The following is a 115343-nucleotide window of genomic DNA, read 5'->3' as shown; positions in this document are numbered from 1 at the left end:
TAAAGAACAGATGTTACCAGGTTACGCTGTTGCGGATGTGCTGCAATTAGAGCAATTAAGTGATAGCCATAAATTGGGAATGCTATTTTACCGTCCTCAAGAAGAAGCGACGGATTCTTGTGTTATTAAACTTAAACTTTTCCATCGAATGCAACCAATCTATCTTTCTGATGTAATGCCGATGCTTGAAAACTTAGGATTACGAGTTGTTGGTGAGTCACCATATCAAGTGACGACGGCAAATAATACGGTTTACTGGGTACTTGATTTTTCGATGTTACATAGTCGAAGTGGTGGGATTGATTTAACAGAAGCGAGAGATCGATTTCAAAATGCTTTGGCGTTGATTTGGGAAGGAAAATTAGAGAGTGATGGCTTTAATCGATTAGTGCTTAATGGTGGATTAACTGGACGTGAGGTGACAATCTTACGTTGTTATGCGCGTTATATGCGCCAAGTAGGATTTCCTTTTAGTCAGCAATATATAGAGGAGACGTTAACCAACCATAATGATATTGCATGCGATTTAATAAGGTTGTTTGAGTTACGCTTTAATACAAAATGCAATCATTCTAAGGTGAGTGAGCAACTGGCAGTCGAAAAATTGGAGCAAAAGCTAGATTTAGTCGAAAGCCTTGATAATGATCGTATTCTGCGGCGTTACATTGATATGATTCTAGCAACAGTGCGAACGAATTATTATCAGCAAGATAATCAACATCAACCAAAACATTGTTTAGCGATAAAACTGCGACCGACACATATTCCTGATATACCAGCGCCGATTCCGATGTTTGAAATATTTGTATATGCCCCAGATATTGAGGGAGTGCATTTACGGGCAGGTAAGATAGCCCGTGGCGGGTTACGTTGGTCTGATAGACAAGAAGACTTTAGAACCGAAATATTAGGTTTAGTGAAAGCTCAGCAAGTTAAAAATACCGTCATCGTTCCAGTGGGTGCGAAAGGTGGTTTTGTGTGTAAACGGCAGCTGAAATTAAAAACACGTCAAGACGTTATTGATGAAGGAATGCGTTGTTATAAACATTTTATAGAAGCCTTACTTGATGTTACCGATAATATTATTGATGGCAATGTGATAGCGCCTGTTGATGTGCGTTGCCATGATGATCATGATCCCTATCTGGTGGTTGCTGCCGATAAAGGGACTGCAACGTTCTCTGATTTAGCCAATTCTATTGCAGGTGATTATCAATTTTGGTTAGGTGATGCGTTTGCGTCGGGGGGATCACATGGTTATGACCATAAACAGATGGGGATCACTGCCAAAGGTGGATGGGAATCTGTTAAACGTCATTTTCGTGAATTAGGGATTGATTGCCAAGCAACGTCATTCTCTTGTATCGGTATTGGTGATATGAGTGGTGATGTGTTTGGTAATGGTATGTTACTTTCACCATATACGCGTTTAGTTGCCGCTTTTAATCATCAACATATTTTTATTGATCCAACCCCTGATGAACAGGTTAGTTATCAAGAAAGGCGGCGGTTGTTTGGACTGCCACGTTCGAGTTGGCAAGATTATAATTCAACACTCATTTCTGCTGGTGGCGGCATTTTTTCTCGGCGTAGCAAATCGATAAAACTCACGCCAGAAATAAAAAAAGACTGCAAACGAAAAAGCATAACTGTACCCCTAATGAATTGATTCAATTGATATTACAACTGGATGTTGATTTATTGTGGAATGGCGGTATCGGGACTTATATCAAAGCAGCGTCGGAATCAAATGCAGATGTTGGCGATCGTGCTAATGATGGAGTGCGCATTAATGGCCATCAACTAAAAGCAAAGATTATTGGTGAAGGTGGCAATTTAGGCTTAACCCAATTGGGGCGAATTGAATATGCAACAAAAGGTGGACGGGTTAATTGTGATTTTATCGATAATGTCGGGGGGGTTGATTGTTCTGATAATGAAGTAAACATTAAGATTTTGCTCAATAACCTCGTTGAAGAAGGTGATTTGACTTATAAGCAACGTAATGTGTTACTAGATCAAATGGAAGCGGATGTCAGTCAGCAAGTATTAGATGATGCTTATTTTCAAAGTGAGTCCATTTCAGTGACTCAATATCAACAAACAGCATTATTCAAAGAGCAAATTCGGTTTATTCACCATTTAGAACGGATAGGGAAGTTAGATCGTTGTCTGGAGTATTTACCTGATGATGAAACTTTGGTTGAAAGAGAAAAAGCAGCAATAGGCCTTACTCGACCAGAGTTATCAGTGCTGGTGGCATATGGAAAGATGATCCTTAAACAACAATTAGAAAATGATGATATTGCTAATGATGCTTTTCATCGCAATCAGTTAATAGCCTATTTCCCATCTGCATTACAAAAATATCAGCAACAGATGATCCACCATCCGTTAACCAAAGAAATTATAGCGACAGCTTTAGCAAATCAGATGTCCAATGAAATGGGCTGTAATTTTGTTACACGATTACAAGAGGAAACCGGATCTTCAGTTGTTGATATTGCATCAGCCTACGTTGTTGGTCGTGAAATCTTTCATTTTCCTGATTTATATATAGCTATTAGGCAATTAGATAATCAACTAACGACGGAGACCCAATATGATATGTTGTTTCAGTGTCGGCGAATGTTACGTCGAATAACACGGTGGTTGTTACGTAATCAGGACCGAAAGTTAACGATAGAGCAGCAGATTGGCTTTTATAAACCTTATGTTATTGAGCTACGAAATGACTTAGAACGTTACCTTGTCACTGATGAGGTGAAAGAACATCAACACCAAGCTCAGCAATTAATTAATGTCGGTGTACCTCAAACATTGGCTGACAATATTGTGCGTTTACCCAGTCTATATTGTGCGCTTGATATTGGCCAAATAGCCGATCAGCAGCAACAGACGGTAAGTCATATTGCTCAAGTGTACTTTTTGGTTGGGGTCGATTTATCACTCCATTGGTTTTTGAAACAAATAAATAATCAGCCAGTAGAAAATCATTGGCAAGCATTGGCAAGAGCATCATTTAGAGAAGAGCTCGATTGGCAGCAGCGACAACTAACGGTATCTGTTATTCAATATGTGGCAGCTCAACCACAAGATTGTGTAAGTCAATGGGTCGATGATCATCCTGTTGCTATTAAACGTTGGGAGAGTGTATTAACAGAATTTAAAATAGGAAAGGTACATGAATTTGCTAAATTTGCAGTTGCACTAAGAGAGTTGACCTTATTAAACCTTCACTCTCAGTCTCGTAGCTGAGCATAAATACGTATGGGGTGGTTGCTAAATAGTTAACACCTGTAACTGAAGTGTGTGTAATGTGTTGTGTTGTATGGTTTTTGATACACACCAACGAAAACGTTTGCTTTTTATGGCATTTATTTTAAATAAGGGCGATTTATAACTCATTGTAAATATTAACATAAATTATAAGTATCTGTTTTATTGATAATAATCAAATTAATAGGGATTGTATTTAGCACTATAACTGTGAATAATACCACCCCGTTTATACGGGATTTTTAATGGAGTTATAATGTTATATCGCATCGCACGATCCGCTATTTTCCAGTTGGATGCAGAAAAAGCACACGACCTCGCTATTCAAAACTTTTCTCGCTTTACTGGCACTCCACTTGATCTCTTCTATCGTCAACATGTTCCAGAACGTCCTGTTGAAGTGATGGGTATTAAGTTTAAAAATCCTGTCGGTTTGGCTGCTGGCCTTGATAAAAATGGCGAATGTATTGATGCATTTGGCGCGATGGGATTTGGTTTTGTTGAAGTTGGTACCGTAACCCCACGTCCTCAGTCAGGAAATGATAAGCCACGTTTATTTCGTTTAATTCCAGCAGAGGGTATTATCAACCGTTTTGGTTTTAATAACCTTGGAGTTGATAACCTAGTTGAGAACGTGAAAAAGTCTACGTATGACGGTGTTATTGGTATTAACATCGGTAAAAATAAAGATACGCCAATTGAAAAGGGCGCTGAAGACTATTTAATCTGTATGGAAAAAGTCTATCAGTATGCTGGTTATATTGCGGTGAATATTTCATCACCAAATACTCCGGGATTACGTTCATTACAATATGGTGAAGCTTTAGATGACTTATTAGCACAATTAAAGCAAAAACAAGCAGAGCTTGCCGAAAAGCATGGTAAATATGTTCCACTTGCACTTAAGATCGCCCCAGATCTTGATGATCAAGAAATTGTTCAAGTATGTGAATCACTCATTCGAAATAAGATTGATGGTGTTATTGGTACCAATACTACGCTAGATCGTACGATGGTTGAGGGTATGGATCATTGTGATGAGATGGGAGGCTTAAGTGGCCGTCCATTACAAAACAAGAGTACTGATGTTATTCGTAAAATGGCGATTGCTTTGAATGGCGCACTACCGATTATTGGTGTGGGCGGTATCGATTCAGCAATGGCTGCACGTGAAAAGATTCAAGCCGGTGCCCAATTAGTTCAAGTTTATACCGGATTTATTTATCATGGTCCTCGCTTAGTTAAAGACATTGTTAATGGTCTTTAATATACCTGTATGATGTAAAGTTCATTTTATTGATTAAGCCGAATTGATGATTATTTTCAATTCGGCTTTTTTACACATAAAAATCAAAAATCTCACAAAAATACAGATTTAACGTTAATGTATTTTCAAAAAATTCCTCTTTTAATTTGCCATCGGTGAAGTAAAATTTTGTCTACAATATAGACACATAGTAAGTTAGAGAGGATGTTATGTTAACACCTGATAATTCTTGGTATTGGCAATTTGATACTAAGACAAATACATTAATGCTAGAACTTGGTAGTGAATTATTGTTTTGTGTGTCTATACCAGCAAAGCAATTAACCGTCGAAGCAAGATCTATTTCAAATCAAATCTTCACAGTAGCAGATGTCGCGGCTTACCAAACGTTTAAAGAAGGCATGGTTGATTTACCATTATCAGAAGCACGGAAATCTGAACTAGCTTTAAATGCAGTTGCTGTATATAGGTTTCAAAAACCATTGATGCTAAAAAGTTGGTTTTTTGTACCACAAGTTGGTGTAGATCTCGATTGGGGTGAGGTGGTTATTTTAAAAACGACTGAAGATTATGCGCGGTTTATTATTATAGAAACTGACGGAAATTCAAGTCTCTGCATGTTAGCTGATGTTACTCCAATAAAACTTGATCATGATAAGGAGCTTAATTTTTCAGATACTATTCGAGTTATGAATAATCGCATCTCACCTTATTCAGGATCATTGCCTATGGATCTTGCGTTAGTAGGGTAGGGAGTTACTCTTATGTAGCTCCCTTATTTTGGTTGTTTTCTTAAGTCCATTAGTCTCATCATTTCATTTGTTACTCCTTCTTATATTTTATTGTTGTTCCTTACATCAAAGTAAAAATCCCCACTTAGTTAAGTCATCACACTTTTATATTCGTTACCGTTACGCATCTATTGGTGCTATCTATTTATGTCGGTGGTAGACCCGCCTTACGTAGCAGTTTTATCGTATTAATGTGTTCATTAAATAACGATCTACTACTAGATCTTGCTGGTGGTATTAGATCAAAGCAATGTGATCATGTTCTAAAAAATAGTCATCTTAGTATAAAAAATAACCGTAAATCTTGTGTGAATATGGTGAAAAATGAAGTTTTTGTTGCTGTTAATGTCAAATATAATCAAATAACTTCCTTATTTAATAACAATCGATAATTGACGAATTAAATTTGTCTGAACATATTCCATTTATTCCTTTTGTGTATTTTTGTTTTTATTTTTCTAATTAATTATTGTTTTTTTATTCTTGTTTTTGATAATTTACTTAATCAATACATAAGCTTATTTACTGTTTCTTGTGGTGGTTAATTGGTTTTGTATTAAATTTAAAACTAGGAAATGATACTTTTTGCACTATTGTTCTCTTTTAGAAACTATCTTTATTGCGATGAATTTTTATCCAAATAGGTCAGTGAGAATGTTGATAAGGAATCAAAGGCTGCTTTTTTCACTTAATTCGTGAATTGATTGTGCTAAAAGCGAGGTATTTAATGTGATTTCAGTTATAATTCCACGCAATATTAGTGTGAAAAGAACGCCATGAATCAATATTTAGCGATTACTTCCCGCGGCCTAGAAAACTTGCTTGCGGATGAACTAGAACAATTAGGTGCACAAAACATTCAAGTTGTGCATGCCGGTGTCCGTTTTAAAGCCGATCAAGCTATGGCTTATCGTTGCTGCCTATGGACACGTATTTCCTCTCGAATCATCCAAGTGTTGAGTGAGTTTAATGTCCGTGATGATATGGACTTATACTTAGGCGCAACGGCGATTAATTGGATGAGCCACTTTGATAGCAATACTCGTATTGTGGTTGATTTCAATGGTACTAACCGCGAAATCCGTAATAGCCAATACGGTGCGATGAAAATCAAAGATGCGATTGTTGATCGTTTTACTAAAGCGGATCTGCGTCGTCCAAATATCGATCGTGAAAATCCAGATCTACGTATTCATATGCGACTTTCTGGTGAGAAAGGTATCCTTGGCCTAGATATGGCGGGTAGCGGTTTACACCAACGTGGTTACCGTAGCGAAGCCGGTCGTGCGCCTTTACGTGAAACCCATGCTGCTGCATTAGTGATGAAAAGTGGCTGGACACCAGAAACAGCATTGTTAGATCCAATGTGTGGTTCTGGTACGTTAGTGATTGAAGCCGCTATGATGGCAGCCGAAATTGCACCAGGCCTTAAACGTAAGCGTTGGGGCTTTGAGTCAATTAAAGACTTTGATAAAGAAGCATGGTTAGAAATTCATGCAGAAGCGACAGTGAAAGCGCGTCGTGGTCCATCAAAAGTAACGACCAAGTTCTTTGGTCGTGAAATGGATCAACGTGTATTAGCCATCGCTCGTGATAACGCTGGTCGTGCAGGTGTGAAGAGTCTGATTGACTTTGCATACGGTGATGCAACACAACTGATTCGTCCTGAAGGTTTTGATACAGGTATCATTCTTTGTAACCCTCCTTACGGTGAGCGTTTAGGTACAACATCTGAACTTATCTCGTTATACAAAGAGTTTGGTAACCGTTTAAAGCTGGCTTTTGAAGGTTCAGTTGCAGCTATCTACTCTGGTTCAAATGAATTGCTAAGTTGTATGCGTATGCGTGCAGACAAACAATTTAAATTAAGTAACGGTGCATTAGATTGTGTACTGAAAACATACTTAATTACAGCTGGTAGTGTTAAGAAAGAAGACGGCGAAAAAGAAGGCGTTATTGTTCAAGAAGACGTAGCACCAGATTTTGCTAACCGCTTGAAGAAGAATATTGCCAAGTTAGGTAAGTGGGCTAAGCGTGAGGGCGTAGAGTGTTACCGTATTTATGATGCGGATCTTCCTAACTACAATGCTGCTATCGATAAATACAATGATTACCTTATCATTCAAGAATACGCGGCACCAAAGACGGTTTCAGAAGAAACAGCCCGTCGTCGTATTATGGATGTATTACGTGCGACGATTGAAGTAACAGGTGTTGAGCCAAATAAAGTTATTTTAAAAGTACGTGAGCGTCAAAAAGGCCGTAATCAATATCAAAAGCTATCAAGTGCAGAACGTCACATGACAGTGGATGAATACGGTATTAAATTTAAAGTGAATCTTTATGATTACCTTGATACTGGTTTATTCTTAGATCACCGTATTACACGTCGTATGCTAGGTAAAATGGCAGCAGGGAAAGATTTCCTTAACTTATTTGCTTACACCGGCTCGGCAACGGTTCATGCAGCAGTCGGCGGTGCTAAGTCGACAACAACGGTTGATATGTCAAATACGTACTTGCGTTGGGCTCAAGAGAACATGGAGCTTAATAATCAAGTAGGTAATCAACATGAGTTTGTTCAAGCTGACTGTTTACAATGGTTACAAGAAGTTGATGATACGTTTGATCTGATTTTTATCGATCCACCAACGTTCTCAAACTCTAAGCGTATGAAGCAGACATTTGACATTGAACGTGATCACATCATGTTGATGGAAAATCTAAAGCGTATGCTACGTCCAGATGGACAAATTGTATTTTCGAACAATAAGCGTCATTTCAAGATGGATCTTGAGAAATTAACTGAACTTGGTCTACACGCTAAGAATATTTCAGATAAGACATTACCACTTGATTTCGCTAAGAATAAGCAAATCCATAACTGTTGGATTATTACCCACAAGGAAGACTAAGTGTTAATCACACTTTATAGCACACAAGGATGTCATCTCTGCGAGCAAGCTTATAGTTTGCTGGTGGAGATGGGGGTGCAGCATCAAGTAAGCATCGTTGATATTGCCTTTGACGATGCATTATTCTCTCGTTACGGTGTAACAATACCCGTACTCTCAATTTCAAATCATGATGATCACACTATTTCAAAGCCAGAACTACATTGGCCGTTTGATCGAAATAGGATAGCAGCATGGTTAATTACTAATGAGCTTGGTTAAAAAAGATGGCACTAATTAAAATCAGTAACGCCCAACTGGCCTATGGCGATCATGCTTTACTTGATAAAGCAGAATTTCTTCTTCATTCTCATGAACGTGTTTGTCTTGTTGGTCGTAATGGCGCAGGTAAATCGACATTAATGAAAGTGATTGCTGGTGAGGTATTACTTGATGACGGTAGTATTCAACGTCAAAACGAGCTAGTAGTTTCACGCTTAGAACAAGATCCACCACGTAATGCTGAAGGTTCTGTATTTGATTATGTTGCAGAAGGCCTTGCTGATGCTGGTCGTGTATTGCGTGAATATCATCACCAGTTAGATTTGGTAACAGAAGATCCTAGTGAAGCAAACATTAATAAGTTAGCACGTATTCAAGAACAAGTTGATCATCATAATGGTTGGCAGCTTGATACACGTATTGCCGCAGTACTAGAAAGTTTAAAACTAGAACCACATACTTTATTAACCGACCTGTCTGGTGGTTGGCAACGTAAAGCAGCACTTGCGCGTGCGCTTGTATGTGATCCTGATATTCTATTATTGGATGAGCCGACGAACCACCTTGACGTGACGACCATTGAATGGCTAGAAGGTTTCCTTAAAGATTTCCGTGGTTCAATTATCTTTATTTCTCACGACCGTGCATTCATTCGTTCAATGGCGACTCGTATTATCGACTTAGATCGTGGTCAATTAGTGTCTTTCCCTGGTGACTATGAAGGTTACTTAGAAGCGAAAGCTGAATTACTTCGCGTAGAAGAAGAACAAAACGCGTTATTTGATAAGAAACTGGCACAAGAAGAAGTCTGGATCCGTCAAGGTATCAAAGCTCGTCGTACCCGTAATGAAGGTCGCGTACGTGCACTTAAAGCATTACGTAATGAACGCAGTGAGCGTCGTGACGTTGTCGGTAAGGCTGATATGCAGCTACAAGATGCTAACCGTTCAGGTAAGATTGTCTTTGAGGCTAAAAATATCGGTTATAGTTACGGTGATAAGCAAATCGTTAAAGACTTTAGCTTTAATGTTATGCGTGGCGATCGTATTGCATTAATTGGTCCTAACGGTTGTGGTAAGAGTACGCTGATTAAAGTGATGCTTGATAAATTACAAGCAACAGAAGGTGACTTCCATTGTGGTACTAAATTAGAAGTAGCTTACTTTGACCAATACCGTGAAATTCTAGATCCAGAGAAAACGGTAATGGATAACCTTGCTGACGGTAAGCAAGAAGTAACTATTAACGGTAAAACACGTCATGCGTTAGGTTATTTACAGGATTTCTTATTCCACCCACGTCGTGCTCGTACTCCGGTTAAAGCGCTATCGGGCGGTGAGAAAAACCGTTTATTATTGGCGAAATTGTTCCTTAAACCTAATAATTTATTGGTACTCGATGAACCAACAAACGATTTAGATATCGAAACATTGGAACTTTTAGAAGATATTCTTGCCAATTATCAAGGGACATTACTTTTAGTAAGTCACGATCGTCAATTTGTTGATAATACTGTGACTACAAGCTGGATTTTTGAAGGTAATGGCGTTGTTAACGAATACATTGGCGGTTACCATGATGCTCAATCTCAGCGCGCTAATTCTTATGCCAATCAAGCAAAAGAGCAGGCTGCTCAAATTGAATTAGCAAAAAAGAAAAAAGCTGATCAAGAACAGAAACAGCAACAAGCGACACCTAAACGTGCAGGTAAGAAGTTATCTTTTACACTTCAACATGAGCTAGCTGCTTTACCGCAAAAAATTGAAGACTTAGAAAATGAAATCGCAAAATTGCAGGAACAAGTTAATGATCCTGCGTTCTTCTCGGATCCGAAGAATGATACTCAAGCGACACTAACAGCTTTAGCCAAGTTAGAACAAGAGTTTGAAGTAGCATTTGAACGATGGGAAGAGCTGGACGCGATGTAAAGGAACCCTAATGCCAAATAAGATTTTAAAGCTTTCTACACTTGCGATTTTAATTGCTGGTGCTTCACAAGCCAATGCTGCTGTGTATACGGTTGTACCTGTTGATCAGAATAGTACATTAAAGGATCTGCCTTATTTTGATAATGCGCAATCTGGTGCTCCACTTGTATATTCAAGTACAGGCATTCAAGACTCAGGTACTGATGCAAGTTGTTTTACAGCAGATTGTACAACTGAAGCGTATAACGTGACGAGTAAAGCAAGTCGTGGTTCAGAAGGTACACCGATTGCAGATACCACGCCGTATAATCAAAATAGCCAAGACATAACAACGCAATCTCAATTACGCTACTATTGTGAAAACAATCTTGGTTATGGGATTTGTGATTCATGGGCCGACAATCAGTTTTTTGGACGTGATTATTCTGAAGATGATGTATGGAATGGTCAAGGTTTAGGTGGCTTACAGAAAAAACAAGCAGCTTGGATTAATGGCTACCATTCTAATACTCAAGGTTTAGTTGATGGCATACCAACTACTTCATTTGCATCTACGATTGCTGGGTATGATGGCACGCAAAAAGAGAATCTAGGTTCAATTGTTGCAAATACCACAGATAGTATTGTTAAAGGTGCTGTAGGTACTGATTTTGTTTATGGTATTACATCATCGGCATTATTTGAAAATGCCACGGGTAAGCCAAGAGCATTTAGCAAACGTGGTTTTGTTAATGTAAATGATAAATCTGTTCAATTAGCGCCTGTAACGACATCGAATGAACTTGTTTCAAATATGGGACAAACTCAAGCGAATGCTGCTGTTGCTATGAAGGACGGTAATCTACTTGTTGTTGGTTCATCATCTTATGCGCCAAGCTTTTATGCTCAAGATCGCGATGGTAAATTCCGTGAAGATACGAATAAATTACCAAACGTTGATGATATATTAAAAGATAGCTCAAAAGGTTTAGATTTTAACAAACTTAAGCAGTGTGCGATTAGTCCATCTAATAATCTATACGTTAATTGGGAATGTCAATTTAGTACATTTGCTAACGAAGCTGCATTTTGGATCGTTGATGCTAATGGTAGCAAGACATCGATAGCTGCAAGTGCAATTACGGCAGGTAGTGGTGATAATCGTGCGGGTTTAGCTGTAATTGATAAAGACAATGAAGCGTTATCATTCCAAGCATCGGCACAAGCAGTTGCACTAAAGGGTGACGACACTCCAATTGCTGTAGGTTACTCTACTGCAGATGTCAGAGATGACTTCTATGCAATGCAAGCGACTTACTTCACTCCTAAGGATAGTAGTTTAGCGTCATGGACTGCGACACCTATTCCTGGTTTGAATATTAAACCAGGAGATGATCGTGATTTTACTTACACGATGGCAAATGGTGTTAATAGTAGTTCTGTGATTGTTGGTGATGCAAAAGGTAATGGTACAAAGCCACAACGTGCATTTATCTATCAAGTAGGTCAGGGCGATGCTAAGTTCTTTGATCAATTAGCACCTTCACTGTTCTTTAAAGACTCAAACAGTAACGCGGCTGCGATCAATAATAATGGTCAAGTTGTCGGTTGGGTTGATGCAGAAGCAAGTAACGGTGCTGAAGCGCGTCATCGTGCTTTTACTTATATCAATGGTACAGCTCAAGGTCCGTTAACGACTGGTGGAGCTTGGATGCTTGATGATTTAACCAATGATGGCGGTGCTGCTAACTCTGTTGCTAACTCATACCGTATTATGAATGCAACTGGTATTAATAATGCTGGCGTGATTTCAGCTACAGCGTTCTATTGTGCTGGTGGTTATGAGAATTTAAGTCAACTTGCATCTTGTAATGGTGATGAGCAACAGGTTGTTGTTAAGTTAGTACCTAAAAATACTGATGCAGTTATTCAACCCCGTGCAAAAGATGAAGATCAACCTTATAAGCGCTCAGGCGGTTCTCTAGGCATTTTAGCTTTGACAGCACTTGGCTTTATTGGTTTCAGAAGAAGAAAATAATTTATTAATTAAATTGTTTATTTGCAACGGGCTCACAAATTGTGAGCCCGTTTTGTTTTTAGGCTTGATCAATCTCGAAATTTGACCCATTTTTAATAAAGGAGTTATCACACTCCTGCATTACTTTATTGTAATGAAAGTACCAAACAGATAAGGAATGAGGATCGAACTATGAAGAGACAAAAGCGGGATCGTTTAGAACGCGCACAAGCTCGAGGTTATCAAGCCGGTTTGAATGGCCGTTCTACAGATGATTGTCCGTACAACGGTACAGACGCCCGTACGAATTGGTTAGGCGGTTGGCGAGACGCAAGAGAGGAAATGCAACAAGGTCTCTATAAATAAGATAACCTCCCTCATGGTTAACCTTTCTGATGCCCCTTAGGAGAAGGGGCTTTTTATTGTATAAAAAGTGATGATTGCCATCATATTTATAAGTTAAGGTTTGTTTACCCTTTGTGAAATGCAATCTTATACTTTTTTTCTTGGTTGAGATTGCTAGGTAAGATGGCAATTGTTAAAAAACAGCCATGTTTATATTTCGCGGCGTTTGCTGGTGGACATATAAATATGAGATAAAAAAAAGCTCTGAAGCAGGCTTCAGAGCTTGGGAATTTAAACTGGAAAAAACTTAAAAGTTGTCGGTATCTTTAAACAGACCTACTTTAAGATCTTTAGCGACGTAGATTTCTTTACCGTCAACAAGTACGCGGCCATCAGCAACGCCCATAATAAGCTTACGGTTGATAACACGTTTAAGTTGAATATCGTAAGTTACTTTTTTCGCTGTTGGTAATACTTGACCAGTGAATTTAACCTCACCTACACCGAGTGCACGACCTTTGCCTTCGCCACCTGACCAGCCTAGGAAGAAACCAACAAGTTGCCACATTGCATCAAGACCAAGGCAACCAGGCATAACTGGATCACCAATGAAATGGCAGTTGAAGAACCATAGATCAGGATTGATATCTAATTCCGCATGGATAAATCCTTTGCCGTGGTCTCCACCTTCAGCAGAGATATTAACAACACGGTCAATCATCAGCATATTATCTACTGGTAGTGATGGAAATTCAGGACCGTATAGCTCGCTTTTACCACATGCAACTAGTTCTTCGTGTGTATAAGAATTCTGGCGTGTCATTAGAATCGTTTACTCCTTCAAAAGTATGCTAGCAATTTAGCTTACACGTGTAAGCTAAACAACTCGGATCAGTTCTGGCCCAACCAGTTAGAAATGGCAAATTTAATTCGATTAACAATACCAACTTCGTTAGAAAGATCACCATGATGGAAAAAATCAATACGCTCTTCAATTAAAGAGAGGATAGTTTCATCTTCTTCATTTTCACTACGGAAAGGTTTGTTAGTAAGAAGAGGAATTGCTTCATCAACATTATTTACAGCCCATACGTGGAATTGTTTTGCTTTAATTGCTTCAATCACTTCATCATTTAAACACAAGCTTGATAGATTGGTGTGCGGTAAAATAACGCCTTGATTGCCAGTAAGGCCTCGATGAACACAAACCTTATAGAAACCTTCAATCTTCTGATTAATACCGCCAACCGCTTGTACACGACCGAATTGATCTACTGCACCTGTAACAGCAACCTCTTGATTGATAGGTTGTGATGATAATGCTGACATAAGGGCACAAAGTTCAGCAAGAGATGCACTGTCACCATCGACTTCAGAATATGATTGTTCAAAAACAATAGATGCCGAATAGGGAAGCGCTTGGTCTAAATCAAGCGCTGTAGCAACAAAGGCTTGCATAATCATCATGCCTTTTGCGTGAATGTTTCCGCCAAGTTCAACTTTGCGTTCAACATCAGCAATATCGCCATCACCAAAGTGAACCACACAAGAAATACGAGCAGGTTCGCCATAAGCACTAGGATGGCCAGGCATTTCAACGACGGTTAAGCCATTTACTTGTCCTACTTCTTCACCTTCAGTTGCGATTAAAACTTGGCCGTGATGGATATCTGCAATTGCACGCTCAGGTAAGTATGACTCTCGATATTCTTTTGCTCTTAGTGAGGCTTTAATGTGCAGTGCAGTGATTGGATCGCCTTCAGACTCTACAGCGGCTTCTGATAACAAATTCAAATGCCATAATGGGCATAATGGCAATCGTGTTTGATCTTCAGCATGTCGAGCACCTGCCTGCAATACAGCGTGAATTGCATCAGAATCAGCAAGTGGTGGTAAACCATATTGATGGGTAATGCCTTTAATATAGCTCAAGTAATCTGTTAGCGTTGCTTCGTTTAACAATAAATCTTGTTCAAACTCACCATACATTGCCAAGCCGTCACTTAAATCAGGTTCTGCAGTATCAAGTTCAGCCATCAGATAACGCTCACCAATGATCACAAGCTTCACATTAACGCTTTCTGGTGCTGGTAGGTTATAAAGGTGCTTATTTGATATTGGACGCCATTCAAGCTGGCCATTCGTTAGTACATTTTTTAATTGTGGCCATAAGCTTGGATCACTTAAAATAGCAGTAATCGATAAAACAAGATAACCGTTATGTGCTTGATGTAAGAGGCCATGTTTTAATTGAGATTGCGTTTCACCGCTTTTAGCTGGGTAGACTGCGCCAAAAAGCTTTTCATGAGTGACGTTGTCACCTGCAATGATAATCGGCTGTGTTACATTATTTTCATTATTATTACTTGATTTGTTAATGCTTTTTTTTAGCAATTCAATAATGTAATCACGATATAAGGTGTTATCAGAAGCCGTAATGCGTAGAATGCGTGGCTGTAAATTCATCGCGGTGAAGCGGCGTACTGCATCTGATAGGCGAGATTGGAGAATGCCAACCAGAGTAGGGTTTAAATCATCATATTGATCTAAAACGTGCTGATATGGGCTGTAATCAGGAAACATGTTACGCCAAGATTCTTCATGCATAAATTTATGATTTCTATTGTTACTGTGAAAAGATGTGCAGTATAAAGCAATCAAAGGGCTCATAATAGACACTTATCGTCTATATTTAAATTTCAATATTAAGGTGATTTAATATTTAGCGAAGAGATTGTTATTTTACCTCTATAGAGTTACACTGTAACATCCAGTCTAAATAGTTTGAGAACTATCAATCCTATGAAATATCAGCAACTTGAGAACCTTGAAGCAGGTTGGAAATGGACTTATTTGGTTAAAAAATGGAAAGAAGGAGAGGCAATAACAAGCTTTGTAGATCAAAGTGAAGCGGATGGTGCAATAAAAATATTACTTGATCTTGAGCATGAGCCAACCAAAGTTATCGAGTGGATTGATAATAATATGGCTAGTACTTTAGAGAATAAATTAAAACAAGCTATTCGTGCTAAACGAAAGCGACATTTTAACTCAGAACAGAAACATACAAGAAAGAAATCTATTGACTTAGATTACCGAGTTTGGGAAAAGCTAGCTGAAAAGTCACAAGAGTTAGGTTCAACATTGTCGGATACTATTGAGTATTTGATCAGCGAAAGCTCTCGCACAGAGCAAGCTAGTCAAAAAGAATCTGATTTAAAAAATGATTTTAACCAACAACTTAATTCAGATTCTTTTGAGTAAAATACTTTTTGATTTAGTCGTTGGTACTTCTCTTTCAGTTTAATTTGATTATTAGGGAGTGTGTAATGGAATATGTTCTTTTATTAGCTATTGTGGTTGTTTTTCTTGTGTTTAAGGATCGCCCTATAATGGTGCTCGAGTTTAAAGATGGCGAACTCATTAAGTCAAAAGGACAAGTACCAACGGGATTTCAAAAATCTTGTCAAGAAATCGCACATAAAGAACCATTTTCTGGGCGAATTAAAGTATATAAAACACGATTTGCGACTAAATTTGATTTTTCAAAAACAATTCCAAATAAAGTAAAACAACGTATAAAAAATGTTTTTCCGCACAATACACCAACATCAAAACGTGGAAAAAGGGCATAATTAATTTAATAATGAAACGTTACCTATAAAGGTAACGTTTTTATTTATATAAAAGGTCATCAATGATAACACCTTATGCAAAACGATTGGTCAAAGGGGATGATTTACGTAATTCGCTACTAGAGCTTGTTAAAGTAAATGGTATTCAAGCGGGATCATTATTAACAGGTGTCGGATGTTTATCGCATGCTAATATTCGATTAGCTAATGAGAAGAACACGCTTAATATAACTGGCCCCTTAGAGATTATAACATTATCCGGAACATTAACTCCCCAACATATTCATGTTCATATTTCAGTTGCGGATAGGAAAGGGAATGTTTATGGAGGACATCTGATGCCTGGTTGTATTGTTTCTTATACTACTGAACTATGTATGGTCGCGTTTAACAATATGACTTTCTCTCGAGACTATGACCCTCAAACTGGGTTTGAGGAGTTAGTTATAAGTGATAAAACTAATTAGCCCAAGAATAATCATCTTGGGCTATATTATTATCGAATAGATTTTATTAATTCTTCTTTGCTATTAATGAATATCGAAATTTTTTGTTTTAATTCAATAAGTTCATTTTCTGCTTGTTGGCGTCGAATAGTCTCTTTTTCTAATTTTTCACCTATTTCAACGGCTAAATAACCACCTTTAATTAATGCTTTTGTTGTTACGTTTGTTTCTGTCAGAGATTTTAATGCTTCAATCATGTAGTGATGCTGCTCGATATCTCTAATAGTAATAGCCATAAATACTCCTAATTGAATACTAATAATATCAATTAGATGGTAATGAGTGAACTATTAATTCTAATGCACTATAACTTTTTATTTCTACTTAAAATAAAAGCCACATTCATGGCTCTTATTATTTAATTAACTATTCTTTTGCCTAATAACACATTAGGTGCGTTATTATTACTACAAAAATAAGTAGAACCTGATATATAAATAGCGCTACCTGTACGCAGTGAATCAATAAAAAAACTATTAAACATTAGCTGAGAGTTATTTTTACCAATATGCTCAAAACCTAATAAATAATAATGGTTTTGAAAACGTAAAAATAAGCCATCAAAGCGGCTAGGGTAAGCATCTTTTCCATTAGGTAAAAATGAAATCGATGCATGCCCGTCATTCAATTTTATTTTCAATATTTCTTTTAATTCAATAGTATTCTTTACTGAGAATTCATATGAAGCTTTGGTATTAACAGAGCTTATTATTGCCTGTATCATTAAAAATACAAGAGCACTAACAATACCAATAAGCGCTTTATTTAACACTACAAATTTCCTGCTTAATAGTAGATGAGTAATTAATAAATTGACCATTACTTACACTAAATAATTGGTAGTAATTACATGATTTACTAATAGGGAACGCATACCATCTACTTATGCTACTATTGTCATTCTGTAAAATAGCATTTTGTACTGGTTTTGGTAAATCAACACCATTATAAATAACCGGTAACCCTTCAACAGAAGTCGTATCCATGAAAAACAGGAAACGATAACAAATTATTAACGTTGTAAAGAAAAATATTATTCCTACAATAATTTCAAACAAGTTAATATTACATTTGGGTGGCACCACATCTGTTTTTACTTTATTTGATAAGCTTAACGGCTCTTTATTTTCTACTTCTTCTTTAAAAATAATTGGTTGTACATCACTCTCATCACAAATAATATCATTATTTTTAGGAGGGTGAGAACCATCATCAATAAGCGCTGATTGTCTAATACAATAACCCAGCTTTGGCTCTGTAGTTATTATTTTATGCTCACCGATTTTTGCAAAAGCAGTTCGTAAGTTTTTGATTGCGACAGTTAAAGAATTGTTAGTCACAACTTTTCCTTGCCAGCAGTCAGTTAATAATACTTCTCTATATATTGTATTATTCGCTTTTTCAGCAAGAAGAGTAAAAATTAAGGTTTCTGATCGTGAGGCTTTAATAAAAGCACCATCACTAATTCGAGTTATGGTTCTACGTGCAAAATCAACATCGAAACGCCCAATACGTTTACAATCGTCGTTTACTTCATCGTTCATTATTATTCTTATCTATCAGTTTTAGCTATAAATCGATAGCCAAATTGTCATCAAATACACCATACCGAAATGGATAAAGCGTCTTAGTATTTTATACAAAACAGCTAAATATGCAATTGTGAAACAAGTATAACTAACATAAAATCGATATTAACACGATAGTTTGAATGATTTTCAGGAGTAATATTTAAGCCATCTATACCTTATTGTCTAGCTTTTAAGTATTAAGGTGTTATTTATTGATATTAGGAATACAAGATAGTTGATGGAGAAACAAACAAAACTAGAGATAGAAATGAAGAATAAGGTAGGTGGAAGTAGAAGTTTTTTTTACTGCGTGTGTGTAAATCCATATTTGCAATAACCATATTGGATTTTATCGATTCGCATAATGGTCGATGCATGTCTTTAGGATATTGAGCATCTTTAGCAAAACGTTGGTTAAAATCAGTGATAAAGTCGGGGAGTCACGCATTAGCTTGTTCAATATTATCAATGTGTTGTAAACGTATTTCTTTGACTAAGCGATCTTGTAAGGTTTTGGCATCTCGTTCTGTTTCGCTAAAGTGTAAGTTCATCAGTTTGCCGGTGGCATCATCAATGAAAACCAACAAACAACATTTGTTACTGCGGCCTTCAAACCAATCATGATGTGAGCCATCTATCTGAATTAACTCACCATAACAATCACGGCGATGACGCGGTTGATAAACACGAGGCTTACGTTTGAAATGTGGTACCCAAAGGCCATCTGCGATCATCCATTGACGTAAAGTTTCTAATCCAATTTTAATGCCGTGACGTTCAATCAGTTTTTCACGCGCTAACGTGGGTCCGAAGTCTGAGTAATATTCGTGGATGAGATTTAAACATTGATGTCGTATATCAGCATTAATTTTATTGCCTAGTGATTGTCCGCGACGCAGCACCAAGATCTCGATAGCGTGTTATTAATCGTTGAACCTGACGAACACTGACATTAAGAAGCTGAGCAGCATCTTTGCGTCTGATCCGTTTTTCGCAAACATCACGAATTGTACCTAAGCGAAATATCTCTTTGTCATTCATGGTCACCAACATATTTTGTTTAACTCACATTGATCAGTAGATACTGATCACTATAGAAAAACAGGACATTTTAGCTTTGCAAAAAAGAGACACTTTACCTTGGGAGCTACATCATTATTCCCCGATTAAAATGTCTCCTTTTAAGGTGGTTCATTGTGGTGAAATTGGGGTTATAGAGTAGGGAAGTCACGGCTTTTTTCTGGTGCTGGGTTTATGTTCAGGGTGAACTAACACAGGATTGATGGCTTCAAGTTGACGGATTACTCGCTGTTGGGCGGTTCGTTTGGGGGCTTTTTTACTGCGACTACGTGTTTGTTGTTGGTCATATTGTTGCTGTTTCGCCTGGGCAAATTTCAATACTGCGCCCAAACGTTTATTATCGATCACCTGACCTTGGTCAACATCTTCGAGCTTATCAAATACTTTAAATTCTAATTTACGATGTCCGTATTGAATGGCAATGGTGCCATCTGGGCGATCTAGAACTTTAACAATTTGATGCACAAGTCGTTGATTTTCTTCGGTTGGATCAATTAAATAAATAACTTTGTCATATTGAAATGTCAGTGACTTTGATAATTTTCTTGGCTCTTGCCACGCAAAAATATCGTGTAATTCATCTGTCGATTCACGTAATGGCCGATGCATATCTTTAGGATATTGAGCAGCTTTGGCAAAACGTTGGTTAAAATCAAGGATAAAGTCGGGGAGCCACGGATTAGCTTTTTCAATATTATCAATGTGTTGTAAACGCATTTCTTTGACTAAGCGATCTTGTAAGGTCTTGTTGGCACGTTCAACACGACCTTTGGCTTGAGAGCTGTTGGCGCAAATCAATTCAATGTTTAAGTCATGTAAAACACGACCAAACTGAGTCACACGGTTGGTTTTCGCATCCCGTTTACGACATGAAATACCGCATGCCGATCACTGTAAAAAGCAGTGGGTTTGCCATGATGTTCAACATATTCACGCGTGGCAACCATGTAATCAAACGCAGATTCTGTTTCGCTAAAACGTAAGTTCATCAGTTTGCCGGTGGCATCATCAATGAAAACCAACAAACAACATTTGTTACTGCGGCCTTCAAACCAATCATGATGTGAGCCATCTATCTGAATTAATTCACCATAACAATCGCGTCGATGTCGCGGTTGATAAACACGAGGCTTACGTTTGAAATGTGGTACCCAAAGGCCATCTGCGATCATCCATTGACGTAAGGTTTCTAATCCAATTTTAATGCCGTGACGTTCAATCAATTTTTCACGCGCCAATGTGGGTCCGAAGTCCGCGTAATATTCGTGGATCAGGTTTAAAATACGCAGCCTAAGATTATCATCATAACGATGATTACTTGGCACGCCGCGTTGTTGTGAAAGTAATCCGCCAGCACCGAACTGAGTAAAGCGTTTTACTAATCGTGATACTTGACGACAGCTCAAGTTCAGTCGGCGAGCAGCTTCAACACCAGTTATTTGTTTATCACAAACATCTTGAATAATTTTGATTCGGCTTAATTCATTTTCAGTCATAGTGAGCAACATTTATTGATTCCAGTTCATAGCAAAACCTATGATCTGAAGATAGTTCAACATGACATTTCTAACGGGTTAAAACCGGACATTTCTAAATGGGACTTACAACCAAAGTGCGCATTATGTATATTATGTTAAATAGAGTATTGGGTTACAAGATACATGACCTAGATTATCTAAACTGATGCCTTCGTTACCTCCCCTTTAACTATAGACCTATTAGTAACTATACCTATTTAACAGTATTAGCTATTTACCATAAAATATGGTAATTAACATCTAATTTAAATACTGCCGCACAATTCATTTTGCTTGGTACTTAAATTAGATGTTAATTACTAATAGATCAAAACTGCCTTTACGACAGTTTTGATTATCTTTCTACTTTGAATATTTGATTCTATGCATGAAACATTTAATGAGTCATTGATTGGTTTTGGTACTTAATAAGCATTTTATCTAATTCTTCAGGCCGTATTGGCTTAGCTAAAAATCCATTCATTCCTGCTTGCTGGTACATAATTTGATCATTTTGCATGGCATTTGCAGTTAATGCTACGATTGGTGTATCAATATTGAGCTTTCTGATGTATTTAGTTGCTTCCAAACCATCTAAAACTGGCATTGATATGTCCATTAATACTAAATCAAACAGTTTGTGACACTGTAACAGTTTTAAAACTGCCTCTTCGCCGTGATTAGTTATAGTAACTTTGTGTCCTCGCCGCTCTAACATTAGCTTAGCAACAAGCTGGTTTGTTGGACTATCTTCTGCAAGTAATATATTCAGCGAATGAGTTAATTTAGTCGGTTTTATTTCTATTAGCTGTTCTTTTTTAATTATTGCTGGTTGAATTGGAATTCTTATCGTAAAGCAACTACCGGCGCCAAGCTCACTCTTAATTGAAATGTTGCCTTTCATTTTTTTAATCAGTAGTTGGCTGATTGTTAGACCTAAACCGGTACCACCATACTTACGTGTAATGCTACCATCAGCTTGATGAAATGGATTAAAGAGACTGTTCAGAGCATCATTAGCAATACCAATTCCAGTATCAAACACCGATACTTCAATATCATTCTCAACTTTAGTTGCTACAATTTTAACTGAGCCTACATTTGTAAACTTAATCGCATTACCAATAAGGTTAAACATGATTTGGATGATACGGTTTTTATCAGCATAAATATACTCAGGAATTGACTCATCAATTTCACACTCTAAAAGTATATTTTTTTTATTAGCTTCTGGCTGAAGCTGATTTTTAACTAAAGTAATACTATCTGAGAAATTAATATTACTATTGAATAACTCAAAACTACCAGACTCAATACGAGACAAGTCAAGAATATCATTGATAATAGTTAGCAATAAATGAGCAGATTGCTCCATTTGCCCCAGCCATTGCTGCTGTTCATTTTCCAAACCTGATGATGACAATAGATCCATTAAACCTAGTACGGCATTTAATGGTGTCCGTATCTCATGGCTCATCATTGCGATAAATTGTGATTTTGCTTTATTTGCTGATTCTGCTTGTTGGCGGGCTTGTTGTAGATCAAATAATCTTTTTTTTCGAATACTTATATTTTTTGCAGTACCACGATAACCAAGTAGTAATCCTCGCTTATTGTAATAAGGCGTACCACTAAAGCTTAACCATTGTTCTTTACCATCAATGACTAATTGCCATTCAAGATCTTCAAACGACTGATCTTTTTGTAACTGTTCACAGAATTGTTGTTTAAAATCGTCATGGCCATCAAAGATATCCATGATATTATCTTTATCTATTAAGTGGTTAGCTACATGCGATGCGGATATATAGCTAAAATTATAATCAGTATCTATTTCCCAGAACCAATCGCCAACTGTACGTGCAAAATCTTTAAAGCGCTGTTGGCTATATGTAAGTTCTTGTGTGCGTACTGTAACTAATGATTGTAGTCGCTCTCGATAATCAATATCTATGATGGCTCGTTCAAGTAACGGCCTGAATCGATTTAAAACTCGTCGACAACTAGAAGTAAAATGACCTTTTTCTGAGCTCATCAGAATGATCATAGCATCCCCTGAGCTGATTTTTACACCTGTGATTAAACTTGAATTACAAATGGTTAATAGTTCATGGCTTTTATTTTTAAATTCTTCAACATCTTTAGGAGAATATAAAGCGATACATTCACCATTAATACAGCGATTAAAAGTGCTACCTACTTGCCAATAATTAAAATCCAGATTAGTAACAGTACTCATTAGCACATGTAAATCTGATGCTTCGTCATCACGAGTTAAAACAATCGCATTATCAAATGCAATGAACTTTCTTAGTACAGCTAATAAACTATTAAATACCTGTCGTTTATTATTTGCACCCGCCATTGCGGAAACGCCTTCAAGAATTGCGGCATTTTCTATCCGTAATTGATTTTCTCGTTCTTGACTACGCTGAAGGTCTAATAACGTTTCCTGCAGTTTTTCTGAATCAAAGCCAATCATAATTATTAGTCCCTATGAAAAACAACAGCTGAAATCATTAAATTACCATGTGCATTTTCACCAGTGACAAACTGCCCTTGCTCACCAAATGTGAATGGGCAAACAAAGGATTTATCATGCATTGCTATTTTCATAAATAATGCAACTTCTTCCATTCGTTGTTGAACTTTAAGCATACAGCCTGCGCAATAAATCGCGAGCCCACCGATTGGATTTAATTTGATTCCGTTTGTTGCAGTAACAACGCGTCCAGCTCGAGTTATTAAGCGTTCATTGGTACCTGTCATAAAGTATAAACGCTCACCTTCGATAATAGAGGCAAACATTTTTAAACCATTCGTTTTTGTCACCATCAACGGATGAGCTAATTTAAAATAAGGTAAATCATGAATTTCTCCGACCAAACGACCAAGAGGATTTAAACTACTTTCATTAATGATGCTGCTATTTGCTTCAAATTTTTGCTGAATCCATTGTTGATAAATATCAGCAGCAGGTTGATGATTTAATTCAATTAACTCACGACCTTGTACTTTTGTTGCGATTGCTGAGTATGAAGTTGCAGCATAACCTGAGTGAAAAGAAAAACTTACCTCACAATTAGGATAAAAAACAGCAATACCTATGCCCTGTTGAGTTTGTTGTTCATGATTGAAAATTCGCCATTTACCCTGAACATGATCATCAGCAGCACTACCACCTATGATAGCTATATTTTTTCCAACGACATCTTCGATCCCTCTAATGACTTCTTCTTCACATCCTGGCGTAGCGTGCAGCAATATTAATGTTGGTGCTTCACCAAGGCGACCACTATTGTTAATTGCTTTAAGTATTGCTTGGCGAGCAATATCAAATATAGAACCATTAGAAGAAACAATTGATGTACCATAAGCACCAACAATATCATTTATCGCCCAAAGAGCGACACCTCGTCCATTAATATAACCGTCTTCAGTCATAAATCCCTGACAAGATGAACATGCAAGAAAAGGAGTATTTGGGTAGTATTTATTTAATGTTAATTGTAATACGTCGTAATCGTAATCTTCTGAAAAATATAACAAAAGTAATGATGGTGGTGCTATCTTCTTGTCTAATTTGTTAATTGCGTCAACAATCGCATCATGAGAGTTATTTAACACTGAAAAGCTTGTTGCAATATCCATAGCCATATCTTTTTAATTTTTCCTTATAATAATCATTTTTCTTAATATGATCAGTAAGCAAATCATTTTTAATTATTCTTTTTTATCTTATTATTAAGAATTAACTTATTATCACCCATCATAGTACACATAATAGACTCAAGGAGTGTTATGTCACATTCAATTGTTCAAAATGTTATATTAGTTACGGGCGGTGCAAAAGGCATAGGCAAAGGTATTTGTCAGTATTTATCAAAAAAAATAACATTGTTATAGCCATAGATATTGATATTGATTCTGGATATCAACTGGTTGCTGATAATCCAAAAATACGATTCTGGCCAGCAGATGTAACTAATAGAAAAGATATAACAGCAATTGTTAATGAGATAACGTTACAATTTGGCCGACTCGATGGGCTTATCAATAATGCCGCAATAGCCAACCCTTATAATACACCATTAGATTCTTTATCATTGGATGAGTGGCAACGAATTATAGATATTAACTTAACGGCTCCTTTAATGATCACCCAGCAATGTTTACCATTGCTAAAAATATCAAAAGGTAATGTTGTTAATATATCTTCAACGCGTGCATTACAATCTGAGGCAAATACAGAAGCTTACAGTGCTACAAAAGGTGGGATTGTCTCTTTAACTCACGCTTTAGCTGTCAGCTTAGGACCTGAAATTAAAGTTAATTGTATTTCACCTGGATGGATAAACTCATCAAATGAGATACTGAATAGCATAGATCACCAGCAGCATCTTGTTGGTCGTGTCGGTCATACTGATGATATTGCAGAAATGGTTGAATTTTTAATTTGTAATCAATCTGGATTTATTACGGGACAAAATTTTGTTATTGATGGCGGGATGACAAAAAAAATGATTTATACAGAGTAAAGATTAACTTAGCAAGTTTACTCTGTATTTAATATTCGGCGCAACTAATTGCGCCATTTATCTTATTTAGTTACCGTAAATTCTGAAGTGTAAATATTATTATTTATCTTAATATCAATCGCCCAAGTCATTTTATCAGCAGTGCATTGAGGTACTGTAAATTCACCTAGCCACCCTTCTTTTTGTTGTTTAAATATAACCGGTAATATTCCCATATTCATACTAATGCCATTAACAGTTGCACTAGGGTTTACGGCAATATTACTTATATGCAATTGGAGCGGTATATTTGCTTTAGGATCAAGTGGTAATAACGAAACAGTTACTGGCTTAGTATCAATTGTAAACGTACAGTTTCCAGTATTTAAATTACATACCTTAGCTTGATTTGTTGTTACGGGCGGCTTTTGATACGTTACCGTTCTCCAGATAAATGCAGTAATTAAAACGATCATCAAAACAATAATTTGAATTAATCGTCCTCGCGTTAATTTTTGTGCTGCCATTTTGTCTTTATTCCTGTAATTAGTCTATTCGATAATTAAAAGCGTCATGGTTGATATTAAGTGCTAACCTTATAAGGAGCTAATACTTTTACTATATTAATACATCGGTATATAGCAAGGAATGACTTCAAATAGTATAACATCGCCAGTGCTTCAATGTTGTTATCATTGCGATGAGCCAATCACTTCAGGATCTCAGTTTCAGCTCGAAATCTTAGGCGAACCGAGAAACCTTTGTTGTGCTGGTTGTGAAGCGGTGGCAAAAATAATTGTTGAGAATGATTTAACTGATTATTATCGGCATCGAACTCAAACAGCAAAAAAATCTGATATTGTCCCTTTAAGCTTACAGGCATTAGAATTGTATGATCATCAAGATATTCAAGATGATTTTGTGAATGAAAATGAACAGCACTATAAAGAAATATCACTTTCCGTTGATGGCGTTTCTTGCGCTGCATGCGCGTGGTTAATAGAAAAACAGTTAAAAAAACATACTGGCGTTATCACTATTGAAGTTAATATTACTACCCAACGGGCGTTATTAGTGTGGGATGACTCATGTATAAAATTAAGTCATTTATTGATGGCTATTCATCAATTAGGTTATAAAGCAGCGCCCTTTGAGCTGGATAAGGAAGAGCAACATTATCAGCATACCTTGCGCCATTATCTTTATAAGTTAGGTGTTGCCGGTATTGCGACAATGCAAGTTATGATGTTTGCAGTTGCACTTTATTTTGATGTCTTTGATGAACCTGATAATAGCTTTGGTCATTATTTACGTTGGGTCAGTCTCTTAGTAGCAACTCCAGTTTTATTGTATTCAGCACTGCCTTTCTATCGTAATGCTTGGCGAAATATTAAAACCCTAACATTAGGCATGGATGTTCCGGTATCTATTGCTTTACTGTTTGCTTATGGTGCGAGTTTATACGCAACAATAACAAAACAAGGTGAAGTGTATTTTGAATCAATTTCAATGTTTACATTTTTCCTTTTACTTGGTCGATTTTTAGAAATGCGAGCAAGACGCCATGCTGCTGCCATGAGTGCGAATTTACTTAAATTGATTCCAGCAATGGCTACTTTAGTTTCAGGCAAACGAGTAGCAGCTAAAACACTAAAGATAAGTGACGTTGTCACTGTTCTGCCTGGTGAATATTTACCAGCAGATGGCATTATTGTTCAAGGCTCAACAACTATTGACGAGTCAATGCTAACCGGTGAATCTGTCGCAGTTAAACGTACCATAAATGATACTGTCTTTGCTGGCACAATTAACGGCGACAGCAATATTAACCTAAAGGTCATTCATAACCGTAAAGACGCTTTAATTTCGAAAATTGTTCGTCTTCAAGATCATGCATTATATTCAAAACCAAAAATAGCGTTAGTGGCTGATAATGTCGCGCGTTATTTTGTAGGTGCTATTTTAGTGATTGCTATATCGACATGGTTTTATTGGAATGTCAATCAACCTCAAGATGCATTATGGATAACACTGGCGGTATTAGTTGCCACTTGCCCTTGCGCATTATCATTAGCTACACCTACTGCAATTACCTGTTCAACATCAATGCTAGGAAAACGAGGATTATTGGTTCGCCGTGGCCATGTGTTAGAAACATTATGTAAAGTAAATCATGTTATTTTAGATAAGACAGGTACGCTTACCAAAGGTAATGTTGAGCTTGTCGCTACTCAAAATTTCAGCAAATATTCAATGGCGGATCTTTTATTGTATGCTGCCGAGTTAGAGCGCTATTCTAATCATCCAATCGCAACGATGTTTCGACCTTATCAATCACAAAAGGCATTGTTTGATAAGGTCGAAAATATTATTGGTCAGGGTTTAATTGGTACGATAGATCAACAACATTGGCGAATTGGTAAGTATGAATTTGTGACTCATGGTCAATCACCTCTTTCTCATTCTATGCACTCTATAAATATTGAAGATTATTCAATCTGGCTGTCTTGTAATAAGAATATTATTGCCGCTTTTAAAATTGAAGATCCTTTACGCGATGATAGCCAGCAGTTAGTGGATGCATTTAAGCGACAAGGTATGAAAGTGACAATGTTAACAGGTGATTGTTCTATTAATGCTAAACAAGTAGCAGAGCAATTAAATATTAAGCATTTTCACGTAAATATGACACCAGAAAATAAGTTAGATTACTTACAAAAAATACCATCAAATGATGTGTCATTAATGATTGGCGATGGTGTAAATGATGCGCCAATATTAGCCGGGGCCCACCTTTCTATTGCGCTAAGTAGTGGAACCGATATTGCTAAGTCATCAGCTGATATAGTGTTATTAGGTGACCAACTACAGCCAATTCTTACAGCTCGACAATTAGCATTGCGTACTAAAAACATTATTCATCAAAATTTAGTGTGGGCATTAAGCTATAATTTAATCATTCTACCATTAGCTGTTGCAGGTCTTGTTGCCCCCTATATAGCTGTCATAGGTATGTCAACAAGTTCAATTATTGTTGTATCGAATTCTTTAAGGTTGTTAAGATAAATGACAATTCTTTACATATTAATACCTATTGCACTGTTTTTTGTTAGTCTCGCGATCGCTGTGTTTTTATGGGCAGTAAAAACCAACCAATTTGATGATTTAGAACGACGAGGCCATGATATTTTGTTTGATGACGATATAAAAACTCCCAATAAAGTACATCAAAAACCACATACAGACCCAATCAAATCATCAAACGTTGATCATGATAGAACTTAACTTTATGACGGCATTTATCATTGGTTTAACCGGAGCTGGCCATTGTATTAGTATGTGTGGTGGAATAGCTGCAGCTGTGACGATGGGAATGCCAAATAAACCACAGCAACAATGGGTGTATTTATTAGGCTATAATTTAGGCCGAATAAGTGCCTATATCGTAGCTGGATTGATTCTTAGCCAGGCTGTTATTGAGGTCGCTGAACTAGCTGGTGCAAGCATCACATTGATTTCATTGCGAATTGTAGCTTCTATCATGATGATAATATTAGGGTTGTACATTGGTAATTGGTGGTCAGGTTTAATTTATATCGAGCGTGTTGGTCATTACCTGTGGCGTTATATATCCCCTATTACTCAGTTTTTTTTACCATTAACATCCCCATTAAAAGCAATTCCCTTTGGTTTTTTGTGGGGATGGTTACCCTGTGGTTTAGTTTATTCTACATTAACATGGGCAGCAGTTTCCGGTAGTGCAACAAATGGTATGGTAATTATGTTCGCTTTTGGCTTAGGTACATTACCCGCAATGTTAGCTGTAGGTGCTATAGCAGATAAACTAAAGACACTGCTAAAAATAGCTATTTTAAACGGGTAAATGCATTATTCATCATCATTTATGGTATGCATACTGGTTATATTGCAATCAATCAAATATAGTAAGGTTTTTAATACTCGTAATATTGATTCATAATATGTTAAAATATTGACCTACATCAAATTGGTTAGATAGGCATATGATTTCTGAAAAATTTACCACAAAACGCATTCAATCTGGTGGGTGTGCTATTCACTGTCAAGACTGTAGTATTAGCCAACTGTGTATTCCATTCACCCTCAATGAATCTGAGTTAGATCAGCTGGATCAAATCATCGAACGTAAAAAGCCGATTCAGAAAGGTCAAGAGTTGTTTAAAGCTGGTGATGAGCTTAAATCACTATATGCGATTCGTTCTGGTACGATTAAAAGCTATACCATCACTGAACAAGGTGATGAGCAAATCACAGCATTCCACTTAGCAGGTGATTTGGTTGGTTTTGATGCAATCAATGAAATGCAACATCCAAGTTTTGCGCAATCATTAGAAACATCGATGGTATGTGAAATACCGTTTGAAATTCTTGATGATTTAGCTGGTAAAATGCCTAAACTTCGCCAACAAATCATGCGTTTAATGAGCAGTGAAATCAAAGGCGATCAAGAAATGATTTTATTGTTGTCAAAGAAAAATGCAGAAGAGCGTTTAGCTGCATTCCTTTACAATTTGTCGTTACGTTTTTCTCAACGTGGCTTCTCTCCTCGTGAGTTTCGTTTAACAATGACACGTGGTGATATTGGTAACTATTTAGGTCTAACGGTAGAAACCATAAGTCGCCTACTAGGTCGCTTCCAAAAGTCTGAAATGTTAAGTGTTAAAGGTAAATACATTACTATTTTAGATCATGATGAGTTAGCAAAACTTGCTGGTGTCAGTAAGAGTAATAATTTGTAGTAGTTGAGTACCCTATCTAATCAATTTATAAACAGGCACTATTTAGTGTCTGTTTTTGTATCTGCCTTCCTTCGTTTTATTTTAACGCTATGTATATTATTAACCTATATGGTGTTAATTTATCTCATTTTTACATTTTATTGCTCAAACTACTCCCCATCTTGGTTCGTTTAGAGTACAGTAAATATTATGTTAATTTTTTAATTATTTGATTTAAATGTACATCAAATAAATGCAGCGGTAAATGTGTCCTCTTTGTTGTTGCTTATTCACCAAAGAGATCCTGCCGTAGGGAGACATTATTATGCAAAAATATAAAAACATACTTGTTGTCGCTGATCCTGAACGAGAACAACAGCCTGCAATATCTCGTGCGATTCATTTAGCTAAGACTTGTGATGATGTGAAGATTATTGTTTTCCTCGCTATTTATGATTTTTCGTATGAGATGACTTCAATGCTATCTTCAGACGAACGTGATGCTATGCGTCGTGGTGTCGTTATGCAGCGTGAAGAATGGCTCAAGGAAATCATACAGCCACATACAGAAAAAAATATTAATATCGAGATAAAAGTCGTATGGCATAATCGCCCTTACGAGTCTATTATCGCTGATGTATTTAGCCAAGATATTGACCTACTAATCAAAGCGACACACGAACATGCCAAATTAGGTTCGGTGATATTTACTCCTACAGATTGGCATTTATTACGTAAATGCCCTGTTCCAGTATTACTTGTCAAAGGGGAAAACTGGCCGACTAATGGTAATGTACTGGCTTGTGTGAATTTATCTGCTGAAGATGAAACTCATGAAGATCTTAATGATAAAATAATCAAAGAAGCGATCGCCTTTTCATCAATCACACAAGCAAATGTTAACTTAGTGAATGCCTACCCAGCAACACCAGTTAATATCACAATAGAACTACCTGAGTTTGATCCCGCGTCATATACTGATGCAGTTCGTGGTCATCACTTAATGACAATGAAAGCTTTACGTCAAAAGTATAGCATTGATGAAGATCAAACCTATGTTGTCGAAGGTTTAGCAGAAGATGTTATCCCACAAGTAGCTGATGAAATTAACGCAGAGCTTGTCATTCTTGGCACAACGGGTCGAACCGGATTATCCGCGGTCTTTATTGGTAATACTGCTGAGAATACTATTGATAGTTTAAATTGTGATTTATTAGCATTAAAACCTGATGGTTACATTAGCCCTTTGGCACCTAACTCAATTGATTAATAAATAGTGTTACTTTCTTTATAAGCGCCTCTGATGAGGCGTTTATTTTATTTAGGCTCTGCTGATTTTTCATTTACAAGCCACTTAGCAAATTTAGTTAAATACCATTCATTTTCTTGTTCTGAACAATAAGCTCGACTTAATTTTCTATGTCGCCATTCTGCAACTAATGATACGCGAGTTTGGTTTGTTGGCTGCTGTTTTAGGTAAGTCGCACAAAGTTGACTATTAGACATCTGCCTAGCATAGGCATTAACACTGCCACCTTGAATGCCCATCTGTTTGGCTTGATGCGAACTGCAGCCGAGCATAATGAAGCAAAGACTCGTTATTATCATTAGTTGTGGTTTCATCTTTATTAATCCTAATACATCTATTTTTTATAATAATATCAATAATTAAAAATGAGTGGTATTACAATCCTAATATTATTAAAACAAATAAAATAACATTAATTATATTGCTCTACACTATAACTATTAGTTAGTAATTAAGCCGTTTATTATGTGCCGTATCCATAAAATAGTTGCGTTATTTATATGTTTATTTTCTTTTAATAGTTATTCTATTGGTATAAACGATAGTAAATATATTGAATTAGGTAGTAATTTAGATCCCGCTTTAGTGAATAATGTTAGTGAAAAGCTACAGTTAGAAGCGAATACAGCAAAATATAATGCTGTAGGGTTATTAATTGGCCGCGGGTATTGTTCAGGAACTTGGCTTGGTAGTGATCAACAATATAGTTATATATTAACTGCAGCACATTGCTTATATGGGCATGATAAAAATCAACATCAAGGTCAATATGTTAGTTTTAAGCAGCATGATGGTACAGTGATCAGCGCAGGTCAATCAATTAACTATTTTAATCAATATACTGGCTGTAGTTCTGATATAGCTGTAGCCAAAATACCTAAAGTTAGTGATCCGTTAGATATCAACGGTGATGTTATTAAGCAGCCCTATATAGATAATCATTTTAATCCTAACCTATTGCTAAATAAAGTTAGTTTAACGGGCTTCGGTATTTTTGGTTCTCGTTCATTAGGTCAATTAGATAGTATTAATAAACGAAATGGTACTGGTCTATTACGTTTTTTATATCAAAATTGTTTAATTAATCAAGCGATTGAAAATACACCATCGTGGGCATTTGCCTCACCTGGCGATAGTGGCTCTGCCATTTGGCAACAACGAAAAGGTGCTGATGTTGCTGTAGGTATTTCATCATGGTGGTTTGGATGGCAATATGGCTACTCAGGTCATGCATCGATTGCTTTAAATAGTGATTGGTTACAACGCATTGTTCCGATGTTAAAAACAATTGATGATATTCCTACCGACATCGAAGAACCCACTTTTATATTAACCGAGAAAAATACCCTCGAAACTGAACTGCTAGAAGCGAATGTCAGAGGTTCTATTTACTATGTGAGAGGCAATAATGTCATTAATGGCCCTAATCGTTACATTTGGCGCTATCCTCGTGAAATAACCCTGTTTTCAACGCTACTTATCCATCAACAAACTAATGCTGCCTATACGGTTTGGTTACGTGGTCAACGTAAAACACATTGTGGCTGGGGTAGAATAAATAATAGTGCTTGGTGTTACCCCGCCCCCAACCTTGGTCAATTAAAATTACACTTTGATCAAAAAGATAATCCTAATTTACCTATTGGCGATTATAAGGGTGAGTTTAGTTTTACAGCTAAAAGCCTCTATGATCGAAATTATAATGACACTGTGACTATCAATGCCAATATTGCAATTACTGAAGAACTTGTCCCTGACGGTATAATAACTGCCGATTCGCCATTTATGAGTCAACGATATGAAAAAAATATTCGTGGTACAGTATATTATCAATCACCTAATAAGACGGGAAATAATCGACCACGCTGGAGCCGACATACAGGGACTTACAGTAAATTAACTGTCAATGTAAAAAACACTCAAACGGATATATCACAAACTGTCATTTTACGTGGAGAGCGTTATCTTGGTTGTGGTTGGGCTGTAATGAATAATGCTGCTTATTGTCGTAAAACCGGTCCAGTTTTTGGTGAGCTTAGAATAAGTTTTGTTGCTGACGATAACCCTGATTTAGATATTGGTGAATATAAAGGCAGTTTCCCTGTTACTGCTCGAGGGTTGCATAACCGTAGGTTTCAACAAGATCTCCGTCTTAATGTTCATTTAAATATTACGGAGTAGTCTATGTATCAGTTTTTGTATCAACATTATCGATATCTCATACTTATAGCGGTGGTTGGTGTTGGTATAAGCTGTTATTATGCCAATAGTAACCAACATCAGCCCTTATTATCAAAGGCTATGATCAATGAGCCAGTGTCTATTGCTTCAAGTAGCATTGAGCATGAAATCGCCCCTATTCCTGAAAATTTTGATGTGTTAAGCAAAATAGATAAAGAGATAACAAACGCTCCAATTCCTGATGAACAACATATCTTCGTTGCCCAACCTCATCATTATGATGAACCGTTAATACCCGTAATGAGTGACGGTAATTCACCAACCATCAATAGCAATATTAACTTATTAACCGGTAGTGATTTATGGGTGTATCGACCTCATTTAAAAAAAGAAGTTGAGTTAGAGCAGCAACTTTCTTTAGCAAATGATGCCACTGTAATGCAAATGGATGATGATTTATTAAATCAACTAGTTCTAGGGGATAGTCTAATACTGTCATTACCCAATAAAGGTACTCAACAAATTGTCATTGCATCGATTCAAAGACAGAAAAACGACGTTATTATATGGGGATTACAAAATTCTCAGCGGCAAGATATCGGTAAGATAACCCAAATAAGAGAGATAAAAGAAGGCAGTTTTATTACTGATGATAAGCAAGAATATCATCTAAGAACAATAAAAACAAAGGTTGGATAGCCAGTAAAGAACAATTAATTGATAATAATAATCAAGCAATTACGAATAACAAACAACCGTTTTCTGAACAGTTTCTAAGTGTGAAATAGTCTGATTTTCACTATGAAAAAACGGCACCTATTTGATAGTAAAGTGCCGTTTTTTAATGTTTTTTTGCTACAAATAATAATTAAACGTTAGTGACATCAATAAACATACTTTCATCAATATTTGTCGATGAAACTGTTGCTTCAGTGAAAGCGTACTCAGCTCTTTCACCTTCACGATCTAACGGCAGATTAACAAAATCGAATAGGTTCTTATCTGCTAATTGGCTTGGGCTAATATTCTGAATTGATTTAAAAATGGCATCAACACGACCAGGTGTCTTTTTGTCCCAGTCAATTAACATCGCTTTAATGCTTTGACGTTGCAGATTCTCTTGTGAACCACAAAGATTACAAGGAATTATTGGGAATTGTTTATATTCAGCATATTTAATCAGGTCTTTTTCACGGCAGTATGCCAATGGGCGAATAACCACGTTACGTCCATCATCAGAACGTAATTTAGGTGGCATCGCTTTTAGACGAGAGCCATGGAACATATTTAAGAATAATGTTTCAACGATATCATCTAAATGGTGACCTAATGCAATCTTAGTTGCACCAATTGTTTCAGCGAAAGAATACAAGGTGCCGCGGCGTAAACGAGAGCATAAACCACACGTTGTCTTGCCTTCTTCTACTTTTTCCTTAACCACCGAGTAAGTATCTTTATCGACAATGTAGTAAGGAATATTTAGGCTTTGAAAATACTCAGGCAAAATATGCTCAGGAAAGCCTGGTTGTTTTTGATCAAGGTTAACCGCGACAACGTCAAACTTAATTGGCGCTGCTTTCTGTAGATTAAGCAGAATATCCAGCATCGCAAATGAATCTTTGCCACCACTAATACATGCCATAACAACATCACCTTCTTCGATCATGTTGTAATCAATAATGGCGTTACCCATATTGCGGCGAAGACGTTTTTGCAGTTTGTTATATTCAAGTGTTTCTTTACGGTTATCTGTCTGATTCATTACTACTTCTCGAACTACCGACAACATCGATAGTAGAATTGCGGGATTAGAATTTATAGGGCGTGAATTATACGTATTTTATTGTTGGCTGGAAATAGCTACACACAATAAAAAAGCCCAGCACACAATGGCTGGACTTTTTTATATTAATATAGAGCGCTTAATTACTTAAAAAAGCTCATTACAAATTTCTTAACTTGGTCTATTAAGCGACTAAAGAAGCTACCTTCTTCAACGGGCTCTAGTGCAACTAGTGGTTGTTTACCGACTTCTTTATCATTCACGGAGTAAATGATTTCACCAACCTTTTGTCCTTTAGTGATCGGCGCTTCAAGTTCACTATTAAGTTCAACGCTTGCGGTTAATTTTTTAGTGTCATTTCGTGACAGTGTCACATAGCTTGTTTGATCAACACCTAACTTAACTTTCTCTTTATCACCAAACCAAACGCGTTCAGTAATGATCTCGTCGCCAGCTTTATGCGGTGTTACTGTTTCAAAAAAGCGAAAACCATAATTTAATAATTGCTTACTTTCAATTTCACGAGTTTTGGTGCTCTTAGTCCCCATAACAACCGCGATTAAACGCATGTCACCTTCCGTCGCTGAACTGGTTAAGCTATAACCTGCGCCACTGGTGTAACCTGTTTTCATACCATCAACATTCATGCTTGGATCATTTAATAAGCCATTGCGGTTACGTTGCGTAATATTGTTATAAGTAAACGATTTTTCGCTGTATAACGGGTAAATCATCGGCAAGTCACGAATCAGCGCTTGTCCAAGTAATGCAATATCATATGGTGTGGTATATAAGTCATTATTATCTAGCCCATGTGGATTAGCAAAGTTAGAGTTATTCATACCTAATTTTTTAGCCCATGAGTTCATTAAACTCACAAACGATTGTTCAGATCCTGCAACATGTTCAGCTATTGCAACACTTGCATCATTGCCTGATTGAATGATCAAACCACGAAATAGATCCATCAAAGGCACTTCACTGCCTACTTCGATGAACATTTTAGATGAATCAGGGAAGTTTTTAGCCCAAGCGTTACGACTAATAACAACCAGATCTTTATCACTGATGTTGCCTTGCTTCATTTCTTGGCCTGCAACATAACTTGTCATCAGCTTAGTTAAACTCGCTGGGTTTAATTTTTCGTTTGCATCCTTTTCAACCAGGATTTTACCTGTATTGTAATCCATCAACACATAGCCTTTAGCACTTAATGTTGGTGCATCAGGTACAACCGTCGGCATAGATGCTGACGCTGAAAAAGATAAAGAGTAAAGCGCTGTAGCACCAACAAGAGAGAAAAAGCGAGTCGTCTTTTCCATGTGAGGCAAAATTCCTTTAGAAAACGATAATATCAATCTACATAGCTATTGAGTACTAGCAGATAATAACCAAATAGGTATTTAGATTGGCTGTCAGTATAGCGAAAAAATATAATAAAACAGGTCTTGGTAACATTGTCTTACCAAATCCTATTTCTAATTACATTTATAACGCTAATAGAGGCAAATATAAATCATTAATAGCAATTAAGTACTACATATTTACGTTTTTGATTAATATTTTTTACTCTGTTCGCGTTTTATTATCTTGTTGATAGTGTATCGCTATTAAATAACCATCGCTTAGGTTAAATTTATTCTATTGCTGTTTATCTATTAGGAACAAGTATGAGCTATTACAATAAATTAGATCGTCATGCTAAAAAACTTTCTCGTCTTGGGCATCTCAATGCTATTTGTGGCTGGGATCAAGCTGCAATGATGCCAAATGGCGGCGCACAGGCACGTTCAGAAGCAATGGCTGAACTTGCTGTCATTTCTCATGAACTAGCAACAGCTGACTATTTAGAAGATTGGTTTAAACAAGCAGAAGCAGAAGATCTTACACCAGATCAGCGTGTGAGTCTTGATGCACTAAAACGGCAATGGATGATGCAAAATATTTTGCCGTCAGATCTTGTAGAGCAACAATCACTTGCTGGCTCTCAATGCGAACATGCTTGGCGTTCACAGCGTAAACAAAATGACTGGGAAGGCTTTAAAGCTAATTTGAAACCTGTTGTTGAATTAGCCCGTAAAGAAGCATCCATTCGTGCACAAGCCACTGGATTAAGCCGCTACGATGCGCTACTTGATATCTATGAACCAGGTATGACATCTGCTGTATTAGATCGTATTTTTGCAGAGGTAAAATCATGGCTACCTCAATTAATCCAACAAGTAGAAGCAAAACAAGCAACAGAGGTTGTATTACCTCTATCAACACCATTTGTGATTGAACAACAGCAAGCCTTGAGCCTTGAAGCGATGAAATTACTTGGTTTTGATTTTGAACATGGCCGCTTAGATATCAGTACTCATCCATTTTGTGGTGGCGTACCAACGGATGTACGTATTACTACCCGTTATGATGAAAGTGATTTCACGTCTGCACTCATGGGCGTTATTCATGAAACGGGTCATGCACGTTACGAACAAGGATTACCGCAACAATGGCGTGATTTACCCGTTGGTGAAGCACGTTCAATGGGAATTCATGAATCACAAAGTTTATTTTGTGAAATGCAATTAGCACGTAGTTCCTTATTTAGTCATTTATTATCACCAATGATTCAAAAAGCATTTAACTCAACAGATGCTTCACTATCAGCAGAGAACCTTCGTCTTATCAATACACGTGTTAAACCGGGTTTTATTCGTGTTGATGCGGATGAAGTCACCTACCCTGCGCATGTGATCTTACGCTATGAAATTGAGCGTGATTTAATTGAAGGTAAGATTGAAGTTGATGATATTCCAACAATTTGGGATCAAAAAATGACCCAATATCTAGGTATTTCAACGCAAGGAAACTTCACTGATGGTTGTATGCAAGATATTCACTGGACTGATGGCAGTTTTGGGTATTTTCCAAGCTATACTTTAGGTGCTATGTACGCTGCACAATTTATGGCGACAATTAACCAACAGATGGACGTTGAACTGTTAGTTGGTCAAGGTAATCTAACCCCAATTTTTGAGTGGCTACAGACACATATTTGGAATAAAGGATCAACATTATCAACAGATAAGCTGGTGGAGCAAGCAACAGGTGAAACGTTAAATCCAGAGTATTTTAAACAACATTTAATGAAGCGCTATTTAAATAATTAACAACAACATCGCTGAGATATACAAAAAATTGTTATTTATTTCACTTATTTGTAATATTTAGCAAAATAATATCGTATGGATCACAGTTTCTTCATCCTTGTTTTTTATACTCTTTGCTAATAAATATGACGATTATCATTAAAGGATTTAAGTATGACTTATAAAGCAGCAGATCTAAACTACCACGGCGAAAATTGTGGTGTTCATAATTGGATCACAGAAGGCGGTCAAACATTCTACTGGCATCCTGATTGGCTACATATTGCAGAAGATGCAACGGGCCTACATAGCAAGCATGAAATTGAAGTTGAAAATGGTGGTGAGATTACTAAAGGTCACGCCGTTCATGCCATTTTAAAACGTTTGAATGAAATGTTAGGCAACGACCACGCTTAAAATGCGTATTATTTCAATAAAAAGCCACTATCAGTATTCGATAGTGGCTTTTTTTAGCTTTGAGCGCGAATTAAGCGTAACGATTGGCCGTATTCTCTGCCACTTTTACAATCACTTTGACGGCAAGTTCCATTCCTTCAATGGTAATAAATTCATGAATACCGTGGAAGTTATAGCCCCCAGTGAAAATATTAGGACAAGGCAAACCCATAAATGATAATCGCGCCCCATCGGTACCACCCCGAATAGGCTTAATTTCAGGTTTTACATCACAATCCATCATTGATTGTTGAGCAATTTCAATAATGTGTGGGAATGGCTCAACCATTTCACGCATATTATAATAAGAATCCGTTAAAATAAGCTCAACACGACCTTGTGTTAGCTTACTGTTTAATTCGTTTACTTTTTGCTGTATGAAGGCTTTGCGCTTCTCTTGACCATCACGATCAAAATCACGAATGATATACCCTAATTCAGTACGAGCAACTGATGCTTCCATTGATTTTAGGTGGTAAAAGCCTTGATATCCGTCAGTGCATTCAGGGGTTTCATCTGCTGGCATCATCAATTGAAATTGTGCTGCAATATTCATGGAATTAACCATTTTATTTTTTGCAGTTCCTGGATGAACATTTACGCCATGACAAATAACGTCAGCAGAAGTTGCATTAAAGTTTTCATACTCTAGCTCACCAATTGGACCACCATCAATGGTATAAGCCCACTTTGCTCCAAATTTTTCGACGTCAAACAGATTCGCACCGCGACCGATTTCTTCATCAGGTGTAAAACCAATACAAATATCGCCATGCTTGATACTAGGGTTCGCAATAAGATAAGCGATAGCCGTCATTATTTCAGCAACCCCCGCTTTATTATCTGCACCGAGCAACGTTGTTCCGTCTGTCGTAATAATATTGTGACCATGTAACTTATTAAGGTCTGGATATTGGAATGGTGATAACACTTCATCCCCTATTCCTAAAGCAATATCACCACCACGGTAGTTTTCAACGAGTTGTGGGCGAACATTTTTTCCTGATGCATCAGGCGCGGTATCCATATGAGCAATGAAACCAATAGCAGGAATATCGGCATCCATGTTTGCGGGTAAGCGTGCTGTTAGATAACCATTATTATCTAAACAAATATCACTGAGCCCAAGTTCGACCATTTCTGATTGGAGAACTTCAGCTAATATACGTTGCCCTGATGTACTAGGACAAGAGCCAACTGCACCGTTAGATTGTGTATCAAAGCTTACGTATCGTAAAAAACGTTCTATTAACTTATCCATTAAGTAACCTTCATTACAGAAGCTGACAGCTACTACTGCCGCTATTTACTATTATTATTATCATCATCTAATGGATAATAAATGACATTGAGATACATCATCATTAGCGTTTTTTTTGTGTAATATTAGTTTTATTTTTAATGATAATGGTGAAGGTTATTTATTTTTTATAGACAAATAAAGTTATAGTGCATTAGAAGTGTAGATCAAAAAAAACTCCTTATATAAAGGAGCTCTTTGGGTACAAACTATGTAAGTTACGCATTAAACGTATCATTATTTACTGACTGATTGATCTTATCATCCGTTTTTGAGTTATGATCATCCTCATTTGGCGTTACTGATGTAACCTGTAACGTAATTCCAAACATATTACGATAAATAATTGCTTTTACATTGAAGAAAAATGGTAACGTCCAAAGTAAACCAATACCAGCTGTGGCAATAGAAACAAAAAATAGAATCATGACAACTAAATAGATTGCAGTCATTGGCATTACTTTACGCACTGTTGCCATAAATGAATATTGAATAGCTTTGATCGGTGTTACACGCTTTTCACACACCAATAATATTGCCATGCTCAATGCCATAGTTAAAAACAATCCAACTAAAGGGAAAATACTGCTGCCTATTCCCTGAATTGAAGATATTAATAACATCGTAATAATTGAAACTAATGTGAACGAAAAACCTTTAACAATTTGGTTTGCTTTCGTTGGCAACCCAACTGAGTGATTAAGCGCCATTAAACTCACACCGACATATAAAGGAGCAATCAATACATCAGACCAAAAGTTAGCCATAAAGCCCGCTTTCAAAATCTCTTCAGTAAACCCCTTTCCCGTAATAAAGGCATCAAAAAATACATTAGGGCTACCTAGCTGTACTTTTAAGCTCAAAAGCAACAATGCAATCTGTGCAATAAATAAACAAATTACAGCAGGTAAGAATTTAGTGAAATTTTTTGCTGTAATTTTAAATGCTTCTTGAAGAACAGCTATTGGTTGTAGCTCAACATCGCCAGTCATTGCTTTTTCAATTGAACCACCAACGTGAAAACTCTTTGTAATTGTCTCTTTCATACTCATATCATCATTATTCTGGTAAGCATATTGTACGTTACTCATGATGGGACAAAAACACTATTCACGTAAAAATTTATTTCAACACCTCGTTAGCGTATGAAAAACAGACAATAAATTACAACTAAGACAATAACAGCCCCTTTTTTGTGTTTTATTATAAAACCCATCAACTATGATTGGACATAAACAATAATTTTTTGGGCTTAAAAATAAACATTACTATTATTGTTTTTATCGTAATTTATTTTTTCAGTATTATTTGCAATAGCAACCATATTGCTAGGAATCAACGTGCTATCATTAATGAATGTAGCAATTAATCTATAAATTTAATGAGAAAACTCTTTAAATTGAAAGACTACAGGTCTATTATGCGCCCCTAATTTTAGCCAAAATATTGGGGCTTAACCAATCAGTCCCACGGTGGAGATAACGTAGAATTGAACGTTGCAAAAACATCTAAGAAACCTGTAATCCAGCTGAAGGGTCTTAGCAAAAGCTTTGACGGTAAGCAAATCATTACAGGTTTGGACCTAAACGTAAACGATGGTGAATTTTTAACCATTTTAGGTCCATCAGGCTGTGGCAAAACCACAGTACTTCGTCTAATTGCTGGTTTTGAGACTGCTGATGATGGGCAAGTCACAATTGATGGCAAAGATGTTACTGACATTCCCGCTGAACAACGTCTCGTTAATACGGTGTTTCAGAGTTATGCACTGTTTCCACATATGACAGTGTTTGAGAACGTCGCGTTTGGTTTACGCATGCAAAAAGTGCCGTCGAGTGATATTGAACCTCGAGTAATGGAAGCATTGCGTATGGTGCAACTTGATAAATTTGCCCCTCGTAAACCTCATCAATTGTCCGGTGGTCAGCAACAACGTGTTGCGATTGCGCGTGCCGTTGTTAATAAACCAAAAGTTCTTTTGCTTGATGAATCACTTTCTGCACTTGATTACAAATTACGTAAACAAATGCAGCTAGAGCTAAAACAACTGCAGCGGAAACTTGGTATTACCTTTATTTTTGTAACTCACGATCAAGAAGAGGCACTTTCAATGTCTGACCGTATCATCGTAATGCGCGATGGTTATGTTGAACAAGATGGTAGCCCTCGTGAGATTTACGAAGAGCCGACTAACTTATTTGTTGCTCACTTTATCGGCGAGATCAACGTATTTGATGCTACCGTTAAAGAACGCTTAGACAGCAAGCGCATTATGGCTGATGTAGAAGGTCGTCATTCTTTAATTCACTGTGAACTTGATGTTGCTATTGGCGATAAAGTGAAAGTGCTATTACGTCCAGAAGATATTCGTATTGAAGAAATTCATAATGGCGATCAGACGACAGGCATTTTAGGTAAAGTTAAAGAACGTACTTATAAAGGTATGACGCTTGATTCTGTGGTACAGCTAGATTCAGGAAAATCGGTAATGGTTAGTGAATTCTTCAACGAAGATGATCCTGACGTAGACCACTCTCTTGATCAAAAGGTTGCCATTACTTGGGTTGAAAGTTGGGAAGTGGTGCTAGCTGATGAGCAAGAAGTTTAATCTCCAAAACATCATCATAACGATTGTTGTAAGTTGGTTACTATTATTCGTATTTGTACCCAACCTAATGATTATCGGCACGAGTTTTTTAACCCGTGATGATGCAAACTTGATCAAAATGGTGTTCACGTTAGATAACTACGAGCGTCTTTTCGATCCAATGTATGCGAAAGTACTTTTGCATTCATTTAATATGGCAATTACAGCAACGTTATTATGCTTGTTAATTGGCTATCCTTTTGCGTATGCCATTGCAAAGATGCCTGAAAAATGGCGTCCATTTATGCTGTTTTTGGTTATTGTTCCTTTTTGGACTAACTCGCTAATCCGTACATATGGCTTAAAGCTAATGCTTGGTACGCGTGGTATTCTAAATAATGCATTAATGTACTTAGATATTATTGATAAGCCCTTGCGTATTATGTACACCGAATATGCAGTAATGATTGGCCTCGTTTATATTTTGCTGCCATTTATGGTGTTACCTTTGTACTCAGCAATAGAAAAACTTGACAATAACTATATTGAAGCCGCTCGAGATTTAGGTGCGAATAAGTTTCAAACGTTTATTAAAGTTATTTTCCCACTGACAATGCCTGGTGTTATTGCTGGTTGTTTATTAGTGCTACTGCCCGCTCTTGGTATGTTTTATGTAGCAGACCTACTTGGTGGTGCGAAAAACTTGCTGATTGGTAACGTGATTAAGAGTCAAGTACTCAACGCTCGTGACTGGCCATTTGGCTCAGCAACTAGTATTGCACTAACGTTAGCAATGGCAATTATGCTATATGCTTATTATCGTGCAGGAAAATTGTTGAACAAAAAAGTGGAGCTTGAATAATGGGACGTTTCTTTAAATTCAGCTTTATGTCAGTGGTCTATGCATTTTTGTATGCTCCAATCATCATTTTGATTGTTAACTCATTTAACGCCAGTAAGTTTGGTATGAAATGGGGCGGTTTTACAACAAAATGGTATACCGAGCTAGTCAATAACGATAGTTTAATGCAAGCTGCTGGACACTCAATTACGATTGCAGTGATCTCAGCAACAGCTGCATCATTAATCGGTAGTTTAACGGCTGTTGCCCTATTTCGTTATAATTTCAAAGGCAAAAAGTTCGTATCAGGCATGCTATTTTTAGTGATGATGTCACCTGATATTGTAATGGCAATTTCGTTATTAGCATTGTTCCTATTAATTGGTGCAAACCTTGGTTTCTTAACGTTATTACTATCGCATATTACTTTTTGTTTGCCATTTGTTGTAGTAACTGTATACAGTCGTTTAAAAGGCTTTGATGTTAAAATGCTTGAAGCTGCACGTGACTTAGGTGCGAGTGAGTGGGTAATTCTAAAACAAATTATCCTACCACTAGCTAAGCCTGCTGTTGCTGCTGGCTGGTTATTAAGCTTTACATTATCACTTGATGACGTAATTGTAAGTTCGTTCGTTACAGGACCTAGTTATGAAATACTACCTTTAAAGATCTACTCAATGGTTAAAGTCGGTATTTCACCAGAAGTTAATGCATTAGCAACTATCATGCTAATCATTTCACTATTCCTTGTAATTTGTTCGCAATTACTTGCAAGAGAAAAAAAGTAGTATCATCGTTTTAAACAGTGATTAAATGGCTAACTTACTTAAAGTTAGCCATTTTTTTATCTAAAGCATTCCCCTTCTCATCTCAATTTAAACATGCTTTGACTGCATCCAGTTCTGAATAGGTCTCAGTGTATTTATATTTCATCTTTATTTGTATAACAATATTATGCAAAGGTTAATTATCTGTTATATATCAATACACTGAAGATAAATATCTTCTCAAATCACTCATATTTGTGATGGCGGTATGATTTTATCTGCTATACTAGCCTCGTATACCAATTCATATTTGTTTAAAAAGCACGCTCTTTTAAAGTGCCTTATAAACGACACAAAATTAGGAGAAGCGGTTACAGCCGCTAGAGAACATTCTCGATATCCTGTTTAGTTAGGAGCTAACAACAATGAAAAAATGGTCTTTAATGATGGCCGGTGCGGTTTGTGCTGTGTCAATGTATTCAAACATTGCCACTGCTGCAGATTCAGATAGCAACAAGTTATACTTTTACAACTGGTCTGAATACATCCCTAATGATGTACTAGAACAGTTCACAAAAGAAACCGGTATTAAAGTAATTTATTCGACTTATGAGTCGAATGAGACCATGTACGCTAAGTTAAAAACTTATGATAAAGGCTACGATTTAATTGTTCCTTCAACTTACTACGTTTCTAAAATGAGTAAGGAAGGCATGCTGAAGAAGATCGATAAATCAAAGATCCCTAATTTTGCTGGTATTGGTAAAAACTATTTAGATAAACCTTTTGATCCAAACAATAACTATTCTATCCCTTACATTTGGGGCGCTACAGGTATCGGCGTTAATACAGATGTAGTTGATAAATCAAAAATCACTAGCTGGGCTGATTTATGGGATCCTAAGTGGCAAGGTCAGTTAATGATGATGGACGATGCACGTGAAGTGTTCCAAGTTGCATTACGTAAGCTAGGCTATTCTGGTAATACTCGTGATCCTAAGCAAATCAAAGCTGCTTATGAAGAACTTAAGAAATTAATGCCTAACGTATTGGTATTTAACTCTGACTTCCCTGCTAACCCATACATGGCTGGTGAAACGCCATTAGGTATGCTCTGGAATGGCTCAGCATACATGGCGCGTAAAGAAGGCGCTCCAATTGATATCGTATGGCCAAAAGAAGGTGCGATTTTCTGGATGGACAGCCTGGCAATTCCAATCAATGCTAAGCATGTTGATAACGCATACAAGATGATCAATTTCTTACTTCGTCCTGATATTGCAGCAAAAATTGCACTACAAATTGGTTACCCTACACCAGTTGAAGCAGCGAAGAAGCTGTTACCAGCAAGTTTTGTAAACGATCCAAGCATCTACCCACCACAAGCGGTAATGGATGCAGGTGAATGGCAGAACAGTGTTGGTCCGATGAGTGAAGTATACGAAGAATATTTCCAAAAACTAAAAGCTGGCGAATAATCGCGACGTTTAGTTAATCATAACAAAAAACCGAGCTTTTTAGCTCGGTTTTTTATTATATCAGTACCGTTATTTTTGCTGTTGGACTTTTAATAGCTCATCAACATAAGCAGGCACCAATATAGAAGCTTTACCATAACGCTTCTCTTCAAATTCATTTTCAACATTACTTGGCTCTAAATTAAGCTCGATAGTATGTACACCTTGCAATGATGCTTCATGTACAAATCCTGCGGCGGGATAAACATTACCTGATGTGCCAATTGCTATGAATAAATCCGCCTCCACAATCGCATCATGGATTTTATCCATATCAATAGGCATTTCTCCAAACCATACGATATCAGGTCGTAGTGGTGCTGCTAATTGACAACAGTGGCAATGATCCTCAGTGTGTAAATCACCATGCCATTCTATTGTTTGCCCAGATTCACAACAACGCACTTTTAAAAGTTCACCATGCATATGAATTACATTGTGGCTGCCTGCGCGCTCGTGCAGATTGTCAATGTTTTGAGTCACAATGGTTACAGTACCCTCTAATTCGGCTTCTAACTTTGCTAGCGCGTAATGAGCAGCATTAGGAGCAACCGATCCATCTTCTATCTGCGCTCGACGCGCATTATAAAAAGCTTGTACTAATTCAGGATCGCGTTGATAACCTTCAGGGGTTGCTACATCTTCCACGCGATGCTCTTCCCATAGTCCGTCAGCAGCACGAAAAGTACGAATTCCCGACTCGGCAGAAATACCCGCTCCCGTTAACACGACAATGTTTTTGTAAGGAAATAACATAACAGCATCCTTTAGTGGTAATAGTGATTAACCTATGACTCTATTTATACCACTGATTTTATATGGTTTAACGGAGTTTTTTATTAGACGTTAGTATGAGGAGTGATGGATTGTTATTAATATCAAATTATGCTCAAAAAAACCGACCACATTCTTTATTGAATGCCGATCGGCTTTTTATTTACTGTTTCTTTAACCGCTAACTATCCGTTGATGGTTTAGGTTTATCTGACAATGCTTTTTCAGACTCGTAACCTGGTTGGTTTTCAGGTAAATCTTTTACCTCATCAAACCATAGATTATGATGTTCACGTGCCCAAGTTTCATCAACATCACCCGTGACCATGCCATCAAGTCCTGCTTCCATACCAAATAAGCCAATATAGATATGGAATATAAAGCCACAGATTAAAATCAATGCCGATAACATATGGAGTAAGTTAGATAACTCCATATCACGACGAGTTTGATCAAAAATAGGGAAATCTAATATAAAGCCACTGACGGTAATCGAAAATCCAAAAATAATCAGTAACCAAAAGATAGCTTTCTCACCACCATTTGAGAAACCAGCTGCTGGATGCGAACCTTTATGTTTACCCACCATACCGCCCATCTTCTTAAACCATTCAATATCGACTTTGTTAAAGGTGCTTTTATGCCACCATTTAACTAATACAGCCAATAATAGAATCGCAAAAATAGGTCCCATATAATTATGGTATTGCTTGGCAGCAAGAATGATCCAACCCCAGATTTCAGTAGGAACAATAGGTTTAATAAAATGTTTACCATAAACGAGCGTTAAACCACTGAATCCTAACGTTAGAAACGTAAAAGCCATACTCCAGTGTAAGGCTCTATCAATACGGCTCCAGCGCTTTATCTTACGACCTGTTTTAGGTTTACTTAACTTAAGTGGGCCAATGACGACATAAGCTAATGTCACCATCACAAGGCTTCCAAAAATGGCTAATGCCCCAAGTGGCGACATCCATTTTTCTTTGAGGATATACCATGTTTGTCCAGGCACACTGATCAAGACATCATGTTCAGGCCAACCTGATGTGGTATAGCCTTTTTCACCGTCTTTTACCATCCGCCAATAATCAGCACCAGCAAAGCCAATCACTTCTTTTTTTACTACGGACTCACCTGGTGTTGTTGCATCACTACCACTTGCCATAGTGGGTACCGAAAACAGCATTATTAATGCGGTAACCATGATAGTTAACCAGCGTTGAATTCGCTTAGTCATTACAGCTCCTGTCCACTCAGAAAGCGGATTAATTGGCATACCAAAACCCTGGTATGCCTAACTATTACAACAAGTCTATAAATAGGCTCAAAATTTATTTTTAAAGCCTATTTCAGGTGATCAAGCTTTACGAACTTTGCTCGCGTCGTAAGCTAAATCATCAGAACTTGCCCAACCCGCATCTTTTGCACCACGAGCAACAACACGCTTACTGAAAATTTCAGAAATTTTTTCAGCATCACCTGCAAGTAATGACTTCGTCGAACACATTGAAGCACACATAGGTAACTTACCTTCTGCAATACGGTTTGCACCATAAAGTAGACGTTCTTTTTCAGAACCAGGTTCCGTATTTGGACCACCTGAACAGTAAGTACACTTATCCATTTTTCCACGTTCAGCAAACGCATCTTGCTTTGGAAATTGTGGCGCACCAAATGGACAAGCAAATAAGCAATAACCACAACCGATACATAAGTCTTTATCGTGCTGCACAATGCCATCTTCTGTTTGGCTAAAACAATCTGCCGGACACACAGCCATACACGGCGCATCACTACAATGCATGCAAGCTACAGAGATTGATGTTTCCCCTGGAAGACCGTCGTTTAAGGTCACAACGCGACGACGTTGAATACCCCACCCCACCGCTTCTGAGTTAGCATTTTTACAAGCTGTTACACAACCATTGCACTCAATACAACGCTTAGAGTCACAAAGAAATTTCATACGTGCCATCAGGTGACTCCTTACGCTTTAGTGATTTTACACAAAGTAACTTTGGTTTCTTGCATCTGAGTTACAGGATCGTAACCATATGTTGTCGCTGTGTTTGCAGCTTCGCCTGATACATAAGGTGCACAACCTTCAGGGTAACGATTACGTAAGCTCACACCTTCAAATTCACCACCAAAGTGGAATGGTAAGAATGCCAAGCCTTCACGTACACGCGGCGTTACCATTGCTTTTACTTTGATACGTCCCTTCTCTGCGCCTTCAACCCACACCATATCACCATCACGAATGCCAATATCGTTAGCATCCTTAAGATTAATTTCTACAAACATTTCTTTTTGAAGTTCAGCTAGCCATGGATTTGAACGTGTTTCTTCACCACCACCTTCATATTCAACCAAACGACCCGACGTTAGAATAATTGGATATTCTTTTGATACGTCTTTTTCTTGAATTGACTTATAAAGTGTTGGCAAACGGAACATCGCTTTGCTGTCGTCCCACGTTTGGTATTCTGGTAATAAGTCACGACGTGGTGTGTACAATGGCTCACGGTGGATTGGCACTGCATCTGGGAATGTCCAAACCACAGTACGTGCTTTTGCGTTACCGTAAGGAATACAACCGTGTTTAATTGCTACTCGCTGAATACCACCAGAAAGGTCTGTTTTCCAGTTTTTACCTTCAGCTGCCACTTTCTCATCTGCTGTCAATTCATCCCACCAACCAAGTTGCTTAAGCATCTTCGCGGTAAATTCTGGGTAGCCATCTTCTAGATCACAACCTAATGAGTAGCTATCATCCGCCAATAAACTTACCCCATTACGTTCAACACCAAAGCGAGCACGGAAATTACCGCCACCTTGTGCAACAGTTTTAGAGGTATCATAAAGAATATGCGTACCTGGGTGTTTCATCTCTGGTGTACCCCAACATGGCCACGGTAAACCGTAAGTCTCACCATTAGCAGGTCCACCGATCGCTTCAAGTGTGGTAAAATCAAACGTACCCCAATTTTGTTGGTGTTCTTTTAGTCGCTCAGGGCTTTGACCTGTGTAACCAATTGTCCACATACCTTTGTTGTATTCGCGAGTAATGTCTTCAATATTTGGTTTATTATTCTCAACTTTAATGTGTTTGAATAATTGTTCAGAGAATCCAAGGCGCTTCGTTAATAAGTACATGATTTCATGATCGGGTTTTGCATCAAACAACGGTTCAATAACCTGATCTCGCCACTGAATCGAACGGTTAGTTGCCGTTACTGAGCCATAAGTTTCAAATTGTGTGGTTGCAGGGAAAAGATAGACGTTATCAGTACGGCCATTCATTACTGCAGCAACACCTGGGTATGGGTCAACGATAACCATCATATCCAGTTTTTCCATCGCAGTTTTCATTTCAGGACCACGCGTCTGTGAGTTAACAGCATGACCCCAATAGAACATTGCACGAATATTATCGCGTTGTTCAATCTTATCTTTATTCTCTAAAACGCCATCAATCCAACGAGATACTGGAATACCTGCGCTGTTCATTGGTTTTTTACCGTTATAGGTATTTTGATCAAAACGGCCCTGTAGCCATGAGTAATCAATATCCCAAACTTGTGCCCAGTGCTTCCAAGCACCTTCAGACAAGCCGTAATAACCCGGTAAGTTGTCAGAAAGCACACCAAAGTCAGTAGCACCTTGTACATTATCATGACCACGGAAGATATTTGCACCACCACCTGACTTACCCATGTTGCCAAGTGCAAGTTCTAAAATACAGTAAGCACGGGTGTTGTTGTTACCTGTCGTATGCTGAGTACCCCCCATACACCAAACAACACAACCTGGACGGTTTTCAGAAAGCATTTTCGCTGTCTGGTAAACTTGATCTTCTGGTGCGCCAGTTACACGCTCAACTTCTTTCGGGTTCCATTTCGCAACTTGTTCACGCACTTCATCCATCCCGTAAACACGTTGACGAATAAACTCTTTGTCTTCCCAACCATTATTGAAAATGTGGTAAAGCACGCCCCAAACAAACGCAACATCAGTACCAGGACGCAGTGAAACATAATGATCAGCTTTTGCCGCAGTACGGGTACGACGCGGATCAACTACAACAATCTTACAGCTGTTAGTTTCTTTAGCGATCAGAATGTGCTGCATTGCTACTGGGTGAGCTTCTGCTGGATTTGAACCAATAAACAGAATCGACTTACAGTTATGCATGTCGTTCAGCGAGTTGGTCATCGCTCCGTAGCCCCATGTATTTGCAACACCTGCAACCGTGGTTGAGTGACAAATACGTGCTTGGTGATCGACATTATTCGATCCCCATAACGACACCATTTTACGGAATAAGTACGCTTGCTCGTTGTTATGCTTCGCTGAACCTAAAAAGTAAACGGAATCTGGGCCTGATTCTTCACGAATTTTTAGCACTTGCTGGCTAACTTCGTCTAATGCTTGCTCCCAGCTCAGTTTTTTCCACTTACCGTTAACCAATTTCATTGGGTATTTTACGCGTTTGGCACCATGGCCATGTTCACGTAGCGCAGCCCCTTTTGCACAATGCCCACCAGCATTAAAAGGATGATCAAAAGCAGGTTCCTGATGGGTCCATACACCATCTTGGGTTTCAGCATAAATGCCACAACCAACAGAACAGTGAGAACAAATAGTACGCTTAACAACTTTAGGTGCATTGTAATCAGCTTCAGGGAAAGCTTCTGCTTTACGCATAAAACCAGGTGCAAAAAGACTCGCACCTGCAACACCACCAGCAGCGGCAAGAGAAGAATTACGAATAAAAGAACGACGAGAAATACCTAGTTGGTTTTCATCTTTGCTCACTTTATCGGAACGTTTAGTTAGTTTCATTTAAGGCTCCGCTTATAGGGTATTGTAGTAATCACGAATATGTTGGGTTTCGTGATACCCTTTTTTTGTTTTAGGATCTTTCTTATCCGTCTCAGTTGTTGATGCTTGAACAGTCGTTACCGTTCCAGCAACAACAGCGCCTGCAGCTACAGACAAACCAATATTTTTCAATAATTGACGACGACTATTATTTGTTTTTTGCTCACTCATTGTATTTGCTCCTCTCGCCACGCTAATTAACAGGTGTCGATTTTTTATTATAGCGAGTATCTTTTTATTGGGATTCCAAGAAACGGGTTTTTTCTATTGTTAGAAATTGCCACGCTAATTCACCAACTGCGGTATAAAACACTGCACTTTTTGCTGCCTTTAAATCCGTACAAAATTTCTCACACCAAGGTGCAAGATGACGGTTAAAAAATGTTTGTTGGAGATGCTCATCACCGCCTTCCACCAGCATAGCCATAACTTCTAATAACGCTGAAATATGATCTTCTGGTTCGATAACAGATTGCGCACGTTCAAAGCCAAGTAGTCTTAAATCTTGACGTAAATAAGCCAGAGGCATTTCCATTAATGATCCAGTTAAATACCATGAACCAAATGGAATAACTTCTCCACGACCAATGCCAATAAAGACATCTTGATATTCTTCTTCGACACTCAATAATGTCGTTTTCTGAGCTGCTAGTTTTAGTAAAGGCCAAGCTGAAGCCATGGTTTGGCGTTGAAAGGTTTGCGCTGTATCAACACCAATATTTGCAAGAAATTCAAGCACAGATTGAGCAGGCGCTTGACGACATAAATGTGCCAACATGTTATAAATTTCAATACGTAATAAATCGTCTTGATCAACATAATTTGTGTGAGATTTCATAGCTGCATTTTCCATATACTGACCTTATACCCTTGCCTGACTTTGTGGATCTTGTTCCATCTTTTCGAAAATATCGCGAACACGACAATCTTCACACATAGATAAACGACGAATAGCTTCTCCTTGAAAATGTGAATGACTTTGAAGTTTTTCTGTCAACATTTTCACCATAGATGCTGGGGCAAAAGGTTTTCCACAACTGATACAACATGCAGCAGGTTCTTCATGAACAAGTTTAGCGGCTTTACGTGCTTGCCAATCCCAATTAAAACCTGCTTCAAGAGTAATTACTTTCTCAGGACATGCGGTTTCACACATACCACATTGAATACAATCTTGTTCTACAAATAATAATCCAGGACGATCACCAATAGCATGTAAGGCTCGAGTTGGACAAACAGCAACACAACTCATACATAACGTACAATCATCAGTTTTACAGGTTACCGAACCATAAGGTGCATTAGCTGCAACTGTTGAATGCGTAGGTTGTAACGGACTTGATTGATTAAGCGTTTCTAGAACAGTAAATAGTTTTTCACGTTTAGTGCCAGTAAGTGCCGCTTCAATCGGAGTAATAAGTGCCGACTCATAAGCTTTAAAGTTAGCGCTATCAGCAAAATCAAATAAACAAATACGTTCAGACTCATAACCTAGTTCTGTTAAGAAGTTTTGAGCAATGGCTAATTCATTCGTTAGAACAGCATCAATCGTCGCTGGAATGTATGTCGTATTAGTCGCTAATAGAACTTGATGTGCACCATAAGCTAAAGCACTAAACCAAGTATCAATACCAACAGTTGCTAGCTCTTCTAATGCAATCGTAATAACAGAACTAGGAAGTACAGCAAGTGCCTTTATAACAGCAGCTGTATCACGCTCACCATAAAGTAATAGTGTTGGCGCTTTACCCCCTTCTTGCTTATAACGTGCTAAGACACTATGAACAAAATTTTGAGTAATTTGGGGATCAGGTAAAGCATAACTAATTGCTTCAGTTGGACATGCTGTCGCACATGTACCTACGCCCTGACAAAGATAAGGATCAATCGCAATAGCAATCCTATCTGAACTTAAAGCACCAGCAGGACAGGCATCAATACAACGATCACAACCTTTTACACCACGTGATGAGTGCGCACAAATATCAGGATTTAAGCGAAAATATTTAGGTTTATCAAATGTGCCTTTCATGGCTGGAAGCTCTTCCACCAGCGCAGCGAGTTTTGCAGAAATTTGAGCTTCAGAACGTTGACCTAATGCATAATAACCAGCCGCAGGAATTTCAACATTGATAACCCCTGTTGCTGTCATATCAAGAACAATATCAAAGCATTGACGTCCGATAGCTATTTTCGCTAAATTCGTTTCAAGTCCATTAGCCTCATGTTCGATGCGACAATGGACATCAAATGCTCCCAGATAACCTTTTACGGTAACTGTTTGACTGTAATACAGCGTATGGGCTGTTTTGAGTTCAGAAGTGTTTGAATCCGTCGCGAGTAACGTCACACTATTCAATGCCGAAAACTGATCAGCAACATTAAGGAGTTGTTGTGCTTCACCAATTATCAATAAATTACCACGACTCTCATATGTCACTGTAGGCGGAATAAGATTGGCAAGTTCTACTGTTCCAGTAATGGCTGCAGCACGAGCTACACCATTGATATCAGTAAATGCATTTAATGTACTTTTTAACATTGTTATTCCTGTATGCTCACTACCGCTAATCAGTGTCGTGGGAAGATAATAATTTTTCTTCTACTCTCTATAGAGCAATAACCGATCCAACTTTTCACGGAATAAAATGACCTAAAAGGAACTAAAATCATAACGCTCAGATGTTACCATCAAGCTATGAGACATTTTGTCTTACTTGTAGCGAACTAACGCGCCAAATTGTCTCTATGTATGATTTTGGTCATATTCCCTTTTTGTCCCAGTGTCTTTTTATTTCTGTTTTTATTTATAGTTACTTAATAACGCGATTATATTGGATTAGCGCTTATTCTTAGGAACTGCATCTTCATCAACACTTATACTGTCATAACGATTCACCAATAAATCATTATCAGTATGCTTGTCTTCTATAGCGGTAATAGCAGTATCTGTTTCTATCGAGTCATTAGTTTCAGTATGAGTAATAACATCGGCATCGTTATCTATTAGAGATTCCAGAACATCAACTGTCGTAGGGGGTGATGTTAATGCTGATAGACCATCCTCTTTTAATTTCTCTGTTGCTGTTTCAGTAACTGTATTTATCCAACCGCGCATTTGTGAAGCAATCTCTGGGGCTAACCCCTCCATATTGCTAAAGTCTTCAGTACTATCATCCATATCACTGATATAATTAAACTCTTGTGAATGAAATAATTTACGCAGAGCGGCTTTCTTTACCGATTTAGTCACTTGTTGTTGCATAAATGACGCGACTCCAGATTCATAAGTCACTTTATCAGCATCATCAATAGTCAATTCAACAACAGGCTCTGGCGTTATAGCATTCTCTGGAATTGTTGCTGAATCTGCCGTTGCTAACGATTGATGACTAACATCAGTATTCGTTATCTTATCGACTACTGTATTCTCACAATCAATACGCTCTGATTTATGAGTATCGCCATCATCAGTAACATCATTATCGGTCGATTGTCGTGATTCAGTCTTTTCAACCGCTGTTAACTTACGGCTTGACCAACGTTCAAAAAAATTAGTTGCCACTTGAACGTCCTTTTTTCTTATCGCCACCACGTTTGCGTTTAAATTCAAACAATTCACCATGACGACCTAAAAACGCTTCCATCCAAGCTTGAATAGCTAATGGGATCTCTATATGTAAAACAACATAATCACCATCCATATAACGTGCAGCAACGCCTTGTGCTGCCGTTACTAAAACCGGTTTTAATTGCTCATTTTCTTCAGCACAAATAAAAAATAAGTGCGGACTTTGTGAATTTAGATTAAAACGATATTCCATACGCTCATCACGGAAAAGTTCTAAAGGCATCATATAGTTACCAGAACCTATATTGGAAATTTCCATGTCTGAAGTAAGATCTTCTTCATATAAACAAATATCTTCAATCGTCCACGCATATGTTGTCCAACGACCTACTTGGCGCTCCTCTGCTTGTAGGCGAAAGTTAATAGGCCAAACATGTTCATTTTTCTTTAATTCAAGTTCTGCTTGTTTTGGCACATCCACTCCTACTGGCAGATTTATACTGCCTTCATGTGATTATTTAATAACGTTTAATAGTAAGCATTAATTTGCCCGTTATTAGATATAAGCAAATTTTAGACCAACAACAAAAAACCACATGGAAAGTATGCGTTTTTAGCTGTTTTTATTTATTAGCTAAGCCTTAGTAAATTTGGATTTTCGTTAATAGTGGAACAATCTTTGCTTAGTTTTTGTTTTCAATATGTGTTGTTAGATAAACATCAACCTTAATATGCAGGAATTTAAAATGGCGATATTGCCTAAAATTATAAAAACGCAAGCGACTGTGCAGCAAACCATGTCAGTAGAGATTATTGATGAATATGGTGACCGACAAACAAAAGAGATTGCCTGTGAGCATCCATTAACGGTTTACCTTAATTGGGTTGAAGTTGTTACGTTAATGACATTAGGTGAGCGCCCTTCAGCATTAGTCTTAGGCTACCTAAAAAACCAAGGCTTTATTAATGACCTTAGCGCTATCGAATCAGTAATGATTGATTGGCAAACGAATGCTGCCGTTATAATTACTCATGAAAATACTGAAAATCTTGCTCAACAGTTAGAAAAGAAAACTGTCACTTCCGGCTGTGGTCAAGGCACGATGTACGGCAATGTAATGAAAAAGCTCGAAGGTATTACACTACCACAGCCGCAAATTAAACAATCGATGCTATATGGCCTATTAGAAGCATTAACCCATCATAATGAAACCTATAAGGCAGCAGGTGCTGTACATGGCTGTGCGGTGTGTAAAGGTACTGAGATTCTATCGTTTGTGGAAGATGTCGGTCGTCATAACGCCGTTGATACCTTAGCCGGTGAAATGTGGCTACAACAGCAAACAGGCGAAGATAAGATTTTCTATACCACAGGTCGTTTAACGTCTGAAATGGTCATCAAAGTCGCGCAAATGGGGATCCCTGTGTTGCTATCTCGCTCAGGTGCTACACAAATGGGCTATGATCTTGCTAAGAAACTAGGCATTACCATGATTGCACGCGCAAAGGGATTACGCTTTCAAATCTATAATGGTAGCGACAACATTGAACTTGATGTTAAAGGCAATAACAATCAAGGAAATCAAGACTAATGGCTGATTTTCCTGAATTTATGAATGCCAAATTAGTTGCTGAATATCTCGATCTTAATGAAAAGAAAGTTTATGCGTTAGCTAATGATGGTTTACTGCCAGCGACCAAAGTAACGGGAAAATGGTTATTTCCCAAAGCAATGCTTGATAAGTGGTTACTAGAATCTTGTCATAATGGCGTTTTAACTGATCGGTTACTGATTGCAGGGTCTGATGATCCTCTTTTACAGTGCGTTGTTGGTAAAATGGCAAATCAACTTGGTAGTACTGCCCTTGTCGGTTATACCTCTACAGGTACTCGACAAGGGCTGGCAATGTTAAGCAAAGGTCATGTTGATATCTGTGCTATCCATTGGGGTAATGTTGAAGAAGCCAGCTTACGTCATCCAGCATTATTACAACAATATCCCGGCCATAAGAATTGGGTCTTAGTTCATGCTTTTGAGCGTAAACAAGGCTTAGTTGTTAGCCCAGCTCTTGCTGAAGCGGTGAATAGCCGTTCAATTCAACTTCATGAGTTATTATCACCGCGTTGGCGTTGGGCATTACGCCAACAAGGGGCTGGTAGTATGCGAGCATTAGAAGAATGGATCCATGGACACGGCTATGATATGACCATGCTTAATCAAGTTGATTGTTGTAACAGTGAGCGAGAATTAGCATCAGCGATTGCTCGAGAACAAGCAGATATTGGTTGTGCAAGCCAAAGTACCGCTGGTGAATTTGGATTAGGATTTATTCCGCTGTGTACAGAAGCATTTGAGCTAGTTATCCCTAAAAATATTTACTTTCGCACCTTACAGCAACAGCTATTACAATCATTAACGCATAGCGATATTCAGGCCCATGGTGATCAACTAGGGGGCTATAATTTCCTTCGAACAGGACAACAAGTGTGGAGTGCAAATTAATTTTAGCCCCCATCATCAAGGTCATCACTCGATGGCCTTAATTACACCTTAATGATTGCATTACCAATAAAACACCAAAACACAGCCCTCACAAAAAGCAATCTAAGATAAAACCACCAGTTAACAGTAAACACAAAACGCAATCACTAATAGTATTTATATTAATACTGCCTTTTTTAACAAAAAATAACGCTAATTAGAACTCTCATTAAAAATGATTTTTTAGACGACAGTCAGTTTTAGAACACAGATTTTGATCTCGTATTTTATTGAATCGCGTTTCATTAGCCACTTCGGTTTGACTGCTTGTTTTACGTACAAATATAGAGGGATTCACACAAACATGACTTGCTTAAACACAATTGAAAAGATGACAATATAAAAATAATTATTCCCCTTTCCAAATGGGATCCCAAGGAGCCATTGTGCGCAACGCTTTAATTTTATTTTTTACACTTGCAAGTATCAGCTTTTCTTCTTTCGCAAGTATCAACACCAACAAACTCAATCCAAGTAATCTTCAGACTGCTTCTGTGAGTAGTTATGTTATTGACCTAAGTTCTGGAAAAACACTGTATCGTAAAAATTCCAATGTCGTGATGCCAATTGCTTCACTGACCAAGCTAATGACCGCCATGGTAACATTAGATGCCAAACTTCCTCTTAACCAGAAAATCACTTTCACTAAAACCGACAGAGAGCATATGTACAATACATATTCTCGTGTTCGTGTTGGTTCTCAGTTAAGCCGCGGCGAAACAATGCACATTGCATTAATGTCATCAGAAAATTTAGCAGCTGCAGCCCTTGCAGCTAACTACCCTGGTGGCTACAAAGCATTTATTCGTGCTATGAACGCTAAAGCAAAAGCGCTAGGCATGACACACACACACTTCGTTGACAGTTCAGGTCTAAACCCTAAAAACCAATCAACAGCCTCTGATGTTGCTAAAATGGTACGTGCTGCTTACAAATATCCTGAGATTCGTAAGTACAGCACTAATGGTGCCGTTCATACTGCTTACTTCACACACCCTCGTTATAAATTAGGCTACACCAATACTAACGCTCTTGTGCGTGGTAAAAAGTGGGACGTAAATTTAAGTAAAACAGGTTTCCTTGATGAAGCGGGTCGTTGTTTAGCGATGGTTACCACGATTGATGGCAAAAAGATCTTAATGGTCATGCTTGATTCACAAGGTAAGCTAACGCCAATCGGTGATGCAGGTCGTATTAAGCAATGGCTACAAACAGGTAAAAGTAAAGCTATTACCGCTGATGCTAAATACTACCAACAGCAAAAGTTGAAACAATTAACCCAATAATAATTGGTATTTACTCATAACCTAACAAGCCAGCATTAAATATGCTGGTTTTTTTATTACAGCTTAATATTTAGCAACTTAACATCTCAATTTCATCACTATTATCTTCTAAATCAATGGACTACCATTAAAAATTTATCTGCTATTTTATATTTCTAACTGATGAGAATTATATAAAAAATGGCATGATATCTTTACATTCTATAAAATAACCGCGAGTGCACTGCATCTTGTTGATTCAATAAAAAGGAGGATGATAAGCGCCACTCATTTACTCCAACCACACATATATTATGAATAAGCTTTCTAAACATCATCTAGGCAAAAAAACACTACTTGCATGTATTATTTCTCTTGCTTCTGTTAGTTATGCCAACGCTTCAACACCTTCACAAAATCTAACTCAATATCCACCTAAAGCGTTATTGGCTCAAATTACCGCACCGGTTACTGGTGATTTATACAAAACCAAACTAACCGCTGAACAACAAAAAATTGTTGATCAAGCCAAATTAGAAAAGAAAAATGGCTGGTGGCATGTTGGGATTAAAGGTAATGCTTTTGATCGTGGCTTCCAATATGGTTATCTTATCGCGCCTGATTTTAAATTGGCGTGGAAAGACAGCTGGAGTATGACCTACCTAACCACTGGTGTGCCTTACAGCTCATGGCAGAAAGCCGCATTAGAACAAACTAAAGGTAAAATCCCAGCAGAGCTTCGCCAAGAAATGGAAGGGGTTGCAAAAGGCCTCAATGCAGCAGGTCTACATGTTACCCTTGCTGACATCATTACTTGGAACGACATGATTGAGCTTACTGGTTATTGGTGGCCTTCAGTGGGGATGCATAATTATACCAAGTGGGTTGATCCTGGTTTAATTAACGCATCCGCATTCCCTGCCCCATACACCAAAGCAGAAATGGCCGCTAATAATATCGAAAAAAGTAAAAACAGCGCTAATATAGAAGGTGCTAAAGGTAATTGCAGTGCCTTTATCGCCACAGGTAAAGCAACAGATAATAAAGGTATTGTTATTGGCCATGAAACCTTTAACGACTTCTGGTCAGGTCAGTTTGCTAACGTTATTTTAGATATTACACCAACCAAAGGCTACAAAATGGCCTTCCAAACAGCACCAGGGATGATCGAATCTGGTACTGACTTCTGGGAAACAGGTGCAGGTCTAGCTATTGTTGAAACGACAATTGCTAATGTAATGGACTGGAAAGCCGGTGGTATTCCTGAATTTATTCGTGTTCGTGAAGCCAGTCAGTATGCTAATAATATTGATAACTGGGTAAAACTTGAAGAAAAAGGCAATAACGGTGGTTATGCTAATACATGGTTAATTGGTGATATTAATAACAACCATATTGCTAAGTTTGGTCAAGGCCGTGTTTACCAATACTACAATGAATTGAAATCTGGTTACTTTACAGGCGAAAATGTCTCTGTCGATCCACGCCTACGCTATATTGAAGGTTCAGACTCAGACTATAACGATATTCGTCAACAAGAAGGTGCGCGTCGTCTACGCTGGATCCAACTTATGCATAAATACAACGGCAAAATCGATGTTGCTGTTGGTCAAAAAATGCTAGCTGATACTTACGATGTGTACTTGAATAAAATTGATGCATCATCACGTAATATTTGTGCTGAATATGACAAAGATGCACAACCGTATGTATCTGATCCTGCAGCAGTATGGAACGTACCCTTTACGCCAGCAGGCTCTGTCGACGGTAAAGTTGCTAACAGCAACGATATTAAAAATCTAACCATCAGTGCTCGTTTTGGTCGTGCTAATGGTGCGCCATTTGATGCCAAAGCCTTTATTAAAGCCCACCAGCAATGGGGTTGGCAATCTGGTTACCTCTTAAGCCGTCCATCAGAACCATGGACTCAAATGAAGTTTATCTAGACAATAACTTCATAGCCATATCGCGATCATTTTGATTACCTTTAATTAAATGATCGCGATGTTCATTTTACAATTTGTTTAATACTAATTATTTATATAAATAATTGAGCAGAAATATAATCTGAAGGAAATATATTGACTATGCTTTAAGTCCTCCTAAAAGAAAAGGATCGCTTATGCCGCATACTGAAATGATCATTCCCTCATCGCTAGGTCTTATAAGCCGAATATCTCTTACCGCATCACTATTTCTTATTCTTGGTTTATCCATTATGTAACGTGACAAAAAAGCCCCTTGATAATGACAGAATTTATATCATTACCAAGGGGCTTTTGTTATCTAATAGATTAGACTGTTACACCGTCACTAAAAGATCGAGTTCACTAGGCGATTCTTTTTTATGCTTGAGGTATACAATAAATGTTGAACCTTGACCTTCAATGGATTCAACCGTTATTTCTCCCCCAACATTAGCAACAATACTTTGGCTAACTGATAAACCTAATCCAGTACCTGAACGTCGGGTAGTGAAAAAAGGATCAAATATACGCTTCATATTATGTTCTGAAATACCACAACCATGATCAGTAATGGCAACCATCGCACCCAATGTCTCACCATGGTCATCAACCCAATCAGATGTGGTTATTTTCAATAACCCTTTATCATCCATGGCATGGATACCATTCATTTGTAAATTAACCAGCACTTGCAATAATTGATGGCGATTGACTTCAACACTGCATTTAGCGGCTAGATTAACCTCAAATTGAACATCCATCTTTTTCGTACCCGAACGAACAAGTGTTAAGCTCTCTTCGACGATCAAGTTTAGATAATGCCATGTTACTTCATCTTGCACGCCACCTTGACGACTGTATTGCAGTAAGCTGCGAGTAATATTTCTAATCCGATCAATTTGTAAATGAATCGCTGTCAGTTCATCTTGAACATCAACGGTATCATCGCCCAACTCTAATTGAATCAATTCAATATTGCCTAAGATTACGGCAATTGGATTATTAACTTCATGCGCAATGCCTGCGGTCAATTCACCCAGCGCCGCTAATTTTTCTGTTGCTACTAACTTTGAACGGGCTTGATGCAATAACCGTATATGCTGCTCTAACTCTTCGGTTTTATGATGTAGGCTCTGAGTACGCTGCTCTACTTTTTCTTCAAGCTCTATCGCAGCGAGCTTAATTAAACCATTACGCTGCTCAAGTTGATCCAGCATTGAGTCAAATTGCTCTCCTAGTATTTGTAATTCATGTCCATCACATAAATCCAATTTACCGACACGCTTTTTTAATCCCATTTGAACTGCTTTCGCAACCTGATAAATTTTCTCTATTGGTAAAAATAAATCACGCGCACCGCGATAAACAATAATGCTGGTAAGTAGCAGTACTAATAAAATACTGACACTCATTTCTATAATATTGGTTAAGTAACGTTCAATTAACGGCCATTGTAGATAACCCGTATAAAGCATGCCGACGACGGTACCATCATTACCATGTAACGGCTCATAGGCTGAGACATACCAACTATCGTAAACAAACGCGCGATCAACAAAAATATTTCCTTGTTGTAACACTTGTTGCTGCACTTCTTTAGAAACACGAGTACCCACCGCACGACCAATAAGATTAGCGCTATCTAGTGGCACATTAGTACTTATGCGCACGTCCCCCATAAACAAAGTCACTGTTCCAAGACTACCTTTGGGTAAAGTATCAGCGGCATAAACTAAATCACGAATCCGATCCACCAGCGATGTGCTGTTATTTAATAAAATACCACCATCTAAAATCCATTTAAGTTCACCTTGCTGATTAAAGATTGGTACTAAACTGCGACTAACTAGCCCTTTTTGTTCAATTGTACCTTCTTGCAATAATGGTAGTTGTGCTCGAGCTGGAAGATCATGGTTTAACTCAAACAAAGCACGACGCTCTAACACTTGAAAAAAAGTTTGATCTTTTCCTGATCGTAATAGCCGTTGCTCTGAGGCTGAAAACATTCCGATATCTTCTACGGAATGTAACACCACAAAATCTAACTGATATTGTTGATTTTGCTGATGCACCCACTGGCGTAATTTTATGTCATCAGATCGTAACCGTCGTTGAAAGTCATAAGAATTAGCCAGTGCTTGCAACTCCATTCGCTGCTCTTTTTTCAAAAGCACCATACTATGATGAGCAACGGCTAAATCTGCTTTGACATTCATTAATGCATTCTGCCAGGTATACGTCACCGTCCAATAAAACGTAATCGCAATCAATGTTAATAATGTAAGAAATATGGGAACAGAGGTAAGCACTAAAAGACGATAACGAACCATGGTTTTAAAACGCCGTAACCACATCAAGACAAATGTTTTTATTTTCATCGCGATACGACTCATAATAGTTCATCTGTCCATTCTTTATATTTACGCTCTAAAGTCTTTCTTGCCACACCAAGTTGACGTGCAGCTGCTGATTTATTACCGTCACTGGCGTCAACAACCTGCATAATATGCGCTTTTTCAACTTCTTTTAGTGTCCAGGTTACTGGATAGCAATATTGATCTTCACCATCGTCGTGACATTGACATGGCCGTTGAGGATGAGCTGCATTTAATTCGGCTTCTGCAGCAATCATGGCATGTACGCCTACAGCAGCAACAGCAGTAACCGGTAACGCATCCCCTTGCAATTCACGCCAATAATCCGCAGGCGGCTTACCTAATAAAATGCATCGCTCCATCATATTTCGTAATTCACGAATATTACCGGGCCAAGAATAGGCTTGCATCGCTAAAATATCTTCATGAGTCCAATTGATAGCTTTCATACCTAAGTCTTTTGATAACTGCGCCGTAAAATGATGACTTAATGACGGAATATCTTCAATTCGGTCACGTAATGATGGCAAATCAATCGTGAGTACGTTTAAGCGATAATACAAATCTCGTCGAAAACGGCCTTCTTCAACTTCAAGTTTTAAATTACGGTTTGTCGCTGCGACAATACGTACATCAATTTGAATTTCTCGCTCTGAACCAACAGGACGAATCGCTTTTTGTTCTAATGCGCGCAATAAAGATGATTGCATTGCTAGAGGCATTTCACCTATTTCATCTAAAAACAAAGTACCGTTATTCGCCACTCGAAACAGACCTTCACGGCTTTTCTTAGCCCCCGTAAATGCGCCAGAGACATGACCAAATAATTCACTTTCAAGTAGCTCTGGTGCAATAGCACCACAGTTAATCGGTACAAAAGGCCCAGTACGTTTACTTAATTGATGTAATGCACGTGCAACCAATTCTTTACCTGTGCCAGATTCACCTTCGACTAATACAGCTGCAATTGATGGCGCAATTTGAGCAATCAACTTTTTCATCTGCTGTGTGGCAGGCGCATCACCAATAATATTAACCGGATAGCTACGCTCAACATCACGTTGCAGTGCAAAATTTTGACGTTCCACTAATCGACGTTCAATGCATCGATTCACTGATTGCATCATTTGATCAAGATTAAACGGTTTTAGAATAAAATCTGACGCGCCAGCACGTAAGGCCTGAATAGCCGTCTCTAAATCAGCGTAGCCCGTCATAAATATCACATCACTACGGCGGGTTGTTGGATCAAATGCTTCATGCCATTCAATACCGGAACGTCCTGGTAAATTGATATCAACAATCAACAAATCAAAATGGCAACGCTTACGAATTTCTTCGGCTTCTTCAATACTGCCAGCAGTATCGACTTGAGCAAATTTTTTACTTAAGGCTTTTTTTAAAATCGTGCGCATTCCTGGCTCATCATCAACCACTAATACAGAAACCGCAGTCCAAGATGAAGACAAACTAAAATCAGACATAGATATAGAGACATTTTAACCACATTAAAATTTGCGACATTTTGTCTCACTATGAATCATTTAGTCAAAACTGTTTTATCATTCCGTAAAACTTCGGTTACCTTTAACCTATTTCACATAATATTTGATACCTAAATCACATAATCACCCCTGTTTATCAACATTAAAAATGTGGCACTTTATTTGCTTATAGCTGCGCAGCGCTATTTATTAAGATGGTATAGGTCATTTTGCTGCATTTATTTGGCATCAAAGATAACGACTTACCATTTCAACACTTTTTATACCAAACTAATCGATCAGGAACGTTGATGAACTTATTAAAAACCACGTTAGTTATTCTTGGCTGCGCATCGGCAACAATGGCTTATGCCACCGCAGAAACAACAGTAAATAAGACAGTACGCCTTGCCACTACCACCAGCACTTATCACTCAGGGTTACTTGATTACTTATTACCTATTTTTACTAAAGACACCGGCTACACCGTCGAAGTATTAGCCGCTGGTACAGGAAAAGCATTGCGTATGGGCGAACATGGTGATGTTGATTTAGTCATGACTCACGCACCACAATCAGAAGCACAATTTGTTGAGAAAGGCTTTGGGGTGTTACCGCGTAATTTGATGTACAACGATTTTGTTTTAGTTGGTCCTAAAAATGATCCAGCTAAAATCAAAGGTGATAAAGACGTAGTACACGCATTAAAAGAAATCGCAGCAGATAATGCCGTATTTATTTCTCGTGGTGATGATTCAGGCACCAATAAAAAAGAACTTAATATCTGGGCTCAAACTAAAATGGAACCTAACTTTGGTGGCTATAAAGCTGTTGGTCAAGGAATGGGTCCAACGTTGAATATGGCATCAGAATTACAAGCCTACACATTAACGGATCGTGGCACATGGTTAGCCTATGAAACCAAACTTGATCTTGAAATCATGGTTGAAGGTGATAAGCGTTTATTTAATCCTTACCAAGTCATTCTGATTAACCCAAGTCGCTACCCTGATCTTAATTACCAAGGTGCGAAAACATTCAGTGATTGGTTAGTTAATCCTAAAGCACAAAAATTAATCAATAATTACCAACGTCACGGCAAGCAATTATTCGTTGCTGATGCTCAAACGCTATAAACGGTAATATATTAATTTAATATGATATTTCGCCCGTAATGGTTTATTAAAAAACTAAATCATTACGGGATCACAGTTATCGCATTGAGTCTTAGTGCTAATAACATCAATGATGACATTATCAGTGCATTTTTTAGGTTAAAGCAAATATTAGCATGAACATTTGGCAGACAACTCAGCAAGCTACTCAACTTCTTTTTAGCGGCGATAGCGCACTCTGGAGCATTGTCGGGGTATCATTTTCCGTTTCTCTTTTTGCTATCACTTTAGTTCTTATTCCCTCACTATTAATTACCTTTGCATTAGCTTACGGAAAATTTCCTGGTCGTTGGTTAATACTCTCTTTAATGAATACCTTACAATCAGTCCCGACAGTAGTAATTGGCTTACTGCTTTATATGCTGTTATCTCGCGCAGGGCCATTAGGTGATTGGCAAATGCTATTTACCCAAAAAGCGATGATATTAGGCCAAGTATTAATCTGTTTTCCACTCTTAGTATCGATGATGCATGCTGCCTTTCAAAATAGTGATCGTCGTGCATGGGAAACAGCACTCACCTTAGGATCTAGCTACCCTCGTGCATTAATTAGTTTAATGTGGGAAAGCCGCTTTCCGTTAATTGCAGCCATTGTGGCCTCCTTTAGCCGAGTGATCACTGAAGTCGGCTGCTCAATGATGGTCGGCGGCAACATTTTAAATTCAACTCGAAATATCCCGACAGCAATTGCGCTTGAGAGCTCAAAAGGTGCATTTGCTCAAGGTGTAGCCTTAGGAATGGTGTTACTTATTCTAGCCTTAGGTCTAAACTTTATTTTATCTATCGCCCGTGGCAAAGCCCATTTGCGAACTAACTAAGCCGAGACCTTAATTATGACTCATGCATCCATTCAGGCACTCGACCTTTCAGTTCGTTTTAAAAGTCGACTACTGTTTCATATTCCACAACTTAATTTAGCACCACGAGATGCTATCTATTTAACGGGTGATAACGGCGTTGGCAAAACAACCTTATTGAAAGTATTAGCTGGCTTACAAAAACCTACCACCGGTACGATTAATATTCATCAGCATACTTTTTTTAAACGCCTCTTTAGTGGCTGTTATGAAGGGAGTATCATCTACCTCCATCAAACCCCATATATGTTTGATGCAACAGTGTTTAACAATGTATGCTATGGGCTACGATACGCGATTAAAGATCGTCAAAAACGCCGAAATGAAGCCATTAATGCTTTGCGGATGGTCGGCCTTGAAACCCTTGCTAATGAGCATGTGTCCGTTTTGTCTGGTGGTGAACGCCAGCGCGTCGCAATGGCACGGGCATGGGTACTTAAACCCAGTGTGCTATTAATGGATGAATCTAGTGCTAGCATGGATCAAGAGTCAATTAATCGCCAAGTTATTTTAGCGGAAGATTTATTGTCACGAGGCACCAGTTTAGTGATCACTAGTCATCAACAAAATGCACTCACTGCACTTTGTCGCCGCCAATGGACAATCAATGATACCCAGTTAATTGAACGAGCCGAACTCCAACTCGTTAAAGATACTAATAAGGATAATTATGCCTACGCCTGAACAAACCCATTGGGTCATTTTAGCGGGTGGCCAAGCCAGCCGTATGGGAGGCAACGATAAAGGCTTGATTGAACTTGCAGGCCAACCGTTTATTCAACATGTAATTAATACCCTAGCACCACAAACATCTCATATCAGTATCAACGCAAACCGTAACCAAGATCTATATCGCCAATATGGTGATGTTTTTGGCGATAGCATTGAAAATTATCCAGGCCCTTTAGGTGGTATGCATGCAGCGCTACACCATATAGATAATGACTGGATTGGTTTTGTACCTTGTGATTGCCCGCAATTACCTGCTGATTTAGTAACAAGAATGGCTGCAGCATGTCAACCTGATACAGATATTGTAGTGGCACATAATGGCGATTATATTCAACCCGTTGTGACGCTTCTACACCGTCGTATTCTGCCAAAATTAGAAGCCTTTTTAGCTAATGGTGATCGCAAGATAATTTTACTTTATCGTCAATGTAATATGATTACGGTTGATTTCAGTGATCAAGCCGACGCCTTTATCAACCTCAATACCCCTGAGGAATTATCACAATTTGGAGTACGCCATGAGTCAAATTAACGCCTCTGTGCCTTTATTAGGCTTCGCTGCATTTAGTGGTACTGGTAAAACAACCCTTATTGAAGCCATGTTACCTAAATTGGTTGAACGTGGTCTACGCATTGCAGTAATCAAACACGCCCATCATGATTTTGATATTGATCAGCAAGGAAAAGATAGCTATCGATTAAGAAAAGCTGGTGCACACCAGATGCTTATCTCCTCTCGCTATCGTCGCGCATTGATCACTGAAACACCCTCCGCAGAAGCAAGCTTACCGTCTTTAATTCGACAATTAGATCAAACTCAACTCGATCTTATTTTAGTCGAAGGCTTTAAAAAACTCGACTTCCCAAAAATTGAATTACACCGCCAAGTCATTAACAAACCGTGGCTATATCAAGACGATAACACTATCATTGCGATTGCAAGTGACACCAAAGCAGACACAGTCTTACCGCAAATATGCATTGATGATATCGAACAATTAACCGATTTTGTGGTGCAATTCAGTCGCCAATCATACCAGCACTCAATAAAGGCGGTCAGTTGTGATAACGTTCAACCACAAGGGATGTTGTCGGTTGATGAAGGTCGAAAACGCATTCTTGATCAGATAACAGTTGTTGATAATCCACAAACGGTTTCGCTAAAGCAAGCACTTGGGCATATCGTACATACAGATATTCTTTCACCAGTAAATGTGCCACAACATACTAATTCAGCGATGGACGGCTATGCTATTCGCAGCGAAGATATTGAGCTAAATAGCTATACCGTTGTCGGTCAAGTTCTTGCAGGACATCATTACCCTCACCCATTACAAGCAGGTGAAGCTGTTCGTATAATGACAGGCGCTCCGGTTCCTCAAGGTGCCGATACCGTTATAATGCGTGAACAAGCACAACAAGATGGTGACACCGTCACGTTCAACCTAACCATGGGCGCGATTAAAGCGGGTCAAAATGTTCGCTTAGCAGGTGAAGATCTTGCTATTAACCAAGTAGCCGTCGCTAAAGGCCAAACAATCACCGCGCCAGAACTTGGTATGATCGCATCACTAGGGTTAAGCACACTGACTATCAATGCGCCCTTGCGTATTGCTATTTTCTCAACTGGTGATGAAGTACAAGCCCCAGGTGAAACACAACGCCAAAACTGCATTTATGATTCAAACCGCTACAGCTTATTTGCCTTATTAACTGGTTTGGGTTGTGAGGTGGTTGATTTGGGGATTATTGAAGACAGTGAAACTGCACTTGAAGCCACATTACGCCAAGCCAGCCAACAAGCAGATATGATTTTATCATCAGGCGGTGTTTCTGTTGGCGATGCTGACTACATTAAAACCGTACTTGATAAACTAGGAAAGATTAATTTCTGGCGGATCAATATGCGTCCAGGACGTCCATTAGCATTTGGCCATATTAATGATGTGCCATTTTTTGGTTTACCCGGCAATCCCGTTGCAGTCATGGTGACATTTTTACAATTTGTTGAACCTGCGATTCGCAAACAACAAGGCCATCAAAATTGGCAACCTCAAACATATACAGCTATTGCAGCAGAGCCGCTACGATCTCGTAATGGACGAACCGAATATCTACGAGGATATTACCATTGGGATGCTAATGGCCGCTTGTCGGTAAAAACCATTGGCTCACAAGGTTCCGGTATTTTACGCTCAATGAGTGAAGCTAATTGCTTAATTGAAATTCCACCACAGCAAGAATATGCTCAGCTTGGCGATAAAGTGACTGTTATTCCACTTAATATACGCTTTTAGCCAATAGAACAGCGACGGCATAATGCCAAGCATTGCTCATATTGCTTGGCTTTTTTATGTCTACTACTATTAGTATGTATTTCGTCAATATATGTATTTACATTAATATCATCTGGCTAGACCATTAAAGCGATATTTATGTTGTAGAATAGCGGCAGTCTTATTTTTAGGTATTATAAGTAAACATGTTTTTAGATTCATATTATTCAAATAACGACGGTGAATTATCTTTTACTCGTGAGCAAGCAAGCCATTTTGCAAAACGTGTAGCCGGTGACTTTAACCCACTTCATGATGAAGATAACAAGCGTTTTTGTGTACCTGGCGATCTGCTTTTTTCGGTTCTTCTAGCCAACGTTGGCCTTAGCCAAAAAATGCGTTTCGAATTTGCAGGCATGATCAATGAATCAAGTTGCCTACTTATAGACATCAAATCCCCGACAGAACTAGCGGTTATCGACTGTACGGGCAAAGTCTACATGGATGTGATACGCAGCGGTGAAACAACAAAGGATAAGGTGTTAATTTCACAAGTTACTAAAAACTATGTGCAATTTTCAGGAATGAACTTTCCACACATTATGGTACCTTTGATGAAATCAAAAGATATCATGATTAATCCCACTCGACCGTTAGTGATCTATGAATGTATGGAACTTGATTTCACACGTTTAGATCTTAGTGCGCCAACCGTTGAATTAACTGACTCTATTATTGAAGTTGAAGGTAAACGTGGTAGCGTAACACTTCATTTCTGCTTTAAAGAAAATGGTGAAATCGTCGGTACAGGCAGTAAACGTATGCTGATGAGCGGATTAAAGCCTTATTGCCAAGACGGTATTGATGATTTAGTTTCACGTTTTAATGAGCGTAAAGATAAATTCAATGCGACTAATAGCTAAATAGCCAATCTATTTTCTATAAAAAAGCCCAATTAGCACTTATCTTTTGCATTGATAAGTATCTATTGGGCTTTTTTGTATCGGTGTATTTTAGAACGGTGACACTAAATTGTCATTAATCACCCACCGTTGATACTAATTCAGACGCGAGTGGTAAATACAATCGTGACCGTAAACCAGGATTATTATCACTAAAAACTAATTCACCATTATGACGAGTAACTACGGCTTCCACTAACGATAACCCTAATCCAAAACCTTGATGGGTTCGACTACGATCGGCACGAAACATCGGTTCACGAATTCGCCCTTTGTCTTCATCAGACACGCCCATACCATTATCTGTTACCACAATACCAAAATGATCGACAATGACATTAATAATACCGTGATCTGGTGTGTACTTAATCGCATTTTCAACCAAGTTATAGACCGCTCGAAATAATAAACTTGGCTCACCTTGCAATCGGTATGGCTGATCTTCTCTAAATATGAGTTGCTGTTGTTTTTCATCTGAGATAGGTAATAAAAATTCAACCACATCACGACATACTTGAGATAAATCGACCCACTCTTTATCAATATGCTGCTTACCACTGTTTAAGTTAGCAATTTCTAGCATGCCATTAAACATACTCAACAATACTTCTAAATCATCATGACAAGCTTCTAATTCATCCGTATATGGTGCAGTTGGTTGGGTTAACAATCGCTCTAGGCGTAATTTCATTCGTGCGATAGGCGTGCGTAAGTCATGTGCCATGCCAACAGAAAGTGCTTTTAGCGATTCCTCTTTTTTCTCGACCTGTTCAATCAAAAAATTAAGATGAATAGTTAACACATCAAATTCATCATCATTGCTACTAACCGGTAGCTTGACCCCTTTTTCACCTAAAATAACTCGATTCATACCCTGATTAACACGAGCCAACTTCTTTAAAATTACAATTGCAAATAATGAAGCACCAGCCAACATGATAATGACTGGCACTGCGATTCCAGACAGTAGCATCGGGATAACAGTCTGGCGATAGGCTTGCATAAATTGCGGATTAATTTTTATCACTAATTCCATCCCTCGCGGTAACTTTACCACTTGAGATAGCTGTGTTGTTTTTCCACGACTAAAAATAAATGCTGTTGCTGGGTAAGTCGCCACTTCATCAATAACAGGCTTTGTTGGCTTTACAAGATAACTAAATGTGGTGTTGTTTTTGCGACGTTGCGTTATCGTTTTATAAAGTTCGGCGCTATTACCTTTGTTGATCATCATCGTAAACAAATTAGCTTCATTGACTAAGTCACGTTTTAATTGTTGATGGTAAAACGTCTCTGAACTAACCACTACCTGATTTATAAATAAGATGAAAATAAAAGCAACACAGGTAATAAAATACATCAACACTTTAAAAATAGTTGATCGCGACAGGTTTTCAGGCCCGGCGTAAGACATAACCCGCCCCTCGAACAGTATGAATTAAACTAGGCTCTCCTTCAGACTCTAATTTTTTACGTAAGTTGGCAATATGAACATCAATCACGTTAGTTTTTGGATCAAAATGATAACTCCAAACGGATTCAAACAAGCTCATTCGAGAAACAACACTTTCAACATGTTCCATTAAGTATTGCAGTAATAAAAATTCCTTCTGCTGTAGATTAATCAATCGAGATCCACGCCATACACGGTGTGATTTAATATCTAACCTTAAATCATCATAACTGTATTCAGAAGAAACAGTCGCTACGGTTTGCTTTCGTTTAACCAGAATATTAGCGCGCGCAACAAGCTCTGCTAATGCAAACGGTTTTGTTAAATAATCATCACTTCCTGCTGTTAGCCCTGTAACACGATCTTCAACACTGTCCATCGCACTTAATATTAATACTGGTGTTTGGTTTTCAGTGACGCGCAACGCAGCAAGAACCTTTAAGCCATCAAGTTGTGGAAGCATGCGATCTAACACAATTAATTGATACTCACAGCTGGTTGCCATCATGAGTCCTTGATGACCATCTTCAGCTTCATCTACAACAAACCCATGTTCTCGTAATCCTCGAGCAACAAACTCACGCGTTGTTAGATCATCTTCAATTACTAATATTTTCATTTAATACCTAGATCTATTTACTCATTAATACGCTACCCATAAGAATTATTCATTATACACAGGCCCTCTTCATTTTTTAATATATCAAGCCGTGATGTTGATCATTAATATTGTTATATAAACACGCAAAATTAGCATTATTTCGCCATTGGTCTAAAGTGAATAATTTACTCTTTATGATTTATATCATATTGATAAAAGTTACATTAAAGTGAACTTTTATTAAGGTAAACAATCAAATATTTCATTCTAAATACAAAGATAATTTAAATAACCAATTTATGACTTTTTTTACGCGATTAGATCCAGTCAAAGAAATGACTGGCGTAACATTTCCAATACTAATGTTTTTAGTTTGTGGCATTATTATATTGACAATTTCACGTATATTTTTATGCATCTGGCAGAAAGACCGTGTATCTAACGTTCAAGGTTGGAAAAGAATATTTATATCTGGTTTACGAATGGATATCGTCAGTATGTGTTATTTACTGATATTACCCTGCCTTATTACACCACTCGTCATTGGAGTACCTTATCTTAGTCAGATTTGGTTGATAATACTTTCAGTATGGATCACATTCGGCTTATGGCTTCTGGTTTATATGGAAGCAGCTACGCCTTTTTTCATTAAAGAATATGATGTACGACCAAACCGTTTTTTTGTCGAGTATCTTATTTATCCCAAAGAAGTCATGAGCATGATGTGGACTGGCTACAAACTTGAGCTAGCGCTTGGGCTTATCATCTCACTAATAACGCTTTATTTTGGCTGGAACTTTTCAAATTACCTCGTTCAAGACCTCCAGGCCCCTAGTTGGTATTGGCGTCCGATAATAGCACTTTGTACCGTCGCATTATGCATATTAGGTGCCCGATCAACACTTGGCCATCGTGCCATTAACCCATCTATGATCGCATTTTCACACGATAATCTTATGAATGATTTACCCCTCAACTCATCCTATTCAGTACTGTACGCAATGAAGTTAATGCGAAAAATAGTTGATTCATCAACGATATACCCAACCATGAAAACAGACGATATTATTCGCACCATACAGGATAACAGCCAATTAACTGTGGCAGCGTTCACCCAGCCATTATTACCAACACTGGCATATCATCAAGCCAGTACTACAGGGAAACGTAAGAACATTGTAATTTTATTACAAGAAAGTCTTGGCGCTCGCTTTGTTGGTGGATTAGGTGGCCTACCACTAACACCAAACCTAGATAAACTGATGCAAGAAAGTTGGAATTTAACGCGATTATATGCCACAGGAACACGCTCTATTCGTGGTATTGAAGCTGTGACTACAGGCTTTTTTCCAACTCCTGCTAATGCTGTGGTGAAATTACCTAAAAGCCAAAATAACTTTTATTCAATCGCCCAGACGCTTAAAGCAGAAAATTACCATACTCAATTTATCTACGCGGGAGAAAGTCATTTCGATAATATGAAAGGCTTCTTACTTGGTAATGGATTTGTTGATATACAAGATTTACCTACGTTTCATAATCCAGAGTTTATTGGATCATGGGGAGCATGCGATGAAGATCTTTATAACAAAGCACATGAACAATTTAGTCTACTTACTGAACAAGATAAGCCTTTTTTCAGTCTTGTATTTACAACAACAAACCACTCACCTTATGATTATCCGCAAGGTAAAATAGAACCGTATAACCAACCATCTGCAACACGCGAAAATACTGTTAAGTATTCAGACTTTGCTCTTGGTCAATTTCTAGAACAAGCGAAAAAGTCAGATTATTGGGACGATACTATTTTTGTACTTGTTGCTGATCATGATTCACGTGCCTACGGTGATCAAATAGTACCAATAGATTGCTTTCATATTCCAGCCGTAATTTTTGGTGGTGGCGTTGCTGCTCATGAAGATAATCGTTTAGCAAGTCAGCTTGATCTACCGCCAACTTTATTATCCATGGCGGGCATCAGTGCTAATCACCCAATGATGGGCCATGACCTAACCAAAGACGTTGCAGAACATAAGCAAAGAGCTGTCATGCAATATCATAATAACTTTGCATGGCTAAACAATGACAACCATGCAATTGTTTTCCAGCCAAATAAAGGCATCATGACCTTTCACTATGATCCTACAAGTCACATATTAATACCAAGTGAATTACCAGATGACGAAATAAAAACAGCGAATGCGTTCGCGCTATGGGGAAGCCTATCTTACAAACAAGATTTCTATCAATGGAATAAGATAGAATCAGTACCACATAACATCTCTCAATAATAACTCGCAGACTGCAAAAGTATAAACGCAGTTAAAGAAAATCATCTACTTGCTCAGAGGTAATATGCCTCTGAGCAAGTAGTATGGTAGTTAAACACCCAAGACAAGAATACCAAGCTAACCTCATTCGTAACCAACCACCATTATTCTGCCATTGCCTTTATGTTGTGATATAAAAAAACGGCCTACCAAAGGTAGACCGTTTAACGCGACCATAGGGGGAAATTATGAAATCGCGAATACTTTATTTTGCTTAATCAATGATGCTTAAAGTGCTTTCATTTGGTTAGCAATAATTTCAGCTTGTGGACCAATAATAACTTGAAGATTATTTGAGCCTACATTTACTACACCCTTCGCACCTAGTTGCTTTAGCTTAGCATCATTGATAATTGAGCGATCAACAATACCTAAGCGAAGACGTGTGATACATGCAGAGATATCAGTTAGATTATCTTTACCACCTAGTGCTTCTAGGTATTGTAGAGCTAAATCAACTTTGCTATCAGAATCTGGGTTTGAATCTTCTTCTGGAGCATCTTCACGGCCAGGTGTTTTAAGGTCAAACATCTTAATCGCACTAACAAAGATCACGAAGTAAATTACACCAACAACTAGACCCATTGGAATAATCATCCATGAGTTATGCGCAGCTGGCGCATTGTAGTTAAGAATATAATCTATCAAGCCTGATGAGAAACTAAACGCCATGTGAATGTTAAGCATTGATGCAACAACAATACTAAGGCCCATTAGAATAGCATGTACAACATACAATCCAGGAGCTAGGAACATAAACATGAATTCGATTGGTTCAGTGATACCTGTTAAGAATGCAGTTAATGCAACGCTCAATAACATACCACCAATGACTTTCTTATTCTCTTTCTTAGCAGTTACATAAAATGCTAATGCTGCACTTGGAAGACCAAACATTACCACTGGGAAGAAACCACTTAAAATACGTCCTGCAGATGGGTCACCAGCAAAGAAACGTGAGATTTCACCCGTAACAACCTGACCAGTAGCAGGATCTGTGTAGTTACCAAACACAAACCAAACCATACTGTTTAGAATGTGGTGCAAACCAAGTGGAATCAATAGACGGTTAGCAACACCATATACAAACTCACCAGGAACACCACTGGTAAGAATCCACTTACCTAAATGGTTGATAGCATCTTGCACAGGAGGCCATACAATGCTAAATGCAAAAGCAAGCACCAATGCAACTAAACCTGTGATGATAGGAACAAAACGCTTACCACCAAAGAAGCCAAGGAACTCTGGTAATTTAATTGCGTGGAAACGGTTATACAATAGACCCGCACACACACCAATAATAATACCGCCAGCGACACCAGGATCGACATCAGCATTAAGGGTTTTAATTGCAGCCATCATAATGAAGTAACCAACTGCTGCGGCTATTGCTGCTGCTGCTGAGTTATCTTTCGAGAAACCACCTGCAACACCCATTGCAAATAACAGTGCTAGGTTAGTAAAAACTGCCTGACCGCCTGCTGCAATAAAAGGTATATTTAGTAGATCGGGTTGTCCAATACGCAATAAAATACCAGCAATGGGCAATACTGCGATAGGAAACATTATCGCGTTTCCGAGTTTTTGGAAATGTCCAAGAATACTCATTCCCTTCTCCATGTCATCACATCAAAATTAATAAACAACATATGTCGTTTAAGCATGTACTAACCATACAGTAGTTAGCTAAACTTAGTTTAGGATAAACATTAAGTTTTCTTAATGTTTGCTCTATTTCACGTGACAGCCTTCACAATTTGAGAAAGTTCACTAGAACACCACAAAAAAATTTACAAAAATCACACCTTGTTAACCTAATATTCTGTTAATTATTCACCTATAATTTGATTTATTTATGTTGTTAAAATGAGAAATATGAACCTTTCCTGACAAATAAGCATAGAATAAGTTATTCAACGATATTCTTAATGACATTAGGTATAATTTATGCGAAAAAAGAGTTTAGCTTTAAACCATGAAAAAATGTCAATTTATTGACAGTTAACTTGTTTTTTTATGGCTTACTTAATAATTACATAATGACAAGATTGAACTTTCTCCATGATGACTTTTATATCCCAAAAACTACCTAACTTTATTGCATTATCGTTATTTGCCATATTGCTTTTTATTGCGATTCACATAGTGCCAATACCAGCCTTAACGACACCAGTAAGTAATGCAGCTGGCATATCATTTGCTTTATTAACAGACAGTGCTGGTAGCCCGTTTTTCCTTATTACTGCGGCATTGCTTTGTCTTATACCTGTCTTTTTAAAGCTACCTAAAAAACCATCACTAAAATATGGATTCAATTTGGTATTCTGCTTGTATTAAGTTTCGTCACTAAGACAGTATTAAAACACGAGACTGCAATTCCTCGTCCATACACTTATGAACTACAAGCCTTGCACCTTGTTGATTCACCTGCTAATTTCTATTCATTAGACTCTGCAGCAAAAGAGACGATTGTGAAACAAGCTGGAACATATATTAGTCCTTGGCGCTTACGCAGTTGGGAAGGTGAAACCAACTATTCATTCCCTTCAGGCCATACTATTTTTGCTGCTATCTGTGTGCTTTTCTGGGGTGGGTTCTTTATTCGTAGAGGTAATTATTTAGTTGCTGGTGGATTAGTCATTTGGGCCACAGGGGTTGGTATTAGCCGTTTATGGCTAGGTATGCACTTCCCTTCTGATGTCATGGGCTCAATACTTTCAGCTGCTATACTATATTTCTTTATCCCTGAATGGGATGAACATGCTAAGAAAAAAAAATAATCTAACGTTATAGCTATTTAAAAAGGCTCATCACAATAATAAGATGAGCCTTTTTATAGGTTTATATTTATAACCTTAATATCATGGACTATCGTTAACTTGCCGTTGGAGTATGTTCATATTCAACAACCAGTTGATTACCCTCATAAGTAACTTTTTTAATCTCACCGTCAAATATAAAAGTATTTTTTACGATCGAATGATTGAGTGTGCCTTTCTGCACTGCTTCACGTAATGAGGGAAGTATTAGCACTGGATCAATATTTAAAATACGACAAAACTCGTTAACAAACTGATGTTGGATGACAGTATCACCCCGTAAAATGTCTGAAAATTCAAGTTGCGTTAACCCTAGCTTTTTAGCCATTTCAATTTGAGTAATACGCATTTTTGCTTTGTAGCTCATCCATGTATCATGCAAAACTTGACGATCTGTTTCAGTATATGCCATTTTCTTTCCTAAACGCTTTCAACGTATTGAATAAACCCATCGTTATTCATTCCACTCCGCGAGCGTAAATTTAAACGAATTGATTTCCTTCATCCATAAATTAGCTGTAAGAATATGTGTCACATTATTCACGCACTGAATACAACACGTGGTAATTTAATACTTTATTACAAGTTATTTATTGTTGAATCGCATATTAAAATTATAATGCTCGCTCATTATTAGGATTGTTAGCATAAAATGATACGTCATTGGTTATATTTTATTGTGTATAGTTTGCTTATCGTAACTGTATTTACCAATACAGCGTATGCTTACACCACCAAAATAATGCCAACATCCATGTCGCATTGCAGTATGGAATATAATACCTGCTGTGATGACACTGATAATATCGCAACTAGCTCTATAATCATTACTGATTCAACGTACTCTCATTGCAACAATGATTGTAATAGCGATTGTTCATCACAGCACCAACCCGCTCTACTGCCTAACTTTAACTTTCAATCATGCAATCATTCAGAAAGTCATATTAATGAGCAGTTTCAACTTACCCGTTATTACCATGAACCATTACTAAAACCACCGATGGCATAAGTGTTATTTCTGCTTTAAACACTTAACTTGCACCATCTACAACCTTGCACTGTTACCTTAAAAAAGTGCAAACACGTTATATTTTAGGAATGTCATTATGATCATCAAACGTACGTTACTTGCCTTTACTGTTTTTATTTCAGCCACTGCAACAGCTGAGATTGCACCTATTATCAAAGGCACGAATTACTTATCACCATATTGTGGCTGCTGTAAGGAATGGGTAACGCATATGAAAGATAACGGCTTTGAATTAGAAAATATTTACCAAGAAAACTTAACACCAACAAAAATTAAGCTAGGCGTATTACCTCAATATGCGTCTTGTCATACCGCACAAATTGAAGGCTATACCTTTGAAGGCCATATTCCAGCGGCTGACATCAAGCGCTTTCTCGCTAAAAAGCCAACCCGAATGAAAGGACTAGCAGTAGGCGGAATGCCAATGGGATCACCCGGTATGGAGTATGGGGATCAGAAAGATAGTTACAGTGTGGTCGCTTTTGATGACAAAGGTCGTACCATGGTATGGGCTCGACATAATTAATCGCTCCACCTAGCTAATTAAACAAACAAGCCCGCTTTTATCTATCGTTACTCATAAGACGTTAACAGAACAGCGGGCTTTTTTATTTTGCTACTTTACTGAAATAGCGCTCGATTAGGATCATCATTTTGAGCCCATAACGGCTCTAATTCGCGTTTTTCAAAGTAAATTTGTAAGCCATTAAAATAAGTAAAAGCAGTAAGCTCTGACTCTTTACCGAAATGTTCAAAAAACACCTCTTCATACTCAGCTAGTTCCGCTAATGTTTGAATACCACGACTTAACGCCCAATGAATGGCATGTGGTGAAATCATAGTGCGATATAGCATTAACTCTTTAATATCAGCTAACGCAATATCACGTTGTGCGGTTGTGGAATGTTGAGATGCTAACGCGTTTGCTTGTTCTTCTGCTAATAATGCCCGTAAACTTGCTAGACTTGATTCTCGCTCTGCTGGCGAATAGCCATAAGTTATTTTACAAAAACGTAAGGCATAAGTCATTTTTTCACGCCCAACCAGCTCAATAACCTGCTCAAGATAAGGCTGTGGAATAGCATATAAAGCTGCTAATTGAGTTACGGCATGATTTAAACTGGTATAAATAATACCATCATATTCAAACTGAAATGTTGTCGTTACATCGTAACAAGGTAGCCCATCAATATAAATCGGCCAGCCGCTGTAATTCACTCGCTCTTTAGCTATCTCAAACATCTTCCATCCGCTAATACGAAACCCTTCTAACGCTTTACCATCCATTTCAGACGATTCAAGCTCTTCTTTGGTCCAATTAACACCAATCTGTAAATGTTTGTGATATTTTTTATGTAACTGTTGTTTCACTTTGTCACGCAGTAAATCTAAGCTACTCACCTTTAACCCATTGGCAAAACTAAAGCACTCTTGGCAACATGGCAACATAATCGGTAAAGTTTGGTTATCATAATTTGGAACAGCCATAAATGCATGACTGTCAAAATACGGCTCACCACAGAACCAACAGGTATGGCGATAGTCAAAAGGCACATCAATATTATGGTATGAAGAAGTCATTTATCTGCTATTTGTGATTGAAAATACATTGAGTATGATGCAAAGACTACCGTTCAACAACAAGCTGATTATTGCTCACGAAGATTATGAATCATTTGTTTTGCTAGTTGTTGAAATAGTGCAATCTCATCAGCGCTGACATTGTGAGTTATTTTTTCCTGCAACACAAAATCAATATCCGCTAATTTTTTTATAATTTCCATACCGCTATTCGTCACGCACAAGTATGAACTACGCTTATCTCCTGGGTTCGGTGCTTTACTGATAAATCCTTTATCTATTAACGTGCTAAGTAAACGTGTAATTTGTGCTTTGTCACGATCTAATACTGTTGCGATGTCGATTGCTGTGCATGGTGTGATGTTATTAATTATTTTAATCACACGTACATGCATTGGCGTAATATCAAGATTTAGCTGTTCAATCTGTTGATATAATTGCCGTTTTAATGCATGCACCAATTGAAATAAATTATCTAAGGTTGTGTTGTTAACCATTAAGTAGCTCCTATCCTTCCTTTATTTGGTTGACAACATCAACCACACTAAACTATAGTTGATATTATCAACTACATTGCTGTTTATTTCAAATAGGATTTTATTTATGTCTGATAAAAATACTAACGAAAATTGTTACCGTATTACTATTGAAGAGTTAAACCCTAAGACTGCTGTTCCAAAAACGATGCAATTTGAATTTCAAGATAGAGAAAACCTGTTTAACATCATTGATAATTTAAAGAAAAATAGTGGGTTAGATGCAACTCAAGCAACAAAAATAGGTGTTTCATTACGGTTATTAGGTCCAATATTAATGGCAAACCGCAAGCATCCTCTCTTTATAGATTTTATGCCTCACTTCAAAAATTTTATGTTATTACTCAAAAATACAGTTAAAAAATCACCAACAAATAAATAACGTTATTCGATCAAGCATTCCTTTATAGGACTAACCAGCACATAACACCAATATTCTGCAATAATAATGTTATATATATCTAACTACTAGTTTTATTTGCTTGCCTGTTACACCGATTTACATACACTCGCGCGACATTTATTTTGTTCGTGAACTTTACATGAAAAATATTCTGGTTAGCTCAATGTTAGCCTCAACATTACTATTAAGCGGCTGTGTCACTTTTCCGACTTCTGAGTCTAATCAAGTAGATGTGATTTGGGATGATGTAAAAGCAATAGAGAATTGTCAACGCTTAGGAATAGTATATGGCTCTGAAGGCCATTTTTATGATTACTGGTTCCATGCTGATAAAGATATGGTTTGGGGTACATTAAACCAAATGCGTAGCAAGGCAGCTGAATTAGGTGGTGATACAATCTATCTCTACCAATCACTTGATTTCTCAAGTTCAGTAACTATGTTTGCTAATGCGTACTTATGCAACAACTCACCCAATAAACCAGTAACTAACAAATAATAAAACAGATATAAGAACAGCCATTAAAAATAACGGCTGTTCTACTTTGATTATAGTTGTTGTGACAATTGTTTTAACCGTAGTTAAGGCTTGGTGGTTATTTATTTTATTAATAATAGCTTTTCATTTAATTGTTCAATTTTTTTCTGTTGTTCTTGAACTACTTTAATAAGCATATATATTAACGGTGTGGATTTATCAACTAAACAATCTTGAACTATAGTGCCATCATTTAAAGTTATCTCATTGATATTAGCGACTAAAGAAGGAAATATTTTTTGTAAGTCTGTTGCTAATAAACCAATCTGTTTATTTCCTGTAACCTTAGAATTATAAGTCCCAATCCGCAATTTCATTAAATCTGCAGTATAATCTCTACAATCCTCAAAATTAGTTTTAGTTCTAGGATCTGATATCACACCATAAGAACCTGTAGCATTTAATACCGAGCCATCAGATTCAACCATATATTTAGTTGTATGATTATAATCTTTAACATAAAAAGGTTTATAGTCCGGAAGATCTTCAACCATCCAAACACCATAACCATAACCGCCATTCGCTAAGTCGGTGCTTCCAGGTAATATAATATGTCCATATTCCGTACTATTTTGGCGATACTCTACCCCTCCAGCTAAATCACCACCAACAAGAGTTTCCTTTTGACGAAAATTAACTGAACAATTAAAGTTATAGTTCGCAACATCAATAGTTACAGGACACTTAATAGAATATTGCAGATAGCCTGTATGATCCATAATATGAGATATTTTTTTCTCACTTTCTCCAGTTCCTACCGTATGCTCAATAACATGTGTATGTACATCTACTTCGCCAAAAGAACCAAAAACTTGCTTACCGTGTTGAACATTAGGCGATCTAGTTTGATCTATCTCAACCAGCCCACCCACAAACTTGACATTATTACCTAAAATAACGCCCCAACGAGATAAATGATTAGCACCTTGAAAAGCTTCAAAATCCGTATTTGATATTTTCAATGAGTTATGGAGGATATTACTACACGCGCCAGCAGTCTCAAAATCAATAACTTCCCCACTCATACCTTCAAAAGCGCAGTTTTGCATATATACATCACATGCTTCAAATTTACCTGCACTTATACATAAATGGCCTCTAATCCCATCTAAAAAAGTAGTCGTGGTGAGGTTATCATCGGAATAAGTAGGTTGCTTAAACCATACCGGATAACTAACATCATAAAAATTAAAACCAATCGAATGGTAATAGCTACCAGAACTACTTCCCTCTATTGTTGCTGCTGGTTGGAATACAACGCAAGAATAACCACCTGAAAATGATATTTTGGTCGATACATAACAAAATTGTTGAGAACCTGCTTCTGATTGGTTCATATCGTTAGGAATAAAACCAATATGCAATACATTTCGATATCCCGATGAAAAAGCACCGCAACCACAAATTCGAGTAAAATTATTGGATGCGCGCAGAATAATCATATTATTTGATAAGGCACGAATTTTGGTTCCTGCACTTAAAATAAAAGAGATACTTTTTGTTTGTGATTGTCCTTGTCCTGGTGTGTAAGGAACGTGCCAACCAGTTTTATAGCCATCATCTTGTTTTAATACAGGGTTAACACCGTATTCATGATCACCTAAAATAATATCTCCCCCACCATTTGCTTGAACATTACTAATAAGTTCATTCATTTCTTGTGATGAGTGTGCGAGATCACTTATATAATCAGGCGCATAATATTGACGCGTGTTCACCGAATTTTTTACCCAAGATTTTTTTTGCCAATTTCCCTAACTGGCGTAAATCCTGAAAAACACCATCTGAATCTATATGACAAAGGTTATAGATCTTATGCGAATTATCATTATTATCTGTATAATCATCTACGACATTTTTATTCGAAACGATTTTTAGTATGGCTTTTTTTTTCACCAAGAGCTAACTCTTTGTAATAAACATCTAAATAAACATACTCATCTTTAGAAAAATCAAGAATTACATCCTTATTTAGTTCAATTCGAATACCATCTAAATATCCATAACCAGCATGTATTTTTAGATTATTATCTTGTTTTGATACTAAAAATCCATCATCAATAAACCAAGATTTACCATTCTGGTCAATGATCATTTGAGACAAATTATGATCAATCTGCTCTATACGTTTCACTGTCTCAAATTGCCAAGTTTTAGGCTTATTGGTAATATTAGTGAGCTTTGCTAATTCTGGATACTCTAAGATCATTGATTGTATTAAAATACCATCATCTTCTTTTTTAATTGTCACATCAGGATAATTTATGGCTATGAGAAGATCATATTCAGTAGAATATAAACCAACCCAATTAAAGATAAAGTCACCAACGGTATTAGATAGTATTGTTGTAAATATCACTGAGTTATTATCAATACGGGCTTGCTCAACAACATCAGAACGATAAACGATTTCATTATCATTAATAGTTTCATTTTTATTAGGGCAACTATTTCTAAATGATTTATAACCAAATATGATTTCATCACATGTAATAATATCACTATTAACTATTAACTTAGAAAAGAGAAGTCTAGCATTATTCGTAATAATAATATTTGCAGGATCTTTTTTATTACTTTCTTTTTGAGCAACTACCGTCTTAATTTCGCTAGCATATGCTGAACTACCAATGGCAGCACCTCCAACTAGCATTGATGTGCCTTTCATAAATGCTCGTCGAGAAAAGCTAGAGTTTTTCTTTTTCATCAAATACACCTATTTACAACAAACTATAGTTACATGTAAGTTACTTTAATCTATGTTTCAATAATTAAACAACATTAAAAATAAAAAAAAAGTATTACTATTTGTAAATATAAACATAAAAAAAGCACATATATAATAAAATATATGTGCTAAATCAGTAATTTCATTTATATATTCATTAATTAGTAATTATAACAGTATAGCTTCGATAAATATCATTAACTCAAAAGCTATTCAGTATAGATTCAATACGACAATAAAGATAAATAATTGAACTGATGGATATATTGATTGCTAAAAAACAAACAATATTTATATATTATTCACCAATTATATACTTAATAAATGTCTTACTTTTATCATTGGCATCAAAATTATCTTTTGCTAATTGAAGAGAAGACTGTGATAATTTTTCAAAATGATTTTCATTTAATGTAGATAAATAAATTATTTGTTCACATATCGAAGAATAATCGCCATTTTTAGAAATGAAACCATTAACTCCATCGACAACACTGTCAATACAACCTGGTACATCATAACATAACACAGGAATTCCTAAAGCATTAGCCTCCATAACTACAACAGGAAAACCTTCCCTTCGTGATGGCAATACAAGAACATTCATCTTATCAAGATAATTCATGATTGGTTGTTTAAAACCATGAAAAAACACTTTTTCTTTAAATTTAGTTTTAAAGTGTAAAACATCTGATTCATTTAATGATGATGGATTAGATGGATAAATATCACCAAAGAAATGAAATTCAAATTCAATACCTTTATTGCATAACTCATCTATTATATGAAATAAGTCATCAACACCTTTCTGTCGGATTAACCTTCCTACATAACATATTTTAATTTTGTTGTTTAATATTTCATTCTTTTTACATTGGTATTTATCTAATTCAATACCAATGCCGTTTAAAATTAGATCTCCGTTTTTACCTAGTTTAGAATATTCATCCTTGTTCATAAATATTCTTTTAGCTGACATTGAAAATATTATGTTTTTTATGATAACAAGAAATCTGGGATTTAACTCTCCTAAAGTACCTAATCCCTCTACAACCACTGTAACTTTTTTTTCTAAATATAAAAAGAACTGGCGATAATAGCATTGTTCCTGCTAGGAAATGAGATATGATCACATCGGCCCAGCGACCAAGAGATAATAACTTCATATAAAAAAAGAGAAGACTAAATCTACTTTTTCTTATCAAGACTAATTCAACACCAATTTCTTTTAATTTTTCCTCAGATAAATGATCATCTGAGACTGATAGCAATTTAACCTTATGCCCACTTTCAATTAATTTTTTAATATAATTATATCTGAATAAGTAAGCTGTTTTTGTTGAGTTATGTAAGATTAAAACTTTTTTCATTTCTATTTACTCTGGTATATTTCCAACCATTTCTTTGTTATTGCCGAAATAGAATAATTATTAACAATTCTATCTCTTCCTTTTTTAACTAACTTTTCTCTTTCCTCCGCAGGTAACGTTAATGCTGTTATCATCGCTTGTGCTAAAGCATTTGAGTTTTGTGGTGGAACGACAAAGCCACCATCACCAACACCTTCTTTTACACCACCACAATCAGTTGCAACAACCAAACATTGTGTTAATAAAGCTTCAGCGGTAACTAAACAAAAACCTTCATATTCAGATGATAAGACAAAACAGTCAGCAGCAGAAAGCCAACATTCAACATCACGTTGTAAGCCAAGGAATGTTACAAAATCATCTAAACCTAGTGTTTTAGTTAATTGTTTTAATTCTTGCTCAAGATAACTTTGTCCAATAATAGCAAGCTTAATTTTTTTACCCTGTTCAACGGCATGTTTTACAACAATAACCATTGCATTTAACATATTAGGATAATCTTTCTGTTCTTCTAATCGTCCAACAGCTAAATATAAAAACGTATCATCATCAATACCTAATTCTTGACGTTTTAATATTCTTGCTTCAGGTGAAAAAACAAATTTTTTATCATCAAATCCATTACCAACAGTAATCATTTGATTTTCTTTTACCGCACCAGATTTTACAAAAGCTTCTACTGCTTCATCGCTAACATTTGTATTAATATCAGCTAAAAAGTTTGTGTATTTATATGCTAATATACGCCCTTTACCGCCTTCATTTGTATTGTGAGCAGTACATACTAATCTTGGCATTTTCGTGAACAATCTTAATAGTCGAGCAAACATATTACCGTGAATCATGTGGCTATGAACCACATTCGGAGCAAATTTTTTCACTACAAAATGACAAGAATAAAGCGCTTTGAGTAGGCCTAAAAATGTTTTTTCCATGCCGAGATCGACAATTTCAATATCAGGATTTTTAGGTTTAACATCTTGTTTTCCTGTTAATGAAATTATCATAATTTGATTGCCCAAATCACATAACTCATCAGCTAAGTCGCATATCTGTCGTTCAGCTCCGCCCATACCTAAGTCTGTTGTGATAAAACAAATTTTATTTTTCATTATTTAATAACTTCATCCATAGATTTATAATAGGTTCAATAGCAAATTCTGAACGGCATTTATTAATAGCAGCTTGACTATATTTCGCATATTCTTCATCATTATCAAAAACTGTAAATGCTGTTAATATTTTCTCTGCTAATGATGAAATATCACCATCTTTTGCTAACCAGCCACACGTTGAATCAATAATTTCTTTCGGACCCGTTTTACAATCAAAAGAGACCAAAGGTAAACCAGAAGAAATAGCTTCTAATAACACCATTGGTAACCCCTCAAAACGAGAACTCATGACATACAAATCAGCTAACTGATACTGCTCTTTCATGTCACTTACATGAGAAATCCATTCAATATGATTTGTTAAACCAAGCTTTTCTGCTTGTGCCTTTAATGCAGCCTCGTCTTCACCACTACCGACAATACGTAACTTCCAGTCTTGTCGTTGCTTAATCACTAAAGCCCAAGCATCTAATAAAAAATCAAATCCTTTTTGATAAGTCAAACGTCCAGCTGAAATTGCAATTTTCGAATTTACCGATTGTCGAGGCTGACTTAACTCAAAAGATGCTGGATTTGAAATTGCCGTAATATTAGCGCGACAACGAGCATTCTTTAACCAAATATTTTTATCTGTTTCAGTTAATGTAATAACATCATCACAACAAAATGCTGCAACTTGTCGAGATATCTTTCTAAGTTTCAATCCCAAATCAACATCAAAATTGAAATGTTCCCAGCAAATATTCCTTATATTTATTCCCAAACAAGCAGGTACTGAATACAAGGCCAACATAGATTCAATATTAATAAGTACATCTACATTATTTGACTTAATATATTTTCTTAATTTAGCAATTACCTTATGGTAATGTTTTTTGAAAACCAATTTATATTCAAATAAAGTATCTTTTTTGATATCGTCATTCAGTGGAAAAGCACAATGTTCTCCATCATACAAGCTTAAAAATTGAACAGAAAATCCTTTTTCAGACAATTGATTAGCAATAATGGCAGCAACTCTTTCTGTACCGCCGGTGCGGTTCAATGAACCGGTAAAAAAAACAATTTTTTTCATTACTTATTCTTAATAACAAAATATGAAGCTTGAATCCATCGAATAATCGTTTTAACGAATGCTACTGGATTACTTAAAAAACAACGAAGAGGAATATTTTTTAGCATCGCTGAACGAGAAATTAAATGCCCTTTCGCATGTTTTTCTAAAGCAGAACGACTCAATCTATTATCAGCGTGATCATCAAAGAAAAAACCCAAAAATTTATTAACATATAAAAACTTATATTTCGTCGATATTGTTGAATAAAACCAGATTTCAGGAACAAATTTAATCTTATCGTTCACAGGATATAGATAGTCCTTTAAAATATTCGTTTTGAAAATATCAATTCTCTCTCCAATAATTCGACTACCAAACTCATCAAACCATGAATTAATAGAATATTCATTATCAATAGAATAAGTACTATCTGCTGTTTGTGATGATTCGCGCTTAGATAAAGCCCGAATTCCGATAACTTCATCATTGTTTTCAATCATTGGAATATATTTTTCAAAAAACAATGCTAAAGAATCTTCAATTAACGCATCATCAGAATCAACGCCTATAAAATACTTTCCATTAGCATTTAATACAGCACGATTCCAAGCTGATTGTTTACCTGCGTTTTCCTGATAGATATATCTAATTGTTATCTTGTTTTCTTCCTGAAATGCTTCAACGACTTTTTTTTGTAGAATCAGTTGAACCATCATCAACAATCAGCCACTCAAAATCACGATAACTTTGTGTTAATAAACTGTTGTAACATTTAATCAAATGAGCATCTCGATTAAACGTTGGAGTAAATATTGTTAACATTTTATCTTATCCAAAAAGGTACATAAGCATAGACAATGCCTGAGGATAAGTTCTTATAAAAATTAAGAACAAATACAACAGCAATTGCTAATTGAAATATATAGTTTCCAAGCAACGACTTTTTCATAAAAATATCATATAAAATTGCCGGAAAAAAAATAAATCCAGTAAAACATAGTAATTGCATTCTCATTAATATAGGGACACCATTAAATACTAATGCGATGCAAGTTGACCCTAACATTGATATATAAAGATATTTATAACCAATATTTCTCTTTTCTTTCCTATTGTAATAAAAAGCTAATAAAACAGCTAAAACGATAGAGAAAATGAAATTCACGCCTAATGTTGCACCACTTAAATCGTTAGTCCCCTGGTATCGTGTTAATTGAGATGGCATAAATGGTAAAGTTATTAAATAATTCGCAGGCTTTAATATCGATAAAAAAGCGCAAATAGAAATAACAAATAATGCAAACTTAATATTGTACAATATTTTTTCATTAACAAATCGTACAACCAATAAAACACCAAATACAATTAATGATGTATTATGGAACAACACAGCAATATAAAATAAAAGAAAGCTTTTATATGGCTTATTCTCTAACATTTTTAGTATTGATATTGCAGATAATAAACATGCAAAACACAATCTAATTTGAGTAAAGTCTCTGAATAATAAAAACATAGATACATATATAAAATATGATATTATTCGGAATTTACCAGGGATATACTCGAATATTATATAAAGTAAAGCAATTAAACATAAAAGATTAAATGCAAATCTAAATTCAAAAAAATCTAAACCACAAATACTAGCAAGTTTTTCTAGAGATAAGAAACCTACTTCCTGCCCTATCACAGATGAATATTTGGATATTTCGCCAAAAGGTATATTACGAACAGCATTAAAAACAGAATGATATACTAATGCATCACGATCAACGCCTAGTCCTCTAGACGAAACAATACCATAAACAACAATAGCAGCAATAAAAAGACAAATTTCGTTTGCCTTTTTATTGATACAAGAAATACTTAACAATGTAACTATTAAAAATGGTATAACATTATATATATAATCGAACTGATACATATTAGAAATCATTAATATTACTAATCTGAACTACTTTGTATAATGTGAAAATTCACAATTAACACTAGATTTTTCATCAATACCATTAATAATGAAACCTGTAATATCGATATCATTTTTTAGAAATATTTTTTTCAATGTCATGATCTCTTTCGTAGATGTTTTACTAAAATAACCAACAACTAAACGTAATTTACAATATTCACTAATAAGTACACTATCAGACGCAGCTAAACTCGCAGGTGTATCTATAATCACGATATCGTAGTCAGATGATACTTTAGTGATTAAAGATTCCAATTTAGATGTCATTAACAGTTCAGAAGAATTATCAACAAGTTCACCACAACAAATGACATCAAGATTATCAACTAGTTTACTTGAATTAATAATCTCATCTAATGTTACCTCTTCTTTTAAATAATTACTTAATCCTACTCGTGTATTTATTGAAAAAAAGATCAGCAATAGCTCCACTTTTCATATCAGCATCAATAACTAATACTTTTTTCCTAGACTTAGCAAATAATGTAGCTAGGTTAGTAGTTATAAACGACTTACCTGAACCTATATCAGGGCTACATAACATGACAATATTTGCTTCCATTTTCTTTTGTAGAAAATAGATATTTGCTCTCAACAATCGTAACGCTTCGATAGCAATATCATCATCATGACTAATAGCTAATAATTTATTATTTTCATCCTTCGCTAACTGTGACTGATTTTTTGAATAAGGAATATTTCCATACATCTCGAAACCAAGTTCATTAACTTCACGTGTTGATATAATGCCTTTTATTGTCATATATCTTAAAAGCACAATAACTGTTGATAAAATAAACCCTAAAAATGTAAACATAATTACAATAATTGTCTTTTTAGGTTTTATTGGCTGCGTTAAACTATGCGCACTATCTAATATAGTTGCTGTTCCAATCGCCGTCCGCTTAACAACACTTAGTTCTTGCTCTTTTTGCTTTAATTGTTCATAAATCAGAGAGTCGGATTTAACAACTCGAGATAATCGCAATACTTCACGTTGAGTCGTTGGAAATTTATCTATCTTAGCGCTCAATCTTGCTTTTTCAGCTAAAAGTATTTGTCGTTTCTTTATTAAAGCAATATAAATTGGATGCTTTTTAGTATATTTAGTTGCAACACTACTCTCTTGGTATACTAATTCATTTAACTGATTTTCAACATTAGCCAACGAATCTAAAGCTAACTTTGACTCAACATTAAGATCAACTGAGCCGTGATTTTCACGATATTGCTCAAGTTTATTTTCAGATACAATTAAACGTTTCTTTACAAGTGGCATTTCTGCTTTAAGAAAAGCTAAACTATGCGCAGCTTCCAAAGCATAACGTTTTTTATTAAACATCAGATAATTTTTACTGATATTGGCTAATATTTCTTGGATCTTCTCTTTATCTGTACCGGTTATTGAAACCTGAAGTATTGCAGCACCGTCAAGACTAGGCTTACCTATTTCATTAACTTTTAATTTAGCTTGTAAATTGATAGCTGCTTGATATTGATCTAAGACATTAATATCAAAAACGTCGCCATTATGAGCATTGATTGAAGAAATCAAAATACTATAATTTGCAGTTTTTTCTAGCTCTCCAACCCGCCCCTTAAGTTGCGTATTTGTTAACTTATCAATTAAGGTGTAATATCCAAGCTTCGCATCGGTAACAATCAGTTCAAAATGATCGTTCTGCTTATTGTTTACTACTAATTTACCTACATTAACCTTCTTTGGATCATGCGATAATTTAGATAAAACATCTTTAAAAAATGATTTTTTTCTTGGTGTAACAACTACTTGTAAATTTAAATCGTCTATAGTTTGACTTAAAAATTTACGTGATTTAATAGTTTCAGTTTCAACAACAGTGCTTGATGACAATGAAAACAAATTAGCAATATCTTGACCTAAATTGCTTATTCTAGATTTATCATTATCAACTTTAAAAATTACATTTGCTTGATAAACAGGCGTTGATAATTTTGCATAACAAACACCTACGACAATAAAAAATATCATCGAGAATATAATAAACCAGCGATTGTCTTTGATTATTTTTACATACTCAAAAAAATCTATTTCATCTTTATCTTTGTCTTTATCTATCATCGTAGTATTTTTATATCAGAAATAAGTATCACGATCTAATATCCATCATATTAATAATAGATATGTATTTGTCATCAAATAATAACGGTAAATTTTATTTAATGTAGATTGAACACAACCCATTGAATTCAATACTAACCATAAAAAATAGTAATTACAATAGCTTTTAGAGATAAATTATTCTTATATGTCATTTATTAGCTAAATTTTTAAATTCACAATAAAAAACATATTTACTGTGAATTTATCTATCGTGAACTATGCTTAATTAGTATTTACGTAAAATGTTAGGATAAAGTTACATCTATATTTCATAGAATAAGTGGAAAATCGATAACACTTAAAACCAAATTTAACAATAAATACAAAATAAAAAATAAAATTTATTCACATCAAGCATAATCTTTCTTAGTTACTATACGTAATCTATAAAAAATAAACTTGCTAAATACTCTAAATATTATCGCCTTTAAATTCTTTGAGCTTATTATCATATTTATAGAGATGATTTTATTAACCTCTTGCATTGCATTCATTACATGTGAATGGTCTAGATGATCAGCCCTAGCACATTTAGATAAAAATGATATGTATTGCTCAGCTAAAATTTTGGAGAAATAAATTTTGTCTTCACTATATTTATTTGAATATCGGTACAATCCAAATAAAGCATCATCAACATGAGAGAGTTCAACAGTATTCGTTATGCTCAAATTTCGCATTCGATAGTAAACAATTATGCTATCTATAAATTTACATGTTGATGCTTTATAGATAACTAAAGGTATAACTAATTGGTCTTCAAAACATCGGCCACAATCAAAACTCATTCCATCAAATAATGAACGCTTAAATACATACTGCCAGCAATAAAAATCAGCTTCTTCTGCAATATCATTCCGACTAATCAAAATATCATTACCTGAAGGTAAAGTAGTTTTATCGAAGTTTTCACCATCCATAAACTTTTTGTATTTAAATTTATAGATATCAATTTTAGATATTTTTATTTCCTTTAATATCTTGTCAATAATTCCATTAGCTAAAATGTCATCCGAATCTAAAAAAGCAACATATTTCGAAGATGACTCCTTTAAGCCTGCATTTCGAGCAGCTGATAGACCTTGGTTAACTTGATGAATATATTTGAAATCATATTCATCATTATATTTTTTTATTATTTCACCTGATCTATCTGTAGAGCCATCGTTAATCAAAATGACTTCAACATCATCTTTAACTTGACTAAAAACAGAATTCAAACATTCATCTAAATATAATTCAACATTATATACAGGAATAATTATTGACAATAACTTAGGCATACTTTCCTCCAACAAATATCTTACGTAAAAGATTTTTTCTTGCCACGACTATTAATAGTATTATAAAACTCAACATTTCAACAATAACAATTGAAGCTGCACCTCCAATTGCACCATATTCATGAGATAAGTAATAACATAGTGGAATATGAATAACAGCAACAATCATTGGTAATATTGTATACTCTTTCTTATATCCGTGAGGTAATAATATATAATTACCCAATACAGTTGATTCAAGGGTTAATAATATTGTAAATGAAAGTATCATTAATACCCCACCTGCACTTTTATATTCCGAACTATAAAAAATTGATACAATTTCTTTATTAAATATAAATATGAATAATATAATCGCTATTGACAAAATGCCTTGAATGACAAAAGTCATTCTTATTACCCGATAAGCTTCACGAGTATCACTCATTAATAACTTATTAACTCGAGGATAAATCACATTCCCCATAATGAAGAAAACACCTAGAATAGCACCTCTCAATCGATCCGCAGCAGAAAATAAGCCTACCTCTGCAATATTAGAAGATAAACTTATAATAATGGTTGTACTCATTGTATATAAGCTTATTGCAAAAGATGCTAAGAATATTGGTGATGCTTCATGGATTGATTTATAAATTGATAGCTCTTTATATTTAACTGATACTAATAACTTATTTTTAACAATATAAATTATTGCAAAAAATCCAACAATAAAGTTTGTTGATGATTGAATAAGTATAGCGATACCAATATCTGTATTATTTCTTACAAGAATAAAAAACAGAGGTAAAGATAATAATTTAGTAACCACCATTAAAAATGAAATTACAGGTATTTTTTCAATCCCTTGAAAAAACCACATTGGTAATAGTACAGTTCCTACTAACATTATTACCGAATAATATAACGTTGAAGAAAATATATGGTTAACATTTGATGATACTAAAATAACAATTGCCAGTATAGACACTAAACAAAATGTTATTTTTGCAATCATCGTTTCATAAAAAACAATAGATAATTTTTTTTTGTCGTTTTGAATCTCTGCTATTTTTTTTGTTGCTGATAAATTAAAACCAAAATCAACTAACATTACAAAATATTGTATTGTTGATAATGTTAGACCATATTTACCAAAACCATCGATACCCAAAACGCGGCTTAAATATGGTAATGTCAATAATGGTATTAAATAATTGCTTCCTTGTACAAATAACAAAGAAATCATACTTTTAAACATAAAATCACTACTTTATAAGAAAAACATCTACCATATATTAAAAAACATTTAATAAATTAATTAATACACAGAATGGCGATTCACAAAAAGTTACACACTATCAGTGAAAGAGTAACCATTCAAGTTATTACTCATAATTAATATTTAAAAATAATAACTTATCTAATAAAAAAATTTATTCACAATGGAAAAAAATATAAATTTAATCTAAATTGTAATAATTATTTTAATAATGTATTCATTTGGTTATATTCTTTTCAACCAAACAACAATCATTTATGAAGACTATATTTAAAAGTATGTTTATTTACCAAAAATATACTATGTGAATTCTTTTTATCCCATAATTAAGAGGGTTCTATATGGCTAAGTTGCATTTATCACAATTACATGCTTGTAGTATTAGGCCATAAAGCGGTAAAATATATGCCCTCTTTTAGTCATGAGTATGTTTAATGTCAGAACAAAAGCGAAAGGCCCTCAAGAAAATTGCAAAATGTCTTGAGTTGGGTAACTCAGCAAATGTAAACGAAGCCGCCCAAGCCATTCGTATGGCTCACCGCCTCATGCTCAAATATGGTCTAGAAAAAGACGATATTGAATTCATTAAAATGGGCAAAACCAAGTCAAAAACACTGTTACCAACAGATATTAGTTCACAAATTCTAAAAATCATTCGTGGTATTAATCGTCGTTTTGGGGTTGAGTGCGTTCTAACTAACTATAAAGGGTTAAAACAAGCTGAGTTTATTGGGACTGCTGAGCGTGCTATTTTTGCAGCCTTTGCCTTTGATATTGTTTACCGTGAAATGAATCAACAAACAGGTCAATTCCGTAATAGCTTTGCTGGTACCGGTACAAGCACAGCAGAAGTAACTCGTCGCGTATCATCCTTTCTCGCTGGTTGGCTTGAAGGCGCATTAGAAAAGTTACCCGTATTAAATACTGATGATGATCATGACCAACGTATGGCCAACTATATCGATAAACAATTTGAAAATTTAGATCGTGAAACGTTTAAAAAGCAACTTCAAGAAGCAATGAAAGCATTAACAGATGATTACGAAAAAGGCATGAAAAAAGGCCGTTCTATTTCTGTTAACCGCCCAGTTGGTGGCACAAGTGCACAACAAGAGCTCAAACGCTTAAACTAAATTTATCGTTTTTAAACAAAAAAGTCGCTTATGCGGCTTTTTTTATAAAAATTGATTGTAATAACCAGTCATAGCAATAAATGCTCTCTTATTATTTACCAATAAACCATACAAATTGAACAATAAAAACACCATTAAACTTACCTTATTGGTATCTGCGCGTAGCTTTTTGAACAAGTCGTTTAAAAAAACGGCAAAAGAATCTATTTCAATGTAAGAACATCAAAGAAGTGAGATTTGTCTCTCATTTTTATGATAGAATGAATCAAAATCCCTTATTTCTATAGCCTTTAGACATGAAATTTCCTGGTCAACGTAAGTCAAAGCATTACTTCCCTGTCAATGCTCGCGATCCATTGGTTGTTCAAATTCAACAAGAAAACCCATTAGCTAAATCACATCTTGTTGGCGTCGGCCAAACGATTGTTGATATTGAAGCCCGTGTCGATGACGACTTTTTAGCCAGACATGCTCTAAGTAAAGGCCACTCTTTAGTTCTTGATGAAGATAAAGCTGAACTTCTGTATCAAGAGTTAAAAGAACGTAAATTGATCAGCCATGAATACCCTGGTGATACAATTGGTAATACGTTACATAACTACTCTGTATTAGCGGACGATAAATCAATTTTACTTGGCGTAATGAGCAAAGATCTTCAAATTGGCTCTTATGCTTATCGTTACCTTTGTAATACTTCTAGCCGTATTGATCTTGATTACTTACAGCCTGTATGCGGCCCGATTGGTCGTTGTTACACGTTGATCACCAAAGATGGTGAGCGTACATTTGCGATCAATGAAGGCCAAATGAATCAGCTTCGTCCTGATAGCATTCCTGAATGTGCATTTAAACAAGCCTCTGCACTTGTGCTTTCTTCTTACTTGGTTCGCGGTAAACCTACCGACCCAATGAAAGATGCAGCACTTAAAGCCATTGAATTTGCTAAAAAGAATAATGTACCTGTAGTACTGACCCTTGGTACTAAATACGTTATTGAAGATAAACGTGAATGGTGGATTGAATTCATCAAAGAACACGTTACCTGTATCGCAATGAATGAAGAAGAAGCTGAAGCACTTACAGGCGAAACAGATCCTCTAATGGCTGCTGATAAAGCACTAGAATGGGTTGATATGGTATTGTGTACTGCTGGCCCTGCAGGTCTTTATATGGCAGGTTACACTGATGACGAGCTAAAACGTGAATCAACATTGCCATTATTGCCTGGTCAAATCCCTGAATTTAATAAATATGAATTCAGTCGTCCAATGGCAAAAGCAGATTGTGAAAACCCTATTCGTGTTTACTCACATATTGCACCTTACCTTGGTGGCCCGATGGAAATAAAAAATACCAACGGCGCAGGCGATGCTGCACTTTCTGCACTATTGCATGATATGTCAGCAAACCGTTTCCATAAAATCAATGTACCTAACTCTGCAAAACATACTGCGCAGTTTTTGTCATACTCTTCATTCTCTCAAATTTGCCAATACTCAAACCGCGTAAGTTACGAAGTGCTGATTCAACACGCACCTCGCCTTTCTCATGGTTTACCAGAACGTGAAGATTGCTTAGAAGAAGCATACTGGGAACGTTAATTAACAAATACTGATTACCTTTTTCTAAAAAGAGCGAATTTTCGCTCTTTTTTATATCTGTTAGTTACTCATGCTTTCTATCACATAAATATTAATCGTTGGTGACTGATTTAAGATGATAACCTCGCTCATAATAACAACTGTAAATAACAGGCCTTCTCGTTATTTTTTAAATTGCCTTAATCAACTGATTTATAATCATAAATAAAAACAACCGTACATAAAACATTCATTTTTAGTGCATTTTTATCAGCTTTTGATAATTAAATAATAACTCTTAACTAAGATCACATTGTCGACATTCAATCAACAGCAAACTGTGACCAAGTTAAAGGAAAAGCTTTTCGTTGCTACATTTTAGTAAAAGTTTTACTAAAATCAATTCCATGTTAACTAAGTTGATGGCATTAACACCATTAAGTTAGTGGTTTCTTTCTCGCATCTTTTGATAACACATTTACGTCTAGCCTGAGTTATCATGGAATTGGTTCACGGAGGATATTATGTCTGAATCTATGCGCGGTACGATTGGAAAGTTTGCTTTATTGTCTATGACATTTGCAGCAGTATTCAATGTCCGTAATATCGTTAATAACAACATCGAGTTAGGGTTAAGTTCAGCCCCCATTTTTCTTTTTGCTACACTCGTTTATTTCATTCCTTTTGTTTTCATCATTGCTGAATTTGTCTCTGCCAATAAAAACTCTGAATCAGGTATGTATGATTGGATCAAACAACCGCTAGGTACCAAAGCGGCTTACATGGGTTCATTTTTATACTGGTTCGTAAATCTATTCTGGTTTATCTCACTGTTACCTAACGTTATTGCTTATGCATCTTATGCAATGCTTGGCTATGAGTATGCGTTCTCACCAATGGTAACATCGATGATTTCGATTGTTCTATTTGCAGCCGCTACCCATATATCAACCAAAGGGGCTTCTTGGCTGGGTAAGATTTCAGAAATCGTTGCTTATGGTGTTTTCGCTCTTTTTGCCATTTACGTTATTGGTGCCTTAATGGCATTAAATGGTGATACTCCACCAGCAGAACCAATCACTTTAGAAGCCATGACCCCAACCATTAATTGGGCAACATTAGGCATTATGTGTTGGATTTTCCAAGCTGCTGGTGGTGCAGAAACTGCAGCCGCATACTTAAACGATGTCAAAGGTGGCCAGAAATCATTTATTAAAGTGATCATTGCAGCTGGTGTGCTTATTGGTAGCATGTACGCTATTGGCTCTTTATTAGTTAACGTATTTGTTGCACGAGGCGACTTAACTTACTCTGGCGGTATGGTTGAAATCTTTACTGGTATGGCACATTACTTCGATATTTCAGCGCCATTAGTCGGTCGTTTTGTGGGTATCGTACTATTTATTGCAATGTTTGGTGCGATGATGATGTGGACTGCTGCACCGGTTAAAATTCACTTTTCGGAAATTCCAGAAGGTGTATACGGTGAAAAAACAACTCAGCTTAATAAACACGGTGTCCCTGTACGTGCGGCTTGGTGGCAATTTGGGTTTGTATTAGTGATGCTAATTGCTAACGGATTTGGCTCAGAGTCAGTTCAAGAAATGATGAGTACAGCAATTAACTTAACTGCGGGTACTGCAATGTTACCACCGATCTTTATTATGGTAGCTTACTTTGTATTCCGTCTTAAACATGATGATACTCCACGTGATTTCCGTATGGGCTCTCGTCTATTTGGCATGGGTATGGTGTCAGTACTGATCGTTATCTTCATCGTAAGCATGACAGCTTCTGCTTTCCCTCCTGGTGTCGATCTTGTTAAGGCATTCTTTATCAATGTGTTTATGACAGCTGTATTTGCAGGATTAGCTTACTTGTGGATTTCTCGGTTTGAGAAAAAAGCAGCTCAAGCATCACCATCAATAAAGAGTAAAATTGCAACACAAACGCACTAATTAAGCATATTCCCCCAAAAACAAAAGGCCGATGCGGTTATCGCATCGGCCTTTTCATTTATAGGGTTTGTATTGCTACAAAATTAAGTGTCTAGCACTCATTAATGGCATTACGAACTCGCTTATCAGAAATAGGATACGGTGTTCCTAACTGTTGAGCAAAGAAACTCACACGTAGCTCTTCTATCATCCAGCGAATTTCTCTGACTTTATCAGGTACCGGCTGCCCTTTCGGAATCTTATTTAACAGCTCTTTGTATTCATTAACTACTGATTCTATTTTCAGAACATGTACCCGATCTTTATTTGGATCAATCGGCAATTTTTCCATACGGCGCTCAATAGCACGCATATAACGTAAAATATCAGGTAAACGCTTCCAGCCACATTCAGTTGCAAAGCCTTTAAATATTAAGCTCTCAATTTGAGCTTTGATATCTGACATTGCAAACGCCATTCGTAAGTCAATACGACCTTTTAAACGCTTAGAAATATTAAATGCCGTTGTTAGAATTTCTTCTACTTGCTTAGCGATTTCAACTACAGTATCGCCAAGCTCTGCACGAACATATTCTTTCAATGCTTCAAAAGTTTCTGGCTGCCACGCTAAACCGCCTTTTTGTTCAATCAGCTTATCAATGCCACACGCAATACAGTCATCAATTAAATCAAGCACACGTCCGTATGGGTTAAAGTACAAACCTAACTTCGATTTATTTGGCAAGTTTGAGTGCAAGTATTTAATCGGTGACGGTACGTTTAATAAAATCAAACGACGTTGACCTGCTTGCATTGCGTTGTGTTGCTCTTCTTCGGTTTCAAACAGTTTGATACCAACTGAATCTTTGTTATCTGTTAACGCAGGGAACGCTTTAACTTCAAAGCCTCCACGCTTTTGTTGGTAACGCTCAGGTAGTGCACCAAAGCTCCACGTCTTCAAACCCTCTTGTTCAATGTCATCATCAGCAACTTGCGATAAGGTCTCTTGTACTTTTTCTTTGAGGTTATCTTTTAGACCATAAATATCTTTGCTTTCACGTAGCTTACGATTGTGATGGTCAACTGCGCGATAAGTGATCTTAAGGTGATCAGGGATCTGGTCTAATTTCCAATCTTCACGAACAAGAGTCACACCCGTCATTCGTTTCAGTTCTTTCTCTAATGCATCTAGTAATGGCATCTCCATTGGCTTAACACGCGCAAGGAATGCATCGGCATAATTAGGTGCTGGAACAAAGTTACGTCGTAACGTTTTCGGTAATGATTTAATAAGCGCAACCACGAGTTCATGGCGCAAACCAGGGATTTGCCAATCAAAGCCATCAGGCTTCACTTGGTTTAAAATCGCTAGTGGTACATGAACTGTCACACCATCGTTATCTTCACCTGGCTCAAACTGATAGCTTAATTTAAGCTTCAAGTTTCCTTGATGCCAGAAGTTAGGATAATCAAGATCCGTTACATGGCTTGCGTCACCACGGAACAACATTTCACGTTCAAAGTTAAGCAGTTCAGGGTTTTCTTTTGACGCTTTTTTCCACCAGCTATCAAAATGACGCCCAGAGGTAACTTTTAAATCAATACGCTGATCATAAAAGTTAAACAACTCATCATCATCAATCAAAATGTCACGGCGACGAGATTTATGCTCAAGCTCTTCAACTTCACGCAATAGCTTACGGTTTTGTTGATAGAACTTATGCTTAGTGTCCCAATCCCCTTCAACTAATGCTGAACGAATAAAGATTTCACGTGATAACGCGGGATCAATATTACCGTAGTTAACTTTACGTTTACCTACAACCGGAATGCCATAAAGAGTGACTTTCTCAAACGCATGTACTGCGGCTGATTTTTTCTCCCAATGCGGTTCACTGTAACTACGCTTGATCAAATGCTCGGCTAACGGTTCTACCCATTCAGGCTGAATTTTGGCACCAATTCGCCCCCATAAACGTGAGGTTTCAACCAGTTCAGCCACCATTACCCATTTCGGCTGTTTCTTGAAAATACCCGATCCTGGAAAGATATTAAAGCGAGCATTACGCGCACCCTGATATTCATTCTTCTCTTGATCTTTCATACCGATATGCGATAACAAGCCACTCAACAATGCGATATGAATACCATCATAACTGGCTTCATTACCGTTCATTTTTAACTCAAGCTCTTTAACGACTTGGTTAACTTGGTAATAAATATCTTGCCACTCACGAATACGTAAATAGTTTAAGTATTCTTTTTTACACAAACGACGGAAATGATTATTGGATAATTCTTGCTGTTGTTCTTGAATGTAATCCCATAGGTTCACAAACGTGACAAAATCAGAATCTTTATCGTAAAAACGACGGTGTTTTTCATCTGATTGTTGTTTTTTATCTGATGGACGCTCACGCGGATCTTGAATAGATAACGCACAAGCAATGATCATTACTTCACGTAACGAGCCGGTTTTAGGCGCCTCTAATACCATACGCGCCAAACGCGGGTCGATAGGCAAACGTGCTAACTGACGACCAAGATTAGATAAACGCTTACGCGGATCAGTTGCTTTAGGGTTAATTGCGCCTAATTCTTCAAGTAAACGAATACCATCTTGAATATTGCGATTATCTGGCGCTTCAACAAATGGAAAGGCTTGAATATCACCCAAACCAATTGCTGTCATTTGGAGAATAACTGACGCTAAGTTGGTACGTAGAATTTCTGGATCAGTAAATTCCGGGCGTGATAAGAAATCATCCTCAGAATATAAGCGAATACAGATACCTTCTTGCACACGACCACAACGACCCATACGCTGATTTGCACTAGCCTGTGAAATCGCTTCAATCGGTAGACGTTGTACTTTAGTGCGGTAACTATAACGGCTAATACGCGCAGTACCAGGATCGATAACGTATTTAATGCCAGGTACAGTTAAAGAGGTTTCCGCTACGTTGGTCGAAAGAACTATTCGACGACCATTATGCGATTGGAATACCCTATTTTGTTCATTGGCTGATAAACGCGCATACAACGGCAAAATTTCAGTATGACGTAAATTACGCTTTTCTAATGCATCAGCGGTATCACGAATTTCACGCTCACCGTTCATGAAGATCAGAATATCGCCCATGCCTTCATCGCACAGTTCATCAACTGCATCAAAAATAGCATCAAGCTGATCGCGATCGGTATCATCACCATCTTCAACGACAGGACGGTAACGCACTTCTACAGGGAAAGTACGCCCTGATACTTCAATAATAGGTGCATTATTAAAGTGCTTTGAAAAACGCTCAGGATCGATGGTTGCCGAGGTAATAATAACTTTTAAATCTGGTCGCTTAGGCAATAGTTCACGTAAGTAACCCATAATAAAGTCGATATTAAGGCTACGTTCGTGGGCTTCATCGATAATGATGGTGTCATATTGACTTAAAAAACGATCGTGCTGAATCTCTGCCAGCAAAATACCGTCAGTCATTAACTTAACGTGGCTGCGCTCAGAGACTTGATCGTTAAATCGTACTTTATAGCCGACATGCGAACCCAGTTCACACTCCATTTCCTCGGCAATACGCGTAGCAACAGAGCGCGCAGCTAGACGACGTGGCTGAGTATGACCAATCATACCGTGAGTTCCACGACCAAGTTCTAGACAGATTTTAGGTAATTGAGTGGTTTTACCTGAACCTGTTTCACCCGCTACAATAACCACTTGGTTATGTTTAATCGCTTCTGCAATCTCGTCTTTTTTCTGACTAACGGGCAGCTGAGCAGGATAGATAATTTTAGGACGGTGATTACGACGTAATTCCACCGTCTGCATTGATTTAGCAATATCTAACGCAATTTCATCAAATACTGCATGCTTTGATTTTTCATTTTTAATTCTTGATGCGCCTTGTACACGTTTGTGTAGACGAAAACGATCGCGCATCATGCAATCTTTAATCGCAGACTTTAATGTTTTTTCATTATTTAACACGTCTGCTTGAGTTTGATTCGACTGACTCAATGTAATTCCTGTCTTTTCAATGACTAATTGATACCGACCATTCACATACAACAATGTCATCGGTATAACTTTGGCGATTCGAAATTTTTGTTAATTCTATCACAAATGAAACGGTGTGAGATCTGCTTAAAAGACAATTACTCACAACAACCTAATCAGTCATAAAAAAGCCCATTTGTTGGCATTCAAATGGGCAAATTTTATTTATAAACTGTATGTTTACAAACGATTATACTGATACTAATACTTGGTCAGTATCATTTATCAAATTAGCTAACCACTTACGACCTCGAATTCGATAGGTTGTCAGAGCTACTTTCACTATTTCTTCTGCTAAAATAGCCGTTAATACCCAATGCAAAGGCCAGCCTAAAAAGACCCCAGTAAAGATTGCTAAAGGAATACCCACTCCCCATTGACCAAACAAATCAATGAAAATACTGTATTTAATATCACCACCGCTACGTAACACGCCGCCAATACCTACCATATTAAACACTTTTAAAAACAGCCCAAGCGCAAGCACCATGGTGACATTTAATGACATGGTTAAGTTTGGCGTATCTGCCCGTTGAAGCCATATACTTACAGTATCACTTGCTAACCAAATCGAAATACCGAGCACAAAGGCCATTGATACACTCAATCCAATAAAAAACCATGATTGATGCCATGCACGTTGGTAATTCTCAGCGCCCAGCTCATGACCTAAAATAGTGGAAGCGGCAACAGCAAAACCAATAAAGGCCGAAATAAGTACCCCTTCAATTGGTGCAAGCAAACTAATGATAGCTAACTCTGTCACACCTAATTGAGCAAAAATAACACTGTAAACCAATACTCCCATTGCCCAGCCTGCATCATGAATGATCATTGGCATAGCAATCGCAAAGTAACGCTTACGCGCTTGTGGGGTTTTAGCCGTATCAATATCAATCGCTAACGGCAGAATCTCACGATGACGGTAATAAGTAACAGTTAATAAAATAACGGTTTGAATACCACGAGAAATTGTCGTCCCTAATGCCGCCCCTGCGACACCCATTTCTGGAAAACCGTATAAACCAAAAATCAATAATGCATTTAAGGTCGCATTTAATAACACCGCCACAAGACCAACATAAGTTGGCATTTTTGCTTCACCAACAGCACGTAAAGCCGCCTCTAATGGCACCACAATCGCTGTAAAAATAATACTCCAACCACAGACATACAGGTAATCTTTAGCATGAAGAACAAAATCAGCTTGATCACTAATCACACTAACGATTTGCTGTGGAAACAAACGGTAAATAATGGCAAAAGGCAACGTGAAAGCAATCGCACACACCCACGATTGTAATAAGGTTCGACGTACGCCATCCATTCTCCCTGCGCCAAAATATTGTGCAGCTAAAACACCAACAGCACCACTGACACCCACCACCAGCAATAAATTGAAAAAGAAAATACGGTTACCAATACCCACGGCAGCCACTGGTGACTCACCCAATTTTGACACCATCAGCACATCGACTAAACCCAGTAATGCAAACAACATCGACTGCATCGAAACAGGTAATGCTAACTGCCACGTTTTTTTCCAAAAATTTCTATCTGCTGATGTACGCCATGTCGTCATAATTAAATACTCAATTAACAGTTAGCTTGTGATAGTGATCATACCTATTGTTATTAATTTACGGTTATTCTAAGCAATCAAAAACGTTTGCCAAACTATCAAATTCAATCTTAAAAGGACGTTTAAATGGCATGGTTTGAACATTTAAATATTTCATCGCAATGCCAATCAATCATTATTGACCAAGTACAATCATTAGCCTTGGAACAAAAACACATTATTCAATGTGGCATTAATTATGGCAAAGAAGCGTTTACTATTTATCGCCGCAACCCTGATATGCATATGCTGCTATTTACGATCAAAGGTCGCGGTATGCTTAGCACGCCAACCAAACAATGGGATTTACAACCAGAGCATGTCATATATGTACCACCGGGGTGTGAGAATGGATTTGATATCAACCCAGACGAGAATCAGGAGCTTATTTGGGATATGGCATGGGTAATGTTAGAACAACAAAGTTATTGGGATCAGCGCTTGCCCCATGAAATAACCTATTATCCAACTCAATCAGGATCATTATTATTTCAAACTATCGATTGTCTTCAACAAGCACTCTGTTTGAATTACCCCCTTGCGGATCAAATTTCAACCAACATCACTGAACAATTATGCTTGTTGGTTGCTAACCGTACAGCACCTCACTCACCATTGGCTTTGCAGCGTTTAGAACGTGTATTTCAACATGCTAAACGGCAATTACACTACCCATGGCAAGTAAAAGATCTTGCTGCCGTGTACCCATGCTCTGAACCTCACTTACACCGTTTGTGTCAGCAATATTATAGTCAATCACCAATGGCACGCTTAACCCATTTGCGTATGGAGCATGCCGCAGGTTTATTAACTACCACTTCATGGCCTATTCAACATATCAGTGACTTTTGTGGTTACCCAAACCCGACCAATTTTAGTACCCGTTTTAAAAGTTGGAGTTCTTTTACCCCACGTCAGTTCAGATCACGCTTTCAGAGTGAATCTTAACCGTCAACTGCTCAATCAATAACCACCAAATATTTTATTTTCTATCGATGGCTTATATCGGTTAAGCTTATAAGCACAAAATAAATAAGACTTAAGTACTTAGCACTATTAAAGGGATCCTCTATGCCACATTGTTTTGCTTACTGTTATCAACTTAATGGCGATCATTCCAAACCAGCACTGACCCTTGATAAAATTAATAACTGGCAATCTACTGATGGTTTACTCTGGCTACACCTCGACTTTACTCAGCCACAAGCACAGCAATGGATACAACAAAGCCAATTGCCTGATATCGAGAAAGATTCGCTGACCAATGATCGAGATCGACCACGTTTAAACCAAACTAAAGATGGCTTTTTCTTAGCATTACGCGGGGTGGACATTGATAAAGATAGCCAACATAAGCCATCAGATAAAATGCTGTCTATTCGTGGTTATTTCACTAAAAACTTAATTGTTACTACTTCAGACCAACCAGTGGTAGCAATCTCTCGTATTGCTGATCATATTGAAGGTGGTTTTGGTCCGACAACTATTGGTAATTTTATTTTAAGTTTATGTGACCATTTGGTCAGTCGAAAAATGAAGGTTATTGATAATCTTGATGAGCAATTGACTGAGCTTGAAGAGCAAGTCATGACTGATAGCGATATGAATTTACGTAATAATATCGCGGTATTACGTCGTAAAACTGTAAAACTACGCCATTCAATGACCCCACAACGCGATGCATTAGCAAAGTTAATAACCATAGAAACGCCATTGCTTTCTTTAGCAGAACGTCAAAAAATTCATGAGGTTGACGAAAAAATCAGCCATGCACTTGATGATCTTAATGCAATCCGTGAACGCGCCAATGTAACCCAAGAAGAATTAATGAGCTTACAATCAGAAACATTAAATCAACGTCTGTACTTTCTATCGTTGATTACCACTGTCTTCTTACCTCTTGGTTTTTTAACCGGCTTATTTGGAGTTAACCTTGATGGTATTCCTGGAGCTGAGGATCATTTGTCATTTTCAATCTTCTGTGGATTATTAGTCGGAGTATTAATCCTACAACTGGCATTATTTTATAGGCGTAAGTGGATATAACCTGTAAAACTGCAAACGTATATTTAGCGACTTTTATTTTTACGCCATATCGTTATAGACTTAAGGGTTAGTTATACGTAATTATCACCAAAATAAGGGCCACAATGTTTTCGACATTACGAACTTTGTTTAGACAAGTTATGAATGAAAGTGCGAGTGCTGGCGCAGTCGATACACCAACGCTTAATTTAGCAATGGCATCATTGCTGTGTGAGGTCGCTAATGCTGATCATGATCGTGACCCACGCGAAGAACAAGCTAAAATACAACTGTTAATTAAGCTGCTTGATACCACTGAAGAGCAAGCACTGATATTACTAGAAAAAGCTCAACAACAAAGCCAAAAATCGGTGTCTTTGTATGAGTTCACTAATAAATTACGAGAGTTATCACAACCCCAACGCTACCAATTAATTGAGGCTATGTGGCAAGTTGCTTATGCCGATGGGGTGATTGATCCTTTGGAAGAAGCTGTGATCAGACAAGTATCAGACTTGATCTATTTAGATCACTCAGAATTTATTCGCGCTAAACTTAACGCTGCCAAAACCTTATAACAACAACCTTGACCTTAATTATGTAAGCCACAGTAGCTATCCACTACTGTGGCATGCTTTTTTTTACTCTGTTATTAGTGAATATCAATCGTACGACTGGCTTTTTTATATTTAATTCGCCAACCTTGCCAGCGTGGTAACTCCCACCGTTTAGGATCTTGTTTACGGTTACCTTGATGATAATGTGCAATCACGGTTTTACGGCTGATCTGATATTCAATCCGCATCTCAAAATCATTTAACCTCACCCTGTGCGGGTATTGATTATCAAACGCTTCACGCTCCCAATCCGGAATACCATCAAATACAAAATCTTCAGCACTGAATAAAGCAATATCATCGATCGTTTCAATTCCAAGATCGGTAATTTGTTGTGATAGCCACATCGTTAAATCAACTACTTCAGGCTCACGCTGACAAATATCAGCTTGATAATGGCCTAAAGCTAAATATAAATTCCATTGTTGTATATCGACTTTTAACCGTGCAGCTAACCCTTCTAATACGTCATTGGCTAAAATCAAATCAACAATCGCGGTACTCGCTGCACCGCCACTAACATCTTGCCATTGAGTATCTATAACCTGCCCAGCATAAATCCGTTCAATAGCGGTCTGAAAGTGACCCGCGCTGGTTTCAACAGTTTGTCCTTGCTGGTTTTCACCAAGATCAAGCGCGACAATTTGCGACAACGTCACTGGTGCAATACAGGTCGCTAAAACGAGGTTTTGCTTCATACCTTTTCCAGGTAAGGCAAATTGATCAAACACTACCGCAGCTTCAGTAGCTTGATCATGCTCAATAGCAAATAAAGTATCTCGGCTTAATGTGACTTCATTAAAGCCATTAGCTAATGCTTGTCGACGTCGTTGGCGACGTATGTAAACTAATTCAGGAGTAGCATTCATCACCGCTTCTATCCATGGCTGACGACGAAATGCACTGCTAACTTCGAGCTGAGGCAATTGCAGCACTTCGCGCATTTTAGATGCTAATAATCGTGCCTCTGCACGCATATTGTCATCAACGGTTAACCATTCAGGGACAACATTCACCCGTACAATTTTAATTAACGCTGTTGCATCACAATATTGCTGCCCGAGCCATAAAAACAATGCCTGCTGATCTTGCTCTGATTTCGGTGGTTGCCACAATTTTTGCGGAATAGATAACGCCGCCGCTAAATCAACCATCGCTTCTTGATGACGACGCTCAGGCATCGCTGTAATTAAGTGGGCAAATAAGCTATCAATCGGTAATTGATACAAACGGCGACCATAATCAGTGACAACTTCTTCATTGGTGACCGCTTTCATGGTCAACAAGGCCTCAAAAGCACTTGCTAAGGTTTTCTCAGGTAAAGGATCAATAAAGAGTAATTGTGAAAATTTAGCATCACAGCATAAAGCGGCTAAATACGGCTCAACTAACTCTTCACGTTGTAGTTCTGCAGGGGTTAATCGCTCTAGTGGCGCAGCTTTGCCATATAAACGCAGACAAACACCATCTTTAACTCGTCCTGCACGGCCTTTGCGTTGCTCTGCACTGGCTTTTGAAATCGCATGCAGTGATAACACCATCCGCCCATTACGCTGGTGAGTACGACGCTCTAATCCAGAATCAATAATTAATGTTACACCGGGAATGGTCAGCGATGTTTCTGCAACATTAGTGGCTAATATAATCCGTTGCTTCTCGCTGGCGGTTAATGCCCGTTGGCGTTCATCATCAGTTACTGAGGCATGCAGTGGAATCACATCGATGGCACTTGAGGCTATCTCATCAACAAAGTAGCGTTTAACTGCTTGCAATGTTGCGCTAATTTCTTTTTTCCCCGGTAAAAATACCAATATATCTTGATGATTATCATAATGCTGACGGAGTAGTTTGACGATCCGCTGTTCAAGATGATCACCACTAGGCATGGTTTGGTTATCCGTTGCATAATGATTAACCTCAACCTCAAAATGACGTCCTGCTGCATGTAAATGAGTCGCATCAAGATATTCAACTAATCGTTGGCTATCCATAGTGGCCGATGTTGCAACTAAGCGATGACTTTGACGCTGTTTTAAAAGTGCGAGCAGTAAATCAGTATCCCAACGCCGTTCATGGAACTCATCAATAATAACTGTATTAAATTGGGCTAATTGATCATCACTTAACCACCGTAGTGCAACTCCAGGTGTTGCAAATACCACTTGAGTATTATCATCAAAATGTTGTTCAAACCGAATTGCATAGCCCACTGATATTTGTTGCGGATTAGCAACATCAGTGTTTAAGTATTCCGCTAACGATGTGCAGGCTACACGTCGCGGTTCAACCACCAGCACGCGGCCAACTTGTGCAGCCCATAAAGGTAAACGGGTTGATTTTCCCGAGCCTGTTTCAGCTTCAACCACTATATGCTGCTGAGATAATGCAGCTAAAAAATCGGACTTAATACTATCGATAGGCAATGAAGCGTACATAATTCAATCTATTACTGATACTGACGGTCTTATTGTGACAACAAACAGCGGTAATGTCATTGCAGAGCTTGCATAGTTGCTGATTCCATAAACAATCGTTGGTTTATTTTCGTTATTATGTCAGTTTCGTCCTACAATAATTGACTTTTTGCTATAACTCCCTAGCCTTACAGCATCTACTTATGGAGGCAGCGCCGTATGACTAGCAAAACCATTTTTAACCCTGAATTATGGGAAGCCGTTCCGGGCTTTAACTTTGAAGATATTACTTATCACCGTGCTAAAGCCCATGGCACAGTACGTATTGCCATTGATCGTCCTGATTGCTTAAATGCGTTTCGTCCTAAAACTGTTGATGAACTGTACACTGCGCTTGATCATGCGCGTCAATGGTCTGATGTTGGCTGTGTATTAATTACCGGTAATGGCCCATCGCATAAAGGACAGTGGTCTTTCTCATCGGGTGGCGATCAACGTATCCGTGGTAAAGATGGCTATAAATATGAAGGTGCTGAAGAAGGTACAGCAGATGTGGCTCGTATGGGTCGATTGCATATCCTTGAAGTACAACGCCTGATTCGTTTTATGCCAAAAGTTGTGATTGCGGTTGTTCCGGGTTGGGCTGTTGGCGGTGGTCATAGCCTGCATGTGGTATGCGACTTAACCCTTGCATCAAAAGAACATGCGGTATTTAAACAAACTGATCCTGATGTAGCATCATTTGACTCTGGTTACGGCTCTGCATACTTAGCGAAAATGATCGGCCAAAAACGTGCTCGTGAAATCTTCTTCTGTGGTTTTAACTACAGTGCTCAAGAAGCTTATGACATGGGTATGGTTAACAAAGTCGTTGATCACTTTGAGCTTGAGGAAGAAGCGTTACGCTGGGCAAAAGAGATTAACAGTAAATCACCAACAGCAATGCGTATGCTGAAATACGGCTTTAACTTGCCAGACGATGGTCTTGTTGGTCAGCAATTATTTGCAGGTGAAGCGACCCGCTTAGCTTATGGCACTGCTGAAGCGCAAGAAGGCCGTGATGCTTTCCTTGAGAAACGCGATCAAGATTTCAGTAAGTTCCCTTGGCATTATTAATCACAGATTATCATTAATTCAACATCGTTACTGACAAATAAAAGCTCTTATTTTAAGGGCTTTTATTTTATAAAATACTTTCCCGCTGCAAAAAAACGCCATATTTATTGTTATTAATAAAATAAACACCAGAAACATGATCACTTTCTCGAAATAAATCACTCTAGCCTTTGAATTATCAACGATGAAGTTCTAGCATTAGCACAATCGAAATCATCGTTCCTTTTTCTGGCTTAATCGCAACAGAGTTTACTGTATGAACAACAATAAAAGACCGCTATATATTCCTTACGCAGGCCCAATACTTCTTGAGACGCCATTACTAAACAAAGGCAGCGCATTCTCTGTTGAAGAGCGTATGTTCTTCAATCTAGAAGGTCTTCTACCTGAAGCTATCGAGTCAATCGAAGAACAAACCGATCGTGCTTATCAGCAATATCAAAAATTCGATAATGATATGGATCGCCATATCTATTTACGTAATATTCAAGATACTAACGAAACGCTTTTTTACCGTTTAGTTGAAAATCATATCACCGAAATGATGCCAATTATTTACACGCCAACAGTAGGCTCTGCGTGTGAAGATTTCTCAAATATATACCGTCGTGGACGCGGTCTATTTATTTCATACCCAAATCGTGACCGTATTGAAGACATGCTCAATAACGCGTCACGTCAAAATGTAAAGGTGATCGTTGTTACCGATGGTGAGCGTATTCTTGGTTTAGGCGACCAAGGTATCGGTGGTATGGGTATTCCTATTGGTAAGCTATCTCTTTACACCGCGTGTGGTGGTATTAGTCCTGCTTACACGTTACCAGTCGTACTTGATGTAGGTACTAATAACCCACAACGTTTATCTGATCCTATGTATATGGGTTGGCGCCATACGCGTATAACGGGTAGCGAATATGACAATTTTGTCGATGACTTTATTCAAGCAGTTAAACACCGTTGGCCTGAAGCATTAATTCAATTTGAAGATTTCGCTCAAAAAAATGCGATGCCGTTACTTGAACGTTATAAAGATAAAGTGTGTTGCTTTAACGATGATATTCAAGGTACTGCTGCTGTCACTGTTGGTTCATTATTAGCAGCATGTAAAGCCGCTGGTACCAAATTATCAGATCAACGTGTCACTTTCTTGGGTGCAGGCTCTGCGGGTTGTGGTATTGCAGAAGCGATTATTGCTCAGATGGTTGCTGATGGTATTACTGATGCCCAAGCACGTAGCCAAGTATTCATGGTGGATCGTTGGGGCTTGTTAGTTGAAAACATGCCAAATCTGCTCAACTTCCAGCAAGCATTGGTACAGAAAAATACCAATATTCAAGACTGGGAACTGCTAGATAATAACATCTCGTTATTAGATGTTATGCGTAACGCTAAACCAACAGTATTAATTGGTGTTTCTGGTGTACCAGGGTTGTTCAGTGAAGAAGTGATCCGTGAAATGTACGCTCACTGTCCTCGCCCTATCATCTTTCCACTATCAAACCCAACTAGTCGTGTTGAAGCAACACCATTTGATTTGATTCACTGGACTGAAGGCAATGCGTTAGTTGCAACAGGGTCACCATTTGATCCTGTTGTTTACGAAGGTAAAACTTACCCAATCGTTCAATGTAACAATAGTTATATTTTCCCGGGTATTGGTCTAGGTGTACTTGCAGTTAATGCTCGCCGTGTAACCAATGAAATGTTGATGGAAAGTAGCCGTGCTTTAGCTGAATGCTCACCATTAGCGATTAATGGTGAAGGCCCGTTATTACCAGGTCTTGAAGATATTCAAAAAGTATCACGTAAAATTGCTTTTGCGGTTGCTAAAAAAGCAGTTGAACAGCACAAGGCACCAAAGAATTCAGATGAACGTATTCACGAGAAGATCGATGCTAATTTCTGGAAATCAGAATACCGTCGTTATAAACGTACTTCATTCTAAATTCAACAATCATTAATTTCTAATTCGAAGTGTTTAATAACGCTTCGAATTTTCATTTGAAGCATTTTAATGCATGAACTTGCGCACAAAAAATACAAACTCTCTCAATTAGTACAGCTGTTCTCTCTTTTTTGAACAATAATATATTTTATTAAGGTAAGATATTAATAAAGCATTATATTTTTAGTTTGGATAATTATGAAACTGCTCAACATTATTCGCATTACTGCAGTTCTCTTTATCATTTTTGTAGCCTCATTATTATTACTTGATCGCTGGGTTTCTGCACAAACAGAAAACCGTATTTTTCACGATCCAGCAAAACTACCGTCGTATAATGTAGGCTTAGTATTAGGGACAAGTAAATACATCGCAAAAACACTCAACCCCTATTATACCTACCGTATGTCTGCTGCTATCGATCTCTATAAAAAACATAAGATTGATGTTTTTTTAGTCAGTGGCGATAACGCTCACCGTTCATATAATGAACCTCGAACCATGAAACGTGATTTATTAAAAGCAGGCGTGCCTAGTAATGAAATAGTATTAGATTATGCAGGTTTTCGTACTCTCGATTCTGTCGTTCGAGCAAAAGAAGTTTTTGACGCTGATCGTTTTGTTATTATTACCCAACAATTTCATTGTGAACGCGCGCTTTTTATTGCCGATCATTACAACATTAATGCTGTCTGCTTAGCCGTTAAAGAACCCCGTCGTGGTATGGCAAGTTTTAAAATTCGTGTACGAGAAGTCTTTGCCCGTGTTAAAGCAATAATTGATTTGTTTATATTAAATGTACAGCCTAAGTTTTTAGGTCCAAAAGAACCTATTCTTGATCCATTAATGAAAGTGCAACCAGCTGTACCCCTCACAAAGCCAAATAACAATGCCGAGGTCGAAACCGCACCACTATCGGCAGCAATTACAACTCAACCTAGTCCTAGCATTGATTAAGCACTAAAACCAAAAAAGCCAATCGCTTTATTAAACGATTGGCTCTATCAGTTAATCCCTAAAATATGACTAACCGTATTTTTTCTTATTCATATTACTGAGCATCCGTTTACGTACTGTCTGTAAATGCTCTTGTGCTTCTTTATGAATTTTTTTAGTTAAACACATTTTTTTTTCTTTCATTATTAACTAGCCATCGTCCTTAACCTGTAAGCATCAAGTTGCATTGCGCATTTTACCATATAACAAAATAATCTGCACAGGCTATTTTTATAAAATTATATAGCGTAATAACATTATATTGCTAAAATAATATTCCAAATAAAGACCATCATTAACATTCACAGAGAGATCACAACAACGAAAAACAAACAACCACCATTTTATTTATATAACTTCATCACATAAAGCCACCACGACACGACGTATTATCACTTCCGCTAAATAAAGCTAATTATAAAAATAATGTCGCCTTAATATATGGAAGATTCACCTATGACAGCCCTCACACTTACACTCAAACATTGGCTATTCAATAGAAATAGCTTAATCCTTATCGGCAATTGTTTAATGATGGTTATTCTGGTAGTAATTAA

The 115343-nt window shown here is 37.1% G+C and carries 95 protein-coding genes and 4 pseudogenes (1 of these 99 cut by a window edge); 50 read left to right on the top strand and 49 right to left on the bottom strand.

Going from position 1 to position 115343, the window contains the following annotated elements; genetic code table 11:
• From BTN98_RS05435 to rmf, 8 genes and pseudogenes are all read left to right on the top strand, one after another.
• Positions 1–3258: pseudogene (locus tag BTN98_RS05435) on the top strand (NAD-glutamate dehydrogenase) (it extends 1562 nt beyond the left edge of the window).
• Between the two features lie 277 nt (positions 3259–3535).
• Positions 3536–4546, top strand: a complete 1011-nt coding sequence (gene pyrD, locus BTN98_RS05430) for a quinone-dependent dihydroorotate dehydrogenase (RefSeq protein WP_060998089.1) — start codon at positions 3536–3538, stop codon at positions 4544–4546.
• A gap of 209 nt (positions 4547–4755) precedes the next feature.
• Entirely contained in the window at positions 4756–5298 is a 543-nt protein-coding gene (locus BTN98_RS05425; RefSeq protein WP_060998088.1) for a cell division protein ZapC domain-containing protein, read from the top strand.
• A gap of 815 nt (positions 5299–6113) precedes the next feature.
• Positions 6114–8252 carry a bifunctional 23S rRNA (guanine(2069)-N(7))-methyltransferase RlmK/23S rRNA (guanine(2445)-N(2))-methyltransferase RlmL gene (gene rlmKL / locus BTN98_RS05420; RefSeq protein WP_060998087.1) on the top strand — a complete coding sequence of 713 codons (2139 nt, stop codon included), beginning with the start codon at positions 6114–6116 and terminating at the stop codon, positions 8250–8252.
• On the top strand, positions 8253–8513 hold the full coding sequence (locus BTN98_RS05415) for a glutaredoxin family protein (RefSeq protein WP_060998086.1): 261 nt from the start codon (positions 8253–8255) through the stop codon (positions 8511–8513).
• A gap of 5 nt (positions 8514–8518) precedes the next feature.
• The gene (uup, locus tag BTN98_RS05410; protein WP_060998085.1) at positions 8519–10441 is read left to right on the top strand and encodes an ATP-binding cassette ATPase Uup; all 1923 of its coding nucleotides are present in this window, start codon (positions 8519–8521) and stop codon (positions 10439–10441) included.
• 10 nt (positions 10442–10451) lie between these two features.
• Positions 10452–12458, top strand: a complete 2007-nt coding sequence (locus tag BTN98_RS05405; RefSeq protein ID WP_060998084.1) for a DUF3466 family protein — start codon at positions 10452–10454, stop codon at positions 12456–12458.
• Between the two features lie 171 nt (positions 12459–12629).
• Positions 12630–12803 carry a ribosome modulation factor gene (rmf, locus tag BTN98_RS05400; protein ID WP_036794667.1) on the top strand — a complete coding sequence of 58 codons (174 nt, stop codon included), beginning with the start codon at positions 12630–12632 and terminating at the stop codon, positions 12801–12803.
• 286 nt (positions 12804–13089) lie between these two features.
• Here the strand turns inward: rmf and fabA are convergent, their stop codons facing one another.
• Entirely contained in the window at positions 13090–13605 is a 516-nt protein-coding gene (gene fabA, locus BTN98_RS05395) for a 3-hydroxyacyl-[acyl-carrier-protein] dehydratase FabA (protein ID WP_045029019.1), read from the bottom strand.
• A 68-nt stretch (positions 13606–13673) separates the two neighbouring features.
• Positions 13674–15389 (bottom strand): AAA family ATPase, encoded by a 1716-nt coding sequence (locus BTN98_RS05390; RefSeq protein ID WP_060998083.1) that lies wholly within the window; start codon positions 15387–15389, stop codon positions 13674–13676.
• Between the two features lie 195 nt (positions 15390–15584).
• Between BTN98_RS05390 and matP the strand changes: the two genes are divergently transcribed.
• The 3 genes from matP to BTN98_RS05375 all read left to right on the top strand — a co-directional run bounded on the left by matP (position 15585) and on the right by BTN98_RS05375 (position 16884).
• Positions 15585–16046, top strand: coding sequence for a macrodomain Ter protein MatP (gene matP / locus BTN98_RS05385; RefSeq protein ID WP_060998082.1), 462 nt, complete (start codon positions 15585–15587; stop codon positions 16044–16046).
• 65 nt (positions 16047–16111) lie between these two features.
• Positions 16112–16417: a DUF3634 family protein gene (locus BTN98_RS05380; RefSeq protein ID WP_060998081.1), complete on the top strand. Its 306-nt coding sequence runs from the start codon at positions 16112–16114 to the stop codon at positions 16415–16417.
• Positions 16418–16479: 62 nt separating this feature from the next.
• Positions 16480–16884, top strand: coding sequence for a PPC domain-containing DNA-binding protein (locus tag BTN98_RS05375; RefSeq protein WP_060998080.1), 405 nt, complete (start codon positions 16480–16482; stop codon positions 16882–16884).
• A gap of 29 nt (positions 16885–16913) precedes the next feature.
• Here BTN98_RS05375 and BTN98_RS05370 read toward each other — a convergent pair whose 3' ends face one another.
• The 7 genes and pseudogenes from BTN98_RS05370 to BTN98_RS05340 all read right to left on the bottom strand — a co-directional run bounded on the left by BTN98_RS05370 (position 16914) and on the right by BTN98_RS05340 (position 24742).
• Positions 16914–17159 carry a hypothetical protein gene (locus tag BTN98_RS05370; protein ID WP_060998079.1) on the bottom strand — a complete coding sequence of 82 codons (246 nt, stop codon included), beginning with the start codon at positions 17157–17159 and terminating at the stop codon, positions 16914–16916.
• A 122-nt stretch (positions 17160–17281) separates the two neighbouring features.
• Positions 17282–17695: a hypothetical protein gene (locus tag BTN98_RS05365; RefSeq protein WP_060998078.1), complete on the bottom strand. Its 414-nt coding sequence runs from the start codon at positions 17693–17695 to the stop codon at positions 17282–17284.
• Entirely contained in the window at positions 17685–18467 is a 783-nt protein-coding gene (locus BTN98_RS05360; RefSeq protein WP_060998077.1) for a winged helix-turn-helix domain-containing protein, read from the bottom strand. Before BTN98_RS05360 ends, BTN98_RS05365 begins: the two co-directional genes overlap by 11 nt.
• 380 nt (positions 18468–18847) lie before the next feature.
• Positions 18848–19535 (bottom strand): annotated as a pseudogene (locus BTN98_RS05355) (transposase family protein); the annotation flags it as partial.
• 186 nt (positions 19536–19721) lie between these two features.
• A pseudogene (locus BTN98_RS05350) lies at positions 19722–21070 on the bottom strand (ISNCY family transposase).
• A gap of 418 nt (positions 21071–21488) precedes the next feature.
• Entirely contained in the window at positions 21489–23573 is a 2085-nt protein-coding gene (locus BTN98_RS05345) for a PAS domain-containing hybrid sensor histidine kinase/response regulator (protein ID WP_060998076.1), read from the bottom strand.
• Positions 23574–23578: 5 nt separating this feature from the next.
• The gene (locus BTN98_RS05340) at positions 23579–24742 is read right to left on the bottom strand and encodes an FIST signal transduction protein (RefSeq protein WP_060998132.1); all 1164 of its coding nucleotides are present in this window, start codon (positions 24740–24742) and stop codon (positions 23579–23581) included.
• Positions 24743–24960: 218 nt separating this feature from the next.
• Here BTN98_RS05340 and BTN98_RS05335 point away from each other — a divergent pair, with 218 nt between their 5' ends.
• Positions 24961–25629: an SDR family oxidoreductase gene (locus tag BTN98_RS05335; RefSeq protein ID WP_240616109.1), complete on the top strand. Its 669-nt coding sequence runs from the start codon at positions 24961–24963 to the stop codon at positions 25627–25629.
• A gap of 62 nt (positions 25630–25691) precedes the next feature.
• Here BTN98_RS05335 and BTN98_RS05330 read toward each other — a convergent pair whose 3' ends face one another.
• On the bottom strand, positions 25692–26135 hold the full coding sequence (locus tag BTN98_RS05330; protein WP_060998074.1) for a hypothetical protein: 444 nt from the start codon (positions 26133–26135) through the stop codon (positions 25692–25694).
• A 121-nt stretch (positions 26136–26256) separates the two neighbouring features.
• On the opposite strand from BTN98_RS05330, the gene BTN98_RS05325 reads away from it, so the two are divergent.
• The 5 genes and pseudogenes from BTN98_RS05325 to uspE all read left to right on the top strand — a co-directional run bounded on the left by BTN98_RS05325 (position 26257) and on the right by uspE (position 31635).
• Complete coding sequence (locus BTN98_RS05325; RefSeq protein ID WP_105029960.1) at positions 26257–28674, top strand: heavy metal translocating P-type ATPase; 2418 nt, start codon at positions 26257–26259, stop codon at positions 28672–28674.
• Positions 28675–28893 carry a cbb3-type cytochrome oxidase assembly protein CcoS gene (gene ccoS, locus BTN98_RS05320; protein WP_060998072.1) on the top strand — a complete coding sequence of 73 codons (219 nt, stop codon included), beginning with the start codon at positions 28675–28677 and terminating at the stop codon, positions 28891–28893.
• Positions 28880–29553 (top strand): annotated as a pseudogene (locus BTN98_RS05315) (sulfite exporter TauE/SafE family protein). Before ccoS ends, BTN98_RS05315 begins: the two are co-directional and overlap by 14 nt.
• Before the next feature lie 77 nt (positions 29554–29630).
• Entirely contained in the window at positions 29631–30386 is a 756-nt protein-coding gene (locus BTN98_RS05310) for an FNR family transcription factor (RefSeq protein ID WP_045030450.1), read from the top strand.
• 304 nt (positions 30387–30690) lie between these two features.
• A complete protein-coding gene (uspE, locus tag BTN98_RS05305; protein WP_060998070.1) occupies positions 30691–31635 on the top strand; it encodes a universal stress protein UspE in 945 nt (314 codons plus the stop codon).
• 47 nt (positions 31636–31682) lie between these two features.
• On the opposite strand, the gene BTN98_RS05300 is transcribed toward uspE, so the two are convergent.
• Positions 31683–31988, bottom strand: coding sequence for a hypothetical protein (locus BTN98_RS05300; RefSeq protein ID WP_060998069.1), 306 nt, complete (start codon positions 31986–31988; stop codon positions 31683–31685).
• A gap of 151 nt (positions 31989–32139) precedes the next feature.
• On the opposite strand from BTN98_RS05300, the gene BTN98_RS05295 reads away from it, so the two are divergent.
• Together BTN98_RS05295 and BTN98_RS05290 are read left to right on the top strand one after the other, a co-directional pair.
• The gene (locus BTN98_RS05295; protein ID WP_060998068.1) at positions 32140–33855 is read left to right on the top strand and encodes a trypsin-like serine protease; all 1716 of its coding nucleotides are present in this window, start codon (positions 32140–32142) and stop codon (positions 33853–33855) included.
• A 3-nt stretch (positions 33856–33858) separates the two neighbouring features.
• Positions 33859–34554 carry a hypothetical protein gene (locus BTN98_RS05290; RefSeq protein ID WP_105029959.1) on the top strand — a complete coding sequence of 232 codons (696 nt, stop codon included), beginning with the start codon at positions 33859–33861 and terminating at the stop codon, positions 34552–34554.
• Between the two features lie 169 nt (positions 34555–34723).
• Here the strand turns inward: BTN98_RS05290 and ttcA are convergent, their stop codons facing one another.
• Together ttcA and BTN98_RS05280 are read right to left on the bottom strand one after the other, a co-directional pair.
• Positions 34724–35617, bottom strand: coding sequence for a tRNA 2-thiocytidine(32) synthetase TtcA (gene ttcA, locus BTN98_RS05285; protein WP_060998066.1), 894 nt, complete (start codon positions 35615–35617; stop codon positions 34724–34726).
• Between the two features lie 164 nt (positions 35618–35781).
• The gene (locus BTN98_RS05280; protein ID WP_060998065.1) at positions 35782–36960 is read right to left on the bottom strand and encodes a D-alanyl-D-alanine carboxypeptidase family protein; all 1179 of its coding nucleotides are present in this window, start codon (positions 36958–36960) and stop codon (positions 35782–35784) included.
• A 348-nt stretch (positions 36961–37308) separates the two neighbouring features.
• On the opposite strand from BTN98_RS05280, the gene BTN98_RS05275 reads away from it, so the two are divergent.
• Together BTN98_RS05275 and BTN98_RS05270 are read left to right on the top strand one after the other, a co-directional pair.
• Positions 37309–38793, top strand: coding sequence for a carboxypeptidase M32 (locus BTN98_RS05275; RefSeq protein WP_060998064.1), 1485 nt, complete (start codon positions 37309–37311; stop codon positions 38791–38793).
• Between the two features lie 153 nt (positions 38794–38946).
• Positions 38947–39189, top strand: a complete 243-nt coding sequence (locus BTN98_RS05270; protein ID WP_060998063.1) for a hypothetical protein — start codon at positions 38947–38949, stop codon at positions 39187–39189.
• Positions 39190–39259: 70 nt separating this feature from the next.
• Here BTN98_RS05270 and pepT read toward each other — a convergent pair whose 3' ends face one another.
• The gene (pepT, locus tag BTN98_RS05265) at positions 39260–40489 is read right to left on the bottom strand and encodes a peptidase T (RefSeq protein ID WP_060998062.1); all 1230 of its coding nucleotides are present in this window, start codon (positions 40487–40489) and stop codon (positions 39260–39262) included.
• Between the two features lie 257 nt (positions 40490–40746).
• Positions 40747–41574, bottom strand: a complete 828-nt coding sequence (locus tag BTN98_RS05260) for a DUF2189 domain-containing protein (protein WP_060998131.1) — start codon at positions 41572–41574, stop codon at positions 40747–40749.
• A 443-nt stretch (positions 41575–42017) separates the two neighbouring features.
• On the opposite strand from BTN98_RS05260, the gene potA reads away from it, so the two are divergent.
• The 4 genes from potA to BTN98_RS05240 all read left to right on the top strand — a co-directional run bounded on the left by potA (position 42018) and on the right by BTN98_RS05240 (position 46201).
• A complete protein-coding gene (gene potA / locus BTN98_RS05255; protein ID WP_060998061.1) occupies positions 42018–43136 on the top strand; it encodes a spermidine/putrescine ABC transporter ATP-binding protein PotA in 1119 nt (372 codons plus the stop codon).
• Positions 43120–43977 carry a spermidine/putrescine ABC transporter permease PotB gene (gene potB, locus BTN98_RS05250; protein ID WP_060998060.1) on the top strand — a complete coding sequence of 286 codons (858 nt, stop codon included), beginning with the start codon at positions 43120–43122 and terminating at the stop codon, positions 43975–43977. Before potA ends, potB begins: the two co-directional genes overlap by 17 nt.
• Complete coding sequence (gene potC / locus BTN98_RS05245; RefSeq protein ID WP_060998059.1) at positions 43977–44744, top strand: spermidine/putrescine ABC transporter permease PotC; 768 nt, start codon at positions 43977–43979, stop codon at positions 44742–44744. Before potB ends, potC begins: the two co-directional genes overlap by 1 nt.
• 404 nt (positions 44745–45148) lie before the next feature.
• Positions 45149–46201 (top strand): extracellular solute-binding protein, encoded by a 1053-nt coding sequence (locus BTN98_RS05240; protein ID WP_060998058.1) that lies wholly within the window; start codon positions 45149–45151, stop codon positions 46199–46201.
• Between the two features lie 69 nt (positions 46202–46270).
• On the opposite strand, the gene cobB is transcribed toward BTN98_RS05240, so the two are convergent.
• The 9 genes from cobB to BTN98_RS05195 form a co-directional block, all read right to left on the bottom strand.
• Complete coding sequence (cobB, locus tag BTN98_RS05235; protein WP_060998057.1) at positions 46271–46996, bottom strand: Sir2 family NAD+-dependent deacetylase; 726 nt, start codon at positions 46994–46996, stop codon at positions 46271–46273.
• Between the two features lie 199 nt (positions 46997–47195).
• A complete protein-coding gene (locus BTN98_RS05230) occupies positions 47196–48254 on the bottom strand; it encodes a formate dehydrogenase subunit gamma (RefSeq protein ID WP_060998056.1) in 1059 nt (352 codons plus the stop codon).
• A gap of 120 nt (positions 48255–48374) precedes the next feature.
• Positions 48375–48992: a formate dehydrogenase FDH3 subunit beta gene (gene fdh3B, locus BTN98_RS05225; protein ID WP_060998055.1), complete on the bottom strand. Its 618-nt coding sequence runs from the start codon at positions 48990–48992 to the stop codon at positions 48375–48377.
• Positions 48993–49003: 11 nt separating this feature from the next.
• The gene (locus tag BTN98_RS05220) at positions 49004–51862 is read right to left on the bottom strand and encodes a formate dehydrogenase subunit alpha (protein ID WP_060998054.1); all 2859 of its coding nucleotides are present in this window, start codon (positions 51860–51862) and stop codon (positions 49004–49006) included.
• Positions 51863–51874: 12 nt separating this feature from the next.
• On the bottom strand, positions 51875–52072 hold the full coding sequence (locus BTN98_RS05215) for a twin-arginine translocation signal domain-containing protein (protein ID WP_060998053.1): 198 nt from the start codon (positions 52070–52072) through the stop codon (positions 51875–51877).
• Positions 52073–52136: 64 nt separating this feature from the next.
• Positions 52137–52739 carry a TorD/DmsD family molecular chaperone gene (locus BTN98_RS05210; RefSeq protein ID WP_105029997.1) on the bottom strand — a complete coding sequence of 201 codons (603 nt, stop codon included), beginning with the start codon at positions 52737–52739 and terminating at the stop codon, positions 52137–52139.
• 24 nt (positions 52740–52763) lie between these two features.
• Positions 52764–54443, bottom strand: coding sequence for a 4Fe-4S binding protein (locus tag BTN98_RS05205; protein WP_060998051.1), 1680 nt, complete (start codon positions 54441–54443; stop codon positions 52764–52766).
• Positions 54444–54740: 297 nt separating this feature from the next.
• The gene (locus BTN98_RS05200) at positions 54741–55466 is read right to left on the bottom strand and encodes a DUF3306 domain-containing protein (protein ID WP_060998050.1); all 726 of its coding nucleotides are present in this window, start codon (positions 55464–55466) and stop codon (positions 54741–54743) included.
• A complete protein-coding gene (locus tag BTN98_RS05195; protein WP_060998049.1) occupies positions 55456–55947 on the bottom strand; it encodes a DUF3305 domain-containing protein in 492 nt (163 codons plus the stop codon). The genes BTN98_RS05200 and BTN98_RS05195 overlap by 11 nt, the downstream gene beginning before the upstream one ends.
• Before the next feature lie 271 nt (positions 55948–56218).
• Here BTN98_RS05195 and fdhD point away from each other — a divergent pair, with 271 nt between their 5' ends.
• The 4 genes from fdhD to BTN98_RS05175 all read left to right on the top strand — a co-directional run bounded on the left by fdhD (position 56219) and on the right by BTN98_RS05175 (position 61225).
• Positions 56219–57064 (top strand): formate dehydrogenase accessory sulfurtransferase FdhD, encoded by an 846-nt coding sequence (gene fdhD, locus BTN98_RS05190; RefSeq protein ID WP_060998048.1) that lies wholly within the window; start codon positions 56219–56221, stop codon positions 57062–57064.
• Entirely contained in the window at positions 57064–57975 is a 912-nt protein-coding gene (locus BTN98_RS05185; RefSeq protein ID WP_060998047.1) for a helix-turn-helix transcriptional regulator, read from the top strand. The genes fdhD and BTN98_RS05185 overlap by 1 nt, the downstream gene beginning before the upstream one ends.
• Before the next feature lie 425 nt (positions 57976–58400).
• Positions 58401–59300, top strand: coding sequence for a D-alanyl-D-alanine endopeptidase (gene pbpG / locus BTN98_RS05180; RefSeq protein WP_060998046.1), 900 nt, complete (start codon positions 58401–58403; stop codon positions 59298–59300).
• Between the two features lie 293 nt (positions 59301–59593).
• Complete coding sequence (locus tag BTN98_RS05175) at positions 59594–61225, top strand: C45 family autoproteolytic acyltransferase/hydrolase (RefSeq protein ID WP_082732148.1); 1632 nt, start codon at positions 59594–59596, stop codon at positions 61223–61225.
• A 356-nt stretch (positions 61226–61581) separates the two neighbouring features.
• Here BTN98_RS05175 and BTN98_RS05170 read toward each other — a convergent pair whose 3' ends face one another.
• Positions 61582–63576 (bottom strand): sensor histidine kinase, encoded by a 1995-nt coding sequence (locus BTN98_RS05170; protein ID WP_197432878.1) that lies wholly within the window; start codon positions 63574–63576, stop codon positions 61582–61584.
• Positions 63577–63635: 59 nt separating this feature from the next.
• Positions 63636–65105, bottom strand: a complete 1470-nt coding sequence (locus BTN98_RS05165) for a sigma-54-dependent transcriptional regulator (protein WP_060998045.1) — start codon at positions 65103–65105, stop codon at positions 63636–63638.
• A gap of 362 nt (positions 65106–65467) precedes the next feature.
• Between BTN98_RS05165 and BTN98_RS05160 the strand changes: the two genes are divergently transcribed.
• From BTN98_RS05160 to BTN98_RS05135, 6 genes are all read left to right on the top strand, one after another.
• Positions 65468–66241, top strand: coding sequence for an ABC transporter substrate-binding protein (locus BTN98_RS05160; protein ID WP_231730688.1), 774 nt, complete (start codon positions 65468–65470; stop codon positions 66239–66241).
• Between the two features lie 155 nt (positions 66242–66396).
• Positions 66397–67098 (top strand): ABC transporter permease, encoded by a 702-nt coding sequence (locus BTN98_RS05155; protein WP_060998043.1) that lies wholly within the window; start codon positions 66397–66399, stop codon positions 67096–67098.
• A 15-nt stretch (positions 67099–67113) separates the two neighbouring features.
• Positions 67114–67821, top strand: coding sequence for an ATP-binding cassette domain-containing protein (locus tag BTN98_RS05150; RefSeq protein ID WP_060998042.1), 708 nt, complete (start codon positions 67114–67116; stop codon positions 67819–67821).
• Positions 67808–68401, top strand: a complete 594-nt coding sequence (gene mobA / locus BTN98_RS05145) for a molybdenum cofactor guanylyltransferase MobA (protein ID WP_060998041.1) — start codon at positions 67808–67810, stop codon at positions 68399–68401. Before BTN98_RS05150 ends, mobA begins: the two co-directional genes overlap by 14 nt.
• Positions 68388–70166 carry a bifunctional molybdopterin-guanine dinucleotide biosynthesis adaptor protein MobB/molybdopterin molybdotransferase MoeA gene (locus BTN98_RS05140; protein ID WP_060998040.1) on the top strand — a complete coding sequence of 593 codons (1779 nt, stop codon included), beginning with the start codon at positions 68388–68390 and terminating at the stop codon, positions 70164–70166. The genes mobA and BTN98_RS05140 overlap by 14 nt, the downstream gene beginning before the upstream one ends.
• A gap of 185 nt (positions 70167–70351) precedes the next feature.
• Complete coding sequence (locus BTN98_RS05135) at positions 70352–71068, top strand: DUF3581 domain-containing protein (protein WP_060998039.1); 717 nt, start codon at positions 70352–70354, stop codon at positions 71066–71068.
• A gap of 115 nt (positions 71069–71183) precedes the next feature.
• Here BTN98_RS05135 and BTN98_RS05130 read toward each other — a convergent pair whose 3' ends face one another.
• On the bottom strand, positions 71184–72521 hold the full coding sequence (locus BTN98_RS05130; protein WP_060998038.1) for a sensor histidine kinase: 1338 nt from the start codon (positions 72519–72521) through the stop codon (positions 71184–71186).
• Positions 72502–73179, bottom strand: a complete 678-nt coding sequence (locus tag BTN98_RS05125; RefSeq protein WP_060998037.1) for a winged helix-turn-helix domain-containing protein — start codon at positions 73177–73179, stop codon at positions 72502–72504. The genes BTN98_RS05130 and BTN98_RS05125 overlap by 20 nt, the downstream gene beginning before the upstream one ends.
• Before the next feature lie 281 nt (positions 73180–73460).
• On the opposite strand from BTN98_RS05125, the gene BTN98_RS05120 reads away from it, so the two are divergent.
• Positions 73461–75455, top strand: a complete 1995-nt coding sequence (locus BTN98_RS05120) for an LTA synthase family protein (RefSeq protein WP_060998036.1) — start codon at positions 73461–73463, stop codon at positions 75453–75455.
• 267 nt (positions 75456–75722) lie between these two features.
• On the opposite strand, the gene nagE is transcribed toward BTN98_RS05120, so the two are convergent.
• Entirely contained in the window at positions 75723–77105 is a 1383-nt protein-coding gene (gene nagE / locus BTN98_RS05115) for an N-acetylglucosamine-specific PTS transporter subunit IIBC (RefSeq protein WP_060998035.1), read from the bottom strand.
• Between the two features lie 530 nt (positions 77106–77635).
• Positions 77636–77812: a hypothetical protein gene (locus tag BTN98_RS20780; protein ID WP_338090199.1), complete on the bottom strand. Its 177-nt coding sequence runs from the start codon at positions 77810–77812 to the stop codon at positions 77636–77638.
• Between BTN98_RS20780 and BTN98_RS05110 the strand changes: the two genes are divergently transcribed.
• Positions 77792–78277: a phosphatase PAP2 family protein gene (locus BTN98_RS05110; protein ID WP_338090210.1), complete on the top strand. Its 486-nt coding sequence runs from the start codon at positions 77792–77794 to the stop codon at positions 78275–78277. The two genes, BTN98_RS20780 and BTN98_RS05110, sit on opposite strands and share 21 nt — an antisense overlap.
• A gap of 94 nt (positions 78278–78371) precedes the next feature.
• Here BTN98_RS05110 and BTN98_RS05105 read toward each other — a convergent pair whose 3' ends face one another.
• The gene (locus BTN98_RS05105) at positions 78372–78728 is read right to left on the bottom strand and encodes a helix-turn-helix domain-containing protein (RefSeq protein ID WP_060998033.1); all 357 of its coding nucleotides are present in this window, start codon (positions 78726–78728) and stop codon (positions 78372–78374) included.
• A gap of 240 nt (positions 78729–78968) precedes the next feature.
• Here BTN98_RS05105 and BTN98_RS05100 point away from each other — a divergent pair, with 240 nt between their 5' ends.
• Together BTN98_RS05100 and BTN98_RS05095 are read left to right on the top strand one after the other, a co-directional pair.
• The gene (locus BTN98_RS05100; protein WP_060998032.1) at positions 78969–79328 is read left to right on the top strand and encodes a hypothetical protein; all 360 of its coding nucleotides are present in this window, start codon (positions 78969–78971) and stop codon (positions 79326–79328) included.
• 103 nt (positions 79329–79431) lie between these two features.
• The gene (locus tag BTN98_RS05095; RefSeq protein ID WP_412779403.1) at positions 79432–79875 is read left to right on the top strand and encodes a DUF411 domain-containing protein; all 444 of its coding nucleotides are present in this window, start codon (positions 79432–79434) and stop codon (positions 79873–79875) included.
• Positions 79876–79970: 95 nt separating this feature from the next.
• On the opposite strand, the gene BTN98_RS05090 is transcribed toward BTN98_RS05095, so the two are convergent.
• The gene (locus tag BTN98_RS05090; protein WP_060998030.1) at positions 79971–80930 is read right to left on the bottom strand and encodes a hypothetical protein; all 960 of its coding nucleotides are present in this window, start codon (positions 80928–80930) and stop codon (positions 79971–79973) included.
• Positions 80931–80998: 68 nt separating this feature from the next.
• Positions 80999–81427, bottom strand: coding sequence for a MarR family winged helix-turn-helix transcriptional regulator (locus BTN98_RS05085; protein ID WP_060998029.1), 429 nt, complete (start codon positions 81425–81427; stop codon positions 80999–81001).
• Positions 81428–81533: 106 nt separating this feature from the next.
• Here BTN98_RS05085 and BTN98_RS05080 point away from each other — a divergent pair, with 106 nt between their 5' ends.
• The gene (locus BTN98_RS05080; protein WP_060998028.1) at positions 81534–81848 is read left to right on the top strand and encodes a DUF3861 domain-containing protein; all 315 of its coding nucleotides are present in this window, start codon (positions 81534–81536) and stop codon (positions 81846–81848) included.
• Positions 81849–82008: 160 nt separating this feature from the next.
• The gene (locus tag BTN98_RS05075) at positions 82009–82368 is read left to right on the top strand and encodes a DUF4156 domain-containing protein (RefSeq protein ID WP_060998027.1); all 360 of its coding nucleotides are present in this window, start codon (positions 82009–82011) and stop codon (positions 82366–82368) included.
• 101 nt (positions 82369–82469) lie between these two features.
• Here the strand turns inward: BTN98_RS05075 and BTN98_RS05070 are convergent, their stop codons facing one another.
• The 13 genes from BTN98_RS05070 to BTN98_RS05015 all read right to left on the bottom strand — a co-directional run bounded on the left by BTN98_RS05070 (position 82470) and on the right by BTN98_RS05015 (position 95315).
• A complete protein-coding gene (locus BTN98_RS05070; RefSeq protein WP_105029958.1) occupies positions 82470–84125 on the bottom strand; it encodes a tail fiber domain-containing protein in 1656 nt (551 codons plus the stop codon).
• Between the two features lie 140 nt (positions 84126–84265).
• Positions 84266–85114: a phage tail-collar fiber domain-containing protein gene (locus BTN98_RS05065; protein ID WP_105029957.1), complete on the bottom strand. Its 849-nt coding sequence runs from the start codon at positions 85112–85114 to the stop codon at positions 84266–84268.
• 319 nt (positions 85115–85433) lie between these two features.
• Entirely contained in the window at positions 85434–86093 is a 660-nt protein-coding gene (locus BTN98_RS05060; protein ID WP_167390198.1) for a glycosyltransferase, read from the bottom strand.
• 10 nt (positions 86094–86103) lie between these two features.
• The gene (locus BTN98_RS05055) at positions 86104–86505 is read right to left on the bottom strand and encodes a hypothetical protein (RefSeq protein WP_105029955.1); all 402 of its coding nucleotides are present in this window, start codon (positions 86503–86505) and stop codon (positions 86104–86106) included.
• Between the two features lie 2 nt (positions 86506–86507).
• On the bottom strand, positions 86508–87617 hold the full coding sequence (locus tag BTN98_RS05050; RefSeq protein WP_060998024.1) for a glycosyltransferase: 1110 nt from the start codon (positions 87615–87617) through the stop codon (positions 86508–86510).
• The gene (locus BTN98_RS05045) at positions 87607–88695 is read right to left on the bottom strand and encodes a glycosyltransferase family 4 protein (protein ID WP_060998023.1); all 1089 of its coding nucleotides are present in this window, start codon (positions 88693–88695) and stop codon (positions 87607–87609) included. The genes BTN98_RS05050 and BTN98_RS05045 overlap by 11 nt, the downstream gene beginning before the upstream one ends.
• Positions 88695–89393, bottom strand: coding sequence for a glycosyltransferase family A protein (locus tag BTN98_RS05040; RefSeq protein ID WP_205853512.1), 699 nt, complete (start codon positions 89391–89393; stop codon positions 88695–88697). Before BTN98_RS05040 ends, BTN98_RS05045 begins: the two co-directional genes overlap by 1 nt.
• Positions 89356–89499 carry a glycosyltransferase family 2 protein gene (locus tag BTN98_RS20830; RefSeq protein ID WP_205853511.1) on the bottom strand — a complete coding sequence of 48 codons (144 nt, stop codon included), beginning with the start codon at positions 89497–89499 and terminating at the stop codon, positions 89356–89358. The genes BTN98_RS05040 and BTN98_RS20830 overlap by 38 nt, the downstream gene beginning before the upstream one ends.
• Before the next feature lies 1 nt (position 89500).
• On the bottom strand, positions 89501–90604 hold the full coding sequence (locus BTN98_RS05035; RefSeq protein WP_060998021.1) for an EpsG family protein: 1104 nt from the start codon (positions 90602–90604) through the stop codon (positions 89501–89503).
• A gap of 30 nt (positions 90605–90634) precedes the next feature.
• Positions 90635–91072 carry a tyrosine-protein kinase family protein gene (locus BTN98_RS05030; protein WP_146107003.1) on the bottom strand — a complete coding sequence of 146 codons (438 nt, stop codon included), beginning with the start codon at positions 91070–91072 and terminating at the stop codon, positions 90635–90637.
• Entirely contained in the window at positions 91029–92750 is a 1722-nt protein-coding gene (locus BTN98_RS05025) for a GNVR domain-containing protein (RefSeq protein ID WP_105029953.1), read from the bottom strand. Before BTN98_RS05025 ends, BTN98_RS05030 begins: the two co-directional genes overlap by 44 nt.
• Before the next feature lie 392 nt (positions 92751–93142).
• Complete coding sequence (locus BTN98_RS05020; protein ID WP_060998019.1) at positions 93143–94075, bottom strand: glycosyltransferase family 2 protein; 933 nt, start codon at positions 94073–94075, stop codon at positions 93143–93145.
• Positions 94068–95315, bottom strand: coding sequence for an oligosaccharide flippase family protein (locus BTN98_RS05015; protein WP_060998018.1), 1248 nt, complete (start codon positions 95313–95315; stop codon positions 94068–94070). Before BTN98_RS05015 ends, BTN98_RS05020 begins: the two co-directional genes overlap by 8 nt.
• 455 nt (positions 95316–95770) lie before the next feature.
• On the opposite strand from BTN98_RS05015, the gene BTN98_RS05010 reads away from it, so the two are divergent.
• The 3 genes from BTN98_RS05010 (at position 95771) to BTN98_RS05000 (ending at position 100007) form a co-directional block, all read left to right on the top strand.
• A complete protein-coding gene (locus tag BTN98_RS05010) occupies positions 95771–96469 on the top strand; it encodes a DUF2786 domain-containing protein (RefSeq protein ID WP_060998017.1) in 699 nt (232 codons plus the stop codon).
• Between the two features lie 296 nt (positions 96470–96765).
• The gene (locus tag BTN98_RS05005; RefSeq protein WP_060998016.1) at positions 96766–98070 is read left to right on the top strand and encodes an inosine/guanosine kinase; all 1305 of its coding nucleotides are present in this window, start codon (positions 96766–96768) and stop codon (positions 98068–98070) included.
• 503 nt (positions 98071–98573) lie between these two features.
• On the top strand, positions 98574–100007 hold the full coding sequence (locus tag BTN98_RS05000) for an amino acid permease (protein ID WP_060998015.1): 1434 nt from the start codon (positions 98574–98576) through the stop codon (positions 100005–100007).
• 91 nt (positions 100008–100098) lie between these two features.
• Here the strand turns inward: BTN98_RS05000 and hrpA are convergent, their stop codons facing one another.
• Both hrpA and BTN98_RS04990 read right to left on the bottom strand, forming a co-directional pair.
• Positions 100099–104073, bottom strand: coding sequence for an ATP-dependent RNA helicase HrpA (gene hrpA, locus BTN98_RS04995; RefSeq protein WP_268875327.1), 3975 nt, complete (start codon positions 104071–104073; stop codon positions 100099–100101).
• Between the two features lie 169 nt (positions 104074–104242).
• Positions 104243–105634 carry an MATE family efflux transporter gene (locus BTN98_RS04990; RefSeq protein WP_060998014.1) on the bottom strand — a complete coding sequence of 464 codons (1392 nt, stop codon included), beginning with the start codon at positions 105632–105634 and terminating at the stop codon, positions 104243–104245.
• Positions 105635–105760: 126 nt separating this feature from the next.
• Between BTN98_RS04990 and BTN98_RS04985 the strand changes: the two genes are divergently transcribed.
• The 3 genes from BTN98_RS04985 (at position 105761) to BTN98_RS04975 (ending at position 108276) form a co-directional block, all read left to right on the top strand.
• Positions 105761–106621 carry a helix-turn-helix transcriptional regulator gene (locus BTN98_RS04985; RefSeq protein ID WP_060998013.1) on the top strand — a complete coding sequence of 287 codons (861 nt, stop codon included), beginning with the start codon at positions 105761–105763 and terminating at the stop codon, positions 106619–106621.
• 123 nt (positions 106622–106744) lie between these two features.
• Positions 106745–107719, top strand: coding sequence for a zinc transporter ZntB (locus BTN98_RS04980; RefSeq protein WP_060998012.1), 975 nt, complete (start codon positions 106745–106747; stop codon positions 107717–107719).
• 104 nt (positions 107720–107823) lie between these two features.
• On the top strand, positions 107824–108276 hold the full coding sequence (locus BTN98_RS04975; RefSeq protein ID WP_060998011.1) for a tellurite resistance TerB family protein: 453 nt from the start codon (positions 107824–107826) through the stop codon (positions 108274–108276).
• A 74-nt stretch (positions 108277–108350) separates the two neighbouring features.
• Here BTN98_RS04975 and BTN98_RS04970 read toward each other — a convergent pair whose 3' ends face one another.
• Positions 108351–110750 (bottom strand): helicase-related protein, encoded by a 2400-nt coding sequence (locus BTN98_RS04970; protein ID WP_060998010.1) that lies wholly within the window; start codon positions 110748–110750, stop codon positions 108351–108353.
• A gap of 198 nt (positions 110751–110948) precedes the next feature.
• Here BTN98_RS04970 and BTN98_RS04965 point away from each other — a divergent pair, with 198 nt between their 5' ends.
• The 3 genes from BTN98_RS04965 (at position 110949) to BTN98_RS04955 (ending at position 114747) form a co-directional block, all read left to right on the top strand.
• Complete coding sequence (locus tag BTN98_RS04965) at positions 110949–111845, top strand: 1,4-dihydroxy-2-naphthoyl-CoA synthase (RefSeq protein WP_060998009.1); 897 nt, start codon at positions 110949–110951, stop codon at positions 111843–111845.
• A gap of 256 nt (positions 111846–112101) precedes the next feature.
• The gene (locus BTN98_RS04960) at positions 112102–113790 is read left to right on the top strand and encodes an NAD-dependent malic enzyme (protein ID WP_060998008.1); all 1689 of its coding nucleotides are present in this window, start codon (positions 112102–112104) and stop codon (positions 113788–113790) included.
• 198 nt (positions 113791–113988) lie between these two features.
• A complete protein-coding gene (locus BTN98_RS04955) occupies positions 113989–114747 on the top strand; it encodes a SanA/YdcF family protein (protein ID WP_060998007.1) in 759 nt (252 codons plus the stop codon).
• Positions 114748–115343 lie beyond the last annotated feature (596 nt).

This window comes from Photobacterium aquimaris (genome assembly GCF_002954455.1).
GTDB lineage: Bacteria > Pseudomonadota > Gammaproteobacteria > Enterobacterales > Vibrionaceae > Photobacterium > Photobacterium aquimaris.
This window is presented reverse-complemented; position numbering and strand designations above follow the sequence as displayed.

Coding starts and splice junctions, on each gene's coding strand:
- ttcA (WP_060998066.1), bottom strand. CDS start 35,617: ATGAATCAGACAGATAACCGTAAAGAAACACTTGAATATAACAAACTG.
- BTN98_RS05205 (WP_060998051.1), bottom strand. CDS start 54,443: ATGTTAAAAAGTACATTAAATGCATTTACTGATATCAATGGTGTAGCT.
- BTN98_RS05100 (WP_060998032.1), top strand. CDS start 78,969: ATGATACGTCATTGGTTATATTTTATTGTGTATAGTTTGCTTATCGTA.
- BTN98_RS05150 (WP_060998042.1), top strand. CDS start 67,114: ATGACTCATGCATCCATTCAGGCACTCGACCTTTCAGTTCGTTTTAAA.
- ccoS (WP_060998072.1), top strand. CDS start 28,675: ATGACAATTCTTTACATATTAATACCTATTGCACTGTTTTTTGTTAGT.
- BTN98_RS05380 (WP_060998081.1), top strand. CDS start 16,112: ATGGAATATGTTCTTTTATTAGCTATTGTGGTTGTTTTTCTTGTGTTT.
- BTN98_RS04980 (WP_060998012.1), top strand. CDS start 106,745: ATGCCACATTGTTTTGCTTACTGTTATCAACTTAATGGCGATCATTCC.
- BTN98_RS05370 (WP_060998079.1), bottom strand. CDS start 17,159: ATGGCTATTACTATTAGAGATATCGAGCAGCATCACTACATGATTGAA.
- BTN98_RS05130 (WP_060998038.1), bottom strand. CDS start 72,521: ATGTCTTACGCCGGGCCTGAAAACCTGTCGCGATCAACTATTTTTAAA.
- BTN98_RS05035 (WP_060998021.1), bottom strand. CDS start 90,604: ATGTATCAGTTCGATTATATATATAATGTTATACCATTTTTAATAGTT.
- BTN98_RS05060 (WP_167390198.1), bottom strand. CDS start 86,093: ATGAACAAGGATGAATATTCTAAACTAGGTAAAAACGGAGATCTAATT.
- BTN98_RS05140 (WP_060998040.1), top strand. CDS start 68,388: ATGAGTCAAATTAACGCCTCTGTGCCTTTATTAGGCTTCGCTGCATTT.
- BTN98_RS04955 (WP_060998007.1), top strand. CDS start 113,989: ATGAAACTGCTCAACATTATTCGCATTACTGCAGTTCTCTTTATCATT.
- BTN98_RS05085 (WP_060998029.1), bottom strand. CDS start 81,427: ATGGTTAACAACACAACCTTAGATAATTTATTTCAATTGGTGCATGCA.
- BTN98_RS05230 (WP_060998056.1), bottom strand. CDS start 48,254: ATGACTAAGCGAATTCAACGCTGGTTAACTATCATGGTTACCGCATTA.
- BTN98_RS05300 (WP_060998069.1), bottom strand. CDS start 31,988: ATGAAACCACAACTAATGATAATAACGAGTCTTTGCTTCATTATGCTC.
- pyrD (WP_060998089.1), top strand. CDS start 3,536: ATGTTATATCGCATCGCACGATCCGCTATTTTCCAGTTGGATGCAGAA.
- fdh3B (WP_060998055.1), bottom strand. CDS start 48,992: ATGGCACGTATGAAATTTCTTTGTGACTCTAAGCGTTGTATTGAGTGC.
- BTN98_RS05215 (WP_060998053.1), bottom strand. CDS start 52,072: ATGAGTGAGCAAAAAACAAATAATAGTCGTCGTCAATTATTGAAAAAT.
- BTN98_RS05270 (WP_060998063.1), top strand. CDS start 38,947: ATGACTTATAAAGCAGCAGATCTAAACTACCACGGCGAAAATTGTGGT.
- BTN98_RS05015 (WP_060998018.1), bottom strand. CDS start 95,315: ATGTTTAAAAGTATGATTTCTTTGTTATTTGTACAAGGAAGCAATTAT.
- fdhD (WP_060998048.1), top strand. CDS start 56,219: ATGGCGATATTGCCTAAAATTATAAAAACGCAAGCGACTGTGCAGCAA.
- BTN98_RS05055 (WP_105029955.1), bottom strand. CDS start 86,505: ATGAAAAAAGTTTTAATCTTACATAACTCAACAAAAACAGCTTACTTA.
- BTN98_RS05220 (WP_060998054.1), bottom strand. CDS start 51,862: ATGAAACTAACTAAACGTTCCGATAAAGTGAGCAAAGATGAAAACCAA.
- BTN98_RS05295 (WP_060998068.1), top strand. CDS start 32,140: ATGTGCCGTATCCATAAAATAGTTGCGTTATTTATATGTTTATTTTCT.
- BTN98_RS05090 (WP_060998030.1), bottom strand. CDS start 80,930: ATGACTTCTTCATACCATAATATTGATGTGCCTTTTGACTATCGCCAT.
- BTN98_RS05065 (WP_105029957.1), bottom strand. CDS start 85,114: ATGAAAAAGAAAAACTCTAGCTTTTCTCGACGAGCATTTATGAAAGGC.
- pepT (WP_060998062.1), bottom strand. CDS start 40,489: ATGGATAAGTTAATAGAACGTTTTTTACGATACGTAAGCTTTGATACA.
- potC (WP_060998059.1), top strand. CDS start 43,977: ATGGGACGTTTCTTTAAATTCAGCTTTATGTCAGTGGTCTATGCATTT.
- BTN98_RS05170 (WP_197432878.1), bottom strand. CDS start 63,576: ATGGTTCGTTATCGTCTTTTAGTGCTTACCTCTGTTCCCATATTTCTT.
- BTN98_RS05040 (WP_205853512.1), bottom strand. CDS start 89,393: ATGATGGTTCAACTGATTCTACAAAAAAAAGTCGTTGAAGCATTTCAG.
- BTN98_RS05135 (WP_060998039.1), top strand. CDS start 70,352: ATGTTTTTAGATTCATATTATTCAAATAACGACGGTGAATTATCTTTT.
- BTN98_RS05000 (WP_060998015.1), top strand. CDS start 98,574: ATGTCTGAATCTATGCGCGGTACGATTGGAAAGTTTGCTTTATTGTCT.
- BTN98_RS04970 (WP_060998010.1), bottom strand. CDS start 110,750: ATGTACGCTTCATTGCCTATCGATAGTATTAAGTCCGATTTTTTAGCT.
- BTN98_RS05160 (WP_231730688.1), top strand. CDS start 65,468: ATGGCTTATGCCACCGCAGAAACAACAGTAAATAAGACAGTACGCCTT.
- matP (WP_060998082.1), top strand. CDS start 15,585: ATGAAATATCAGCAACTTGAGAACCTTGAAGCAGGTTGGAAATGGACT.
- rmf (WP_036794667.1), top strand. CDS start 12,630: ATGAAGAGACAAAAGCGGGATCGTTTAGAACGCGCACAAGCTCGAGGT.
- BTN98_RS04990 (WP_060998014.1), bottom strand. CDS start 105,634: ATGACGACATGGCGTACATCAGCAGATAGAAATTTTTGGAAAAAAACG.
- BTN98_RS05240 (WP_060998058.1), top strand. CDS start 45,149: ATGAAAAAATGGTCTTTAATGATGGCCGGTGCGGTTTGTGCTGTGTCA.
- BTN98_RS05345 (WP_060998076.1), bottom strand. CDS start 23,573: ATGATTGGCTTTGATTCAGAAAAACTGCAGGAAACGTTATTAGACCTT.
- hrpA (WP_268875327.1), bottom strand. CDS start 104,073: ATGACATTGTTGTATGTGAATGGTCGGTATCAATTAGTCATTGAAAAG.
- BTN98_RS05120 (WP_060998036.1), top strand. CDS start 73,461: ATGACTTTTTTTACGCGATTAGATCCAGTCAAAGAAATGACTGGCGTA.
- BTN98_RS05310 (WP_045030450.1), top strand. CDS start 29,631: ATGATTTCTGAAAAATTTACCACAAAACGCATTCAATCTGGTGGGTGT.
- cobB (WP_060998057.1), bottom strand. CDS start 46,996: ATGTTATTTCCTTACAAAAACATTGTCGTGTTAACGGGAGCGGGTATT.
- BTN98_RS05025 (WP_105029953.1), bottom strand. CDS start 92,750: ATGATAGATAAAGACAAAGATAAAGATGAAATAGATTTTTTTGAGTAT.
- BTN98_RS05185 (WP_060998047.1), top strand. CDS start 57,064: ATGGCTGATTTTCCTGAATTTATGAATGCCAAATTAGTTGCTGAATAT.
- BTN98_RS05105 (WP_060998033.1), bottom strand. CDS start 78,728: ATGGCATATACTGAAACAGATCGTCAAGTTTTGCATGATACATGGATG.
- BTN98_RS05005 (WP_060998016.1), top strand. CDS start 96,766: ATGAAATTTCCTGGTCAACGTAAGTCAAAGCATTACTTCCCTGTCAAT.
- BTN98_RS05125 (WP_060998037.1), bottom strand. CDS start 73,179: ATGAAAATATTAGTAATTGAAGATGATCTAACAACGCGTGAGTTTGTT.
- BTN98_RS05325 (WP_105029960.1), top strand. CDS start 26,257: ATGACTTCAAATAGTATAACATCGCCAGTGCTTCAATGTTGTTATCAT.
- BTN98_RS05050 (WP_060998024.1), bottom strand. CDS start 87,617: ATGAAAAATAAAATTTGTTTTATCACAACAGACTTAGGTATGGGCGGA.
- BTN98_RS05330 (WP_060998074.1), bottom strand. CDS start 26,135: ATGGCAGCACAAAAATTAACGCGAGGACGATTAATTCAAATTATTGTT.
- BTN98_RS05260 (WP_060998131.1), bottom strand. CDS start 41,574: ATGAAAGAGACAATTACAAAGAGTTTTCACGTTGGTGGTTCAATTGAA.
- BTN98_RS05290 (WP_105029959.1), top strand. CDS start 33,859: ATGTATCAGTTTTTGTATCAACATTATCGATATCTCATACTTATAGCG.
- BTN98_RS05360 (WP_060998077.1), bottom strand. CDS start 18,467: ATGAACGATGAAGTAAACGACGATTGTAAACGTATTGGGCGTTTCGAT.
- BTN98_RS05045 (WP_060998023.1), bottom strand. CDS start 88,695: ATGAAAAAAATTGTTTTTTTTACCGGTTCATTGAACCGCACCGGCGGT.
- BTN98_RS05375 (WP_060998080.1), top strand. CDS start 16,480: ATGATAACACCTTATGCAAAACGATTGGTCAAAGGGGATGATTTACGT.
- BTN98_RS04965 (WP_060998009.1), top strand. CDS start 110,949: ATGACTAGCAAAACCATTTTTAACCCTGAATTATGGGAAGCCGTTCCG.
- mobA (WP_060998041.1), top strand. CDS start 67,808: ATGCCTACGCCTGAACAAACCCATTGGGTCATTTTAGCGGGTGGCCAA.
- BTN98_RS05275 (WP_060998064.1), top strand. CDS start 37,309: ATGAGCTATTACAATAAATTAGATCGTCATGCTAAAAAACTTTCTCGT.
- BTN98_RS05425 (WP_060998088.1), top strand. CDS start 4,756: ATGTTAACACCTGATAATTCTTGGTATTGGCAATTTGATACTAAGACA.
- BTN98_RS05165 (WP_060998045.1), bottom strand. CDS start 65,105: ATGTCTGATTTTAGTTTGTCTTCATCTTGGACTGCGGTTTCTGTATTA.
- BTN98_RS04975 (WP_060998011.1), top strand. CDS start 107,824: ATGTTTTCGACATTACGAACTTTGTTTAGACAAGTTATGAATGAAAGT.
- fabA (WP_045029019.1), bottom strand. CDS start 13,605: ATGACACGCCAGAATTCTTATACACACGAAGAACTAGTTGCATGTGGT.
- BTN98_RS05210 (WP_105029997.1), bottom strand. CDS start 52,739: ATGAAATCTCACACAAATTATGTTGATCAAGACGATTTATTACGTATT.
- BTN98_RS20830 (WP_205853511.1), bottom strand. CDS start 89,499: ATGTTAACAATATTTACTCCAACGTTTAATCGAGATGCTCATTTGATT.
- BTN98_RS05075 (WP_060998027.1), top strand. CDS start 82,009: ATGAAAAATATTCTGGTTAGCTCAATGTTAGCCTCAACATTACTATTA.
- BTN98_RS04960 (WP_060998008.1), top strand. CDS start 112,102: ATGAACAACAATAAAAGACCGCTATATATTCCTTACGCAGGCCCAATA.
- BTN98_RS05020 (WP_060998019.1), bottom strand. CDS start 94,075: ATGCCTAAGTTATTGTCAATAATTATTCCTGTATATAATGTTGAATTA.
- BTN98_RS05010 (WP_060998017.1), top strand. CDS start 95,771: ATGTCAGAACAAAAGCGAAAGGCCCTCAAGAAAATTGCAAAATGTCTT.
- BTN98_RS05340 (WP_060998132.1), bottom strand. CDS start 24,742: ATGGATATTGCAACAAGCTTTTCAGTGTTAAATAACTCTCATGATGCG.
- uspE (WP_060998070.1), top strand. CDS start 30,691: ATGCAAAAATATAAAAACATACTTGTTGTCGCTGATCCTGAACGAGAA.
- BTN98_RS05175 (WP_082732148.1), top strand. CDS start 59,594: ATGAATAAGCTTTCTAAACATCATCTAGGCAAAAAAACACTACTTGCA.
- rlmKL (WP_060998087.1), top strand. CDS start 6,114: ATGAATCAATATTTAGCGATTACTTCCCGCGGCCTAGAAAACTTGCTT.
- BTN98_RS04985 (WP_060998013.1), top strand. CDS start 105,761: ATGGCATGGTTTGAACATTTAAATATTTCATCGCAATGCCAATCAATC.
- BTN98_RS05405 (WP_060998084.1), top strand. CDS start 10,452: ATGCCAAATAAGATTTTAAAGCTTTCTACACTTGCGATTTTAATTGCT.
- BTN98_RS05390 (WP_060998083.1), bottom strand. CDS start 15,389: ATGCATGAAGAATCTTGGCGTAACATGTTTCCTGATTACAGCCCATAT.
- BTN98_RS05280 (WP_060998065.1), bottom strand. CDS start 36,960: ATGGAAAAGACGACTCGCTTTTTCTCTCTTGTTGGTGCTACAGCGCTT.
- potB (WP_060998060.1), top strand. CDS start 43,120: ATGAGCAAGAAGTTTAATCTCCAAAACATCATCATAACGATTGTTGTA.
- BTN98_RS05080 (WP_060998028.1), top strand. CDS start 81,534: ATGTCTGATAAAAATACTAACGAAAATTGTTACCGTATTACTATTGAA.
- BTN98_RS05155 (WP_060998043.1), top strand. CDS start 66,397: ATGAACATTTGGCAGACAACTCAGCAAGCTACTCAACTTCTTTTTAGC.
- nagE (WP_060998035.1), bottom strand. CDS start 77,105: ATGAGTATTCTTGGACATTTCCAAAAACTCGGAAACGCGATAATGTTT.
- uup (WP_060998085.1), top strand. CDS start 8,519: ATGGCACTAATTAAAATCAGTAACGCCCAACTGGCCTATGGCGATCAT.